The organism is Devosia subaequoris (assembly GCF_014197055.1).
Classification (GTDB): domain Bacteria; phylum Pseudomonadota; class Alphaproteobacteria; order Rhizobiales; family Devosiaceae; genus Devosia; species Devosia subaequoris.
The window spans coordinates 1-103,871 of sequence record NZ_JACIEW010000010.1; the positions used below are offsets into that span (position 1 = coordinate 1).

107 protein-coding genes, 5 tRNA genes and 2 pseudogenes are annotated in these 103,871 nt (G+C 59.0%); 38 read left to right on the forward strand and 76 right to left on the reverse strand.

The window, feature by feature from the left end:
* The first annotated feature begins 691 nt into the window (after positions 1-691).
* Positions 692-1,609 carry a cation diffusion facilitator family transporter gene (locus tag GGR20_RS16355; RefSeq protein WP_183312446.1) on the forward strand — a complete coding sequence of 306 codons (918 nt, stop codon included), beginning with the start codon at positions 692-694 and terminating at the stop codon, positions 1,607-1,609.
* 403 nt (positions 1,610-2,012) lie between these two features.
* On the opposite strand, the gene GGR20_RS16360 is transcribed toward GGR20_RS16355, so the two are convergent.
* Positions 2,013-2,243: a hypothetical protein gene (locus GGR20_RS16360; protein WP_183312447.1), complete on the reverse strand. Its 231-nt coding sequence runs from the start codon at positions 2,241-2,243 to the stop codon at positions 2,013-2,015.
* 320 nt (positions 2,244-2,563) lie between these two features.
* On the opposite strand from GGR20_RS16360, the gene GGR20_RS16365 reads away from it, so the two are divergent.
* Complete coding sequence (locus GGR20_RS16365; RefSeq protein ID WP_183312448.1) at positions 2,564-2,896, forward strand: hypothetical protein; 333 nt, start codon at positions 2,564-2,566, stop codon at positions 2,894-2,896.
* Between the two features lie 264 nt (positions 2,897-3,160).
* On the opposite strand, the gene GGR20_RS16370 is transcribed toward GGR20_RS16365, so the two are convergent.
* The 5 genes from GGR20_RS16370 to ssb all read right to left on the reverse strand — a co-directional run bounded on the left by GGR20_RS16370 (position 3,161) and on the right by ssb (position 9,088).
* Positions 3,161-3,592, reverse strand: coding sequence for a hypothetical protein (locus GGR20_RS16370; RefSeq protein WP_183312449.1), 432 nt, complete (start codon positions 3,590-3,592; stop codon positions 3,161-3,163).
* 2 nt (positions 3,593-3,594) lie between these two features.
* Positions 3,595-5,688, reverse strand: a complete 2,094-nt coding sequence (locus tag GGR20_RS16375; protein ID WP_183312450.1) for a hypothetical protein — start codon at positions 5,686-5,688, stop codon at positions 3,595-3,597.
* On the reverse strand, positions 5,685-7,202 hold the full coding sequence (locus GGR20_RS16380; protein WP_183312451.1) for a site-specific integrase: 1,518 nt from the start codon (positions 7,200-7,202) through the stop codon (positions 5,685-5,687). The genes GGR20_RS16375 and GGR20_RS16380 overlap by 4 nt, the downstream gene beginning before the upstream one ends.
* Entirely contained in the window at positions 7,189-8,463 is a 1,275-nt protein-coding gene (locus GGR20_RS16385) for a tyrosine-type recombinase/integrase (RefSeq protein ID WP_183312452.1), read from the reverse strand. The genes GGR20_RS16380 and GGR20_RS16385 overlap by 14 nt, the downstream gene beginning before the upstream one ends.
* A 115-nt stretch (positions 8,464-8,578) precedes the next feature.
* Positions 8,579-9,088, reverse strand: a complete 510-nt coding sequence (ssb, locus tag GGR20_RS16390) for a single-stranded DNA-binding protein (RefSeq protein ID WP_183312453.1) — start codon at positions 9,086-9,088, stop codon at positions 8,579-8,581.
* 421 nt (positions 9,089-9,509) lie between these two features.
* Between ssb and uvrA the strand changes: the two genes are divergently transcribed.
* Complete coding sequence (gene uvrA, locus GGR20_RS16395) at positions 9,510-12,404, forward strand: excinuclease ABC subunit UvrA (RefSeq protein WP_183312454.1); 2,895 nt, start codon at positions 9,510-9,512, stop codon at positions 12,402-12,404.
* A gap of 134 nt (positions 12,405-12,538) precedes the next feature.
* Here uvrA and GGR20_RS16400 read toward each other — a convergent pair whose 3' ends face one another.
* The 3 genes from GGR20_RS16400 to mgtE all read right to left on the reverse strand — a co-directional run bounded on the left by GGR20_RS16400 (position 12,539) and on the right by mgtE (position 15,438).
* A complete protein-coding gene (locus tag GGR20_RS16400; RefSeq protein ID WP_210283229.1) occupies positions 12,539-12,964 on the reverse strand; it encodes a DUF1489 family protein in 426 nt (141 codons plus the stop codon).
* On the reverse strand, positions 12,961-13,638 hold the full coding sequence (locus GGR20_RS16405; protein ID WP_183312455.1) for a glutathione S-transferase family protein: 678 nt from the start codon (positions 13,636-13,638) through the stop codon (positions 12,961-12,963). The genes GGR20_RS16400 and GGR20_RS16405 overlap by 4 nt, the downstream gene beginning before the upstream one ends.
* 384 nt (positions 13,639-14,022) lie before the next feature.
* Positions 14,023-15,438: a magnesium transporter gene (gene mgtE / locus GGR20_RS16410; RefSeq protein WP_183312456.1), complete on the reverse strand. Its 1,416-nt coding sequence runs from the start codon at positions 15,436-15,438 to the stop codon at positions 14,023-14,025.
* Between the two features lie 116 nt (positions 15,439-15,554).
* On the opposite strand from mgtE, the gene GGR20_RS16415 reads away from it, so the two are divergent.
* A complete protein-coding gene (locus GGR20_RS16415; RefSeq protein ID WP_183312457.1) occupies positions 15,555-15,908 on the forward strand; it encodes a hypothetical protein in 354 nt (117 codons plus the stop codon).
* Between the two features lie 75 nt (positions 15,909-15,983).
* Here GGR20_RS16415 and ugpC read toward each other — a convergent pair whose 3' ends face one another.
* The 4 genes from ugpC to ugpB all read right to left on the reverse strand — a co-directional run bounded on the left by ugpC (position 15,984) and on the right by ugpB (position 20,187).
* Complete coding sequence (ugpC, locus tag GGR20_RS16420; RefSeq protein WP_183312458.1) at positions 15,984-17,027, reverse strand: sn-glycerol-3-phosphate ABC transporter ATP-binding protein UgpC; 1,044 nt, start codon at positions 17,025-17,027, stop codon at positions 15,984-15,986.
* 5 nt (positions 17,028-17,032) lie between these two features.
* Entirely contained in the window at positions 17,033-17,875 is an 843-nt protein-coding gene (ugpE, locus tag GGR20_RS16425; RefSeq protein WP_183312459.1) for a sn-glycerol-3-phosphate ABC transporter permease UgpE, read from the reverse strand.
* Between the two features lie 12 nt (positions 17,876-17,887).
* Positions 17,888-18,772 (reverse strand): sn-glycerol-3-phosphate ABC transporter permease UgpA, encoded by an 885-nt coding sequence (ugpA, locus tag GGR20_RS16430; RefSeq protein WP_183312460.1) that lies wholly within the window; start codon positions 18,770-18,772, stop codon positions 17,888-17,890.
* A 95-nt stretch (positions 18,773-18,867) separates the two neighbouring features.
* A complete protein-coding gene (gene ugpB / locus GGR20_RS16435; protein ID WP_183312461.1) occupies positions 18,868-20,187 on the reverse strand; it encodes a sn-glycerol-3-phosphate ABC transporter substrate-binding protein UgpB in 1,320 nt (439 codons plus the stop codon).
* Between the two features lie 461 nt (positions 20,188-20,648).
* Between ugpB and GGR20_RS16440 the strand changes: the two genes are divergently transcribed.
* The 3 genes from GGR20_RS16440 to GGR20_RS16450 are packed head-to-tail and all read left to right on the forward strand — an operon-like array spanning position 20,649 to position 21,835.
* Positions 20,649-21,188, forward strand: a complete 540-nt coding sequence (locus GGR20_RS16440) for a GFA family protein (protein ID WP_183312462.1) — start codon at positions 20,649-20,651, stop codon at positions 21,186-21,188.
* Positions 21,181-21,489 carry a DUF6958 family protein gene (locus GGR20_RS16445; protein WP_183312463.1) on the forward strand — a complete coding sequence of 103 codons (309 nt, stop codon included), beginning with the start codon at positions 21,181-21,183 and terminating at the stop codon, positions 21,487-21,489. The genes GGR20_RS16440 and GGR20_RS16445 overlap by 8 nt, the downstream gene beginning before the upstream one ends.
* A 10-nt stretch (positions 21,490-21,499) precedes the next feature.
* Positions 21,500-21,835, forward strand: coding sequence for a hypothetical protein (locus GGR20_RS16450; RefSeq protein ID WP_183312464.1), 336 nt, complete (start codon positions 21,500-21,502; stop codon positions 21,833-21,835).
* A 55-nt stretch (positions 21,836-21,890) separates the two neighbouring features.
* Here the strand turns inward: GGR20_RS16450 and GGR20_RS16455 are convergent.
* Together GGR20_RS16455 and GGR20_RS16460 are read right to left on the reverse strand one after the other, a co-directional pair.
* A tRNA-Leu gene (locus tag GGR20_RS16455) sits at positions 21,891-21,975 on the reverse strand.
* A 142-nt stretch (positions 21,976-22,117) separates the two neighbouring features.
* The gene (locus tag GGR20_RS16460; protein WP_104894216.1) at positions 22,118-22,351 is read right to left on the reverse strand and encodes a FliM/FliN family flagellar motor switch protein; all 234 of its coding nucleotides are present in this window, start codon (positions 22,349-22,351) and stop codon (positions 22,118-22,120) included.
* A 70-nt stretch (positions 22,352-22,421) separates the two neighbouring features.
* Here GGR20_RS16460 and lipB point away from each other — a divergent pair, with 70 nt between their 5' ends.
* Both lipB and GGR20_RS16470 read left to right on the forward strand, forming a co-directional pair.
* Positions 22,422-23,171, forward strand: a complete 750-nt coding sequence (gene lipB, locus GGR20_RS16465; RefSeq protein ID WP_210283230.1) for a lipoyl(octanoyl) transferase LipB — start codon at positions 22,422-22,424, stop codon at positions 23,169-23,171.
* A 23-nt stretch (positions 23,172-23,194) separates the two neighbouring features.
* The gene (locus GGR20_RS16470) at positions 23,195-23,722 is read left to right on the forward strand and encodes a DUF4282 domain-containing protein (protein WP_183312466.1); all 528 of its coding nucleotides are present in this window, start codon (positions 23,195-23,197) and stop codon (positions 23,720-23,722) included.
* Positions 23,723-23,786: 64 nt separating this feature from the next.
* Here GGR20_RS16470 and GGR20_RS16475 read toward each other — a convergent pair whose 3' ends face one another.
* A complete protein-coding gene (locus tag GGR20_RS16475) occupies positions 23,787-24,164 on the reverse strand; it encodes a DoxX family protein (protein ID WP_183312467.1) in 378 nt (125 codons plus the stop codon).
* Positions 24,165-24,407: 243 nt separating this feature from the next.
* Here GGR20_RS16475 and rimO point away from each other — a divergent pair, with 243 nt between their 5' ends.
* Together rimO and GGR20_RS16485 are read left to right on the forward strand one after the other, a co-directional pair.
* Positions 24,408-25,733: a 30S ribosomal protein S12 methylthiotransferase RimO gene (gene rimO / locus GGR20_RS16480; RefSeq protein WP_183312468.1), complete on the forward strand. Its 1,326-nt coding sequence runs from the start codon at positions 24,408-24,410 to the stop codon at positions 25,731-25,733.
* A 74-nt stretch (positions 25,734-25,807) separates the two neighbouring features.
* Positions 25,808-26,035, forward strand: a complete 228-nt coding sequence (locus GGR20_RS16485) for a DUF6894 family protein (protein ID WP_183312469.1) — start codon at positions 25,808-25,810, stop codon at positions 26,033-26,035.
* Here GGR20_RS16485 and GGR20_RS16490 read toward each other — a convergent pair.
* A complete protein-coding gene (locus GGR20_RS16490; protein WP_183312470.1) occupies positions 26,032-26,946 on the reverse strand; it encodes a phosphotriesterase family protein in 915 nt (304 codons plus the stop codon). The genes GGR20_RS16485 and GGR20_RS16490 overlap by 4 nt on opposite strands.
* A 130-nt stretch (positions 26,947-27,076) precedes the next feature.
* On the opposite strand from GGR20_RS16490, the gene GGR20_RS16495 reads away from it, so the two are divergent.
* From GGR20_RS16495 to folK, 8 genes are all read left to right on the forward strand, one after another.
* On the forward strand, positions 27,077-28,846 hold the full coding sequence (locus GGR20_RS16495; protein WP_183312471.1) for an SLC13 family permease: 1,770 nt from the start codon (positions 27,077-27,079) through the stop codon (positions 28,844-28,846).
* Positions 28,847-29,232: 386 nt separating this feature from the next.
* On the forward strand, positions 29,233-29,610 hold the full coding sequence (locus tag GGR20_RS16500; RefSeq protein WP_183312472.1) for a septal ring lytic transglycosylase RlpA family protein: 378 nt from the start codon (positions 29,233-29,235) through the stop codon (positions 29,608-29,610).
* A 244-nt stretch (positions 29,611-29,854) separates the two neighbouring features.
* A complete protein-coding gene (locus GGR20_RS16505; protein ID WP_338084735.1) occupies positions 29,855-30,781 on the forward strand; it encodes a sodium-dependent bicarbonate transport family permease in 927 nt (308 codons plus the stop codon).
* On the forward strand, positions 30,778-31,095 hold the full coding sequence (locus GGR20_RS16510; protein WP_183312474.1) for a DUF190 domain-containing protein: 318 nt from the start codon (positions 30,778-30,780) through the stop codon (positions 31,093-31,095). The genes GGR20_RS16505 and GGR20_RS16510 overlap by 4 nt, the downstream gene beginning before the upstream one ends.
* A 171-nt stretch (positions 31,096-31,266) precedes the next feature.
* Positions 31,267-31,518 carry a GlsB/YeaQ/YmgE family stress response membrane protein gene (locus GGR20_RS16515; RefSeq protein WP_183312475.1) on the forward strand — a complete coding sequence of 84 codons (252 nt, stop codon included), beginning with the start codon at positions 31,267-31,269 and terminating at the stop codon, positions 31,516-31,518.
* A gap of 229 nt (positions 31,519-31,747) precedes the next feature.
* The gene (folP, locus tag GGR20_RS16520) at positions 31,748-32,599 is read left to right on the forward strand and encodes a dihydropteroate synthase (RefSeq protein ID WP_183312476.1); all 852 of its coding nucleotides are present in this window, start codon (positions 31,748-31,750) and stop codon (positions 32,597-32,599) included.
* Positions 32,600-32,609: 10 nt separating this feature from the next.
* Positions 32,610-32,993: a dihydroneopterin aldolase gene (folB, locus tag GGR20_RS16525; RefSeq protein WP_183312477.1), complete on the forward strand. Its 384-nt coding sequence runs from the start codon at positions 32,610-32,612 to the stop codon at positions 32,991-32,993.
* Entirely contained in the window at positions 32,993-33,427 is a 435-nt protein-coding gene (gene folK / locus GGR20_RS16530; RefSeq protein ID WP_183312478.1) for a 2-amino-4-hydroxy-6-hydroxymethyldihydropteridine diphosphokinase, read from the forward strand. Before folB ends, folK begins: the two co-directional genes overlap by 1 nt.
* Here folK and GGR20_RS16535 read toward each other — a convergent pair.
* Genes GGR20_RS16535 through GGR20_RS16560 form a run of 6 tightly spaced genes read right to left on the reverse strand, consistent with a single transcriptional unit; the run spans position 33,424 to position 39,060 of the window.
* Positions 33,424-34,200, reverse strand: coding sequence for an ATP12 family chaperone protein (locus GGR20_RS16535; RefSeq protein ID WP_183312479.1), 777 nt, complete (start codon positions 34,198-34,200; stop codon positions 33,424-33,426). The genes folK and GGR20_RS16535 overlap by 4 nt on opposite strands.
* Position 34,201: 1 nt before the next feature.
* Positions 34,202-34,867 carry an HAD-IA family hydrolase gene (locus GGR20_RS16540; protein WP_183312480.1) on the reverse strand — a complete coding sequence of 222 codons (666 nt, stop codon included), beginning with the start codon at positions 34,865-34,867 and terminating at the stop codon, positions 34,202-34,204.
* Positions 34,864-35,853 carry an RluA family pseudouridine synthase gene (locus GGR20_RS16545; protein ID WP_183312481.1) on the reverse strand — a complete coding sequence of 330 codons (990 nt, stop codon included), beginning with the start codon at positions 35,851-35,853 and terminating at the stop codon, positions 34,864-34,866. The genes GGR20_RS16540 and GGR20_RS16545 overlap by 4 nt, the downstream gene beginning before the upstream one ends.
* Complete coding sequence (gene crcB, locus GGR20_RS16550; protein ID WP_183312482.1) at positions 35,850-36,230, reverse strand: fluoride efflux transporter CrcB; 381 nt, start codon at positions 36,228-36,230, stop codon at positions 35,850-35,852. The genes GGR20_RS16545 and crcB overlap by 4 nt, the downstream gene beginning before the upstream one ends.
* A gap of 3 nt (positions 36,231-36,233) precedes the next feature.
* Positions 36,234-37,556, reverse strand: coding sequence for a replication-associated recombination protein A (locus tag GGR20_RS16555; protein ID WP_183312483.1), 1,323 nt, complete (start codon positions 37,554-37,556; stop codon positions 36,234-36,236).
* A 34-nt stretch (positions 37,557-37,590) separates the two neighbouring features.
* Positions 37,591-39,060: a DegQ family serine endoprotease gene (locus GGR20_RS16560; RefSeq protein WP_246349708.1), complete on the reverse strand. Its 1,470-nt coding sequence runs from the start codon at positions 39,058-39,060 to the stop codon at positions 37,591-37,593.
* A 202-nt stretch (positions 39,061-39,262) separates the two neighbouring features.
* On the opposite strand from GGR20_RS16560, the gene GGR20_RS16565 reads away from it, so the two are divergent.
* The gene (locus tag GGR20_RS16565) at positions 39,263-40,444 is read left to right on the forward strand and encodes a type III PLP-dependent enzyme domain-containing protein (RefSeq protein ID WP_183312484.1); all 1,182 of its coding nucleotides are present in this window, start codon (positions 39,263-39,265) and stop codon (positions 40,442-40,444) included.
* A gap of 240 nt (positions 40,445-40,684) precedes the next feature.
* Here the strand turns inward: GGR20_RS16565 and rplQ are convergent, their stop codons facing one another.
* The 31 genes from rplQ to rpsL form a co-directional block, all read right to left on the reverse strand.
* Positions 40,685-41,107, reverse strand: a complete 423-nt coding sequence (gene rplQ / locus GGR20_RS16570; protein WP_183312485.1) for a 50S ribosomal protein L17 — start codon at positions 41,105-41,107, stop codon at positions 40,685-40,687.
* 32 nt (positions 41,108-41,139) lie between these two features.
* Positions 41,140-42,165 (reverse strand): DNA-directed RNA polymerase subunit alpha, encoded by a 1,026-nt coding sequence (locus GGR20_RS16575; protein ID WP_253560315.1) that lies wholly within the window; start codon positions 42,163-42,165, stop codon positions 41,140-41,142.
* A gap of 95 nt (positions 42,166-42,260) precedes the next feature.
* The gene (gene rpsK, locus GGR20_RS16580) at positions 42,261-42,653 is read right to left on the reverse strand and encodes a 30S ribosomal protein S11 (RefSeq protein WP_046104437.1); all 393 of its coding nucleotides are present in this window, start codon (positions 42,651-42,653) and stop codon (positions 42,261-42,263) included.
* A gap of 154 nt (positions 42,654-42,807) precedes the next feature.
* Positions 42,808-43,176 carry a 30S ribosomal protein S13 gene (rpsM, locus tag GGR20_RS16585; RefSeq protein ID WP_183312487.1) on the reverse strand — a complete coding sequence of 123 codons (369 nt, stop codon included), beginning with the start codon at positions 43,174-43,176 and terminating at the stop codon, positions 42,808-42,810.
* Positions 43,177-43,350: 174 nt separating this feature from the next.
* Positions 43,351-43,920 carry an adenylate kinase gene (locus GGR20_RS16590; protein WP_183312488.1) on the reverse strand — a complete coding sequence of 190 codons (570 nt, stop codon included), beginning with the start codon at positions 43,918-43,920 and terminating at the stop codon, positions 43,351-43,353.
* Positions 43,917-45,254, reverse strand: a complete 1,338-nt coding sequence (secY, locus tag GGR20_RS16595; RefSeq protein ID WP_183312489.1) for a preprotein translocase subunit SecY — start codon at positions 45,252-45,254, stop codon at positions 43,917-43,919. Before secY ends, GGR20_RS16590 begins: the two co-directional genes overlap by 4 nt.
* Before the next feature lie 135 nt (positions 45,255-45,389).
* Positions 45,390-45,890: a 50S ribosomal protein L15 gene (gene rplO / locus GGR20_RS16600; protein ID WP_183312490.1), complete on the reverse strand. Its 501-nt coding sequence runs from the start codon at positions 45,888-45,890 to the stop codon at positions 45,390-45,392.
* Between the two features lie 15 nt (positions 45,891-45,905).
* A complete protein-coding gene (gene rpmD, locus GGR20_RS16605) occupies positions 45,906-46,094 on the reverse strand; it encodes a 50S ribosomal protein L30 (RefSeq protein WP_104894189.1) in 189 nt (62 codons plus the stop codon).
* Positions 46,095-46,115: 21 nt separating this feature from the next.
* A complete protein-coding gene (gene rpsE / locus GGR20_RS16610; RefSeq protein WP_104894188.1) occupies positions 46,116-46,649 on the reverse strand; it encodes a 30S ribosomal protein S5 in 534 nt (177 codons plus the stop codon).
* Positions 46,650-46,669: 20 nt separating this feature from the next.
* Entirely contained in the window at positions 46,670-47,032 is a 363-nt protein-coding gene (gene rplR / locus GGR20_RS16615) for a 50S ribosomal protein L18 (protein WP_104894187.1), read from the reverse strand.
* Between the two features lie 12 nt (positions 47,033-47,044).
* Positions 47,045-47,578, reverse strand: a complete 534-nt coding sequence (gene rplF / locus GGR20_RS16620; protein WP_183312491.1) for a 50S ribosomal protein L6 — start codon at positions 47,576-47,578, stop codon at positions 47,045-47,047.
* A 47-nt stretch (positions 47,579-47,625) separates the two neighbouring features.
* Positions 47,626-48,024 carry a 30S ribosomal protein S8 gene (gene rpsH, locus GGR20_RS16625; protein ID WP_056308241.1) on the reverse strand — a complete coding sequence of 133 codons (399 nt, stop codon included), beginning with the start codon at positions 48,022-48,024 and terminating at the stop codon, positions 47,626-47,628.
* Between the two features lie 13 nt (positions 48,025-48,037).
* Positions 48,038-48,343 carry a 30S ribosomal protein S14 gene (rpsN, locus tag GGR20_RS16630; RefSeq protein ID WP_104894185.1) on the reverse strand — a complete coding sequence of 102 codons (306 nt, stop codon included), beginning with the start codon at positions 48,341-48,343 and terminating at the stop codon, positions 48,038-48,040.
* Positions 48,344-48,375: 32 nt separating this feature from the next.
* The gene (gene rplE, locus GGR20_RS16635) at positions 48,376-48,933 is read right to left on the reverse strand and encodes a 50S ribosomal protein L5 (RefSeq protein ID WP_183312492.1); all 558 of its coding nucleotides are present in this window, start codon (positions 48,931-48,933) and stop codon (positions 48,376-48,378) included.
* On the reverse strand, positions 48,926-49,237 hold the full coding sequence (gene rplX, locus GGR20_RS16640; RefSeq protein ID WP_183312493.1) for a 50S ribosomal protein L24: 312 nt from the start codon (positions 49,235-49,237) through the stop codon (positions 48,926-48,928). Before rplX ends, rplE begins: the two co-directional genes overlap by 8 nt.
* Positions 49,237-49,605, reverse strand: coding sequence for a 50S ribosomal protein L14 (gene rplN, locus GGR20_RS16645; RefSeq protein ID WP_183312494.1), 369 nt, complete (start codon positions 49,603-49,605; stop codon positions 49,237-49,239). Before rplN ends, rplX begins: the two co-directional genes overlap by 1 nt.
* Before the next feature lie 64 nt (positions 49,606-49,669).
* A complete protein-coding gene (rpsQ, locus tag GGR20_RS16650; protein WP_183312495.1) occupies positions 49,670-49,915 on the reverse strand; it encodes a 30S ribosomal protein S17 in 246 nt (81 codons plus the stop codon).
* A gap of 12 nt (positions 49,916-49,927) precedes the next feature.
* Positions 49,928-50,122, reverse strand: coding sequence for a 50S ribosomal protein L29 (gene rpmC, locus GGR20_RS16655; RefSeq protein ID WP_104894180.1), 195 nt, complete (start codon positions 50,120-50,122; stop codon positions 49,928-49,930).
* Between the two features lie 11 nt (positions 50,123-50,133).
* The gene (rplP, locus tag GGR20_RS16660; RefSeq protein ID WP_104894179.1) at positions 50,134-50,547 is read right to left on the reverse strand and encodes a 50S ribosomal protein L16; all 414 of its coding nucleotides are present in this window, start codon (positions 50,545-50,547) and stop codon (positions 50,134-50,136) included.
* Positions 50,548-50,562: 15 nt separating this feature from the next.
* The gene (gene rpsC / locus GGR20_RS16665; protein ID WP_183312496.1) at positions 50,563-51,300 is read right to left on the reverse strand and encodes a 30S ribosomal protein S3; all 738 of its coding nucleotides are present in this window, start codon (positions 51,298-51,300) and stop codon (positions 50,563-50,565) included.
* Complete coding sequence (gene rplV, locus GGR20_RS16670; protein ID WP_067453330.1) at positions 51,300-51,680, reverse strand: 50S ribosomal protein L22; 381 nt, start codon at positions 51,678-51,680, stop codon at positions 51,300-51,302. Before rplV ends, rpsC begins: the two co-directional genes overlap by 1 nt.
* Before the next feature lie 2 nt (positions 51,681-51,682).
* Positions 51,683-51,961: a 30S ribosomal protein S19 gene (rpsS, locus tag GGR20_RS16675; protein WP_183312497.1), complete on the reverse strand. Its 279-nt coding sequence runs from the start codon at positions 51,959-51,961 to the stop codon at positions 51,683-51,685.
* A 3-nt stretch (positions 51,962-51,964) separates the two neighbouring features.
* Entirely contained in the window at positions 51,965-52,804 is an 840-nt protein-coding gene (gene rplB, locus GGR20_RS16680; protein ID WP_183312498.1) for a 50S ribosomal protein L2, read from the reverse strand.
* A gap of 18 nt (positions 52,805-52,822) precedes the next feature.
* Positions 52,823-53,116: a 50S ribosomal protein L23 gene (locus GGR20_RS16685; protein ID WP_104894175.1), complete on the reverse strand. Its 294-nt coding sequence runs from the start codon at positions 53,114-53,116 to the stop codon at positions 52,823-52,825.
* Entirely contained in the window at positions 53,113-53,733 is a 621-nt protein-coding gene (gene rplD / locus GGR20_RS16690; protein WP_183312499.1) for a 50S ribosomal protein L4, read from the reverse strand. Before rplD ends, GGR20_RS16685 begins: the two co-directional genes overlap by 4 nt.
* Positions 53,734-54,429, reverse strand: coding sequence for a 50S ribosomal protein L3 (rplC, locus tag GGR20_RS16695; protein WP_183312500.1), 696 nt, complete (start codon positions 54,427-54,429; stop codon positions 53,734-53,736).
* A 79-nt stretch (positions 54,430-54,508) separates the two neighbouring features.
* Positions 54,509-54,817, reverse strand: coding sequence for a 30S ribosomal protein S10 (gene rpsJ, locus GGR20_RS16700; RefSeq protein WP_035080820.1), 309 nt, complete (start codon positions 54,815-54,817; stop codon positions 54,509-54,511).
* Positions 54,818-54,885: 68 nt separating this feature from the next.
* Entirely contained in the window at positions 54,886-56,076 is a 1,191-nt protein-coding gene (gene tuf / locus GGR20_RS16705) for an elongation factor Tu (protein ID WP_183312501.1), read from the reverse strand.
* A gap of 68 nt (positions 56,077-56,144) precedes the next feature.
* Entirely contained in the window at positions 56,145-58,235 is a 2,091-nt protein-coding gene (gene fusA, locus GGR20_RS16710; protein WP_183312502.1) for an elongation factor G, read from the reverse strand.
* Positions 58,236-58,247: 12 nt separating this feature from the next.
* A complete protein-coding gene (gene rpsG, locus GGR20_RS16715) occupies positions 58,248-58,718 on the reverse strand; it encodes a 30S ribosomal protein S7 (protein ID WP_183312503.1) in 471 nt (156 codons plus the stop codon).
* Between the two features lie 14 nt (positions 58,719-58,732).
* The gene (gene rpsL / locus GGR20_RS16720) at positions 58,733-59,104 is read right to left on the reverse strand and encodes a 30S ribosomal protein S12 (RefSeq protein WP_035080811.1); all 372 of its coding nucleotides are present in this window, start codon (positions 59,102-59,104) and stop codon (positions 58,733-58,735) included.
* A 535-nt stretch (positions 59,105-59,639) separates the two neighbouring features.
* On the opposite strand from rpsL, the gene GGR20_RS16725 reads away from it, so the two are divergent.
* The gene (locus GGR20_RS16725) at positions 59,640-60,734 is read left to right on the forward strand and encodes an NAD(P)-binding domain-containing protein (RefSeq protein ID WP_246349710.1); all 1,095 of its coding nucleotides are present in this window, start codon (positions 59,640-59,642) and stop codon (positions 60,732-60,734) included.
* Positions 60,735-60,788: 54 nt separating this feature from the next.
* On the opposite strand, the gene rpoC is transcribed toward GGR20_RS16725, so the two are convergent.
* From rpoC to secE, 8 genes are all read right to left on the reverse strand, one after another.
* Positions 60,789-64,973, reverse strand: coding sequence for a DNA-directed RNA polymerase subunit beta' (rpoC, locus tag GGR20_RS16730; protein WP_183312504.1), 4,185 nt, complete (start codon positions 64,971-64,973; stop codon positions 60,789-60,791).
* A 79-nt stretch (positions 64,974-65,052) separates the two neighbouring features.
* Positions 65,053-69,192: a DNA-directed RNA polymerase subunit beta gene (gene rpoB, locus GGR20_RS16735; protein ID WP_183312505.1), complete on the reverse strand. Its 4,140-nt coding sequence runs from the start codon at positions 69,190-69,192 to the stop codon at positions 65,053-65,055.
* A gap of 372 nt (positions 69,193-69,564) precedes the next feature.
* Entirely contained in the window at positions 69,565-69,939 is a 375-nt protein-coding gene (gene rplL, locus GGR20_RS16740) for a 50S ribosomal protein L7/L12 (protein WP_183312506.1), read from the reverse strand.
* 57 nt (positions 69,940-69,996) lie between these two features.
* Positions 69,997-70,515: a 50S ribosomal protein L10 gene (rplJ, locus tag GGR20_RS16745; protein WP_183312507.1), complete on the reverse strand. Its 519-nt coding sequence runs from the start codon at positions 70,513-70,515 to the stop codon at positions 69,997-69,999.
* A gap of 302 nt (positions 70,516-70,817) precedes the next feature.
* Complete coding sequence (gene rplA / locus GGR20_RS16750) at positions 70,818-71,510, reverse strand: 50S ribosomal protein L1 (protein WP_183312508.1); 693 nt, start codon at positions 71,508-71,510, stop codon at positions 70,818-70,820.
* A gap of 5 nt (positions 71,511-71,515) precedes the next feature.
* Positions 71,516-71,944: a 50S ribosomal protein L11 gene (gene rplK, locus GGR20_RS16755; RefSeq protein WP_183312509.1), complete on the reverse strand. Its 429-nt coding sequence runs from the start codon at positions 71,942-71,944 to the stop codon at positions 71,516-71,518.
* 117 nt (positions 71,945-72,061) lie between these two features.
* The gene (gene nusG / locus GGR20_RS16760; RefSeq protein WP_183312510.1) at positions 72,062-72,592 is read right to left on the reverse strand and encodes a transcription termination/antitermination protein NusG; all 531 of its coding nucleotides are present in this window, start codon (positions 72,590-72,592) and stop codon (positions 72,062-72,064) included.
* 42 nt (positions 72,593-72,634) lie between these two features.
* Positions 72,635-72,829, reverse strand: a complete 195-nt coding sequence (gene secE / locus GGR20_RS16765; RefSeq protein ID WP_116588557.1) for a preprotein translocase subunit SecE — start codon at positions 72,827-72,829, stop codon at positions 72,635-72,637.
* A gap of 255 nt (positions 72,830-73,084) precedes the next feature.
* Between secE and GGR20_RS16770 the strand changes: the two genes are divergently transcribed.
* A complete protein-coding gene (locus GGR20_RS16770) occupies positions 73,085-73,351 on the forward strand; it encodes a hypothetical protein (RefSeq protein ID WP_183312511.1) in 267 nt (88 codons plus the stop codon).
* 275 nt (positions 73,352-73,626) lie between these two features.
* Here GGR20_RS16770 and GGR20_RS16775 read toward each other — a convergent pair.
* From GGR20_RS16775 to GGR20_RS16790, 4 genes are all read right to left on the reverse strand, one after another.
* Positions 73,627-73,702, reverse strand: a tRNA-Trp gene (locus GGR20_RS16775).
* Between the two features lie 186 nt (positions 73,703-73,888).
* Positions 73,889-75,064, reverse strand: a complete 1,176-nt coding sequence (locus GGR20_RS16780; RefSeq protein ID WP_183312512.1) for an acetyl-CoA C-acetyltransferase — start codon at positions 75,062-75,064, stop codon at positions 73,889-73,891.
* On the reverse strand, positions 75,061-75,717 hold the full coding sequence (locus GGR20_RS16785; protein WP_183312513.1) for a 3-oxoacid CoA-transferase subunit B: 657 nt from the start codon (positions 75,715-75,717) through the stop codon (positions 75,061-75,063). The genes GGR20_RS16780 and GGR20_RS16785 overlap by 4 nt, the downstream gene beginning before the upstream one ends.
* Entirely contained in the window at positions 75,717-76,430 is a 714-nt protein-coding gene (locus GGR20_RS16790; RefSeq protein ID WP_183312514.1) for a CoA transferase subunit A, read from the reverse strand. The genes GGR20_RS16785 and GGR20_RS16790 overlap by 1 nt, the downstream gene beginning before the upstream one ends.
* An 80-nt stretch (positions 76,431-76,510) precedes the next feature.
* On the opposite strand from GGR20_RS16790, the gene GGR20_RS16795 reads away from it, so the two are divergent.
* Positions 76,511-77,065 carry a helix-turn-helix transcriptional regulator gene (locus tag GGR20_RS16795; RefSeq protein WP_246349712.1) on the forward strand — a complete coding sequence of 185 codons (555 nt, stop codon included), beginning with the start codon at positions 76,511-76,513 and terminating at the stop codon, positions 77,063-77,065.
* A gap of 138 nt (positions 77,066-77,203) precedes the next feature.
* On the opposite strand, the gene GGR20_RS16800 is transcribed toward GGR20_RS16795, so the two are convergent.
* Positions 77,204-77,962 carry an NAD kinase gene (locus GGR20_RS16800; RefSeq protein WP_183312515.1) on the reverse strand — a complete coding sequence of 253 codons (759 nt, stop codon included), beginning with the start codon at positions 77,960-77,962 and terminating at the stop codon, positions 77,204-77,206.
* A 521-nt stretch (positions 77,963-78,483) separates the two neighbouring features.
* Positions 78,484-78,559, reverse strand: a tRNA-Thr gene (locus GGR20_RS16805).
* Between the two features lie 457 nt (positions 78,560-79,016).
* On the opposite strand from GGR20_RS16805, the pseudogene GGR20_RS16810 reads away from it, so the two are divergent.
* The 6 genes and pseudogenes from GGR20_RS16810 to GGR20_RS16835 all read left to right on the forward strand — a co-directional run bounded on the left by GGR20_RS16810 (position 79,017) and on the right by GGR20_RS16835 (position 86,264).
* Positions 79,017-80,444, forward strand: a pseudogene (locus GGR20_RS16810) (mannose-1-phosphate guanylyltransferase/mannose-6-phosphate isomerase).
* A gap of 31 nt (positions 80,445-80,475) precedes the next feature.
* Positions 80,476-80,613 carry a hypothetical protein gene (locus GGR20_RS16815; protein ID WP_420827456.1) on the forward strand — a complete coding sequence of 46 codons (138 nt, stop codon included), beginning with the start codon at positions 80,476-80,478 and terminating at the stop codon, positions 80,611-80,613.
* 446 nt (positions 80,614-81,059) lie between these two features.
* Positions 81,060-83,201 carry a polysaccharide biosynthesis tyrosine autokinase gene (locus GGR20_RS16820; RefSeq protein ID WP_183312516.1) on the forward strand — a complete coding sequence of 714 codons (2,142 nt, stop codon included), beginning with the start codon at positions 81,060-81,062 and terminating at the stop codon, positions 83,199-83,201.
* A 149-nt stretch (positions 83,202-83,350) separates the two neighbouring features.
* Positions 83,351-84,025 (forward strand): hypothetical protein, encoded by a 675-nt coding sequence (locus GGR20_RS16825; RefSeq protein ID WP_183312517.1) that lies wholly within the window; start codon positions 83,351-83,353, stop codon positions 84,023-84,025.
* A gap of 116 nt (positions 84,026-84,141) precedes the next feature.
* Positions 84,142-85,446, forward strand: coding sequence for an O-antigen ligase family protein (locus tag GGR20_RS19150; protein ID WP_183312518.1), 1,305 nt, complete (start codon positions 84,142-84,144; stop codon positions 85,444-85,446).
* Positions 85,446-86,264: a metallophosphoesterase family protein gene (locus GGR20_RS16835; protein WP_183312519.1), complete on the forward strand. Its 819-nt coding sequence runs from the start codon at positions 85,446-85,448 to the stop codon at positions 86,262-86,264. The genes GGR20_RS19150 and GGR20_RS16835 overlap by 1 nt, the downstream gene beginning before the upstream one ends.
* 122 nt (positions 86,265-86,386) lie before the next feature.
* On the opposite strand, the gene GGR20_RS16840 is transcribed toward GGR20_RS16835, so the two are convergent.
* From GGR20_RS16840 to GGR20_RS16850, 3 genes are all read right to left on the reverse strand, one after another.
* The gene (locus tag GGR20_RS16840) at positions 86,387-87,112 is read right to left on the reverse strand and encodes a sugar transferase (protein WP_246349714.1); all 726 of its coding nucleotides are present in this window, start codon (positions 87,110-87,112) and stop codon (positions 86,387-86,389) included.
* Between the two features lie 420 nt (positions 87,113-87,532).
* Positions 87,533-87,883, reverse strand: a complete 351-nt coding sequence (locus GGR20_RS16845; RefSeq protein ID WP_183312520.1) for a hypothetical protein — start codon at positions 87,881-87,883, stop codon at positions 87,533-87,535.
* Between the two features lie 356 nt (positions 87,884-88,239).
* Positions 88,240-88,806: a transglutaminase-like cysteine peptidase gene (locus GGR20_RS16850; RefSeq protein ID WP_183312521.1), complete on the reverse strand. Its 567-nt coding sequence runs from the start codon at positions 88,804-88,806 to the stop codon at positions 88,240-88,242.
* 1,607 nt (positions 88,807-90,413) lie between these two features.
* Here GGR20_RS16850 and gmd point away from each other — a divergent pair.
* From gmd to GGR20_RS16880, 6 genes and pseudogenes are all read left to right on the forward strand, one after another.
* A pseudogene (gene gmd, locus GGR20_RS16855) lies at positions 90,414-91,531 on the forward strand (GDP-mannose 4,6-dehydratase).
* A 4-nt stretch (positions 91,532-91,535) separates the two neighbouring features.
* Entirely contained in the window at positions 91,536-92,486 is a 951-nt protein-coding gene (fcl, locus tag GGR20_RS16860; RefSeq protein ID WP_183312522.1) for a GDP-L-fucose synthase, read from the forward strand.
* Entirely contained in the window at positions 92,483-93,244 is a 762-nt protein-coding gene (locus GGR20_RS16865; protein WP_183312523.1) for a WecB/TagA/CpsF family glycosyltransferase, read from the forward strand. The genes fcl and GGR20_RS16865 overlap by 4 nt, the downstream gene beginning before the upstream one ends.
* Positions 93,241-94,560 carry a lipopolysaccharide biosynthesis protein gene (locus tag GGR20_RS16870; RefSeq protein ID WP_183312524.1) on the forward strand — a complete coding sequence of 440 codons (1,320 nt, stop codon included), beginning with the start codon at positions 93,241-93,243 and terminating at the stop codon, positions 94,558-94,560. Before GGR20_RS16865 ends, GGR20_RS16870 begins: the two co-directional genes overlap by 4 nt.
* A complete protein-coding gene (locus GGR20_RS16875; RefSeq protein WP_183312525.1) occupies positions 94,541-95,800 on the forward strand; it encodes a glycosyltransferase in 1,260 nt (419 codons plus the stop codon). The genes GGR20_RS16870 and GGR20_RS16875 overlap by 20 nt, the downstream gene beginning before the upstream one ends.
* On the forward strand, positions 95,797-96,948 hold the full coding sequence (locus tag GGR20_RS16880; RefSeq protein ID WP_183312526.1) for an O-antigen ligase family protein: 1,152 nt from the start codon (positions 95,797-95,799) through the stop codon (positions 96,946-96,948). Before GGR20_RS16875 ends, GGR20_RS16880 begins: the two co-directional genes overlap by 4 nt.
* On the opposite strand, the gene GGR20_RS16885 is transcribed toward GGR20_RS16880, so the two are convergent.
* From GGR20_RS16885 to GGR20_RS16905, 5 genes are all read right to left on the reverse strand, one after another.
* Positions 96,937-98,154, reverse strand: coding sequence for a hypothetical protein (locus GGR20_RS16885; RefSeq protein WP_183312527.1), 1,218 nt, complete (start codon positions 98,152-98,154; stop codon positions 96,937-96,939). The two genes, GGR20_RS16880 and GGR20_RS16885, sit on opposite strands and share 12 nt — an antisense overlap.
* The gene (locus tag GGR20_RS16890; RefSeq protein WP_183312528.1) at positions 98,154-98,417 is read right to left on the reverse strand and encodes a spike base protein, RCAP_Rcc01079 family; all 264 of its coding nucleotides are present in this window, start codon (positions 98,415-98,417) and stop codon (positions 98,154-98,156) included. Before GGR20_RS16890 ends, GGR20_RS16885 begins: the two co-directional genes overlap by 1 nt.
* A 150-nt stretch (positions 98,418-98,567) precedes the next feature.
* A complete protein-coding gene (locus tag GGR20_RS16895) occupies positions 98,568-99,500 on the reverse strand; it encodes an endonuclease/exonuclease/phosphatase family protein (RefSeq protein WP_183312529.1) in 933 nt (310 codons plus the stop codon).
* A gap of 194 nt (positions 99,501-99,694) precedes the next feature.
* Positions 99,695-101,104 (reverse strand): phosphohexomutase domain-containing protein, encoded by a 1,410-nt coding sequence (locus GGR20_RS16900; RefSeq protein WP_338084734.1) that lies wholly within the window; start codon positions 101,102-101,104, stop codon positions 99,695-99,697.
* Positions 101,105-101,620: 516 nt separating this feature from the next.
* A tRNA-Gly gene (locus GGR20_RS16905) sits at positions 101,621-101,694 on the reverse strand.
* A 199-nt stretch (positions 101,695-101,893) separates the two neighbouring features.
* Here GGR20_RS16905 and GGR20_RS16910 point away from each other — a divergent pair.
* The 3 genes from GGR20_RS16910 to GGR20_RS16920 all read left to right on the forward strand — a co-directional run bounded on the left by GGR20_RS16910 (position 101,894) and on the right by GGR20_RS16920 (position 103,305).
* Positions 101,894-101,978, forward strand: a tRNA-Tyr gene (locus GGR20_RS16910).
* Between the two features lie 182 nt (positions 101,979-102,160).
* A complete protein-coding gene (gene rlmB / locus GGR20_RS16915; RefSeq protein ID WP_183312530.1) occupies positions 102,161-102,916 on the forward strand; it encodes a 23S rRNA (guanosine(2251)-2'-O)-methyltransferase RlmB in 756 nt (251 codons plus the stop codon).
* Positions 102,913-103,305, forward strand: a complete 393-nt coding sequence (locus tag GGR20_RS16920; RefSeq protein ID WP_183312531.1) for a hypothetical protein — start codon at positions 102,913-102,915, stop codon at positions 103,303-103,305. The genes rlmB and GGR20_RS16920 overlap by 4 nt, the downstream gene beginning before the upstream one ends.
* Positions 103,306-103,871 lie beyond the last annotated feature (566 nt).

Genomic DNA, 103,871 nt, shown 5'->3' on the forward strand with positions numbered 1-103,871 from the left:
CGCCAGTCCCAGATGAATGTGCAGCGCATCCTTGCTCAGGTGCAAAACTTCGCTGAGTTCAGTCTTGAGCGCATTGAACATGGTGCCCCTCCTCGGCCGGACCTAACATCGCCGCATTAGCGACAGGTTACGACCCCTCCCCATGACGGAGCTGGCCCGAGCCACTTCTGCTTCGCCATCGACGCCGAACAGCTAGACGATTGGGAGTCCCATCTTGCGACCCTCAACATCCCGGTCGAGGCACGAATGGCTTGGGATCGAGGCGGCAAGAGCCTCTATTTCCGAGACTCAGATGGCCATCTGATCGAACTGGGCACACCGGGCATCTGGCGGACCTATTAACTTGCTGTCGTGCAGTTCGACCTCCAAGCGAGAGTCAGAGCCAAACCGGACCGGCGGCCAGCGGGACATCGTCCCTGCTGTTTAAAGACCGGAAAGGGGCGCGTTGTCGATCGGCAGGTGCCGACCCCCATGCGGCCATTCGTCGGCTTAACAGAATCTCTCGAAAGCTGACAGTTGAGCGCACGGCGAGACAACCAGGCGAACAGCTTTCGGTCACATCGGGCACTCACTCGGCGTGAAGCTCCTCCCAATCTAGCTCTTGCATCTCTAGTGGCTAGAGGTTGTAGGCTTTGGCCGAAGAGCGAAGCAGCACCCAGCTTTACTCGTTATCGCGATAAGGAGATAGCCTGTGCCGCACGATCACAGCCACGCCCATTTGGATCCCAAATCGGGAGACCGCCGGGTTTCAATCGCGATCTGGGCCAATGCCTTGCTCACAGTGGCCCAGATTGTCGGCGGCATCCTCTCAGGCAGCCTGGCCCTTGTCGCGGACGCTCTCCACAACTTCTCGGACATGGCTTCGCTCGTCATAGCGTTCGCCGCCCGCAAAATCGCCCGTCGGCCTGCGGATGAACGCATGACCTTTGGCTATGGGCGGATCGAGATCGTGGCCGCCCTCGTCAACTACACAACCCTGATCCTCGTCGGCTTCTACCTGATCTATGAGGGTGGGATGCGGATGATCGACCCGACCGAAGTCGAAGGCTGGACGGTGGTTATACTAGGCTGCGTGGCATTGGTAGTGGACACCCTCACTGCGGTTCTCACCTACTCGATGCAGAAGGGCAGCGTAAACATTCGGGCGTTGTTCCTGCACAATCTTTCCGATGCGCTCGCCTCGGTGGCCGTTATCGTGGGCGGTGTCCTGATCCTCCTCTATGACATGCGATGGGTCGATCCCGCTATCACCATCGGCATCGCGCTCTACATCCTGTACCTGGCATTTTCTGAGATCAGCAGTCCCATTCGAACCCTGATGCTCGGCAGCCCACCCGACTTGGATGGTAATGCTGTCGTTGAAGCGATCCGCTGCGTGCAGGGCGTCAATGACATCCACCACGTGCATCTCTGGCAGATGCAGGAGCACGAGGCCGCCCTGGATTGTCATGTGGTGCTCAACGAAGATGGCTGGGGCCGCATTGACGAGGTGAAACAGGAGATCAAGCGCCGGCTGAAACGCGGTTTTGGTATCGGCCATTCCACACTGGAGTTCGAGGAGGCCGGAAAAATACACAAGGACGCCAGCCTCTTCGGCCACAATACGTGAATATAGCCGCACCCGGTCCTGACAGCTTCGATCACCGCTGCAGCGACGTCAGCTTATGGCCGTGGTGGGCTGCCGCAAGCTGACTGGCCGCTTCCACCCGAAAACGACAAAGCTGGCCGCGGCAGGAACGGCAGCTAGTGGGAAACGGAAAAGGTGGCGCAATGACCGTTGTGGGGCGCGCATCTGTCCGGCGGGTTTTTGGAAGCCCCCGCCCCACAATCCTCCAAGCCAGCGCCTAAAGTGGGGCGCCGATGTGACCTCCATTGAATCTGGCTATCGTGCCGATCTGGAGCACCCTTAGGGTGCAAGTGGCCGCCAGTTATCTCCGCCCCCTTGCCGGAAAGCGGCTGCTCCCCGTTGGCGCAGTTCACTTGCCGGTAGAGGTAGCCCTCGAGGCGCGCCATTAGCTATAAACGCCGGCGTTTGCCGCATCGACCGCTTCAATCACCCAATCAGCGTGACCGGCGCGAACCAACTGCTCAGGGGTCTTGTCGCCATATCCAGGCACCCGACCAGTCGCGAACCATTCCTCGGCCCCTTGGGGGTCAGCGAAGCGATCTGCTACCCGCTCCATAACCAGCGGCTTGTAAAGCTCGACCTGCTTGTCGCCAAGCTTCTTTAGGTTCTCGGTCACTTGAGTACTTTCCAGTTTTGCTTCAGGCCCGACACTTGAGGCTACCAGATACTTCGCGGCACCAGCCCGTCCAACACCCCTAGCATGAAGGACAGAACTCTCGGTATCAACGCCGGGCCGACGCCGTGGAACAACTGCTATTGCCGCTGCCCTTCTCCAAACCTGACGGACGGTTATCCACTCCGTCGCGGGCGCTAATGCGGCGTAAGGTGGGAGACCCGAACCAGTCGGTCAGCAGCCGACCCCATTGTGGTCATTCAAGGCGTTGGCAGAAACACAAAATAGCTGCCATTATCGGTCCGTCAAATGAGGACAATGGCTTGATCTCGTTCTTCTTCACTTTCCTTGCCGCAACTTCGGCTGTGAGCAGCGACGGAATAGTGCTGGCAGGTCAGCCTGGTCCAGTTGCTGAATGTATAATGGACAGAACGCACACTAACGGGTGGCACGTTGAACTGGAGGATATCGAGGCCGGCAGCGTTGTCACGGCCAGAAGCCAGGATGGACGCATCGAATGGTCGATCAGCCTTTCACAATTTCAGGCGTTCCAGTCTGTCTCGTTGGCGTCGATCACCTACGGAGCAACCACCCGCGACGTCTTTCACAGCAACATTTGGCCAATGATTGAAGATTGTCAGGCGATCAACAACTGACGCATGGCAACAAATCCAATGTCCGCTTCTTTGCCGGAGCTTCGGAAAACCAGCCAGTCCCCTTCCCACCCCATTGCAGCCGATCCATATTCGAGCCGCGGCGCCCATAGTCCCCCCTCCTGCCCAGAACGGGATGGCGCGCGAACTGGACTTCTAGGGCTTCCACTTCGACTCAGGAAGGTCGGACCTGCCGCCAGGAGCTGGTCAGAATACATACCAGGAGGGCGAAGTTACTCTGGCTAACGATCACGGCAGTGTTGAACGTCACTTTTCTTCGCTTCCTTGACGATCAATGCGCGGTAGAGATCGATTGAGGTCCTGCTCCGAAAGGCCTCGGCTGCGGGCGTTGTAGAGCCACACGGCGAACTTTTCCAAAAGGCGGTTCCGCTCTGCTTTGAGAACCTCGATCTCTACCCTAATTGCCTCATTTGTTCTCAGGGCCATTGCTAGATCTGGGGGGAGTCCCTCATCATCCGGCTTAAGCTTCAAAGGTTTCCGCTTGCGATTACGCTCTTTGGCTTTCTTGAAGGCAGTGGTGATCGAGAAATGTTTGTCGAGACCCTGCCGCGTGTAACGCGTCCCGAGGACGCCTTCCACCCGGTCCACTAGGTGTGTCCACGTCAGCTTTCCGGTCCAGCTCGACAGCAACCCGACAATGCGGTCGACGTCTTCATTTGAGAGGCGGGTGTTCGACACGCCTAATCCTCCCACATCGAGGTCAGAGCATCCTGTTCGTTGAGGTCATCAAGCTCCGTTTCCGAGCCGCTGCCATGCGTGATCCCGAGGGCCTCTCGATCCCGAAGCGCCATGGCGACTTCGTTATCCAGCGCACCGTCTGGAAGATTGACGATCGTTCCGTCGGGCATGGACTGGTCGTCATGTGCGGCGAGCATCATCTTCTGACGCGTTATTCCCCGGGTGTGCGCCGCAACCCATCTGTCGGCGCCATAGTCTTGTTCACCAACAGCGCGCAGTGCCTGGTCGAGTTGGTTTTCCGACAACTGGAGCCGCTTCTCCACCTTTGCCCTGTGGTCGGCATCGCCCTTCACAAACACGTTCTCGCTGCAGCCGAGGCAGTCCCCGTGACTTTGGCAAGGCAGCAAAGAATAGTCGTGGACACAGATTCCGAAGTCGGTGATCAGCGCCGAGCCAATCTGAGCGTCCAGGAATTCTCGGCGATCTACGGGTGTGTTTATGCCCTGTACTTGGGCAGCCTCGAACATCGGCCCCACGACCCGGCCGTTGAGCATTGCCTCCCTTATTTGGGACAGTGTTTCCTCCGGCGTGACATGGTTATAGGCCTTGTTTTGCGCGATATTGCGACCGCTCCATTTGGCGATGTCGATCTCACTCATCCCCCTGAGCTGGGCGACAGTGTTAAGCCAATGGCGAAAAGCGTGCGTTCCTAGGCGTATGGGTGAGCCATCTTTCTCGGTAAAGCCCCAACGTGTAAAGACACGGCGCTTAACATCGCTACTACCCAGCCAAGCGATAAACGCATCGAGGGTAGCTTGCATAACGACGCTCGGATTGGTTCCCCTTGAACTGAGCTGGTTCCGGAACAACACGATCATCGTTTCAGAATAATGCTGCGTTTGATCGCCATTGAACACCGGGAAGTCTCGGGGCAACATAGGCAGTACGGCATCGGTAAGATCTTTCAAGCGTACGCCTCCTGAGCGGTCAGAACTTAGTCGATGCTCTCTAAGCCAATTGGCAGTGGCGCGAGGGGTCATCCCAAGTACACTTCCAACATCGTGAAGGGGTACGTATCCAGACCGGCGGCAGTGTAGAAGCTCATTGGGAAGCCACAGTTCATTGGGGTTCTTCTCATACCAAGCTGCCACCTCCCTAGCTGGCGTGCACATCTCGACAAGTCGGCGCACAGCCTCCTCAACAACCGTGATCATGTGGGTCGGCACCCACTTGACCTGAGGCGGTTCATTCTTACCCGGCCACACGCGAAGACCATATGTTTGAATCATCTCGCAGGTTTCCGGCGCCTTGGCCTCTGAACGGACCTCGCAATCAAGACGAAGCTGGAGGGCCTCGTGAGCGCGGAGCGGCACCGACATCAGAATTGCGGTCACGGCGCTGAACAGTCGGTCTTGGAACTCGACGCCGTTGCGAAAAACGTGCGCTAGGGCGTGGAAAGCCTCAGGGCTGGGAAGCCGGTTCGCCCGCCATTCCTTCGCAACTACTCCGAGTTCCAGCGTCTTGTCCGTCGGTGATCGTACAGCGGGCTTCCAAGGAAAGGGATTGCGCAGAAATCCGCGCTCGAGGCAGAAATTGTGAGTCCGCGCAAGGTTTTGGGCGAACTGATAATGCCGGTGGCTCCCCACACCTTCGCGCGCCATTTCAACGGCTCGATTCAACACGGCGACATTCAAGTTCTCGATGGCCGGTTCGACACCCAAGTCCCTAAAAGAGCTTTCGATAAGCTGGAGCGCTTCCAAACGCAGCCGGATTGGTTGAAACCCAAACGGTTTTGCACTTTGCATCCACCGAATATAAGCCTTGGCGAAGTGGATGAACGAAGGATGTAGGGGTTCACCGACAACTTGGTGCCACCGTGTGACAGTCGCCTGCCGATTGTAGAATGCGAGCACCCGCCTATCGATGTTTCGGCTCTTAGTAACAAAGGCATGGCCTACCTGCCAGACGTTATGGTCCCACTGATCGTGGTCGATAAGGACATTGATCTGGGTGCGCACCAGTTCAATGAAGTCATGAACCTTGATGGACGCTAGAACGACTTGAGGGGAGGCAAATTCGCGGACCTGACCACTCATGCCCCTTTCTCCTCGCGCATGCCTTCGCAAAGCTGGATCACCTGCGCAACCGCGAGAATAGTTCGATCGCGGATGGTATAGATTTTGGGATCGGTCGCTTCAGCAATCATCCGCTCTCTGTCTACCACCAAAGCCTCCAGAAAAGCCTCGTGTGGCCCATCGATCCAGGGTTTGAAGTGCCTGCATGTGTAGCAAGCGAACGGCAAGGTAAGCCCGCAAAAGCTCATCTGTCCGCAGTCGCCGAGCGAAACGTCCACATTGTTGGCGAGCGAGCGATCATAGATCTTACTCGCGTTGCCGGCACCCGTGGCACCGCCCCCCTCCGTAGTGACAACTACCCCAGCAAAAGCCTGAGCCAGCGGAGCCATGTCCATTGCCAGGTGTTTGTCCAAACGAAGTGCCATTTCTGGGCTAGCCTCGTAGTACACGTGGACGTTCTGGGTGTCGCTATGGTCAAGCAACTCGGCGAGCGTGTGCTTATCGACGCCGTTGTCCGCAGACCGCTGCCCAAGGGTGATGCGGAAGCGCCTTGTGTTGGCCTTTAGGCCACTTAACCCCTCGATGACCTGCTGTATCCGTTTTGCGATAGCGCGTGAGGACATATGATGCTGAAGGCCGGGCAGATGTCCTGGGCCTTCATCCCAGAACATTGGCCGATCAGTGCTATCCATCCCTGGATCCGCAAATTTCACCTTATTCTCAGCGATTACCGCTTCTAGAAGCTGCCCGAGCTGCTTGCTGCAGTATCGGGACTTAAATGCTCCTCTATATGCAGTATCCCTCTGTTTGGCACGAGGAATTCTCAGTTCATAGCGTTTGACGCCATCTATGTTTTCGGTGACTAGGTCACACTCTTTGAGAGCTGCAATCTGGATTGTTCGCAGTCCATATGACAACAACATCCAGCCAGTAGCGAAATCAGAAAGCTTGATCTCACCAGCGGCATAGGCGTCATTTAATGACGACTGAATATTGAGCAGCTCAACATCGGTGAAAGCTCCGGTGTTGGGATCCCTGGTCCGGACTGAAGTGCCTTTTATGTTCCCGCGCAAGGTCGAGTCGCGGAGGTAGTTCGTCGCCTCTTCGGAGGCTATCCCAAAGCCAAGCTCTGCTAAGCCTGTTAGCAGCACCCGCACGACTGACAGCTTCCACTCCGTCGTTCGGTTCAGCTTGCCGCGGTAGGCCAAAACGTGCTCGATCTCGATCTGAGCGATTGGATCGCTCCGTGTTCCCAAGGTCGCGCGGTAGAACCAGATAAAATTTGAGTATAGATTTTGGAAATGACTGAATGACTTGAACTGCAGATGATGCAGAAGGCCGCCCTTAAGGAGAGCCACCAGTTCGGCACTCAAATTCTCAAGGACGCTGAAGTCAAACTCTCGAATGCCATATGCGAGTGATGGAATAATCCATCTGTCTCCGCTGACATCTACAAGAACGCCCTCAGATGTAAGCACAGAAGGAGGAAGAGCTGGGAGCGCCCGGCCGGCGATAGGGTTGTTAAGAGTAGTCATTCTTCTGGTCCCCGCCCTTTATGTCAAAACCATCCTGCATTACCCGCAGCTCTTCATTCGAGCGTCTGCGTACGGTTCTTTTCAGATAATGCTGCGCCGAGTTCTCGTTCCGCCACCCCATTAAGCGAGCGCGCCACTTCACCTCGTGCTCGGCAGGTATCCTGTTGAGATCCGCATGTTCAGAGAAGGCATCGTTCCAAGTATGCCGAAGGACATGAGGCGACAGGTCGTCAGGGAGATCAGGGATGCGCTCCCGAAGCGCCTCAAAGATCTTGTTAACAGCCGAAAGAGACAGTGGCGCACCGTCAACTGAGTTCACAATGAGGAACGGGTGCCTCCTGGCAGCTGGCAATGCGGAGCGGTGACGTAAGACATACTCGTGGACCAGCTCTACCAGACGACCGTTAAGCGCAAGGAGACGAGACTCTGTCTTGGTGTTCGGCTTGCGCGTCCGTGGATCCAGAGGATCGTCAGGCCGGCGATGAACCATAACGGTTCCGTTAGACCCCAACTCGAGGTCATCGACTCTAATTCCCAGCAACTCCCCACGACGAATTCCGAGATCGAGCAGCAGGCGCACTATGACGTAGTTTCGGAAGCGCACGTCTGCACGGAAAGGGTTATCTGGATGTTGAGGCTCGATCACTCGACGCAGTTGGACGACCGCCGCACGTTCCATACCCTCACGTTCGCCTGCTCCATTCTTACGGCGCGAACCGACCGAGGTCACGTAACCACGTAACAGACCCAGGCAATCGTTTCGAGCGGACGCATACCTTTTAGCTCGCTGCGGCCATGGAGAAAGTTGCGACTGGATATCGGCACTTGTGAACTCAATAAACGAATATGCAGCGGACAGGCGATTCCGGCGTTCATCAACGTCAACGCCAAGCGCCTGGTCGGAGGGGAGCTTGACGACATTGGTCGCCAACTCGGCCAGAACGCCCTGGCGATATCTCCCAATGACATTGGATATGTCGATAATCTCAGTGAGCGAGAAAAAGGTCCCCTCTGCTAACCGACCTTCGACACTAACCCCACGGAGCTCGGCCCAAAGGAAGAGGAACATCAGTGAGCGAAGGTCATTCTCGATTGTGCTCGATTGCAGGTTCTGAGCGCGCCGCAGCGCGAGCGACCAGAAGGTTGGACCTTCGAGCGGCAGTCCGGTTTCCTTTCGAACGAGGAAAGGAAAGCGCTCCCCTTTTAGAAAGCGCACCGAAACAACAGCGAACGGGTTTGGGTTCTTAGTTGACAAAAACAAACGCTCCATCCGGGCCTAGCAAAGACCGTAGCGGATGGAGCGTTACTCAAACCTCAAGCCCCAGTTAATCCCGGGGTTTCGAGTTTACCAGTTTACAGAATAGCCTTGTTCCACACTAGAACGGGATGTCGTCATCCATGCCGCCGGGCTCGAAGGCCGGTGCATTTGCTGCCGGGCGACGTCCGCCGCCACCACCGCCACCGGAATTGTCGCGCACGCCGCGGAAACCGCCATCGCCTCCACCGTAGCCACCACTGTCACCCGAGCCTTCGCCCCGGCCGTCCAGCAGCACCATGGACGAATTGAAGTTCTGCAGCACAACCTCGGTGGAATATTTGTCCTGACCGGACTGGTCCTGCCACTTGCGCGTCTGCAGTTGGCCTTCAAGATAAACCTTGGAGCCCTTCTTCAGATATTGCTCGGCAACGCGCGCCAGGCCTTCCGAAAAGATCACCACGCGGTGCCACTCGGTCTTTTCGCGCTGCTCGCCACTATTGCGGTCGCGCCAGCGCTCGGAAGTCGCGACGCTCAGATTGACCACTTTGCCGCCGCTCGGCAGGTTCCGCACGTCCGGGTCGTTGCCCAGATTGCCCACTAGAATGACCTTGTTCACGCTGCCAGCCATGGCGCATATCCTTCCAATTCAGTCCCGGTCTGCCCGGTTACGGGACGCTTTCTCTCAAGGGCCAAGCCGCCGCCCGGCGCGCGGCCTTCAACCCGTTTCGCCGCACCATAGACCTTTCTGCGCGCCGTTCACCTGACAAATACGGTTCTGCACAGAACGGTAAGACAGGCTGCAACGGCTGCCTCCGCCCCTCTGTTCACTCTATGTTCTATTTCAGCGAACAGAAGTCAAGTCCTTTCCCCCTGCTGACACCATATGTCAGCAGGCTGCATTATCCCACGCTTGACCGAATCCCACGTGTTCTGGTTACGTTCACAAAATCTTGAGCAGCTGAGTTGACTTGCGGGCAGCATCCCGAACGCCTATTTCTTGGCCTTCGCCGCCTCCCCCCGCCGCCGGCGCGACTTGCTATGGACCCGATATGACCGAAAAGCCCAGCCTCAACCGCGAAATCGTCGTGCGCGGCGCCCGCGAGCACAATCTCAAGGGCATCGACGTCAAGCTGCCGCGCGACAGCCTGATCGTCATGACCGGGCTCAGCGGCTCGGGCAAATCGTCTTTGGCCTTCGACACTATCTATGCCGAGGGTCAGCGTCGCTATGTGGAAAGCCTCTCAGCCTATGCGCGCCAGTTCCTGGAAATGATGCAGAAGCCCGATGTTGAGCACATTGAAGGTCTTTCGCCAGCCATCTCCATCGAACAGAAGACAACCAGCCGTAATCCGCGCTCAACGGTCGGCACAGTCACCGAGATTTACGACTATCTGCGCTTGCTCTATGCGCGTGTCGGCGTCCCCTATTCTCCCGCCACTGGCCTCCCCATCGAGAGCCAGACCGTCTCCCAGATGGTGGACCGGACTCTGGAACTGCCCGAAGGCACCCGCCTTTATCTGCTGGCCCCAATCGCGCGCGGCCGCAAGGGCGAGTTCAAGAAGGAACTGGCCGACCTGATGCGCAAGGGGTTTCAGCGCGTCAAGATCGACGGCGACTATCACGAGATCGAGGACGCCCCGGCGCTCGACAAGAAGTTCAAACACGACATTGAAGTCGTCGTCGATCGTCTTGTTGTTTCAAAAGACATCATGGGGCGCCTGGCAGAGAGCTTCGAGACGGCGCTGAAGCTGGCCGATGGCATCGCCCTGGTCGAATTTGCCGACGAGAAGGATGATAATGGCGAGCCGCGCCGCATCACCTTCTCGGAAAAGTTCGCTTGCCCGGTCTCCGGCTTCACCATCGCCGAGATCGAGCCGCGCCTGTTCTCGTTCAACAACCCGTTCGGCGCCTGTCCGGTCTGCGATGGCCTGGGCACTGAACAGAAGATCGATCCCGACCAGATCGTCCCGGATGCGACGCTGTCGCTGCGCGACGGCGCCATCCTGCCATGGTCCAAGACCAGCGCGCCCTATTACCAGCAAACGCTTCAGGCCGTAGTGAAGCATTTTGGCGCCTCGACCGGCACCGCCTGGAACGAACTGCCTTTCGACGTGCAGCACGCCGTGCTTTACGGCACGGACAGAACCGCGATCAATTTTGTCTACGACGATGGCCTGCGGCAGTACAAGACGACCAAGCCCTTTGAGGGCGTGATCGGCAATCTCGAGCGCCGCTATCGGGAGACCGAAAGCGCTGGAATGCGCGAGGAGATCGAGAAATACATGTCCGCCAAGCCCTGCGTGGCCTGTGGCGGCTATCGGCTCAAGCCCGAGGCCCTGGCGGTCAAGATCGATGGCCTGCATGTCGGCAAGGTCAGCGAAATGTCGATCCGCAATGCCAGCCAGTGGTTCATCGCCCTCTCCGACAAGCTCACGCCCACGCAAAGCCAGATCGGCGAACGCATCCTCAAGGAGATCCGCGAGCGCCTGAAGTTTCTCAACGATGTGGGCCTGGAATATCTCTCCATGTCGCGCAACTCCGGCACCTTGTCGGGCGGCGAAAGTCAGCGCATCCGGCTTGCGTCGCAGATCGGGTCGGGCCTTACCGGCGTGCTTTATGTGCTGGACGAGCCTTCGATCGGCCTGCACCAGCGCGACAATTCACGCCTGCTCGAAACCCTGCAGCGCCTGCGCGACCTGGGCAATACCGTCATCGTTGTTGAGCATGACGAGGACGCCATTCTGACGGCGGACTATGTGCTCGATATCGGCCCGGGCGCCGGCGTCCACGGCGGCAATATTGTCGCCGAAGGTAGCCCGCAGGACATTCTCAACCATCCTGACTCGCTGACCGGTAAATATCTCTCGGGCCGCATGGGCATCCCCTTGCCCGCCGAGCGCCGCGAAGGTCGCAAGGGCAAGGCGCTGTCTATCAAGGGCGCCACCGGCAATAACCTCAAGAATGTCTCGGTCGATGTGCCGCTCGGCATGTTCGTGGCCATTACCGGCGTCTCGGGCGGCGGCAAGTCCACCCTGATGATCGACACCATGTATCAGGCCATCGCCCGGCGGCTGAACGGCGCCCGCGTCGTACCCGCCCCGCATGAGAGCCTGACTGGTCTCGAATTCCTCGACAAGGTCATCGATATCGATCAGTCGCCCATCGGCCGCACGCCACGCTCCAATCCGGCCACTTATACTGGCGCCTTCACGCCTTTGCGCGAGTGGTTTGCCGGTCTGCCCGAAGCCAAGACGCGAGGTTACGGCCCGGGCCGCTTCAGCTTCAACGTAAAGGGCGGCCGCTGTGAGAAATGTCAGGGCGATGGCGTCCTCAAGATTGAGATGCACTTCCTGCCCGACGTCTATGTCACCTGCGATGTCTGCAAGGGCAAGCGCTACAATCGCGAGACGCTTGAGGTTCAGTTCAAGGGCAAGTCGATTTCCGACATTCTCGACATGACCATTGACGAGGGCGTCGAGTTCTTCTCCGCGGTCCCGACCATCCGCGACAAGTTCGCCACCCTGCAGCGTGTGGGCCTGGGCTACGTCAAGATCGGCCAGCCCGCCACCACCCTGTCCGGCGGCGAGGCCCAGCGCGTCAAGCTATCCAAGGAACTCTCCAAGCGCGCCACCGGCCGCACCCTCTACATGCTGGATGAGCCGACCACGGGCCTGCACTTCCACGACGTCGCAAAGCTGCTCGAAGTGCTGCATGAACTGGTCGAGGGCGGCAATACGGTCGTGGTCATCGAGCACAATCTCGAAGTCATCAAGACCGCCGACTGGATCATCGATCTTGGCCCGGAAGGCGGCGATGGTGGCGGCGAAATCGTTGCCATTGGCACGCCAGAAGCCGTAGCGGAAAACCCACGCTCGCATACCGGCATCTATCTCAAGGAAATCATGGACCGCCGCCCGAACGTCGCGACCCGAGCTGCGGAGTAAGGCACCTACCCCTCTCCCCTTGTGGGAGAGGGTGGATCTGCCAAGGGCCCGACGGGTGAGGGGTTCCGGCCCATCCGCCCGTCGGGCACCTTCTCCCTCAAGGGGAGAAGCGTGGATCAGCGTCCGCGTCGCAATTAGATTAGCCCCATCCGCGCAAGTTCTGCGGCAATCTCGGCTGAATTCTCATTCGCCCCCGCCTCCAGGTCCGGCGGCGCGTCCTCGACGCGCAGATAGCGCCAGCCCTGAAATGGGCGCTTGGGATAAGGTACAGTCCGGACAATGTCCGGCGACATGATGATGTCGCAATAATCCTTGCCCTCGGCATCGGTATAGGGCGCCAGCCGCAAAATAGGCTGCCGGCAGCAGATCGAGCCAGACATAACCCAATAGATCGAGCCCTGCCCTTCCATTTCGGCGCCCCGCTTGGGCATCATGCGGGTGCGATGGACATGCACATCCTCGCCGTAGTCCGCGCCCCACCAATGGGCGCGCTGGTCCCGGTAGCTCTCTAATTCTTCCACGGTGGACACGCCAACGCAGAGCTTGACCATATGGATCATGCCAGCGTCCCCGGGGCCACGCGGCCCTGAATCACGTCGATTTCGTCATCATCCACGATCCAGGGCTCCTGCAGCGCCAACGCCCGCCAGTCCTGGAACGCCGGCAACGCATAGATCGCCTCGACGTAGCATTGCGCCACGTCGGACACCGGCAATTCATAGGTGCGCAATCGCGTCGCCAGTGGCGCAAACATGGCGTCCGCCGCGGAGAATTCCCCGAACAGATAAGGCCCACCCGAGCGCGCCAGCAAGTCACCCCACAGCGTTTCCACGCGATGAAGATCCTTGCGCACGGCATCGAGGTCAATTTTGCCGGGATGGCTGGCGCGCAAATTCATCGGTGCATGGCTGCGCAGGGCTGAGAACCCGGCATGCATTTCCGCCGCTGCCGCACGGGCCAGCGCACGTTGGGCGCGGTCGCTCGGCCAGATCGCCTTGTCGGGAAAACTGTCGGCCAGATATTCAATGATGGCGATGGTCTCGGGCACCACCAGTTCCCCATCGAGCAACACCGGCACTTTCGCCGTCGGGGATCGCGCGGCCAGGTTTTCCTGCCAGCCCGGCCCGGACAATTGCAGCACTTCGTCTTCAAACGGAATCTGGAAATGCCGCAACACCAGCCAGGGCCGCAGGGACCAGGTTGAGTAATTGCGATTCCCGATCAAGAGCTTCATCGAATGTCCTCACGCACAGGAGCACTTGGTTTTGCGGTTCACAAGCGCCGCCGTCAAGCAGTTGGAGCCACGTTCAGCCCCAAAGAAGAAGGGCGCCCAGTGGCCGGGCGCCCTCCCCTAAACTCTTTGCCAGTGAATAACTCCAACGTCTCTTCTAGACGCTAGCAACCACGGAGAAAACCAGCCCCACAGAAACGAGGCATACCAGCGCCCAGCTCATCGTCTGCCAGGCTGAGGTCTTGGTTTGACTGCGCATAGATCGCTCCTTGTCAGTCGTCCACACCGACCGGGTTGGGTCGGTAATGAATCGTTAGCCGTGTCCTAGATGGGAAGCAAGCGGCCAAACTGCAACACTGCGGCCCTGTGGAAAATGACACTTCGGTGTCAAAACAGGCCGAACCAAAGCCCTGCGATTCCCAAAAACGCAAAGAAGCCAATGACGTCGGTGATCGTGGTGACGAACACTGCCGAGGCGATCGCTGGGTCAGCCTTGAGCTTGTCGAGGGCCAGTGGAACAAGAATTCCGAACGTTCCGGCCACGATCATGTTGATCACCATGGCCATGCCAATGACGATTCCAAGCTGCACATCGCCGTAGCGGAACGCCGTCACGATGCCGATTAACACCGCGAAAATCACCCCGTTGGCCACACCAACCACCATCTCGCGGCGGATCAGGCGCCTCAGGCGCCCACCATCCAGCTCCCGCATCGCCAGGGCACGCACCGTTACCGTCATGGTCTGCGCCCCGGCATTGCCCCCCATTGAGGCAACAATGGGCATCAAAACGGCCAGGGCCACCATCTGCTCGATCGTGGCGTTGAACAGCCCAATGACGAGGGACACCATCACCGCTGTGAACAGATTGACGACCAACCAGGGAACCCGGCTCTTGACGGTATCTAGGGTGGTGTCGGACACATCCTCGTCGCCCACGCCGGCCATGAGGCGGATGTCTTCCTCCGCCTCCTCCTGGATCACATCGACAATGTCGTCGATGGTGAGGACACCGACCAGCCGACCGCTTTCGTCAACAACACCGACTTCGACCAGATCGTAGCGCTCAAAGCTGCGCGCCGCCTCTTCCTGATCTTCTTCTGCGTTCACCAACACGAAGTTGGTGTTCATGATGCTGTCGATCTTGGTGACACGTTGTGTGCGCAGGAACTTGTCCAACGGCAAAGTGCCCAGCACCGTATAGGACGCGTCGACCACATAAAGTTGGTAGAACTCGTCCGGCAGGTCTTTCTCTGCGCGCAAATAATCGATCGCCTGCCCCACCGTCCAAAACGGAGGAATGGCGATGAAATCGGTTTGCATCCTACGCCCGGCCGAATCTTCGGGGAAATCCAGGCTGCGCTTCAGCGTCAGCCGCTCAAAGACGGGCAACGCTGAAAGAATTTCGTCCCGATCGATGTCTTCGAGGTCTTCGAGGAGGTAAACCGCGTCGTCATTATCAAGTTCGGCCACGCCCCGGGCAATCGCCGCATTGGGCAAGGCTTCCATGATTTCAAGACGAATGCTCTCATCCACCTCGGTCAGGGCCGAGAAGTCGAATTTCTCGTCCAGCGCATGCACCAGTGCCAGGCGCTCGGCTACGTCGAGTTGTTCGAGCACATCGCCCACTTCGGAGTGGTGCAGCGGCTCCATGACCGACGCGACATCGTCATTTCTACCCGCCTCCAGAAAGGCGCGCAGCCGCTCGAGCCAGAGTGCACTGATCCGGCCGTCCGCATCGCGGAACACATCGTTTTCATTCCCGGTGTTGGAACCGGGCGCCGGATCAAATTCTTCGCTCATCGGGAGCCCTTTGTGTTTCTGGGGGTTTCAGGGGCAAGTAAAGCTGTAGCCAATCACCCTGTGATGCGCCAGAGTGGGGACGAGGCTTTTTCATCTATTGCGGAGAACTCGCGCAAATGACCGATGCCAAGGACCTCGAACGCGCCTTTGACCGGGTTGTTCAACTCGTTGAACAGCGCGGCCTGCCCGGCACATCCCGATCAAGCGGCACCTCCCCGGCCCTTCTGGTCGCGGATTCGACGCTTGCGGCGTTGCAGGACGAGGCCGTGCTGGCGCTGGCCTGCCCCGAGCATCAGAAGGTGCTGCTCATGGACATCTCGCCAAAGGTCTATTTCGAGACCGAACAGCAGATCGGGCAGAATGTCGTTCTGGTTCATCTCGACCGGATCGACGACGAGGAACTCTCCCTGCGCCTGCACGATGCCTGGGAATATGTCGCGCCGGACAATCTGCGCAAATATGTCGACTAGCCGACCACATAGCCAAGCCGCCCCGGGTGCGACCAGGGACGGCTTGCAATGTTTCCAGCAGTTGGACGCCCGTGGTTAGTCCACCCGCAGCCCGCTTTCCTTGTTGAAGCCATGCAGCGCATCGATCGGTAGCACAAAGTCAACGCGATCGGCCTCACCCACGCTGGCGCGGCCCTGCTGTACCAGGATCAGCGTCTGCTCGATCCCCTCGACCCGGACATAGAGATGGCTTTCACCACCCACCGGTTCGATCAGCTCGACCATGCCGGAAAGCGCAATGCCCTCGCCCGCGCCAACGACCACCTGATCGGGGCGGATGCCGACAATATCGGTTCCCTCTGAAAGATTGGGCATGGTGCCGCCCGCAACCGCTCGCAGCGCCGCAATGGGCAGCAGATTCATCGGGGGCGAGCCGATGAAGCCGGCTACGAACAACGATGCAGGCCTGTCATAGAGCTCGATCGGCTTGCCGACCTGCTCAATCCGCCCGCCATTCATCACCACGAGGCGATCTGCCAGCGTCATGGCTTCGAGCTGGTCATGGGTCACGTAAACGCTGGTGGTCTTTAGCGAGCGCTGCAAGCGGCGGATTTCGATGCGCATCTGCCCGCGCAGCTTGGCATCGAGATTCGATAGCGGTTCATCGAACAGGAAGGCCTTGGGCTGGCGCACAATGGCCCGGCCCATCGCCACACGCTGGCGCTGGCCGCCCGAAAGCTGGCGCGGCTTGCGGTCGAGGAATGGCGTGATTTCCAGGATCCGGGCTGCCTCATTGACGCGGCGATCGATTTCGTCGCGCGGCGTGCCGCGGTTCTTCAGGCCATATTCCAGGTTTTGTCGCACGCTCATATGCGGATAGAGCGCATAATTCTGGAACACCATGGCGATGTCGCGCTCAGCCGGCTCCTTCCTGTTCACCACATCTTCGCCGATGGAGATCGTGCCATCGGTGATGGTTTCCAGCCCGGCGATCATGCGCAGCAGGGTGGACTTGCCGCAGCCCGATGGTCCGACCAGCACCACCAGCTCGCCATCATCGATGGAAAGATCCAGCGCATGAATGGCCGTGACATTGCCTTGATAGACCTTGCGAACGCCCTTGAGATCGATACTTGCCATTTTTCTTATTTCTCCGTTTCGACCAGGCCTTTGACGAACAGGCGCTGCATGAAGATGACAATGAGGACCGGCGGCAGCATGGCCATGACCACGGCCGCCATGATGGTGTTCCATTGCGGGTCGGCATCGGCCACGGCGGCCATGCGTTTCACGCCCATCATCAATGTGTAGTATTTTGGATCGGTGGTCACCAAAAGCGGCCACAGATACTGCATCCACCCGTAGATGAAGAGGATGACGCAGAGCGCCGCGATATTGGTCCGCGAGAGCGGCAACAGGATATCGCGGAAGAATTTGAGGGGCCCGGCCCCGTCCACCCGCGCCGCTTCCATCATCTCATCGGGAATGGTCATAAAAAACTGGCGGAACAGGAACGTTGCCGTCGCCGAGGCGATCAACGGAATGGTGAGACCCGCATAGGAGTTGAGCAGCCCCAGGTTCGCCACCACCGCGAAGGTGGGGATGATACGCACTTCCACGGGCAGCATCAGCGTGATGAAAATCAGCCAGAACGCCAGCACCCGCCCGGGAAACCGGAAATAGACGATGGCATAGGCCGAGATGATGGAAATGGCGATCTTGCCCACAGTGATGATGATCGCCATCCAGAGTGAGTTCCAGGCCATCAGCCAGAAGGGCGCGACGCCGCGACGCTGTTCGGTCAGTACCTGCACCACATTGTTCCACAACTCGGCACCAGGCAGCAGCGGCATCATGCCGGACGAGAGCACAGTCGGCCCGTGGGTCGAGGCAATGAGCGCGATATAGACCGGGAACACCACGATCACGACGCCGCAGATCAACACGAAATGGGTGAGGAAAGCCAGCCAGGGACGATTTTCGACCATTGACCCGCCCTCCTAGTACTGGACCCGGCGTTCCACGTAGCGGAACTGGATCACGGTGAGCAAAATGACGAAGAGCATAAGAATGACCGACTGGGCCGAACTGGACCCCAGATTCAGCCCGATATAGCCGTCGGTATAGACCTTGTAGACCAGCGTATTTGTAGCCTGGTTCGGCCCGCCAGCAGTGGTCGCATCGATCACCCCGAAGGTGTCGAACATGGTGTAATTGAGATTGACGATCATCAGGAAGAATGTGGTCGGCGAGAGCAGCGGGAAAACAATGGTCCAGAACCGCTTGAACGGCCCTGCCCCGTCGATCGCTGCTGCCTCGTTGAGCGATTGCGGCACTGATTGCAGCCCGGCCAGGAAAAACAGGAAATTGTAGGAAATCTGCTTCCAGCTCGCCGCCACGATAATCAGGATCATCGCATGCGCGCCGTTGAGCTGGTGGTTCCAGTCGACGCCGAAGAACTCCAGCATATAGGGCAGGATGCCGGTCGAGGAATTGAAGATGAACCACCACAATATGCCGGCCACGACGGGCGAGACGGCATAGGGCCAGAGTAGCATTGTCGAATAAGCCGTGCCCGCACGGATCAGGCGGTTCACTGCCACCGCCAGCACCAGCGCCAGCCCCATCGAAATGAGTGTCACCGCCAGGGCGAACAGGGCCGTGCGGCCAACCGAAGCCAGGTAATCTGGCTCCTGGAACAGGCGAAGATAGTGCAGCAGGCCAACGAAACTCGTCGAGAGCCCGAACGGATCTTCCCGCTCGAAGGAGGATTTGACCGCCTGTCCGGCCGGCCAGATGAAGAAGATGATCGTGATGATCAGTTGCGGCGCTACCAGAAGATATGGCAGCCCCTGCGAGGGAAAGACTGTGCGTTTGGTATCCATCGACCCGATCCGCGGAAGCGCCAGTTGTAGCCGCTTCGGTAAAGACGAATAGGCGGGGCAGACCAGCTGCCACCGCCCGGTAGTGTCAGTCCGCCTTACTGATTGGCAGCCTGGAAATCGCGCAGGATCTGGTTGCCGCGGCTGACCAGATCATCGAGCGCCTGCTGGGCCGACTTGTCGCCGGTCAGCAGAGCCTGAAACTCCTGGTCGATCACGTCACGAATCTGGACGTAATTGCCGAAGCGCAGGCCCTTGGAGTTTTCCGTCGGTGCGTTCAGGGTCATCTGCTTGATGGCCACGTCCGAACCCGGATTGGCTTCGTAATAGCCCTGCTCCTGACCGAGCTCATATGCGGCCTGGGTGATAGGCAGGTAACCTGAGAACTGGTGCCAGTCGGCCTGCACCTCGGCCGAAGAGAGGTACGAGAAGAAATCGGCAACGCCCTGGTACTGGGCTTCATCGGCGCCCTGCAGCACCCACAGGGTCGCGCCGCCGATGATCGAGTTCTGCGGCTCGACTTCTTCATAATGCGGCAGCATGCCGAAGCCGACTTCAAAGCCCTCGGCATTGGCCAGAACGCCAGCACGCGAGGCCGAGGAGTTCATGTAGATGGCGCATTCACCGGTGTAGAATTTCGACGGCGCATCTGCACCACCGCCCGGGCCACCATACTGGAAGACGCCTTCATCCTGCCAGTTCTTGAGGTTTTCCCAGTGCTTGGCCTGCAGCGGGCCGTTGACGACGAACTCGGTGTCCAGGCCACCAAAGCCGTTCTCAAGCGTGCCGATCGGCTGGTTGTGCCAGGCCGAGAAGTTCTCCAACTGTGCCCAGGAGATCCAGCCGGAGCTGAAACCGCACTCGGCGGCACCCGCATCCATGATCTGGCGTGAGAAGGCTTCAAGCTCTTCCCAGGTCTTGGGCGGCATTTCCGGATCAAGACCAGCGGCCGCGAACGCGTCCTTGTTGTAGTACATGATCGGGGTGGAGGAATTGAACGGCATCGAGAGCATATTGCCCTCGGTGTCGGTGTAGTAACCCACAACCGTTGGCAGGAAGGCGTTGGGGTCGAAATCGGCGTCCATGTCAGCCATCAGCTGGTACACGGGATAGACGGCGCCCTGGGCCGCCATCATGGTGCCGGTACCCACTTCGAACACCTGCACGATTTCGGGCTGCTCGCCAGCACGGAATGCAGCGATCGCAGCGGTCATGGTCTCGGCATAGGTACCCTTGTAGACCGGCGTCACGACATAGTCGGACTGGCTGGCATTGTAGCCGGCCACAATTTCTTCGAGCTTTTCGCCCAGTTCGCCACCCATGGCGTGCCACCAGGTCACTTCGGTTTGCGCAAAAGCCACGGAAGTGGACAGCATCAGCGAAAGGGCAGCAAGGCCCGCGCGGTTCAGAGTCTTCATGGTTGTCTCCCAATGGGCCGGTGCGACCGCGTTGGGTCACCCGGCTCCAGCCAGACCTGCATTGTGTGTGAGCGCCGGCCCGGATGTTCGAAACAACACGAAACAAACCGAAAGCCCCGGCGCACAAGCCGTTCGCCCTCGGGCACCGACCTGCCCGCCCCCTCTATTGGGCTTGCTTGACGTTCACTTGAAGCTTTGATGACGCTTGGATGACGGTTCACATCGATGAACGAAAAGTTCGTTTGAACGCGCAACTACCTCGCATTTCTTGGAAACTTTTCATCTCGTCACCCTGTCGAAACACACCACGCTCTATCGTCTTAGACAAAGCGACACGCGAAAAATCGGACAATGGTTCTTCGGGAGATGTTGCGACGACAAGCTTTGGAGCCGAAGATCTGGTTCTATCGGACCGCAAGAGGACTCCAGAACGAGCGGAAATCAAAGGGACAGTACCCAGTATGCCGAAATCAATCACCACGCTGCGTTGCGCCTGCGGCCAGTTCAGCCTTGAAGTCATTGGAGACCCGTTCAGCGCATCTGAGTGTCACTGCAAGTCCTGTCGCAGCGCCGCGCAGCGTCTGTCCACCCTGCCCCCGGCCTTTCCCATTGCCGCTGACAATGGCGGGGTGCCCTACGCTCTCTACCGCAAGGATCGGGTGCGATTCCCCGACGGCACCACCACGCTGACAGAATTTCGTCTCCACGACGACGCACCGACGCGACGGGTGCTCACCACGTGCTGCTATACCCCGGTGTTCCTCGAGTTCGAAAGCGGTCACTGGGTCAGCCTGTTTACCGGCCTCTGGCCTGAAGGCCAGCGCCCCGCTCCCCGGATCCGCACCCAGACCGGCGATGTGCCGGACGGCGAGACACTCGACGATTCCCTGCCTGCCGGAACCCTGACAACAGCTGGCTTTTACGCCAAACTGCTCGGCGAGCGGATCGCCATGGGCTTCAAGTCCCCCAAGATCACCGTCAAGGAGAAGATCGATGCCTGACGCTGACGACAAGATCACCATCGGCAATGTCAATCATCCCGACCACAGCGAGCGGGTGGACCGCGCCAAATACATGGCCATGCGCGATGCACTGATGACCATCCTTCCCGCCGAGCCGTCGGGGCTGACCGTGGCCGAGGCCAAGGAAGCACTGCTGCCGCACCTCTCCCAGGACCTTTTCCCCGGCGGCGCAAAGGCCGGCTGGTGGCTCAAGGCCGTTCATCTCGACCTGGAGTCAAAGAAGGTCATAGCCCGCGCCAAGGGCAGCCCGGTGCGCCTGTTTAGGGTCTTAGAGGAATGACGAGGCAACTGTGACGAAGAAATCGTCCCTGATCGCGCTTGGGCTCCAACTGGCTCTTGTCGTGGCTACTCTTGCGATGGCCTTGGTAGGGCGAGAATGGAGACCAGAATGGCTGGAACAGGCCTTCATGGCATCTGCTATCGCGTTCCTGCTACTTACGCCCTTCGGGTTGATGAGCATATTTTTCACGTATGGATATCGCTTTCTAGCAGAACGGCAAATTTACCGGGACGAAGTGATCCGGCGATTGGCGCGGGGCTATCCAGAAACGCTCCTTATGTGGAGAGAGGCGCGCGACGATATCTGGCGGAAGCATTCATCGCGCGATCCTTACTGGAGGCATTGAATAGGCAACAAAAAAAGCCGCCTTGCGGCAGCTTTTTGTTCATCACCGGAGTGACTGGTGCGGTCGAGAAGACTCGAACTTCCACATCTTGCGATACAGCGACCTCAACGCTGCGCGTCTACCAATTCCGCCACGACCGCACAGTGTGGTAGAAGCTTCAGTTCCGTTGGTCCCGAAGCGAGTGGGGGTTTAGCAAAGCTCTTGCCCAACCACAAGCGGATAATCGGAGATTTTCGCGTCCTTGTGCAAAGACCTCCAAAGCCTTGCCCGGAAGCGCTGGCCTCAGCCGAAGCGCAACACCTTCTCGGTGACGAACACCCGCAAGTGCCCCTCTTCCACATTCACCTCGCCCTTGGCGACCAGCGTGCTATTGGCATAGATGCGCAAGGGATCGTGCTCGGTGGCGTCCAGTTCGATCACCGCGCCACGGCCCATGCGCAGCATATGGTGAATCGGCATGGTGGTCGCGCCCAGCTCCACCGTGATATCGACTTCAATATTGTCCAGGGTGTTCATAAATAAGGTGCAGTCCCGGGTCCGACGCCGCAGCGCCAAGGATTCGTTTGCCCATGAGGGTCAGCCAGAGATGGTTATGGAAGTCTTAACAAACGCAAATGAAGCGTGCCAAATCGACGCGAAACTGCACCGCGATGACGCCGGGCCTGTTCAATGGCGCATATTCGAGCGTCCGCTGGACTACGAAACGGCCCTGGTCATGATGGATGAACGGGTGGCCGCAATCGCTGCCGGCGAAGCGCCCGAGGCCGTCTGGCTGCTCGAACATCCTCCGCTTTATACCTCAGGCACCTCGGCCCGCCCCGAAGACCTGCTTAGTCCGCGCTTTCCGGTCTATCCCGCCGGGCGTGGCGGGCAATTCACCTATCACGGCCCTGGCCAGCGCGTGGCCTATGTCATGCTGGACCTGACCAAACGCGGCCGCGATATCCGTTGCCTGGTGCAGGGCCTGGAACAGTGGGTCATCGACACGCTAGCGGCTCACAATATCTCCGGCGGGCGCCGCGAGGGTCGCGTCGGCGTCTGGGTGTCGCGCCCGGACAAGGGTCTCGCTCGGGAGGACAAAATCGCGGCCATTGGCGTTCGGGTGCGCAAATGGGTTACCTTTCATGGCATTTCGCTCAATATCGCGCCCGACCTTTCCCATTATGACGGCATCGTGCCCTGCGGCATCACCGACCAGGGCGTGACCTCATTCGAGGATCTGGGGGCTCTGGTCTCGATGGCCGAAGTTGATTCGGTGCTGCGCGGGCGGTTTGAAGCGATTTTTGGACCCACCAGCCTTGCCATTGCGGCACCATCCGACCAACTTGCGCAATAGACGAGGGATTCTAGGAGCCTGCCATGACTTTGGATGACTTGAAGCGCCTACTGACGCGCCAGACCCTGTTCCGGCTCGACGCGATCCTCTCGCCCAAGCTGGTGCCCATCTTCTATGCATTGGGATTGGCGGCAATCCTGCTCTGGGCCGTCAGCCACTTCTTCTTCCGCTTCGGCACCGGTTTTGGCGATGGCCTCTGGGGCCTCTTGGAGATTGTGGTCTTCGGCTTGCTCTCCCTGGTTGGTCTGCGCATTGGCTGCGAGGCGCTGCTGGTCTGGTTCAAGAGCCAGGAGGCCACGGGCGACACGGTGCAGCGCTCGCGCTTCTCCGCATCCCTGCTCGACGAGGTGCGCGACGCCATTCGTGATCTGGCCGAAGAGGGCGACGAACGCGACTTTGCCGAGGCCGATGAATACATCACCCCGGCTACCGAACCGCTACCGCAGACCAAACCTGCCGACGAAGCGCCCCGCGAACCGGCCACCAAGCCCGGGGAAACCCACAAGCCTCGCCGCACTGCCAAGCGCACCCCGCCCAAATCGGTCACCTGAACGCAAACAGGCCGCTCTTTCGAGCGGCCGTCGCAGTTTCGACCCTGGACGGGCTTAGCCGACCCTACTTTCCGTTCACGGCCCAGCGGCCCGGACCGGCGAAGACCAGGAATAGGAACACAAAGCAGAACAGAATGGCCGCGTCGCCGCCATTATTGGTGGGAAAGAAATTGGCTGGCGCATGGGCCATCCAATAGGCAAAGGCCATTGTGCCCGAGGCGACGAAGGCCGCCGGACGGGTGAACAGGCCGATACCAATCAGAATGCCGGTGATGATCTCGATCACGCCGGCAAACCAGAAAATCGAGAACATAGGCGGCGCAAATTCGGCGGCGGGGAAGCCCATCAGCTTCTGCGTGCCATGGGCGAGGAACAGCAGCGCTGCAACGATGCGCAACACGGACAGGGCTTGCGGCGCGTATGCGGAGAGACGATCGGTCATAAGAAAATTCCTTCTTGCTGCGCCGAAGGGCGCTGAACGGACTTTTGACCTAACCCGCAGCCGGATCGGGCCAAACCCGGCAATCACCGCACGCGCTGTTCACTCAGACGAAACAGTGACTCTCATGCGTTCGTGGCCCACTGCATTGCAGGCAGACCCCTGTTGCCGGTCAGTCACATTGCGTAACCGTCAAACATTCTGTATGACGCGCCATCCTACCCCGCACCGGAAAATGTGACGCGCATGACTCAGGCGCCCAAAATCGGGCTCGTCAGCCTCGGCTGCCCCAAGGCTCTCGTCGACAGCGAGCGTATTATGACTACCCTGCGCGCGCAGGGTTATTCGTTCAGCCGCGACTATGCCGGCGCCGATGTCGTGTTGGTCAACACCTGCGGTTTCCTCGACAGCGCTAAGCAGGAAAGCCTTGAGGCTATTGGCGAAGCGCTCAACGAAAACGGTCGCGTCATCGTTACCGGTTGTCTTGGCGTCGAGGAAAACCTGATCCGCGAAACCCATCCGAGTGTGCTCGCCATCACCGGCCCGCATCAGTACGAGAGCGTGGTCAATGCGGTGCATGACCACCTGCCGCCCGTGCCCAACAAATTCGTCGATCTGGTGCCCGAAAACAGCCTCAAGCTGACGCCACGCCACTATGCCTATCTCAAGATTTCCGAAGGCTGCAACAACCGCTGCTCCTTCTGCATCATCCCCCAGATCCGTGGCGATCTGGCATCACGTCCTGCCGCCGGCATCCTGTCCGAGGCCGAAGGTCTGATCCGCTCCGGCGTCAAGGAGTTGCTGGTCATCTCGCAGGACACCAGCGCCTACGGCCTCGACATCAAATATGCGGCCAGCAAATATCGCGGCCGCGAGGTCAAGGCCAAGTTCTACGATCTGGCCAAGGAACTGGGCGAGCTCGGTGCCTGGGTGCGGCTGCACTATGTCTATCCCTATCCCCATGTCGACCAGATCATGGAGCTGATGGCCGAAGGTCTTGTCCTGCCCTATCTCGACATTCCCTTTCAGCACGCTTCCCCCAAGGTGCTCAAAGCCATGCGCCGCCCTGCGCATCAGGAAAAGACGCTCAACCGCATCCTCGACTGGAAGCGCCAGGTTCCCGACCTCACCGTGCGCTCCAACTTCATCGTCGGCTTCCCCGGCGAGACCGAGGAAGACTTCGAGATGATGCTCGACTTCATTGAGGAAGCCGAGATCGACCGTGCCGGCTGTTTCAAATACGAGCCCGTCACCGGCGCCACCGCCAACGAGCTTGAGGGGATCGTGCCCGACGAGGTCATGGATGAACGTTTCGCCCAACTCATGGAAGTGGCGCAGAACGTCTCCTTTGGCCAGCTGCAGAAAAAGGTGGGTCGCACCATCGACGTTATCGTCGACGACGTCCGTCCCGAGCAGAATCGAGTGATTGCCCGCTCCAAATGGGATGCCCCGGAAATCGACGGTCAGGTCATCGTGAATCAGGCGGACGGCATCAAGATCGGCGACATCGTCCAGGTCACCGTCACGGACAATGACGAGTACGACCTGTTCGCGGTGCCTGTCAGCGCCTGAGGGCCTAAAAACGTGATGGCCCGCGCGGAACGGACGCGCGGGACCGGCGTTCGGTGATGCAAATGGAGGCTCACATGGAACGCTATTTTTTCAACCACAGAGATCAGGCCGGCGACCTGCAGATCGATATCGACGGCATCATGCTGCCCTCGCTGCATAGCGCTGTCGACGAGGCCAGCTTTGCGGCCAGTAGCGCCCTCGGCCTGTCCGATGGCCCGATCCGCGGCTGTTTCGAAATAGAGGACGGCGCACGAAAGCTGGTTGCCAGGGTCCCCTACGCGGTAAAATCCGACGAGCCCTAGCGCGCAAACGCATTGAACGGATTATCATGCGTCAGCCGCGTGATGGTCTGTTCGCTCACCCCCTTGTCGCGCAGCTTGGGCAGGAAATGCTCCACCAAATGCGTGTAAGGTTGAGGTGTGCCCCCACCCGGCTTGGCAGGATCATACCAGCCCCTGTCATGGCTTAGGAGCAACCGCTCCCCCTGCCCGGCATCAAGCGCGCGCATAACCAGCCCCACAACATCTGCGTCCGGCGCCCGGCCGATATGGTCGAATTCCAGCCAGGCACCTCGCCCGAACACCTCCCGATGCAGGCCGAAATCCTTCTCCTCCTGGGTATGGATCGAAAGGAAGCGGCTGGCCGATCCGCCCTCCGCCTCGATGATGTCGAGCTGATCCAGCACGACCCGGCCCCTGATCGTATGCGAACCGATCAGCGCTCCGGTCTGCGCCGAAGCCCGCGCCGCCGCCCGCAGGATCTTGCTCTCCATCGGCGTGATTCCATCGTCGCCCGCGCTCACCTTGATCCAGGCGGCAACAACCCCGGTGTCATCGACCCCTTTGGTCAAATGCCCCACCATCCAAGCCTCGAGCTCGGCTTCGCTAGCGGTCGCCACCCAATCGGGAATCCACGGCTCGCGGTAATTGCCGGTCGGCACCACGATGGGAAATCCGGTCGCCTGCGACACCGCCAAATCCAGATCCACGCGCAACCCGACCCCGCCGGTGGAACATTCGATCAGCGCCGTCACGCCCTGCGCCTTGATGGCCTCAATCTGAGGCGCCATCAGCGCTACCACCTCCTCGGCATCGGCTTGGGCATAGCCCGGCTGGCCGGGCGTCCGCAAATCCACGAAAACATGTTCGTGCGGCAGAATCAGTCCGAGCTGTTCGCGCCTAAGCGGCCCCAAAGTAGTATGTAATGTCGTCATCAAGCCCTCCCGGAGTGGCAAGTTTTCCATACCCCCCTCGCGGCGGCAATCGCCCCCGGTCTATAAAGCTCCCTGCTTGCGACTTTCATGGCGCCCTTTGCGTTATGGCCGTTCGGACCCGGAGTAGCCCATGACAATCCCGCAATTGCTCGCATTTCTGATCATTGCGGGCATGATGGTCGCCTTCATCATGAGCCGTTGGCGCTATGATCTGGTGGCGGTCTGCGCCCTGCTTGTCGGGCTATTGTTCGGCGTTGTGCCGTTTGAACGCGCCTTTGTGGGCTTTTCCAACGACATCGTCATCATTGTGGGCAGTGCCCTGGTCGTCAGCGCCGCCGTTGCGCGCTCCGGCATCATGGAAATCCTGATCCGGCGCTATCTCCCGCGCATGAGCAGCCCTCGGGTGCAATTGATCGTGCTGGTCACCATCGTCACCGTGCTCTCAGCCTTCGTGAAAAATATCGGCGCCCTGGCCATCATGATGCCGATCGCCTTCCAGATGGCGCGGCGCTCCCGGGTCTCGCCGTCGATGTTTCTCATGCCCATGGCCTTCGGCTCCCTTTTGGGCGGGTTGATGACCCAGATCGGCACCTCACCCAACATCATCGTCTCCGGCGTGCGTCAGGAACTGACCGGCACCGCGTTCACCATGTTCGACTTCACCCCGGTCGGCGCCATTCTGGCCGCAGTCGGCGTTGTCTTTCTCGCCCTGTTCTACTGGCTGCTGCCCGAGCGCCGACGCGAAGACAGCGGCATGGACAAGGCCATTGAAATCAAGAACTACACCACCGAGGCGCATGTGCTGCCAGAAAGCTCAGCCATCGGTAAAACCGTCGGCGACCTGCAATCTGCCGCCGACGGCGCCGCCATGGTCACCGGCATTGTCAGCGGCTCGGGCCGCCGCCGCACGCCCTTGCCCGATGCGACCTTGAAGGCCGGCGATATCCTGCTAATCGAGGGCGATCCCGAAGCGCTCGACAAGATGGTCAGCCAAACCGGCCTTTCCTTTGCCGAACGGCGCGGGGGCGCCAAGCGCGACAGTGGCAATATCGGTGTCATCGAGGCCATTATCGGCGAAAGCTCGGGCCTGATTGGCGCCAGCGCCCAGGAACTGACCTTGTTCGACCGCACTGGATTGAACCTGATAGCCATTTCCCGCCGAGATCAGCGCTTCACCAAGCGCCTGGGCGAAATCCGCTTCCAGAATGGCGACGTAATCCTGATCCAGGGTCACCTCAAACGCATTCCCGAATTGCTGCGTGAATGGGATATTCTGCCCCTGATCGAACGGGGCCTCAAACTGGGCAGTGTCCGCAATGGCCTGTTGCCCCTGTCTATCCTGCTCATCGCCATGGCGCTGACAGCCTTTGGCATCGTCCCCGTGGCGCCCGCCTTTTTTGCTGCTGCAGCGCTTATGATTCTGTCCGGCGCCCTCCCTCTGCGCGACGTCTACAACCAGATCGACGGCCCAATCCTGGTTATGCTCGCCTGTCTGATACCCGTTTCCGAAAGCCTGCAATTGACCGGCGGAACGGACTTGGTCGCTCACTGGTTGACCGCAACCGCCGTCACGCTGCCTGGCTGGGGTGCCCTGGCGCTGATCATGGTTGCCGCAATGGCGGTCACGCCCTTCCTCAACAATGCCGCCACCGTTTTGGTCATGGCCCCCATCGCTGCGGTGTTCGCCACCGGCCTCGGCTACAGTCCCGAGGCCTTCCTGATGGCCGTCGCCATTGGCGCGGGCTGCGACTTCCTCACCCCCATCGGCCACCAGTGCAACACGCTCGTCATGGCCCCCGGCGGCTATCGATTCGGCGACTATTGGCGTCTCGGCCTGCCGCTCTCCATTCTGGTGGTGCTGGTCGCTGTCCCGGCCCTGATGATCGTCTGGCCGTTCTAAACCCGAAAACACGGAGTGGACGGAAGCATGAGACGACCAGCTTTACGGTTGGCGCTCACACCATTTGCAGAAAGACGCCCCGGCCAAGGGTGCATGGGCCGGGGCGCTCTATTGGGACTTTGGAGGTCGCAGAGGCAAAACTGCTGGCAACTTAATGCGCATTAAGGAAATCGGTTCCGTAGGCTACGGTGACAATACGCCACGCCTGCTGCAACTTGCTCTTCACCTCCTGAACACATCTTGGGCAGTTAGGCGCTGGAATACGGAGCAAATGAGGTGGGGTCGCAAAAAGACCCCGAATTTACCAACAGATCTGCGCCTTTAGGACACAGGAACCGGGTCAAAGCCGCGCTGCAACGCAACAGCTAGATTTTGGTTCCATCCTGATGAATACAATTTTTAAGTCCGTAGTCGGCGGTCTCTTCGTCCTGTCTCTCACCGTGGCCCCCAACCTGCAGGTCCAAGCACACACGGCGACCATTAGCGGCATCGCATCATGGTACGGTCCCGGCTTCCATGGTCGGACCACTGCGAACGGCGAACGCTACAACATGCACGAAATGACCGCGGCTCATAAGACACTGAAGTTTGGCACAAAGGTGAAAGTGACCAATAACACTAACGGCAAATCGGTAGTCGTTCGGATCAATGATCGCGGTCCTTACGTCGGCGAGCGCGTTATCGATTTGTCCCGCAGTGCAGCTAACGCTATCGACATGATCGGACCCGGAACCGCCAATGTAACTATCGAGGTGCTGGCCTAGCCGCCCTCAAATCGAGTGGCAGGGATTGAGGGGAAGCGGCCTGTCTGATTTCGGACTGCAATCAGCTTGCCTGTCATTGCTTTCAGAGCGGCGGAGGCAGCCACCTATCGCGCAATGCCGGAGTGCTTGCTCTGACACCCGTCTCGGTGTTCGCACTTGCCCGGCTGCCCCTAACCTCGCTAGTTCTATGCTAGCGTTATCCTCTGGATCGGTTTGAGCGTTGGAAACACTACTGTCGCCCGTTGTGCTTTTCTTTGTGCTTGGCGCTTTCGCCGCTCTCGTTCGGTCCGACTTGGCTATCCCGGAGGCCATAGGCAAAGGCATATCGCTCTACCTGATGGTAGCGATAGGTTTGAAAGGCGGCGTGGAGGTCGCCGAGGCTGGCTTTACCCTGGAACTGCTGGTTGCAGCGGCCGCGGGCATCGCCCTCAGCTTCATCTTGCCCTTGCCGGTTTTTGTCGTCCTCCGCCGCGTTGGCAAGCTTAGCGGCGTCAATGCGGCGGCCGTGTCCGCCCATTATGGCTCGGTTTCGGTCGTAACCTTTGTAACCGGTCTCGAGATCCTGACCCGGCAGCAAATCCCTGCTGCGGGTTATATGGTTGCGGTTCTGGCATTGATGGAAACACCAGCAATCGTCAGCGGCCTGTTGCTTGCGCAACGTTACGGCGGCGCTGAGCCGCGTCCGATGGGCGATCTACTTCACGAGACACTGACCAATGCGTCGGTGATGCTGCTCGTCGGTAGCTTCTCGGTTGGCCTGATCGTGGGCAAAGATGGGTTCTCTTCTATCGCACCGGTGTTTGAAGGCGCGTTCCGTGGTGTGCTGTGCTTGTTCTTGCTCGAAATGGGACTGATTGCGGCTAAGAGGCTTCGCGAGGGCAAAAGCCTGACACCGCGGCTCATCGCCTTGGCGATAGCCACTGCGCTGACCAATGGCACTCTGGGCGTTTTGCTTGGAGCTGCAATTGGTCTTGATGCCGGCACAGCGGCAGCTCTGGGCATCTTGGCAGGTAGCGCGAGCTATATTGCGGTGCCCGCGGCCATGCGCCTTGCCCTTCCCCAAGCCGATCCGGGGTTGTACCTTGGTATGTCCTTAGCAGTGACGTTTCCCTTCAACATCTTGGTCGGTATTCCGATCTACATCTGGATAGCGCAGCAGGTGGTACGATGACCCTTCCCGGAACCGAGCGGACGCGAGTGGAGATACTGGTCGATGCGCCCCTTGTACCTCAGATGATTGCGCTATTGAGCAAACACGCAATCCGGGGCCACACGGTCATGCCGACCTTGTCCGGCGAAGGCGAGGCGGGAGTCTGGGACGATGATCTCATAACAAGTGCGCAACACAAGGTCATCGTGCTTGTCGTGGCGGAGCCCGATAAAGCCGATGCCTTCATTGAGGATATCAGACCCCTGCTCGACAGTTACGGGCTGATCGTAATGCTAAGCACTATCAATGTACTGCGGCCTGAGAAGTTCGCATAGAAGGCCGAATTGAGCGACAGCATGTCGATGCTAATCTCGGATTGAAGCAATACGCGACAAAGCACACACGTCTTGGCCCCTGCAAACCAGCTTCAGTCGAACGCTTCTTGCCTTTTTCGTCCACTGTGCCACGCTCTTGGCGTACGCAGACTCACTGCGAGGAGGAAGCAAATGGGTTTTGACGGAGTAGGCTGGATTGCAGCCATCATCATTGGTGGGCTTGCCGGATGGCTTGCCAGCCGGTTCATGAACGCCGGCGGAGGCGTCTTGAAGAATGTCATTCTCGGCATTGTAGGCGCCATTTTGGCCAGCCTGGTCTTTGGGCTGCTCGGCATCTCCTTTGGTGGCTGGATCGGCTATCTGATCGCTGGGTTCATCGGCGCCTGTATCATCATCCTGATCGGGCGCGCCGTCGCCAAATAAGCACAGGTGCCGGCCCCGCCGGGCCGGCACCTTCCCCTCGCAGGCGACCTCCGCCATCTGATCGAACGACGATTCCGCATCCGGATGCGCATCGACATGGTCGAGCGCGATCGAGACGTTCCCGTTAGCCTATCTGGGCGACGGGCTTGTGCATGTTTCATTCTTCCTTGCTCGAAACCATAGGAAGTGTTCCATGGGCGCGACAGACTGATCCTGCGCTTTTGATCACATGCACACGACCCACACCATCTCGCTCCGCCACCGCCCGCCGCTCGTTCTGGGCCGCCGTGCGCTCGTCATGGGCATTCTCAATGTCACGCCGGATAGTTTCTCAGACGGCGGCCAACATGATCATGTTGCCGCCGCCCTGGCCCATGCCCGTCTGATGCTGGCTGAAGGCGCCGACATTCTTGATATCGGCGGCGAAAGCACCCGCCCCGGCTCCGAGCCCGTAAGCGTACAGGAAGAGCTCGATCGGATCATGCCCGTGATCGATGCCATCCGTGCCGACGGCATTGTCGCGCCGATGTCCATCGACACCATGAAGCCGCTCGTCGCACATCAGGCGTTGGAGGCAGGCGCCGACATCATCAACGACGTCAAGGGTCTGCAGGGCGCTCCGGAAATGGTCGAGATCGCAGCCCTCTTCGATGCTCCTGTCATTGCCATGCATTGGGACCGTAGTTGGACAGCCGAAACCGATCCCATCCCCGCTATGTCAGTCTACTTTGAAAGCTCACTAGCCATCGCCGCGCAGGCCGGCATTGATGCCAGCCGCATCATCTTGGATCCTGGCTTCGGCTTCACCAAAACCTTGAATCAAAACTACAGCATTCTGCACCATCTTACTGATCTGACTCACGCATTCCCGAATAGCGCCATGCTGGTGGGCACCTCGCGCAAATCGATGATTGGCAAACTGCTCGGCAACCAGCCATCCGAACGACTCGCGGGCACCCTCGCCACAAGCGTCCAGGGCTATGAGCGCGGCGGGCATGTTTTCCGCGTCCATGAGGTCGCGCCCAATCGCGACGCCCTTCGCGTGGCCGAGGCAACACTGTATGGTCCGCCACAGAACTGAGGCTCAATCAATGACCGCACCCTTTTCCGGCGACCGCATCATCCTCAACGATCTGGGCTTCTACGGCTATCATGGTCTGTTCAATGAAGAAGCAAAGCTCGGTCAGCGCTTCTTTGTTGATCTGGAATGCGGTGTCGACCTCTCGGCGCCCGGCAATACCGACGAGATCGGTCACACCGTGTCCTATGCCGACATCTACGATGTGGTAAAATCCACCTTCGAGACAAAACGCGCCAAGCTCATCGAAGCCTTGGCTCAGAATATCTGCACGGCCCTGTTCGAGGCATTCAGCGATATTGACTGGGTGATCGTGCGGGTCCGAAAGCCCGAGGCCCCAATCGCCATGGTCCGGGGCGAAGCGGCCATTGAGTTGCATCGTGCAAGGCCCCACTGATGTCGAGGGCCTGGCTATCTCTGGGCGCCAATATCGGTGACCCTGCCGCCCAACTGGTCGATGCCATAATCCGGCTCGATGCACATGAGGCGATCAGCGTGGTTGCCCAGTCGAGCATCATCCGAACCAAGGCCTGGGGCAAGACCGACCAGCCGGACTTCGCCAATATGGCGGCGACGGTCGAGACGGATTTATTGCCCGTAGACTTGCTGCACGCGTGCCTCGATATCGAACGCGAGATGGGCCGAGTGCGCCACGAAGTATGGGGACCGCGGCTGATCGACATCGACATCATCGCCTATGAGCGGGTCGAGATGGATTCGACCAAGCTCGTCCTGCCCCATCGTTTTGCCCATCAACGCGATTTCGTGCTGGTTCCTCTGCGCGAGATATCGCCGGAAACGGCCGACTGGGTTATCCGGCGGCAGGATTAGCGCAGGGCGTCAACGACCCGGACGGCTGTGTCGAACTCGACCCGTCTCTTCGCGCGACGTTCCATCGCCTCTTCGTCTTCGCCCCAGAGCCTGATCTGGTGATCTTCATCGACGTGTGCCGCGTGCCAGACCGCGCCGGCATCCATCAGCTCGTGCAATAGCGCCAAGGCCAAGAGGCCCGATCCGGTGATGCCGGTAATTGACACAAGTGCTGTCAGGCTGAGCAAGCCCTGTCCCTCAAGCGCGGCATCCAGCTTCTCAAGCGTTGCCGTCGGCTGGGGCTGATGAATAATACCAATTGTTGGTTGAAAGGCGACGTCGAACTTGCGCGCCAATTTAACCAAAGCACCGTCCCAGACCCGCTCCTGCTCTTCCACCAGTTCCTGTGGTGCATCTGCCCTGTACAGCAACAAATCGCTTGCGGTGAATTTACCAATCTCCGCACGAAAGGCCGGGATCATTTCTTCCCCGCTCTCGATTGCCGAGTTGATCAGCCGGGTCATCGGCATGGTGGCCGGATCAATGCGCTCGCCCTGCGCCGCCCATTCTTCTGCCTTGAGCTGAGCCAGGGCGAGCACCGGCAACACGATCGGGAGCCTCTTGCCCGGGGTCCGGACAGGACGGCCGTCCAATGTGACCGAGTAGCCTTCTTCGCTGCGGGCGACATCTACGGACTTATAGAACCGCTTGGGCAGTTCCACCTTGTTCAGGTGCTGCGCCCGCCCATACCCATCATCCTGGTGCCGAAGCGCTTCTTCGAGCTGGTCTCGCATTTCAGTTCTCCAGAATGCTGTCTATCGCCGCGGGAAGGTCTTCATAGCCTTCGACCAGCATATCGGCCCCGGCGCTGCGCAGTTCAACTGCGTCATGATATCCCCACGTCACCCCGATGGCTCTGGCCCCGGCGGCCTTGCCCATTTCCATGTCAAACGTCGTATCGCCAACTATTACGGTGCGATGCTTTTCCGCACCGGTCTCGGCCATGGCCTGCAGCATCATACCCGGATGGGGTTTGGAGGGATTGTTGTCCGGGGTCTGCAAAGTCACGAAATGGTGGGCGATGTTATGCAGTTGCGTCAGACGGTGCACCCCGTGCAATCCCTTGCCCGTCGCAATGCCCATGACCATCTCCGGCCGCGCTCCGAGAATCTCCAGGGCCTCACGCGCCCCGGGAAACAGACCTTCGCGTCCTTCAGCGGCGACAAGAGAGCCGCGATAATGCGCGCGATAGCGTTCCGACAATTGCTCGGCGAGGGCGTGATCGTCCCGGCCCAGCAATTGCAGCATCGCCCTGGGCAGGGACAGCCCAATGATGCGGCGCACTGCGCCTGGCGGAGGTACGTCCAAACCCGCTTCGGCAAAAGTTGTCGTCATGTGTTCGACAATCAACGCCTGGGTATCGATCAGCGTGCCGTCCATGTCGAACATGACCAGCTTCACGCCTTGGCCTCCGGATCGGTATTTTGTGCATCGTATCGATCGGGATCGAACCCAAGAGCCTCAAAGCTCTGCCGCATATGCGGCGGCAGCGGCGCCGAAATGTCGATCTTCTTGCCGTTGCGCAATGGTAGCGCAATGCGCCGGGCGTGCAGATGCAACCCCTCACCAAGCCCAGGCGCTGCCTGCCAGTTCTCGATATTGAAGTAGCGTGGGTCGTCGATGATCGGCGTGCCGAGTTGCGCCATATGCACGCGCAATTGGTGGGTCCGACCGGTCACCGGCTTCAGTGTCACCCAGGCGAAGCGCCGGCTTGCGGTGTCCGTGGTGGAATAATAGCTCGACGAATGGACGGCGCCCGGCGCACCATTACGTACCACCACCATCTGCTCGCCATCTGTCGTGGCCTGCTTGGCCAGAAAGCAGGAAATCTCGCCCTGCCGCGGCGACGGGTTGCCCGCGACGATCGCCCAATAGATCTTGCGGGCCGATCGCGACCGAAACACGGAACCGAAATGCTTGGCCGCCGCCGCTGTCTTGGCGACAACAAGGCAACCAGACGTGTCGCGGTCAAGCCGATGCACCAGGCGCGGGGCTTCACCGGCCTTGTTGGGCAGGTTTTTCAGCAAGCCGTCCATATGCCGAACCGTGCCGCTACCACCCTGCACCGCAAGGCCATGCGGTTTATTGAAGACGTACAGGTCGTCGTCCTCATAGAGGATCAGATCCTTGAGAAAGCGGACGTCATCAAGGTTCGGCTTGAATGCGCGGACAGTGTCTGGATCATCGATCGGCGGAATACGGACAATCTGCCCCTCGGCCAGGCGCGTGCTGGTCTGCACCCGACCCTTATCAACACGCACCTCACCGTTGCGGATAAGCTTTTGCAGTCGTGCGAAGCCGAGCTGCGGAAAATGTCGGGCAAACCAGCGATCGAGCCGCATCCCGTCGTCGTCCGCCGTTACATCGCGATGTTGTACGCCACTCATGCTGCGCCTCTTGTTACAAGCAGCCCGAGATATAGACCGGCGAGGCAAACCACAACCGACAAGGCGATATAGAGCATCGCCTGCGTCAATGCCCCGCGCTCGACCAGGGCAATGGTGTCGAGCGAGAAAGACGAGAAGGTGGTAAAGCCGCCTAAGATGCCGATGGCTGCGAACAGTCTGATCTCATTGGACATTTGAGGCGTTGTACGCGCCAGGATGCCAATCAGCAATCCCATCGCCACCGAGCCGATGACGTTGACGGCCAGCGTTCCCAGCGGGAAACTCACGGGCCAAAGCCGCCCCACGGCGGCCGAAACACCGTAGCGCGCCATCGCCCCAAGGGCACCGCCGGCCCCGACAAGAAGTACCGCCTGCATCGTCTAACCCTCGCTATCAGAACTGTTTTTTGCAGCGCGGAGCCGGGAAAAATAGTCCATCCGCTTGCGCAGATCGCGTTCGAACCCTCGTTCGACGGGATGGTAGAAGTCCTGTCGTCCAATCTTTTCCGGGAAGTACTGCTGCCCCGAAAAGGCGTCTGGCGTATCGTGGTCATAAATATACCCATCGCCATAGCCCTGCCCCTTCATCATCTTGGTGGGGGCATTGAGAATGACCTTGGGCGGCATGGGCGACCCGGTTGCCTTGGCAACGGACACCGCAGCCTTGTAGGCGGTGTAGACAGCGTTCGATTTGGGCGCGAGGGCCAGATAGACCACAACCTGCGCCAGCGAGAGCTCGCCCTCAGGCGAACCAAGCATCTGATAAGCGTCGCGGGCCGCCACCGCCAGGGTCAACGCCTGGGGGTCGGCCAGTCCGATATCTTCCGAAGCCATGCGGATCAGGCGGCGCGCCAGAAACAGTGGGTCTTCACCCGCGTCGAGCATGCGCGCAAAGTAATAAAGCGCCGCGTCCGGATCAGAACCGCGAATGGTCTTGTGCAGGGCCGAGATCAGATTGTAGTGGCCGTCCTGCGCCTTGTCATAGATCGGCGCCCGACGTTGCACCACCGACAACAGGCTGGTGGGATCAAGCACTTCCTCCGGGGCTGCCGATGCAAGGATCTCCTCCACCAGCCCGAGTAGAGCGCGGCCGTCTCCATCCGCCAGTCCCAGCAAGGTAGCGCGCGCTTCATCCGTTAGTGGAAGTCCAGCGCCTAATAGACTCTCAGCGCGGCGCAAAAGATCCTCAAGGTCCTCGGCGCCGAGCGATTCAAAGCGCAGCACCTGGCTGCGCGACAACAAGGCTGCGTTGAGCTCGAAGGACGGATTTTCTGTGGTCGCGCCAACCAGCACCACGGTGCCATCTTCCATCACGGGCAGAAAACTATCCTGTTGGGCACGGTTGAAGCGATGGATCTCGTCGACGAACAGCAAGGTGCGGTGACCGGACATGCGCTCGAAACGCGCTTTCTCGAAGACTTTCTTGAGGTCCGCGACACCAGAAAAGATCGCCGAAATCTGTTCGAAGCGGTAGCCGATCTGGTTGGCGAGCAGGCGTGCCACAGTGGTCTTGCCGGTGCCTGGCGGGCCCCAGAGGATCAGTGAGCCCAAGCGGCCCGAAGCCAGCATGCGGCGCAACGTGCCCCCCTCACCCAGCAGGTGGGTTTGCCCGATCACCTCGTCGAGGCTAAGCGGACGCAATTGGTCGGCCAATGGGCGGGCCTTGTCGGTTTCGGATGGGTCGGCGGCGAACAGGTCAGACATGCCCCTTCCCTACCAGACCCGAATGCGTTGCGCATCAACCAGAAACGATTGCCCTGCTGACCCGGCCGTTGCGCTGCAAGATAATCTGCCAGGTGCGCACTCGTTGGCTGGCGACCTGTTGGAAAGTCGCAGCATCGACCATCTCGATATCGTTGAGCGCCAGAATGACATCATCGACCTGCAGACCCATCGCCTCGGCGGGCGAACCGGGCTCTACCGCCGTCACAAGCACGCCGCTGGCATCATAGGGAAGCCCCTGTTGCTCGGCCAGGGCCGGATCGAGCTGCCGTACACTCACCCCGGAGAAACGGGAGTTGGCGACGATCGTCGCAAGCGCTGTCTCGGCGGGCTGCGGCGCAGCTTCAACCAGAAAAGGCAAGGTCTCGGTCGATCCTCCGCGCAATCGCTCCAACTGCGCCTGCTCACCAAGGGCACGCGTTGCCAGCCGGAAGTTGAATGCACTGGGGTCGTCGACGCGCAACCCATCGACGGAGAGGATCACATCCCCGGACCGGAAGCCGGCCCGCTCCGCCGGCCCGCCCGGTGCAACCTCGGTGATCATCGCCCCATGCGGCACTGCCATGCCCAAACTGGCTGCGATGTCCGCACTAACCGGCTGCATCTTGGCCCCGAACCAGGGCCGCACGATCTCTCCGCCCTTGACGCCCGCCTCGGCCACGAGCCGAGCCATGTTCGCGGGAATGGCGAAGCCGATCCCCACCGAACCGCCCGTTTGGGAGTAGATTGCCGTATTAATCCCGACCAACTGCCCATTCAGATCGACGAGGGCGCCGCCTGAATTTCCCGGATTGATGGCCGCGTCCGTCTGGATGAAGAATTCGTAGTCGCTCGCCTCCACGCCGGTGCGCGCAAGAGCTGACACTATTCCGCTCGTCACGGTCTGTCCGACCCCAAACGGATTGCCGATCGCCAGCACGAGATCGCCCACCAGCAGTTTATCGCTATCGGCAAATTCAATGGCGGGGAAGGCCGCTCCGCCGCTCGTCCGGACCCTGAGGACGGCTAGATCGGTCTGCTCGTCTTCAATGACCACATCGACGTCGAATTCGCGCCCATCGCCAAGCGCGATCCGGACATCGGTTGCGCCTTCGATCACATGCCGGTTAGTCAGGATCACACCACTGCTCTCAACGATTACGCCTGAGCCCAGAGACCGGGATTCACGGGGGCGGCTCTGCAGAAACTGGTCGCCAAAGAAGCGAGAGAAGAACGGATCATTGGCAAATGGCGACACCGCCCTTTGCTCGACCCTGGTCGCATAGACATTGACCACCGAGGGCGAAACGCGCTGCACCACAGGCGCAAAGCTGAGCTTTATTTGTGCATCGCTTTGCGGAATGGCACGTTGCTCTTCTGGAATGTCTAACTGCGCCTGCTGCGCAATGCTTGGCTGCATGCCATTCCAGGGCGCCAGGGCGAGACTGCCCGCGCCAGCCAGAGCGACAAGGGCGACGCACGAAAATACCAACGAACGCAGGGACATAACAAATCCTTTTGGAATCAGTTTGTGAGCCGAACCACAGCCGATGGATAGAGCGACCAGAACACCCCGAATCTGTCACGAAAATGACGCCTCAACATAGTTGGCTCGCAGCCCAAATAAACGTTTGCGCCCAGGGTCACATGGCCCTATACGCAGCGCTCAATTTTCCCCTCACCTCCAGCCCCGAAAGGCCTGTTGTCCAATGACCGACGAGCCGAAGACCATTCATGCCAACACCTCGGCATTGATTGCTGCTGAAGCCCCTGACTTCCCGTCCTTCCTGTTTTCGGAACGCGAGTTTCACCGGGCAATCGGGGTGTTCAAGAGAGGGTTCGACGGGCTGCTGACCTATGCGGTGAAGTGCAACCCCAGCCCACATGTCATTGCCCAACTTCACGCCGAGGGTCTCAAGGCATTCGACGTTGCCTCGAATACTGAAATGGAACTGGTGCGCGACCACGCTCCGGGCGCGGTGATGCACTACAACAACCCGATCAAGAACAAGCGCGAAATCGAACGCGCCTATGACGAGTTCGGTGTTCGCAGCTTCACCATCGACCATCCCCAGCAGCTCGATCAGCTTGCCTCCATTGTCTCTCCCAGTCGCGATGTCGAGGTCACCACCCGCTTCAAGGCCGGCAAGGCGCTCAAATCCTATGATTTCGGCATCAAGTTCGGGGTGATGGAACAGTCTGCCGCTGAAATTGTCACCGCGGTCGAAAAGATGGGCTACACGCCCAGCCTCTGCTTCCATGTTGGTAGCCAGTGCGAAGATGCCTACGCCTATGCGCGCCACATTGCTGCAGCAGCCCGCATCGTCGAAGAAGCCGGCATTGATCTCAAGCGCCTCAATATCGGTGGTGGCTATCCGGCCCCCTACCCGACCAGCGAAGCGCCGCCGATGGATTATTATTTCGATACCATCGCAGAGGCAGTTGCCGAACACTTCCCCAACAAGGCACCCGAGCTCATCATCGAGCCGGGCCGCGCTCTCGTGACCTCCTCCACATCGCTCCTGCTACGCGTGAAGCATCAGCGCGGCGGTCAGGCCGTCTACGTCAATGACGGGGCCTACGGCGCACTGATGGAGGTGAAATTCATGCACTTCACCCCGCCGGTGCGCGTCTGGCGCGGCCCACGCCTGCACGACAATAATGGCGAGTTCTCCGAATTCACCATGTGGGGTCCAACCTGCGACAGTTATGACGTGCTGCCCCAGGTGTTCACCCTTCCCAGCGACATCGACGAAGACGACTGGATCGAGTTCGGCCTGATGGGCGCATATACCCAGGCCTCGCTGACCCCGTTCAACGGCTTCGACCGCCGCGAGCAGTACTGGGTCGACAGCATCTATACCGGCAAGGACATGGCTCCGGCCGAGTAATCCATGTCGCAACGATATTCCGCCGCCCCGGCACGCTGGGGCGGCGGAATCTGTCTATCCAAGGTCAGCTAGGGCCACGGACCTCAACAAGGCGGGGGCTTTCGCCAACGCCGTTCCCGACACCTCCAATACGCAGCCTATCCACCCCTTCAAAAGGGTCCAGACTTCTCGCTCCCCCGAACGAAAAAGGCGGCCCAGGAAATCCCGGACCGCCTCAAATCATTGTCATGCCGACAAGGCTTATGCCGCTTCGGCTTCGTCTTCCTGCGTGAAGACCGGACCGGAATCCTGGCCCTTGGCATCGACGTCACGATCGACGAACTCGATCACGGCCAACGGGGCGTTGTCGCCATAGCGGAAGCCGGCCTTGAGAATGCGCAGGTAACCGCCCTGGCGTTCAGCATAACGCGGACCGAGCACGGCAAAGAGCTTGGCGACCATGGCTTCATCGCGGATCTGGGCGATGGCCTGGCGGCGGGCATGCAGATCGCCGCGCTTGCCAAGGGTGATGAGCTTCTCGACGATCGGACGCAGGTCCTTCGCCTTGGGCAACGTGGTGACGATCTGTTCGTGCTTGATCAGCGCTGCAGACATGTTGGCAAACATGGCCTTACGGTGGGAAGCGGTACGGCTGAACTTGCGGCCTCGGGAAGCGTGGCGCATGGGTTATCTCCTAAAGTCTGGGCAGCGCCGGATCAGTAATGATCTTCGTAGCGCTTGGCGAGGTCATCGATATTCTCGGGCGGCCAGTTGTTGACGTCCATTCCGAGATGAAGCCCCATCTGTGCCAGGACTTCCTTGATTTCATTGAGCGACTTGCGGCCAAAGTTCGGCGTCCGCAGCATCTCGGCTTCCGTCTTCTGGATCAGGTCGCCGATATAGACAATGTTGTCGTTCTTGAGGCAGTTGGCCGAACGGACCGACAGCTCGAGTTCGTCGACCTTCTTGAGCAGCGCCGGGTTGAAGGCCAGTTCCGGGACAGCGTCCTGGGCCTTCTCCTTGGTGGGCTCTTCAAAGTTAACGAAGACCGAAAGCTGATCCTGCAGGATACGGGCAGCGTAGGCCACCGCGTCTTCCGGCGAAATCGCGCCATTGGTCTCGACCGACAGGGTCAGCTTGTCCTTGTCCAGGCTTTCACCCGCACGGGTCGCATCGACCTTGTAGCTCACGCGGCGAACCGGCGAGAACAATGCATCGACCGGGATATAGCCGATCGGTGCGTCCTCGGGGCGGTTCTTGTCGGCGGGAACATAGCCCTTGCCGGTATCCACGGTGAACTCGATATTGATCTCGGCACCGTCGTCGAGGTGACAGATGACCAAGTCAGGGTTCAGCACTTCAATATCGCCGGTAACCTTGATATCGCCAGCAGTCACGGCACCCGGCCCCTGCTTGGAAAGCGTCAGGCGCTTCATGCCCTCGCCACCCATCTTCAGGGCGATTTCCTTGACGTTAAGAACGAGATCGGTGATGTCCTCGCGCACGCCGGGCAACGAGGAGAATTCGTGCAGGATGCCGTCAATCTGGATAGCGGTCACTGCCGCGCCCTGAAGCGACGACAGCAGCACGCGACGCAGGGCATTGCCCAGGGTAAGCCCGTATCCGCGCTCAAGCGGCTCGGCAACCACCGAGGCCACGCGCGCGTTGTCGCTGCCCGAAACAATGTCCAGCTTGGTCGGCTTGATTAGTTCCTGCCAGTTCCTCTGGATCGTCACGGTAATGTCCTTTCAATTTAGCGGCCATCTCGGCCACTCCGCCGCATACACAATAGAACTCCCGGCCCATTCAATCGGCCGGGAGACTTCCAATCGTCTTATTAGACGCGGCGCCGCTTGCGTGGACGGCAGCCATTGTGCGGAATCGACGTGACGTCGCGGATCGAAGTGACATTGAAGCCAGCGGCCTGCAAAGCACGCAGCGCCGATTCACGACCCGAACCCGGACCGCGCACTTCGACCTCAAGGGTCTTCATGCCGTGCTCCTGGGCCTTCTTGGCCGCATCTTCAGCAGCAACCTGAGCAGCATAAGGGGTCGATTTGCGCGAACCCTTGAAACCCATCACGCCCGAGGACGACCACGAAATCGTGTTGCCCTGCATGTCAGCGATGGTGATCATCGTGTTGTTGAAGGAGGCGTTCACGTGAGCGACGCCCGAAGTGATATTTTTGCGCTCTTTGCGACGGACGCGCGCGACTTCAGTCTTAGCCATTACTATCCTCTAGGATATCGGCGCTGCCGTAGTTCCAGCAGCTCCACCACGGAAGAAGCGGTCCAAGTCTGCCCGGCAAGTTCTGGAGAACCCCGGAAAGGCTTGACCCGCCACTCCCAATTCAAAAAACCACCCCGCAGATGCGGGAAGGCAATTACTTCTTCTTACCGGCGATCGCCTTAGCCGGACCCTTGCGGGTGCGAGCATTGGTATGGGTGCGCTGGCCACGGACCGGCAGGCCGCGGCGGTGACGCAGACCACGATAGTTACCCAGATCCATCAGGCGCTTGATGTTCATTGCAACATTGCGGCGCAGATCACCTTCCACGACATAATCGCGGTCGATGGCTTCACGGATCTGGATCAATTCAGCGTCAGTCAGTTCGTTGACGCGGCGCTCCGCCGGAATACCGGCACCTTCAGTAATGTCCTTGGCGAATTTCTCGCCGATCCCGTGAATATACTGCAGCGCGATAACCACGCGCTTATTCGTCGGAATGTTGACGCCAGCAATACGAGCCACGTCTGCTCTCCTTCATTCACACGCGCCATCCCGGCGGGTGCCTTTAAACAACAAGGGACCGGACTTCGACCCCCAACTAAGGGAGAACCGAATCCAGCCCAATGATCCATGAGACTGGTGCGGTTCTTTAAGGATAAGACCGGGCAGAGTCAACTGCCCTACCCGGTCTATTGTTTACTTGCCCAGGGCACTCTTGATCGCTGCTGTCACCTCTTCGACGGGAGCCATCCCGTCGACTGGCTTCAACAGGCCCTTGCCGGCATAGTATTCAACCAGCGGCGCGGTTTGTTCCGAATAGACACCGAGGCGCTTGCGCAGCACTTCCTCATTGTCGTCGGCACGGGCGCCGCCCGATTCCTTGGCACGATTGATGACGCGCTTCACCAGCTCGTCAGCTTCCGCCTTGATCTCTATGACGGCGTCGAGGGCGATTCCCTTGTCCGCCAGCATTTGATCTAGTGCTTCGGCCTGCGCAATCGTGCGTGGAAAACCATCCAGGATAAATCCAGGCTTGCAGTCTTCCGCGTCCAGGCGTTCGGAAACAATGCCATTGACGATGGCATCAGAAACCAGGTCGCCACGATCCACGATCGCCTTGGCTTCCAGCCCCAACGGGGTCTTGGCAGCAATGGCGGCGCGCAGGATGTCGCCGGTTGAAAGCTGGGGGATGCCATAGGCCTCCACCAGAATCTTGGCCTGTGTGCCCTTCCCCGCCCCCGGGGGTCCCAACAGGATCAACCTCATCGACGCTTGCCTCCTCCAAGACGGGATTTCTTAAGCAGCCCCTCATATTGCTGGGCCACCAGATGGCTCTGGATCTGTGTGATCGTATCCAGTGTAACCGTAACCATGATCAGCAGCGACGTACCGCCGATGAATTGGCTGACCGCCAGCTGGCTGAACAGCACTTCCGGAATCAACGCCACGATCGTCAGATAGATCGCGCCGACCACCGTGATGCGCGTCAGCACATAATCAATGTGCTGCGCGGTGCGCTCACCGGGACGAATACCGGGAATGAAACCGCCGGAACGCTTCAGATTGTCCGCCGTCTCAGTCGGGTTGAACACGATCGCCGTGTAAAAGAAGGCAAAGAAGATGATGAAGGCGGCAAACAGCGCCAGATAAAGCGGTTGCCCACGCCCCAACAGAGCCGTCACCGTGGTCAACCAGGCTGGTGCATTCCCCTGCGCCGCAAACGAGGCAATGGTGGCTGGCAACAGCAGAAGGGAAGACCCGAAGATCACCGGGATCACACCGGACGTATTCAGCTTGAGCGGCAGGTGCGAGGTATCGCCCTGGAACATCTTGTTGCCGACCTGACGCTTCGGATACTGAATCAGCAGTCGGCGCTGAGCCCGCTCGAAGAAGATGATGACCGCAATTACCACCAAGGCCAGCACCAGCATGCCAAGCCCGGCTAGCGCAGGAAGTGCCCCTGTGCGCGCCAATTCCAGTGTCTGTGCGACAGTCGCCGGCAAGTTCGCCACGATACCGGCAAAAATGATCAGCGAGATGCCGTTACCGACGCCGCGCGCAGTGATCTGCTCACCCAGCCACATCAGGAACATGGTGCCACCCACCAGGGTAATCACCGTCGAAATGCGGAAGAACCAACCCGGATTGAGCACAACGCCCTGGCTGCCCTCCAGACCAACGGCAATGCCATAGGCCTGTACAGCACAGAACAGCACCGCCAGATAGCGCGTGTACTGATTCATCTTGCGACGCCCAGCCTCACCCTCTTTCTTGAGGGCCTCGAGCCGTGGAGACGCCGTGGACACCACCTGCACCACGATCGATGCGGTAATGTAAGGAATAAGGTTCAGCGCAAAGATCGCCATGCGCTCGACGGCGCCACCGGCGAACATGTTGAACATGCCGATGATGCCCTGCTGCGACTGTTCAAAAGTCGCGCGGAATGCATCAGGGTCGATCCCCGGAACCGGAATGAATGTGCCCAAACGATAAACAAGCAGCGCTCCAAGTGTGAACAGGATGCGCTGCTGGAGGGCTTTCGCCTTGGAAAAGGTCGAGAAACTGAGATTACGTGCCAGCTGTTCGGCTGCGGACGCCATATAATTCGCTCCTACGGCTTAGATGCCAGGTGCGCTCGGAGCGCTGGAGACGCATATATGGGATATGTGCCGACCAGACGCAACAAACCATAAGAGCGCACCCAGCGTCATGCCGGGTGCGCCCTGCCAAGTCAATTACTCGGCGCGTGGGGCCTTCTTCCAGGTCTCCTTGACCGGGATGAGATCCAGCTTACCACCAGCAGCTTCGATGGCCGCAGTAGCACCCTTGGTGGCATAGTCCACCTTGAAGGTAACCTTCTTGGCCAAGAAGCCTTCAGAACCGATCAGGCGCACGCCGTCCTTAGGACGACGAATGACACCAGCGGCCACCAGAGCGGCAGAGTCCACAACAGCCTTGGCATCGAGTTTGCCGCTGTCGATATAGGCCTGGATGCGGTCGATGCGGACTTCATTGAAGTCGCTCGGGTTCCAGGCATTAAAGCCACGCTTCGGCATACGCATGTGAAGGGGCATCTGGCCGCCTTCAAAGCCGTTGATAGCGACACCGGAGCGAGAGGTCTGGCCCTTCACACCGCGACCGCCGGTCTTGCCGACGCCCGAACCGATACCACGGCCCACGCGAACGCGGGTCTTGTTGGCACCAGGATTATCGCGAAGTTCGTTCAAACGAGTCATTGATCCGACCTTCCTTTACTCGCCGACGACGCGGACGAGATGCGGGATCTTGTTGATCATGCCGCGCACTTCGGGCGTATCAACCAGCTCACGCTGCTTGTTCATCTTGTTAAGCCCGAGACCGATCAGGGTCGCGCGCTGGCTCTTTTCACGGCGGATCGGCGAACCGACCTGCTGGACAACGATGGTCTTGTCTTTTGCCATTGTACTTCTCCAGGGCCCCTATCAGGCTTCTACTGCAGCCTCGCCGCGGCGAGCCTGGAGTTCAGAAACCTTGATACCGCGACGCGAGGCCACCGAACGGGGGCTGTCAACGCGCTTGAGCGCATCGAACGTGGCACGGATCATGTTGTAGGGGTTCGCAGTGCCCTGCGACTTGGCGACGATGTCATTGATGCCCAGCGTCTCGAAAACAGCGCGCATCGGACCACCAGCAATGATACCGGTACCCGGAACGGCAGCACGCAGGATGACCTTGCCGGCGCCATGGCGACCGGTAACATCATGGTGCAGCGTACGGGCGTCGCGCAGCGGCACGCGGATCATCTGACGCTTGGCCTGCTCAGTTGCCTTACGGATAGCCTCGGGAACTTCACGGGCCTTACCGTGACCGAAACCGACGCGACCCTTCTGGTCACCGACAACGACGAGGGCGGCAAAACCGAAGCGACGGCCGCCCTTCACAACCTTGGCCACACGGTTGATGTGGACCAGGCGATCGACGAACTCGCTTTCGCGTTCTTGAACGTCTCTGCTCATAATTCTCTTCCTCGCCGTTGTTAGAACTGCAGGCCGCCCTCACGGGCAGCGTCTGCAAGGGCCTTAACACGGCCATGATAGATATAGGCGCCACGGTCGAACACGACCTCGCCGACACCAGCCTTGACACCGCGTTCGGCAATCAGCTTGCCAACGGCCACTGCCGCATCGGCATTGCCGCCGTTCTTGTGCGAACCGCGCACGTCCTTTTCCAGGGTCGAAGCGGCAGCCAGCGTACGGCCGGTCGTGTCGTCGATGATCTGGGCGTAGATGTTCTTGTCCGAGCGGAACACGCTGAGACGGGGACGACCAAAGGCACGAGCCTTGAGCGCCTTGCGGACACGGGCCTTGCGGCGTTCCGCACCTTTTGCAGAAATAGCCATCTGTGGCGCTCCTTACTTCTTCTTGCCTTCTTTGCGGAAGACCTGCTCGTCGGCGTAACGCACACCCTTGCCCTTGTAGGGCTCGGGCGGACGCCAACCGCGGATCTCAGCCGCAACTTGGCCAACCTGCTGCTTATCGATACCGGTCACCACGATCTCGGTCGGCGCCGGAACAGCGAGGGTGATCCCCTGGGGAGCCTCATACACCACTTCGTGGCTGAAACCGAGCGAGAGCTTGACGTCCTTGCCCTGCATCGCGGCGCGGTAACCAACGCCCTGAATAGCCAGCTTCTTCTCGAAACCGGCGCTCACGCCAGTAACGATGTTCTGGATCAGCGCACGGGTTGTGCCCCAGGCGGCGCGAGCTTCACGAGTATCGTTGGCAGGAGAAACGACGATACCGTCATCACCCTGTTCGACATTGACGATATCCATGAGCTGCAGGCTCAGTTCGCCCTTCGGGCCCTTGGCGCTAACGGTACGACCATTGATCGTTACCGTGACGCCGCTTACCGGGGCCACCGGTTTCTTGCCAGTACGTGACATAATGCTTCCTTGAGTAATCGTCTTGCCGATCCTCTAAGCCAATTGGCTTAGAAGACGCGGCAGAGTACCTCGCCACCCACATTGGCAGCCTTGGCTTCGTGGTCGGCCATCACACCCTTGGGGGTGGAGAGGATCGAAACACCCAGGCCATTGGCAACCTGTGGAATATTCTTGACGGATGCGTACACCCGACGACCGGGACGCGAAACGCGTTCGATCGTGCGGATAACGCCTTCATTGTCCGAGTACTTGAGTTCAATCTCGTACTCGGCAGCGCCGTTCTCAAACTTGGTCTCCGAATAGCCGCGGATGAAACCCTCGGACTGGAGAACGTCCAGCACACGACCACGCAGGGTCGAAGCCGGAGTCGAAACGGAATTCTTGCGACGCTCCTGAGCGTTGCGGATGCGGGTCAGCATATCGCCGATTGGATCGGAAAAGCTCATTTGATGTTTCTCCTTACCAGCTCGACTTCACCAGACCCGGGATCTGACCCAGGTTGCCCAGCTGACGCAGGGCAATGCGGCTCATCTTGAGCTTGCGATAATAACCACGCGGACGACCCGACACTTCGCAACGGTTGCGAATGCGGACCTTGGCCGAATTGCGGGGCAGCTCGGCCAGTTTGAGGCTGGCCTTGAAACGCTCTTCAATCGGAGCGTCCTGGTTCTTGACGGTAGCCTTGAGCGCGGCGCGCTTGGCGGCATACTGCTGAGCCAGAGCGGCGCGCTTCTTGTTCTTTTCGATGGAGCTGGTCTTTGCCATGTCCTGATCCTTTATCCCTTCCTCGGAGCCGCTTACTGGCGGAACGGGAAGTTGAAAGCCTTGAGAAGCGCACGCGCCTCATCATCGGTGCGGGCCGTCGTGGTGATCACGATGTCCATGCCCCAGACCTGATCAATCTGATCGTAGTTGATCTCGGGGAAGATGATGTGTTCCTTGATGCCCATGGCATAGTTGCCACGACCGTCAAAGGCGTTCGGGTTGAGGCCACGGAAGTCGCGGACGCGCGGCAGGGCGATATTCACCAGGCGATCCAGGAATTCATACATGCGCGTCTTGCGCAGCGTGACCTTGACGCCCAGAGGCATGCCTTCGCGAACCTTAAAGCCAGCGATCGACTTACGGGCGTGGGTGATCACGGGCTTCTGACCGGAGATCAGCTCGAGCTGGTCAGCGGCAGACTTCACCTTCTTGGTGTCGTTGACGGCTTCGCCAACGCCCATGTTCAGCACGATCTTGTCGAGCCGCGGCAGTTCCATCACGTTCTTGTACGCAAAATGCTCACGCAGGGCGGCCTTGATCGTGGTGTCGTATTCGGTCCGGAGACGCGGAATGTAAGCGGTCTCAGCCATCGATCTGATCTCCGGTGGTCTTGGCGACGCGGGTCTTCACGCCGTCCTTGATCTGGAAACCGACGCGGGACGGCTTGCCATCCTTGTCGGCGACCGCCAGGTTCGAAAGATGGATCGGCGCTTCCTTGGTGAAGATGCCGGCATCATTCGATGCAGTCTGCTTCTGGTGGCGACGAACCAGGTTGATACCCTGGACGATCGCGCGGGTTTCGGACGGAATGACGGACAGGACCTGACCGGTCTTGCCCTTGTCCTTGCCGGCCAGGACGACGACTTTGTCGCCCTTCTTGATCTTGGCGGCCATTACAGCACCTCTGGGGCAAGCGATATGATCTTCATCTGGTTCTTGGCGCGGAGTTCGCGCGGAACCGGTCCGAAGATACGGGTGCCGATCGGTTCTTTCTGAGTGTTCAGAAGAACGGCGGCGTTCTTGTCGAAACGGATGACGGTGCCGTCGGGACGGCGGATGTCGGTTGCGGTGCGAACCACCACGGCCTTCATCACCTGGCCCTTTTTGACGCGGCCGCGCGGAATAGCGTCCTTGACCGAAACGACAATAATGTCGCCGACCGAGGCGTATTTGCGATGCGAACCGCCCAGCACCTTGATGCACATGACTCGCTTGGCGCCTGAGTTATCGGCGACGTCGAGATTGGACTGCATCTGGATCATGACTGGATGCCTTCTAGTTTATCGGCTGCACCGTCACCCGGCGCGCCGACCTGAATTGTTTCTCTTACGCAGACGGCGAAGAAGCCGGCACGAGTGCCCAACGCTTGTTCTTCGAAACCGGCGCGGTTTCCTCGATCCACACGGTCTGACCGACCTTCGCCACGTTGTTTTCGTCGTGGGCGTGGTACTTCTTGGAACGACGCACGGTCTTCTTCAGAAGCGGATGGGTGAAACGGCGCTCGACACGAACCACGATGGTCTTGTCATTGGCGTCGGAGACAACTGTCCCCTGCAAAACGCGCTTTGGCATGGGTGTGAATCCTTACTTAGCTGCGTTCTTTTGGCCGAGGACGGTTTTGATCCGCGCGATATCGCGCCGGACTTCCCGAACCCTGGCCGGCTTTTCCAACTGCTGGGTAGCGCGCTGGAAACGCAGGTTGAACTGTTCTTTCTTCAGGTCGACGAGCTGATCTTTCAGTTCGTCTGCGGTCTTGGCCCGCACATCACTGGCTTTCATGCTCGTGTTCCTTAATCGGCAATACGCGTGACAATACGCGTGGTGATCGGCAACTTCATTGCTCCGAGGCGAAGGGCCTCCTTTGCAACGTCTTCGGGTACGCCGTCAATCTCAAAAACGATACGACCCGGTTTTACGCGCGCAGCCCAGTACTCCACAGAGCCCTTACCCTTACCCATACGGACTTCGGTAGGCTTCTTGGAAACCGGCACATCCGGGAAAATCCGGATCCAGACGCGGCCCTGGCGCTTCATCTCGCGAGTAATCGCACGACGGGCGGCTTCGATCTGGCGGGCCGTAACGCGTTCCGGCTCTGTGGCCTTGAGAGCGTACTGGCCGAAAGCCAGGGTGGTGCCACCCTTGGCTTCGCCATGAATACGGCCCTTATGAGCCTTGCGGAACTTAGTTCTCTTCGGTTGCAGCATAATGAACTAACCTTCTTATGCGCGTTCGCGGTCGCGATCGCCGCGTTCACGGCGCGGTTCGCGCTCGGAACGATGACCACCTTCACCACCTTCGGTGGCACGACGCTCATGTGCTGACGGATCGTGCTCAAGGACTTCGCCCTTGAAGATCCAGACCTTGATGCCGATGATGCCGTAAGTGGTTTCGGCTTCAGCAGTACCGTAGTCGATATCAGCACGCAGGGTGTGCAGCGGCACGCGACCTTCGCGGTACCATTCGGTACGAGCGATGTCGGCTCCACCAAGACGACCACCAACATTGACGCGGATACCACCGGCGCCCATGCGGATTGCGGTCTGCACGGCGCGCTTCATGGCGCGACGGAATGCCACACGACGTTCCAGCTGCTGGGCAATGCCCTGAGCAACCAGCGTTGCATCGGTCTCCGGCTTGCGCACTTCAACGATGTTGATGTGCACTTCGCTGTCGGTGAACTTCTTCACCTTGGCGCGGATCTTGTCGATGTCAGCGCCCTTCTTGCCGATCACGATGCCCGGGCGGGCAGTGTGGATCGACACGCGGCACTTGCGGTGCGGACGCTCGATGACGATCTTTGAGACCGCAGCGGCCTTCAGATCCTTCATCAGCATGGTGCGGATCTTCAGGTCTTCCTGCAGCAGCGAACCATATTCGCCCTTGGTAGCAAACCAGCGGCTGTCCCAGGTCCGGTTGATGCCGAGGCGGAAGCCAATCGGATTGATTTTCTGGCCCATTATGCGGCCTCCTCAACTTGCCGGACAACGATCGTCAGGTGCGAGAACGGCTTCTCGATCCGCGACGACCGGCCACGGCCGCGAGCGGTGAAGCGCTTCATCACCAGCGAATTGCCCACATAGGCTTCAGCAACGACAAGAGCGTCGGTGTCCAGGCCGTGGTTGTTTTCGGCGTTGGCGATGGCGCTCTCGAGCACCTTCTTCACCTGGCCGGAGATGCGCTTGTGGCTGAATTCGAGATCGGCCAAAGCCCGCTCGACCTTCTTGCCACGGATCAACTGCGCGACGAGGTTCAGCTTCTGAGGGCTGATGCGCAGCATGCGCAGCACAGCCTTTGCCTCGTTATCCTTGAGAGCGCGCTCAGTCTTAGGCTTGCTCATCTCTACTTCCTCTTGGCCTTCTTGTCGGCCGCGTGACCGTAATAGGTACGGGTCGGCGCGAACTCGCCAAACTTGTGACCGATCATTTCCTCGGTGACGAGCACCGGGACATGCTTCTGGCCATTGTGCACGCCGAACGTGATGCCGACGAACTGCGGCAGAATGGTCGAGCGACGGGTCCAGATCTTGACCACATCATTGCGGCCAGACGACTGGGCCTTCTCGGCCTTCTTGAGCAGATAGCCGTCGACAAACGGCCCCTTCCAAATCGAACGGGTCATGTCTTACCTGCCCTTCTTCACGTGACGGCTGCGAACGATAAACTGGTCCGTAGCCTTGTTGCTGCGTGTACGCTTGCCCTTGGTGGGCTTGCCCCACGGGGTCACCGGATGACGGCCACCCGAGGTACGGCCTTCACCACCACCATGCGGGTGGTCGACCGGGTTCATGGTCACACCGCGGTTGACCGGCTTGCGGCCGAGCCAACGATTGCGACCAGCCTTGCCCATCGAGGTGTTCGAGTGATCCTGGTTGCTGACCGCCCCAACGGTAGCCAGGCAAGACCCATGCACACGACGCTGCTCACCCGAGTTGAGGCGCAGAACGGCCCAACCCTGGTCGCGGCCCACATACTGGGCATAGGCACCGGCCGAACGGGCGACCTGGCCGCCCTTGCGGGGCTTGAGCTCGATATTGTGCACGATGGTACCCACCGGCATGCGTTCGAGCGGCATGGTGTTGCCAGGCTTCACGTCCGCGCCCTTGAGCGAGGAGATCACCTTGTCGCCGGCCGTCAAGCGCTGCGGAGCAACGATATAGGCAAGTTCACCGTCTTCATACTTGATCAGCGCGATCCAGGCGGTGCGGTTCGGATCGTACTCGAGACGTTCAACAGTCCCGACCACATCGAACTTCACACGCTTGAAGTCGATCATGCGATAGCTGCGCTTGTGACCGCCACCACGATGGAACGCAGTGATGCGACCACGGTTGTTACGACCACCGGATTTGCTCAGGCCTTCGGTCAGAGCCTTGACCGGAGCACCCTTCCACAGTTCCGAACGGTCGGTCGTCACCAGCGTGCGACGGCCTTCGGAAGTGGGGTTATAAGTCTTTAGAGCCATTTGTCTGTCTCTTATCCCTTAAAGGCCGGTCGAAATATCGATCGACTGGCCATCGACCAGGGTCACGACGGCTTTCTTGACGTCGTTGCGAACACCAACCTTGCCACGGAAGCGCTTCACCTTGCCCTTGCGGACCAGGGTGTTCACTGCCTTGACCTTGACCGAGAAGAGCTGCTCGACGGCGGCCTTGATCTCGGTTTTGCTGGCATCGATCGCCACGTCGAAAACGACCTGGTTGTATTCCGAAGCCATCGTCGACTTTTCAGTCACGACGGGGTTACGGACGATGTCGTATGCGGCAAGCTTGTTCATGAGAACCTCGCTTCCAGCGCTTCCAGCGCTGCCTTGGTCAGGACGAGCTTATCGCGCTTCAGGATCGAAACAACGTTGATCCCCTGGATCGGCAGCACGTCGATATTCGGGATGTTGCGGGCGGCCAGAGCAAAGTTCTGATCGACATCCGCGCCATCGATGATCAGGGCATTCGCCCATTCCAGCTTGCCGAAAGTGGTGCGCAGGGCAGCCGTTTTGGCTTCCTTCTGTGCGACACTGTCGAGCACGATCAACGAACCGGCCTTGGCCTTGGACGACAGAGCGTGCTTCAGAGCCAGAGCGCGGACCTTCTTGGGAAGATCGATCGCGTGGCTGCGCGGCGTCGGACCGAATGCACGGCCACCACCACGAAACTGGGGAGCCTTGCGGTCGCCGTGACGAGCGCCGCCCGAACCCTTCTGCTTCACGAACTTCTTGCCCGTGCGCACGCCTTCTGACCGGTTCTTCACGTCATGCGTGCCGGACATGGCTTTGAGCTGCTGGTAGCGTACCATGCGGTGCAGGATATCGGGACGGACTTCGAGGCCGAACACAGCGTCCGCGACCTCGACCTTACCGGCCGACTTGCCTTCGAGAGTGGTTACCTGGAGTTCCATTTACTTCGCATCTCCCGAAGCTGCAGCCTCGAACGAGCCAGGGAAGGCTGCGTTCGCGGGAGCCGGCTTCTTCACGGCATCCTTGATCATAATCCAGGCACCCTTGGAGCCTGGAACCGAACCCTGGATCATGATCAGGCCACGCTCCACGTCGGTCTTGACGACCTTGACGTTCTGCGTGGTGATGCGACGATCGCCCATATGGCCCGGCATCTTCTTGTTCTTGAAGGTCTTGCCCGGATCCTGACGGCCACCGGTCGAACCGATCGAGCGGTGCGACACGGACACACCGTGCGAGGCACGCAGGCCACCGAAGTTCCAGCGCTTCATACCGCCGGCAAAGCCTTTACCGATGGAGGTGCCGGTCACGTCAACCAGCTGGCCTTCGGAAAAATGGTCAGCCTTCAAGGTCGCGCCAACCTCGATGAGGTTGTCGGCGTCAACGCGGAACTCAGCGACGTGGCGCTTGGGCTCCACCTTGGCAACGGCATAATGGCCGCGCTCAGCCTTGGAGACATTCTTGGGCTTGGCCTGGCCAGCACCCAACTGCAGGGCGACATAGCCGTCCTTTTCGACGGTCCGCTGGCCCACCACCTGGCAGTTCTGCAGACCCAACACCGTCACGGGGACGTGATTACCGTCCTCGGTGAAGATGCGGGTCATGCCCAGCTTCTGTGCGATCAATCCAGAACGCATCGGTTTCTACCTTCTTGTTGGCGCTCTGCCGGGTCATGTTTTCAGAGGACCCATTTAGCGGCAGGCGCGGAAACTCTTGTTAGAGCTTGATTTCGACGTCGACACCGGCGGCGAGATCGAGCTTCATCAGTGCATCGACCGTCTGGGGAGTCGGGTCCACAATGTCCAGAAGACGCTTGTGGGTCCGGATCTCGAACTGCTCACGTGCCTTCTTATCGATATGGGGCGAGCGGTTCACGGTGAACTTGTCGATGCGGGTCGGCAGCGGGATCGGACCGCGAACCTGTGCACCCGTACGCTTGGCGGTATTGACGATTTCGCGGGTCGAAGTGTCGAGCACGCGGTGGTCAAACGCCTTGAGGCGGATGCGGATATTCTGACCGTTCATCTTCACAATCCTGACATAAAAGGTTCGCGGCGCGCGAGACTCGCGCGCCGCGACTGTCTCAAAGAGGCTTACTTCAGGATCTTCGCGACGACGCCGGCGCCGACGGTGCGGCCACCTTCACGGATAGCGAAGCGGAGCTTCTCTTCCATGGCGATCGGAACGATCAGCTGAACATTCATGTTGATGTTGTCGCCCGGCATCACCATCTCGGTGCCTTCCGGCAGCGTCACGATGCCGGTCACGTCGGTGGTGCGGAAGTAGAACTGCGGACGATAGTTGCCGAAGAACGGAGTGTGACGGCCGCCTTCTTCCTTGGTGAGGATATAAGCCTCAGCAACGAAGTCGGTATGCGGGGTCACGGAACCGGGCTTGCAGAGCACCTGGCCACGTTCAACCTGGGTACGGTCAACGCCGCGGATCAGGGCGCCGATGTTGTCGCCAGCTTCACCCGAGTCGAGCAGCTTGCGGAACATTTCAACACCGGTAACGGTGGTCTTCTGGGTGGCCTTGATGCCGACGATTTCGACTTCTTCACCAACCTTGACGATGCCGCGTTCAACGCGACCGGTCACCACGGTACCACGACCCGAGATCGAGAACACGTCTTCGATCGGCATCAGGAACGGCTGGTCAATCGGACGCTCCGGCTGCGGAATGTACTCGTCGACATTGCGCATCAGCTCGAGAACGGCGTCGTGGCCGAGCTTGGGGTCGGAGTTTTCCAGGGCAGCAAGAGCCGAGCCCTTGATGATCGGAATATCGTCGCCGGGGAACTCGTACGAGCTCAGGAGCTCACGCACTTCCAGCTCAACCAGTTCGAGCAGTTCCGGATCGTCGACCATGTCGCACTTGTTCAGGAACACCACCAGAGCCGGCACGCCAACCTGACGGGCGAGCAGGATGTGCTCACGGGTCTGGGGCATCGGGCCGTCAGCAGCGGACACAACCAGGATCGCGCCGTCCATTTGGGCAGCACCGGTGATCATGTTCTTCACATAGTCGGCGTGGCCTGGGCAGTCGACGTGAGCGTAGTGACGGTTCTCAGTCTCGTACTCGACGTGAGCGGTGTTGATGGTGATACCGCGTGCCTTCTCTTCCGGCGCAGCATCAATCTGCGAGTAATCCCGGAAGGTCGCACCGCCGGTTTCGGCCAGGACCTTGGTGATCGCTGCGGTCAGCGAGGTCTTGCCATGGTCAACGTGACCGATGGTGCCGATGTTGCAGTGCGGCTTGTTGCGGGAGAACTTTTCCTTCGCCATCGCTTTTCTCCAAATTCGTCAGCGCAATCGCCGACATTCCGTTGAGTTTTTAGTAGCTTGCGCTGTTTTTAGGCGTATTTGGCCTGGACTTCGTCGGCGACTGCCTGCGGGACCTGCTCGTAGTGATCGAAAACCATCGAATACTGAGCACGACCCTGGCTCATGGACCGGAGCGAATTCACGTAACCAAACATGTTGGCAAGCGGCACAAATGCATTCACGACCTGGATCACACCACGGCTTTCGGTGCCCTGGATCTGCCCACGACGGGAATTCAAATCACCGATGACGTCGCCCATGTACTCATCTGGCGTCGTAACTTCAACCTTCATGATCGGCTCGAGAATCTTCGGACCGGCTTCACGCATTGCTTCACGGAAACCTGCGCGCGCTGCGATTTCGAATGCCAGCACCGAGGAGTCCACATCGTGGTACGCACCGTCGGTCAGGGTGACCTTGATGTCCACGACCGGGAAGCCGATCAGCGGGCCTGCGCCCATAACCGATTCCAGGCCCTTCTGAACGCCGGGGACATATTCCCTCGGCACTGCGCCACCAACGATGGCGTTGACGAATTCAAGGCCCTTGCCGACTTCACCCGGCTCGACTTCAATCTTGATGCGGGCAAACTGACCCGAACCACCAGACTGCTTCTTGTGGGTGTAGTCCTTGATGGTCTTCTTCGTGATGGTCTCACGATAGGCAACCTGCGGCTGGCCGATATTGGCCTCAACCTTGAACTCGCGCTTCATGCGATCCACGAGAATGTCGAGGTGCAATTCACCCATGCCCGAGATGATGGTCTGGCCCGATTCCTCGTCGGTCTTGACGCGGAAGGTCGGATCCTCGGCTGCCAGGCGGTTAAGTGCCAGGCCCATCTTTTCCTGATCGGCCTTCGACTTCGGCTCAACCGAAATATCGATAACCGGATCCGGGAAGATCATGCGCTCGAGGATAACCTGCGAGCTCGACGGGCAGAGGGTATCACCGGTGGTGGTGTCCTTCAGGCCAACGATAGCCACGATGTCACCAGCAAAAGCTTCGCTGATCTGCTCACGGCTGTTCGAGTGCATCTGGAACATGCGGCCAACGCGTTCGCGCTTGCCCTTCACGGTGTTTTCCAGCTGCGCACCCTGCTCGACCTTACCCGAGTAGATGCGGCAGAACGTCAGCGAACCCATATGCGGGTCATTGGCGATCTTGAAGGCCAGCATCGAGAGCGGTTCGCTGTCGTCGGCGTGACGCTCAATCGGCTCTTCGGTCTTGGCGTCCACACCCTTGATGGCCGGGACGTCGGTCGGGGCCGGCAGGAAGTCGATAACACCATCGAGCAAAGGCTGAACACCCTTGTTCTTGAAGGCGGAGCCAGCAAAGATCAGGAAGAACTTCGTGTCGCAAACGCCCCGACGCAGCAGACGACGAATGGTGTCGTTGCTCGGCATCTCGCCTTCGAGATAGGCTTCCATCGCAGCATCGTCGAGTTCGACAGCAGCTTCGATCATCGCCTCGCGGTACTTCTCGGCCTTTTCCTTGAGGTCAGCCGGAATTTCCACGATGTCCCACTGCGCGCCGAGTTCTTCATTGCGCCAGACCAGAGCGTTCATCTCGATCAGGTCGACGACGCCCCTGAATTCGTTCTCGGCACCGATCGGGAGCTGCACCGGAACGCCCTTGGCGCCCAGACGCGTACCGACCATGTCGACACAGCGGTAGAAGTCAGCACCGATCTTGTCCATCTTGTTGACAAAGATCAGACGCGGCACGTGGTACTTGTCAGCCTGACGCCAGACGGTTTCGGTCTGAGGCTCAACACCGGCATTGGCGTCGAGCAGCGCAACAGCACCGTCGAGCACGCGCAGCGAACGTTCGACTTCGATGGTGAAGTCCACGTGGCCCGGGGTGTCGATGATGTTGAAGCGGTGCATGGTGCCATTACGATCCTTCCAGAAGGTCGTGGTGGCAGCAGACGTGATGGTGATACCGCGTTCCTGCTCCTGCTCCATCCAGTCCATGGTCGCGGCGCCGTCATGGACTTCGCCGATCTTATGGGACTTGCCGGTGTAGTAGAGAATGCGTTCAGTCGTAGTCGTCTTGCCAGCATCAATGTGAGCCATGATGCCGAAGTTACGATACAGATTAATCGGGTATTCGCGTGCCATGGGGCGCTCCTACTACCAGCGGTAGTGCGAGAATGCACGGTTGGCATCAGCCATACGGTGCGTGTCTTCGCGCTTCTTGACGGCCTGGCCGCGACCGTTCATCGCGTCCATGAGCTCACCGGACAGGCGCTCGCGCATGGTGTTCTCACCACGCTTGCGGGCGCTATCGATCAGCCAGCGAATAGCCAGGGCCTGCTGACGATCGGTACGGACTTCGACCGGAACCTGGTAGGTTGCACCACCAACGCGGCGCGACCGGACTTCGACGGCCGGACGGATATTATCCAGGGCGCCGTGGAACACGGTGATCGGATCCTGCTTGGTCTTGGCTTCGACGATGTCGAATGCGCCATAGACGATGGATTCGGCAGCAGACTTCTTGCCGTCCTTCATGAGCGAGTTCATGAACTTGGAAACGACCAGATCGCCGAACTTGGGATCGGGAATAATTTCACGCTTCTCAGCGCGGTGACGACGGGACATCGCTCAATATCTCCTTACTTCGGACGCTTCGCGCCATACTTGGACCGGCGCTGCTTGCGGTCCTTCACGCTCTGCGTGTCCAGGACACCGCGGAGCACGTGATAGCGAACGCCCGGCAGATCGCGCACGCGACCGCCGCGGATGAGCACAACGGAGTGCTCCTGCAGATTGTGACCTTCGCCCGGGATATACGAAATCACTTCGCGCTGGTTGGTCAGGCGAACCTTGGCAACCTTGCGCAGAGCCGAGTTCGGCTTCTTAGGGGTCGTGGTGTACACACGGGAACAAACGCCGCGCTTCTGCGGGTTGGCTTCCATGGCCGGAACTTTGTTCCGCTTTGGCTTGCTGGCGCGTGGCTTGCGGATCAGCTGATTAATGGTGGGCATTGCGCTCTTTCCATCGTCCAAAAATCGAAGCCGATCTCGAAAGAAAGGCTCCAGTACTAAATTCACGCCCCTTGGGACGCGCAGTTCGGTCTACACAAGCAAACCAAAGCGGCGCATGCCCGAAACCACTAAGGAATCGGCAGCGCCCCAATTGCAGCGGACCACCCGCCTTTCGGCAGCAGTCATGCGCACAAGGATTTGCTTCGTCTAACTACCCGACAGTGTGTTTGATCGCCATGGATTCCCGCTCAAGATGGCAGGGACCCGGTGTGGCAACCACGACCGACCGCTAAGGTAGGCGCTGTTTAGAACCGAAGACTCGTCCCGTCAAGGATTCTTTCGTGAAAAAACCGAAGGTGAGCCTTGCGTTTCCGGCAAGTGAGCTCAGTATTCGACCAAAAAGGAACTGGACGAATTCCCAAAAAACGGTTCGGCAGACGACTCGAGTCTCGCGGGCCGTCATAGCCACCACGATCCCCTGCCTTGCGCATGCTCATGGCCCCGCCTAGATCAGGTCCAACCACGGGAGCGCCCTTTGAGCGAACAGACCCTGCGTGCCGCCCTGAAACTGGATGTCGTGGTAATCGGCGCCGGGCAGGCTGGGCTCAGCGCCGCACACCATCTGCGCAAGCTCGGGCTGGAACCGGAGAAGGATTTCCTTGTCGTCGATCAGGCCCCGCAACCGGGTGGCGCCTGGCAATATCGCTGGCCCTCGCTGACCCTGAGCACAGTCAATCGCGTTCACGACCTGCCCGGCCTTGCCTTCGGGGAGTTTGCGGGTGGAGACGATTCCGTCAGGGCCTCGGTCGCTGTGCCGCATTATTTCGCCGCCTACGAAACCCATTTCGATCTTCGGGTGCTGCGTCCGACGACGGTGAAAGTGGTGTGCGACCGGGGCGAGCGCCTGCGTGTCGAAACTGACCGCGCATTGTTCTCCGTCCGTGGCATCATCAATGCCACCGGTACTTGGGAGAGACCCTATATTCCTAAGTATCCCGGCGCTGCCACCTTCAAGGGGCAAACTCTTCACACCAGGGACTTCCGGACGGCCGGCGACTTTGTCGGGCGCCATGTCCTGATTGTCGGCGGGGGCATCTCGGCCGTCCAACTGCTCGACCAGATTTCACAGGTGACCCGGACCACCTGGGTAACGCGCACGCCCCCGCGTTGGCGCGATGGTCCCTTCGATGAAGACGCCGGGCGCCGGGCCGTCGCCATGGTGGAGGAGCGCGTTCGTGCCGGTCTGCCACCTCGCCCCGTGGTATCAGTTACCGGCCTGCCGGTGACGCCAGCGATCGAAGCCATGCGCAAACGCGGCACGCTGGATCGTCAATCCATGTTCTCGGAGATCACCCCGACCGGCGTTCGCTGGCCCGACGGCCGGGCGCTCGATGTCGATGTGATCTTGTGGTGCACCGGTTTTCGCAGCGCCCTTGACCATCTGGCACCGCTGCAGATCTGGGAGGAGAGCGGCGGCATCACCATGACGGGGCGCCTCGCGACCCAGGTGGCCAAGGATCCGCGCTTGCATCTGGTCGGCTATGGCCCTTCCGCCTCCACCATCGGTGCCAATCGCGCCGGTGCGGCAGCAGCCCGCGAGCTCACCACCTTCCTGAACCTGGCCGAGTAGCCAAAAAGAAAGGGGCCCGAAGGCCCCTTCCCCAATTCTTGCATCGAGAGCGCGCTACTCGGCAGCAGGTGCCGCGATCTGAACGGTCTCGGCCTGGCGGCGACGTTCTTCCAGGATGAGATCGTCGCGCTTGGCTGCGATCTGCTTTGCCTTGGACTGACCGGCACCGGTACCGGCCGGGATCAGGCGACCCACGATGACGTTCTCCTTGAGGCCTTCGAGCAGGTCGGCCTTGCCGGACACGGCAGCTTCGGTAAGAACGCGAGTCGTCTCCTGGAACGAAGCCGCCGAGATGAACGAACGCGTCTGCAGCGAGGCCTTGGTGATACCCAGCAGGACCGGGTTCGCCGTAGCCGGCTTCTTGCCTTCGGCAACCAACGCATCGTTGAGCTCGTCGAAATCCAGCTTGTCGAGCTGCTCGTCCTTGAGCAGGCCGGACTCGCCCGGTTCCACGATCTCGACCTTCTGCAGCATCTGGCGAACGATCACCTCGATGTGCTTGTCGTTGATCAGCACGCCCTGCAGGCGATAGACCTCCTGGATCTCGTTGACGAGATAACGCGCCAGCTCTTCGACGCCCTTGATCGCAAGGATGTCATGCGGAGCGGGATTGCCGTCCAGGATGTACTCGCCCTTTTCGATGGTGTCGCCTTCCTGCAGATGGAACGGCTTGCCCTTCGGGATCAGGTATTCGACCGGAGTGCCACCTTCCTCGGCAGGCTCGATGACCACGCGACGCTTGTTCTTGTAGTCGCGACCAAAGCGGATGGTGCCATCGATCTCGGCAATGATGGCGTGATCCTTCGGACGACGGGCTTCGAACAGCTCGGCCACACGCGGCAGACCGCCGGTGATGTCCTTGGTCTTGGCGCTTTCCAGCGGAATACGGGCCAACACGTCACCCGGAGCAACCTTCTCGCCCGGCTCTGCGGCAATAACCGCATCGACCGACAGCAGGTACCGGGCGTCGCCACCACGATCCACCTTGGCAATCGAACCACCGCGGGCAATGGCGAGTGCAGGCTTGAGGCCTTCACCACGCTGATTGCCGCGCCAGTCGATAACCACGCGCTTGGTGAAGCCGGTCGCCTCATCGGTGTTTTCTGCCACCGAGGCGCCGTCCACCAGATCCTCGAACACCACTTCACCCTCGACTTCAGCGAGGATCGGACGGGTGTACGGGTCCCATTCAGCCAGACGCTGGCCGCGACGAACAGAGTCACCCTCTTTGACGAGCAGCTTGGAGCCGTAGATGACCTTGTGAGTCGCTCGTTCCTTGCCTTCGCCGTCAACGATGGCAAGGGAGACGTTACGAGCCATCACGACCTGCTTGCCACCTTCAACAGTCGCCAGGTTCGGGTTGCGGATCTCGATCTTGCCTTCGGCACCGGATTCGAGGAACGAGCTGTCGACCACCTGCGCCGTGCCACCGATGTGGAAGGTACGCATGGTCAGCTGGGTACCGGGTTCACCGATCGACTGCGCGGCGATGACACCCACAGCTTCACCCATGTTGACTGGCGTGCCACGAGCAAGGTCACGACCGTAACACGCAGCGCAGCAACCCTGTCGCATATCGCAAGTCAGCGGCGAACGAATCCGGACCGACTGGATGCGGGCCTCTTCGATGACATCCACATGCTTCTCTTCAAGCAGCGTGCCCTTCGGTGCGATCAGATCGCCCGTAAGCGGGTGGAACACATCGTCCGCCGTGGTCCGGCCCAGCACACGCTGACCAATGGAGGCCACAACCTGACCGGCGTCCACGATGGGCTCCATGGTCAGGCCACGCTCGGTGCCGCAATCTTCGGACACGATGATCGCGTCCTGTGCCACGTCCACCAGACGGCGGGTCAGATAACCCGAGTTCGCCGTCTTCAGAGCGGTATCGGCCAGGCCCTTACGGGCACCGTGGGTGGAGTTGAAGTACTCCAGCACGTTCAGACCTTCCTTGAAGTTCGCGGTAATCGGCGTTTCGATGATCGAGCCGTCCGGCTTGGCCATCAGGCCGCGCATACCGGCAAGCTGCTTCATCTGGGCCGGCGAACCACGAGCACCCGAGTGGCTCATCATGTAAACCGAGTTGATCGGCTTCTGACGCTTGGTTTCCGCATCGACCTGGACTGTTCGGATCGCGTCCATCATCTCTTCGGCAACCTTGTCGCCGCACTTGGCCCAGGCGTCCACGACCTTGTTGTACTTTTCGCCCTGAGTGATCAGGCCGTCATTGTACTGCTGTTCGAACTCTTCGACCTGCTTACGCGTCTCTTCCACGATCGTGTACTTGGACGCAGGGATAACCATGTCGTCCTTACCGAACGAGATGCCGGCATCACAGGCGTTCTTGAAGCCGAGCTGCATGACGCGGTCACAGAAAATGACCGTCTCCTTCTGACCGCAACCGCGATAAACGGTGTCGATCATCTTGGAGATCATCTTTTTGGTCATCAACTGGTTCGCGGTGGCGAACGGCACCGCCGGATTGATCGGCAGGATCTGTCCGATCAGCATACGGCCCGGCGTGGTTTCCACGATCTCGGTGATCTGCTTGCCCTCAGCGTCCCAGGTCGGCACACGAGCCTTGATCTTGGAATGCAGGGTCACAACCTTGTTGTCGAGAGCATGCTCCAGCTCCGCATAGGAACCGAAAGCCATGCCTTCGCCCGGCTCGTTGTCGTTCATCAGCGAGAGATAATAGAGACCAAGCACGATGTCCTGCGAGGGCACAATGATCGGCTGACCATTGGCGGGGTGCAGAATGTTGTTGGTCGACATCATCAACACGCGCGCTTCAAGCTGGGCTTCCAGCGAGAGCGGAACGTGCACAGCCATCTGGTCGCCGTCGAAGTCGGCGTTGAAGGCCGAGCAGACGAGCGGGTGCAGACGAATGGCCTTGCCTTCGATCAGCATGGGCTCGAAGGCCTGAATGCCGAGGCGGTGCAGGGTCGGCGCGCGGTTCAGCAGGACCGGGTGCTCGCGGATCACCTCATCCAGGATATCCCAGACTTCCGGCTTTTCCTTCTCCACCAGCTTCTTGGCCTGCTTCACCGTCGAGCTGAAGCCCTTGGCTTCCAGGCGCGAATAGATGAACGGCTTGAACAGCTCGAGCGCCATCTTCTTGGGAAGACCGCATTGGTGCAGCTTGAGGTTCGGGCCCACGGTGATCACCGAACGGCCCGAATAGTCAACGCGCTTGCCGAGCAGGTTCTGGCGGAACCGGCCCTGCTTGCCCTTGAGCATGTCGGACAGTGACTTCAGCGGACGCTTGTTCGCACCGGTGATGGTGCGGCCACGGCGGCCATTGTCGAACAGCGCGTCAACGGCTTCCTGCAACATACGCTTTTCGTTGCGGATGATGATATCAGGTGCACGCAGCTCGATCAGGCGCTTGAGGCGATTGTTGCGGTTGATGACGCGACGATAGAGATCGTTCAGGTCCGAGGTGGCAAAACGCCCACCATCCAGCGGCACCAGCGGGCGCAGCTCGGGCGGAATGACCGGAATGACGGTCATGATCATCCATTCGGGCTTGTTGCCCGAAACAATGAACTGCTCCACGATCTTGAGACGCTTGGCCAGCTTCTTGGGCTTGAGCTCGGTGGTCGCCTCGGCAATTTCCACGCGCAGGTCGGCCGCGATCTTTTCCAGATCGAGACCAAGCAGGATTTCGCGGATAGCCTCGGCGCCGATCTTGGCGGTGAAGCTGTCGCCACCATATTCGTCCTGCGCGTCAAGATACTGCTCTTCGGTGAGCAGTTCGTTCTGCGTGAACGGGGTGAGACCCGGATCGAGAACGACATAGTTCTCGAAGTACAGGATGCGTTCGATATCCTTCAGCGTCATGTCGAGCAGCAGCGCGATGCGGCTCGGCAGGGACTTGAGGAACCAGATATGCGCGACCGGAGCGGCCAGCTCGATGTGTCCCATGCGCTCGCGGCGAACGCGGCTCAGGGTGACTTCCACACCGCACTTCTCGCAGATGACGCCCTTGAACTTCATGCGCTTGTACTTGCCGCACAGGCATTCATAGTCCTTCACGGGGCCGAAGATACGGGCGCAGAACAGGCCGTCACGCTCGGGCTTGAACGTACGGTAGTTGATGGTCTCAGGCTTTTTAATCTCGCCATAGGACCAGGACAGGATCTTTTCGGGGCTCGCGATCGAGATCTTCATCTGATCGAAAGTCTGCACCGGGACGGCCGGGTTGAACGGGTCCATGACGTGGGAATGATGGTTCATCATTTCTCTCCTCTATCCTTCCGGACCGCAGCCAGGCTGCTGGTCCGGTCGGAAGGTGAATGGGGTTGGAAGTGCCGGATTATTCCGCCGCTTCCTGAGGAGGTGCGAGCTCCGGATCAGCCTGTTCAGGTTCGTCCTCTTCACGCATGTCGAGTTCGACATTGAGACCGAGAGACCGGATTTCCTTGACCAGAACGTTGAAGCTTTCCGGGATGCCCGCTTCGAAGGTGTCGTCGCCGCGCACGATGGCCTCGTAGACCTTCGTACGGCCCGCCACGTCGTCCGACTTGATGGTGAGCATTTCCTGCAGCGTATAGGCAGCGCCATACGCTTCGAGGGCCCACACTTCCATCTCGCCGAAGCGCTGACCACCGAACTGCGCCTTGCCGCCCAGCGGCTGCTGGGTAACCAGCGAGTACGGACCGATCGAACGCGCGTGGATCTTGTTGTCCACCAGGTGGTCGAGCTTGAGCATGTAGATGTAGCCCACGGTCACCTGACGGTCGAACTGCTCGCCGGTACGGCCGTCGAACACAGTCGACTGGCCCGAGGCCTTCAGGCCCGCCTGTTCCAGCATTTCGACAATGTCGGCTTCCTTGGCACCATCAAACACCGGGGTTGCGATCGGCACGCCCTTGGAGAGATGTTCACCCAGGCGAACCAGGCTGTCATCATCCAGATCGTTCAGCGTGTCGTCATTGGCGAACAGCGTCTTGATCTCGGACCGCAACGGGGTCAGGTCGCCCTTGGCATGATAGGCGCGGACCATCTCGTCGATCTTCCGGCCCATGCCAGCACAGGCCCAACCCAGATGGGTTTCCAGGATCTGTCCGACGTTCATGCGCGAGGGCACGCCGAGCGGGTTGAGCACGATGTCCACCGAAGTGCCGTCCTCGAGATACGGCATGTCTTCTACAGGAACGATGCGCGAAACCACGCCCTTGTTACCGTGACGGCCAGCCATCTTGTCGCCCGGCTGGATCTTGCGCTTGGTCGCGATGAAGACCTTGACCATCTTCATCACGCCCGGCGGAAGTTCATCACCGCGCTGCAGCTTGTCCACCTTGTCGATGAAGCGCTGCTCGAGCAGACGACGGCTCTCCTCATACTGGGCATGAAGAGCTTCCATCTCGGTCATCACCTTGTCGTCCTCGACGGCAAACTGCCACCACTTCGACCGCGGCTGACCTTCAAAGATCGAGTCATTGAGCTTGGTGCCGACGACATAGCCCTTCGGACCTGCAGTTGCGGCCTTGCCGAACAGCATCTCCTTGAGACGGGCATAGACGTTTCGGTCCAGGATCGACTGTTCGTCGTCGCGGTCCTTGGCCAGGCGCTCGATTTCCTCGCGCTCAATGGCCATGGCGCGCTCATCCTTGTCGATGCCATGACGGTTGAAGACACGGACTTCCACGACGGTACCGGCATCGCCCGGGGGCACGCGCAGCGAGGTGTCACGAACGTCGGAGGCCTTCTCACCGAAGATGGCCCGAAGGAGCTTTTCTTCCGGCGTCATCGGCGATTCACCCTTGGGGGTGATCTTGCCGACCAGAATGTCGCCCGGCTGCACTTCGGCACCGATATGCACGATACCGGCTTCGTCCAGATTCTTCAGCGCTTCTTCCGAAACGTTCGGAATGTCGCGGGTGATTTCTTCCGGACCAAGCTTGGTGTCGCGGGCCATGACTTCATATTCCTCGATATGGATCGAGGTGAAGACATCCTGCATGGCGATCTTTTCGCTCAACAGGATGGAGTCTTCGAAGTTGTAGCCATTCCAGGGCATGAACGCGACGAGCACGTTGCGGCCCAGGGCCAGATCGCCAAGTTCGGTTGAGGGACCGTCGGCAATGATGTCACCGGCGTTGATGTGATCGCCCACCACCACCAGCGGACGCTGGTTGATCGAGGTCGACTGGTTCGAACGCTGGAACTTCATCAGGTTGTAGATGTCCACGCCCGACTTCGAGGCATCGGTTTCCGCCGTCGCGCGAATAACGATACGGGTCGCATCGACCTGGTCCACAATGCCGGTTCGCTTGGCGACGATAGCAGCACCAGAGTCACGGGCCACCACCGGTTCCATACCGGTGCCCACGAACGGGGCCTCGGCACGCAGCAGCGGCACTGCCTGCTTCTGCATGTTCGATCCCATCAGGGCGCGGTTGGCGTCGTCGTTCTCGAGGAACGGGATCAACGAAGCGGCAACCGACACCATCTGCTTGGGCGAAACGTCCATCAGATCGACGTTTTCCTTGGGCGTCAGGCCGTTGTCCCCGGCGTGGCGAGCCACGACCAGATCATCCTGCAGCTCCAGAGTCGGGGTAAACTGCACGTTCGCCTGAGCGACGTAGTGCTTGGCCTCTTCCATGGCAGAGAGGTACACGACCTCATCGGTGAGCTTGCCTTCGACGATCTTGCGGTACGGGGTCTCGATGAAGCCGTACTTGTTGACGCGGGCATATGTGGCCAGGTTGTTGATCAGACCGATATTCGGGCCTTCCGGCGTCTCAATCGGGCAGATACGGCCATAATGGGTGGGGTGCACGTCGCGCACTTCGAAGCCGGCACGTTCGCGAGTCAGACCGCCCGGTCCAAGCGCGGAAAGACGACGCTTGTGGGCCACTTCCGAGAGCGGATTGGTCTGGTCCATGAACTGGCTCAGCTGCGAGGATCCGAAGAACTCACGCACAGCGGCAGCAGCCGGCTTGGCGTTGATCAGGTCCTGCGGCATGACCGTGTCGATCTCGACTGAGCTCATGCGCTCCTTGATGGCGCGCTCCATGCGGAGCAGACCAAGGCGATAGGAGTTCTCCATGAGTTCGCCGACCGAGCGGACGCGGCGGTTACCCAGATTGTCGATATCGTCGATTTCGCCACGGCCATCGCGCAGATCAACCAGCGTGCGAACGACTTCCACGATATCTTCCTTGCGGAGGGTTCGCATGGTGTCGGGCGCATCGAGCTCGAGACGCATGTTCATCTTGACGCGGCCTACGGCCGACAGGTCATAGCGCTCGCCATCGAAGAACAGCGACTGGAACATGGCTTCTGCGGTTTCAACCGTAGGCGGCTCGCCCGGACGCATGACGCGATAGATGTCGAACAGCGCGTCTTCGCGGCTCTCGTTCTTGTCGATCGCCAGCGTGTTGCGCAGGTAGGCACCGATCGAGATGTGGTCGATATCCAGGATCGGCAACTCGTCAAAGCCCTTTTCGACCAGTCCGGTCAGCAGCTTTTCGTCGATCTCGTCGCCGGCTTCTGCGTAGATTTCACCAGTCTGCAGATTGACCAGATCTTCGGCAACATACATGCCGTAGAGGTCTTCATCTACCGCCAGCAGGTGGGTCAGGCCGTTCTCAGCCAGCTTCTTGGCCTGACGAGCCGAGAGCTTCTTGCCACCTTCGTGCACAACGTCGCCCGTCTTGGCATCGATCAGGTCGTGGGTCGGCTTGGCGCCCTTCCACTTTTCGGCATCGTAAGGTACGCGCCAGCCCTTCTCGGACTTCTCGTAGTTGAGCTTGTTGTAATAGGTGTCGAGGATTTCCTCGGCATCCATGCCAAGCGCCTTGAGCAGCGAGGTGACCGGAATCTTGCGGCGGCGATCGATACGCGCATAGACGATGTCCTTGGCGTCGAATTCGATATCAAGCCAGGAACCGCGATACGGGATGATCCGGCCAGCGAACAGCAGCTTGCCCGAAGAGTGGGTCTTGCCCTTGTCGTGGTCGAAGAACACGCCGGGCGAACGGTGCATCTGCGAAACGATAACGCGCTCAGTGCCGTTGACCACGAAGGTGCCGTTGGGAGTCATGAAGGGCATGTCGCCCATATAGACGTCCTGCTCCTTGATGTCCTTGACCGAGCGCGCGCCGGTCTCTTCGTCCACCTCAAACACAATCAGCCGCAGCGTCACCTTGAGCGGGGCAGCGAAAGTCATATCGCGCGCGCGGCACTCATCAATGTCGTACTTGGGCATTTCGAATTCGTAGCGCACGAATTCGAGCGATGCGGTGTTGGAAAAGTCAGTGATCGGGAAGACCGACCGGAACACGGACTGCAACCCTTCGTCAGGCCGGCCACCCTTGGGCTCGGCGACCTGAAGAAACTGATCATAGGAAGCCTTCTGGACTTCGATCAGATTGGGCAACTCCGTGACTTCGCGGATGGAGCCGAAGGACTTGCGAACCTTGCGGCGGCCGTTGAACGTGGTAGCCATGAAAGCTCCTACTTTATAGCGCTTGTCTCGGAGGCAGATATCCAAAGACCCGACTATCAGCCGTCGGCGCTCGGGATATATGCCTGGGTAGTCAATTCAGCGGGTCTTGGTGGATGGCATAAAAAACTGGCTCACAACCCGATGGGTCAGTTCACAGACACGTGATCAGCGACTAAAGCCCCGCACGAGGGACAGCCCACGGCGAGGTCAACAGAGGCTTCAATATGCCCGCGACATCCAAATTCGTCATATATTTCCGCAAATTGGGGCCTGGACCCATCCAATCGGCCCTGGCGAATCGTTCCGTCAGAAACGGAAAAGCGAAATGGCACATAAAGCGCCATTTCGCAAATTTCAAGGCAAAAGTCGAAATTACTTGAGTTCGACCTTGGCGCCAGCAGCTTCCAGCTTCTTCTGGATGTCTTCGGCTTCAGCCTTCGACACGCCTTCCTTGATGGCCTTCGGAGCACCTTCGACCAGGGCCTTGGCTTCGCCCAGGCCGAGGCCGGTGATGCCACGGACTTCCTTGATGACGTTGATCTTGTTGTCGCCGAAAGCGGCAAGGATCACGTCGAATTCGGTCTTTTCTTCAGCAGCAGCGGCCGGAGCAGCACCGCCAGCAGCGGCAACGGCGACCGGAGCAGCGGCGGAAACGCCCCACTTTTCTTCCAGCATCTTGGACAGCTCGGAAGCTTCCAGAACGGTCAGGGCCGAGAGGTCATCAACGAGTTTGGCGAGATCAGCCATTTTACACTCTTTTCAGTTTGGGTTCGGGTTCGAATGTTGAGGTAGTTTGGAACGGCCTTACGCCGCTTCGCCCTTGTCCGCGTGAGCGGCCAGAACGCGAGCAATGCCCGCACCTGGCTGCACGAGGATGGAAGCGATGTTCGTTGCCGGCTGCTTGACAAGGCCTGCGAGCTTGGCACGCAGTTCGTCGAGCGAGGGCATCGTTGCCAGTGCCTTGACGCCATCGGCGTCGAGAGCAGTCGGGCCCATGGCACCGCCGAGAATGACGAACTTCTGGTTCTTCTCGGCGAAGGCCGCTGCGATCTTCGGTGCAGCGACAGGGTCTTCCGCATAGGCAAGGACAGTCGGGCCGGTAAACAGGTCCGAGATGTCCGCGACATCGGTTTCCTTAAGAGCGAGCTTGGCAAGGCGGTTCTTTGCGACCTTGACCTTGCCGCCAGCCTTCTTGACCTGCACGCGCAGGTCGGTGAACGCAGCGACGGTCAGGCCGGTATTGTGCGCGACGACGATCGATCCAGCGCCCGCGAGGGCCTCCTGGAGCGAGGCGACGACTTCACGCTTTTCCGCTCTTTCCAAAGCTAGTCTCCACAAATAAGCCCCAGAGCATTCGCCAAGGGACCATTGCCAATTGCTGCCCCCTGCCCTTGCAGGCCGAGGAACAACGGTTAGTGCCTGCCGACCGAGTGCCGCTAGGGCAACTGGCTAAGGTTCGAACCGCAACCTTTGGGCCGTTCGGCCCGGAATTGGGTCTCACCCCGTCTATTGCTGGCTCCAGAACTGGAATTAACGGCATGCGCCGGCCGGCAGTCTCGGACAGGACTTTACGCAGCCCCCAAAGGGGCGGCGAAACCGGGCGGCGAACCGCCCGGAATTTCGAATTAGACGGCCGTATTCGGCTCGACGTGGACGCCCGGGCCCATTGTGGAGCTCACGGACACCCGCTTGACATAGGTGCCCTTGGCGCCTGCGGGCTTGGACTTCTGCACGGCGTCGGTGAACGCCTTGATGTTCTGCAGCAGTGCATCCTCGGAGAACGACACCTTGCCAACGCCGGCGTGAATGATACCAGCCTTTTCGACGCGGTATTCCACAGCGCCGCCCTTGGCAGCGCCAACAGCGCCCTTGACGTCCATGGTCACGGTGCCGACCTTGGGGTTCGGCATCAGATTGCGCGGGCCCAGGATCTTACCCAGACGACCGACCAGCGGCATCATGTCCGGGGTGGCAATGCAGCGATCGAAGTCGATCTTGCCCGACTGGATGGTTTCGAGCAGGTCTTCAGCGCCAACAATGTCAGCACCGGCTGCGGTAGCTTCGTCAGCCTTGGCGCCACGGGCGAACACGGCGACGCGGACGGTCTTGCCGGTGCCATTGGGCAGGCTCACGACGCCACGAACCATCTGGTCGGCGTGACGCGGGTCAACACCAAGGTTCATCGCGATCTCGACGGTCTCGTCGAACTTGGCCGAGGCCTTCGACTTCACCAGCTTGACGGCGTCTTCGAGCGAGTAGAGCTTGTTGCGGTCGATGCCTTCACGGGCAGCGGCGACCTTCTTTGCGATCTTTGCCATCTCTATCAGCCCTCGACCTGAATGCCCATCGACCGGGCGGAACCGGCGATCATGCTCATTGCGGTTTCAACGTCGTCCGCGTTGAGATCCTTCATCTTCTTTTCGGCGATATCACGAAGCTGGGCTTCGGTGATGGTGCCGGCGCTTTCCTTGCCTGGCAGCTTGGAGCCGGACTTGAGGTTCATCGCCTTCTTGATGAAGTAGGTCACCGGCGGCTGCTTCATCTCGAAAGTGAAGCTCTTGTCGGCATAGGCGGTGATGATGGTCGGAATCGGCGAGCCCTTTTCGAGCTCCTGCGTAGCCGCATTGAAGGCCTTGCAGAATTCCATGATGTTCAGACCGCGCTGACCCAGCGCCGGACCGATCGGGGGCGACGGGGTGGCAGAGCCAGCCGGCACCTGGAGCTTGATATAGCCCGTGATCTTCTTAGCCATTTTCTATCCTTCTCATGCGCCCCGAGGGGCAGTTGAAGCCGTGGTTCGGTTTCCTGACGCCGGCTAAGCGCCATCCCCTTCCACGGGTTTCATCCGACCGAAGCCGAATGGGTGTGATCAGACCTTTTCGACCTGACCGTATTCGAGCTCCACCGGAGTGGGGCGACCGAAAATCGAGACCTCGACCTTGAGGCGCGAGCGTTCCTCGTCCACCTCTTCGACGATGCCATTGAAGCTGGCGAACGGACCGTCCGAAACCCGAACGTTCTCGCCCACCTCGAAACTGACGGAGGGCTTGGGGTGATCAACGCCTTCCTGCACCTGCTGCAGGATCGACATCGCCTCGTTCTCCGAGATCGGCATCGGCTTGTTGTCCGAACCGAGGAACCCGGTAACCTTGGGGGTATTCTTGATCAGATGGAACGCCTCGTCGGTCATATCCATCTTCACCAGCACATAGCCCGGAAAGAACTTGCGCTCCGTGTCGACCTTGCGGCCACGGCGGATCTCGACGACCTTTTCGGTCGGCACGATCACGTCTTCAAACAGGTGCTCAAGCTTCTTTTGCGCGACCTTGAGACGGATATCTTCCGCCACCTTGCGCTCGAAGTTCGAATACGCCTGAACGATGTACCAGCGCTTGGCCATAAAGGGTCGCCGCTCCCAATAACTTTTCTAAAATGAACCGACTTAGCGGATCGACAGCATCAAGGACACGAACCAGGAGATGACCTGGTCAGCCGCGAGGAAGAACAGGCTGGCCAGGATGACCAGCACCAGAACCATGATCGTGGAAATCACAATCTCGCTCCGGCCCGGCCAGGTGACCTTGCTGACTTCCGAGCGAACCTGCTGGAGAAACTGGACTGGGTTCGTGCGGGCCATGGGCAAATCTACTTCGTATCTTGGTGCAAAACCAAAGGCCGCGCAGGAATCCCGCACGGCTAGAGCGGGCTATCTAGAGGCTTTGCCAGAGGAATGCAACAGGCTTGGCAATCGAATCGCCGCTCCGGACACTGTCCGTTTCCGATCACATGTAAAGCATAAGTGCAAATCGCGCGCGAATCCCCCTTGCGCCCCCGCATTGCATGTCGTTGGATAGATTGTGCCCGGAATGTGGCAACGCTCGTGGAGGGAGCAATGTCGTTCGAGGTCCTCGCCTGCCAATTGATGCATTTTGGTCCCCACGCGACCATGAGCGACCGCATGACGGGCGTCGTACGCGTACGGATTCGCGAACAATTCCAGGGCAACGTTACCGAATACGGCCTTGACCTGCCCGTGCGGGCCGATTGCGGCAAAGTTCCGCATGAACAGGTGCGCACCGCGCTCCTTACCCACGCGGCTCACCAGCTCAACAAGCTCAAGGCCAGGCTTAGCGCTCCCCGGCCCGCAGCGGCGGAATAACCCGTAAGACTTTCGTTGCGGTTTTTGCGGCACACCGTGCCGCCTTGGACGCGCATCCAAAACCCGGACGGCGCGGGAAACCTTTCCGCCCATGATGCGTTTTGCTCTAGCAGGACTTGCCTCCTGCGACCTCCAACGTCAGTCCCCGGATCCCATGCACTCCCAACCCCTGCCGGGGACTGGCTCTTCACCTCTGCCCAGCCGGTCCGCAGATCGCCTTGCCGAAATCCACGACCGTGTCCAGCAGATCTATTCAAGAATGTTTGGAAATTGCCTGGCAGGGGCTGGGGGACTCGAACCCACGACCCTCGGTTTTGGAGACCGATGCTCTACCAACTGAGCTAAACCCCTTCAGGCGAGGCCGTGTCTAATGGCAAAGCGCGGCAGATGCAAGGGGCAGTTTGGGCCTTGTCCCACTCGTTCACAACGATGATTTGTTGGCCCGCATTCCATGAGCCGACGATGCCGTGCCCGCGCAGCACTCGCGAGACGCGGTCTCATAGACTGCGGGCGCCAGCCTTGTCAGTGCCGGAAGGGCTAAGCTCGTTCCACGCACATCGCGACTCCCATGCCGCCGCCGATGCAGAGCGTGGCAAGGCCCTTGCGCAAATCACTGCGCAAAAGCTCATGCAGCAGGGTAACAAGAATGCGGGCGCCCGATGCTCCTATGGGGTGCCCCAGGGCGATGGCGCCACCACTGACATTGACGATATCGGGATTCCACCCCATGCCCGCATTGACCGCGCAGGCTTGTGCGGCGAAGGCCTCGTTGGCCTCGACCCGGTCAAGATCACCGACGCTCCACCCCGCCTTTGCCAGTGCCTTTTGCGATGCCGGAATCGGCCCCGTACCCATGATGGAGGGATCGACACCCGCTGTCGCCCAACCGGCGATGCGGGCCAGCGGCGCAAGACCACGGCGCGCCGCCTCGTCGGAATGCATCAGCACCAGCGCCGCTGCACCATCGTTGAGCCCCGAAGCGTTGCCCGCAGTGACCGAGCCATCCTTGTCGAAGGCCGGGCGCAATTTGCCCAGAGCCTCAACATTGGTGTCAGGCCGCAAGTGATCGTCGGCATCGACAATGCTCGTGCCCTTGCGGGTCTCAATGCTGACCGGCGCAATCTCTTCGACGAAGTGCCCCGCCGCCTGCGCCTTTGCCGCCTTCTGTTGACTGGCCAGCGCGAAATCATCTTGTTGCTCGCGCGAAACACCGAACTGCTTGGCGACATTCTCGGCTGTAATGCCCATGTGGTAGCCGCCGAACGCATCCATCAGCCCATCGACAACCATGGTATCGACCAGGCTGACATTGCCCATCTTGGTGCCCGACCGCAGGACCTGGCAGTGCGGCGAGAGCGACATGGATTCCTGCCCGCCTGCGACAACAATGTCGGCATCCCCGCACAGGATCTGCTGCATGCCCATGGCCACCGCGCGCAAGCCGGAACCGCAGACCTGGTTGATCCCCAGGGCCGTAGCCGACTTTGAAATGCCGGACTTCACCGCTGCCTGGCGCGCCGGGTTCTGCCCCGCGCCGGCGGTGAGCACCTGGCCAAGGATGACTTCGTTGACGTCCTCGGGCGAAACACCAGCGCGTTGCAGGGCTGCGACGATGGCGGTGGCGCCCAGATCATGCGCCGCAACCGTGCTCAGCGGTCCCAGGAAACTGCCGACCGGGGTGCGGGCGGCGCCGACAATGACAATGTCGCTCATGCGGCCTTCTCCTCGAGGGTCACGGTGAAGCGCGCCTCTGTCTTGGCGGTGATCTCATCGACGCTGACATCATCGGCCAGTTCGATCAGACGCATGTCGATGTCACCGCGGCGGGCGACGGAAAAGACCCCGAGATCGGTGATGACCAGATCGGCCACGCGCTGGCCGGTCAGCGGCAAGGTGCATTCGGTGAGCAGCTTGGCCTGACCCTTGGCCTCATGCTCCATGACCACGACCACGCGTTTGACCCCGGCAACCAGATCCATGGCCCCGCCCATGCCCTTGACCATCTTGCCCGGGATCATCCAATTGGCCAGATCGCCGCTCTCGGACACCTGCATGGCGCCCAGGATCGACAGATCGATATGTCCACCCCGGATCATCCCGAAACTGTCGGCACTGGAAAAGAAGCTGGTTTCCGGTAGGGCAGTTATTGTCTGCTTGCCGGCATTGATCAGGTCCGCATCTTCCTCCCCGGCATAGGGAAAGGGCCCCATGCCCAGCATGCCGTTTTCGCTCTGCAGCCGTACATCCATGCCCTTGGGAATGTAGTTGGCCACCAGCGTCGGAATGCCGATGCCCAGATTGACGTAAAAACCGTCCTTGAGTTCGCGGGCGGCGCGCGCCGCCATCTGGTCGCGGGTCCAGGCCATTACGCCACCTCCTCGTCGCGCTGCCGCACGGTGCGTTTTTCGATATGCTTTGTCGGATTGGGCACGTGCACCAGCCGGTCCACGAAAATGCCGGGCGTATGGATGTGATCAGGATCGAGGCTGCCGGTCTCAACCAGATCCTCCACCTCCGCTATGGTCACCTTGCCGGCCGTCGCCATCATCGGATTGAAGTTGCGCGCCGTCATTCGATAGACCAGATTGCCCTCGGCATCTCCTTTCCAGGCATGGACGATGGACACATCGGCCACCAGCCCGGTTTCCATCACATAATCGTCCTCGCCAAAGCGCCGCACTTCCTTGCCCTCGGCGATCAGCGTTCCAACACCAGTCTTGGTGAAGAAGGCTGGAATGCCGGCCCCTCCGGCGCGAATGCGCTCGGCCAGCGTGCCCTGCGGATTGAACTCAAGTTCCAGTTCGCCAGACAGATATTGCTCGGCAAACAGCTTGTTCTCGCCCACATAGGACGAAATCATCTTCTTGATCTGCCGCGTTGCAAGCAAGCGTCCTAGGCCAATGCCGTCGACGCCCGCATTGTTGGAAATGACAGTCAGCCCCTTGGCGCCCGAGGCCTCGATCCCCTCGATCAGCGCCTCGGGAATGCCGCAAAGCCCAAAGCCGCCTGACATGATGGTCATGCCGTCGGCCAGCACATCGGCCAGCGCTTCAGTAGCGTTTGAACGAAGCTTGCGCATTCGCACTCCTCCTCCCATTCGGGTTATTGTGCAAACGCTAGTGCTTGCCGGGGCATCCCGGTTAGTCGTATTTATACCACATGATGCCAGAGCTGCGTTTCACCCTCGCCGACATACCCGTCCCTATGGTCTATGCGACCCATCGCATCATCCGGGACTGCAATGCCGGGTTTGCCGATCTGTTCGGCTATCGGCGCGAGGAACTGGTGGAGGCGAGCTTTTCCCGGCTCTATCCGGCCATTGCCGATTTCGTGCGTACGGGTGACATGTGGCGCCATCACCTGCCCGGCGGCGCCATCTATTACGACGAGCGCATCATGGCCGGGGTTGGCGGCAAACGTTTCTGGTGCCGGGTCAATGGTCGCTCGCAGGATGCCGGAGACCCATTCGCCGCAGCGCTGTATTGCTTCGAACCCATGAACCGACCGGTTACCGAAACCACGCTCAAGCTCACCGGACGACAGCGCCAGATCCTGACCCTGGTGGCACAAGGCAAGACCAATGCCGTCATTGCCCGGGAAGTCGGATTATCGCAACGCACCATCGAGGCGCACCGATTACGTCTTGCGCGATCCGTCGGCGTCAACAACTCGGCAGAACTTGTCGCCTGGTTCCTCTCGCAGTCGACCATCTGAAATTATGAGCGGACCGCCCACTCCGATGTTGCCGCTTCCAACTTTGGGCCTCATTGACTCGAAATCGGAACAAGCGCGATCAGAATTTGGGAGCCTTTCACTCGGGCACTGGGAAAGCTGGCTCTGTATGTTCTCGCGCTAGTAAGTGAATTGCTCTGCGAGCACCCGTTCTTCCAGACCTGTGCCTGGATCAAACAATAAGGTGACACCGTGGGACCTGTCTTCTCTTACGGTGACTTCAGCGACATTTTGAAACTCACGGTTGTCAGCCACGGCGCTAACCGGTCGCTTCGCCGCTTCACGCGTCATAAACTTCACGACTGCGTTGTTCGACAGGATCGCACCGCGCCAACGGCGGGGCCGGAACGGCGAGATCGGCGTCAAAGCGAGCAAGGGGGCATCAATCGGCAAGATTGGTCCATGGGCTGACAGATTGTATGCGGTTGACCCTGCAGGCGTAGACAGTATCGCGCCATCGCAGACGAGCTCCTCCATTCTCACGGCACCATCAACGCTTATCTGTAGCTTGGCCGCTTGATAGGTGGACCGAAACAGTGACACTTCGTTTAGAGCGAGCGCCGTTTGGCGCCTGCCTGAAACGTCAACCGCCTCCATTGCGAGCGGGTATATTCGCGTGCGTTGAGCTGCTGCAATCCGATCTACTAGGGCATCTTCCGAGAAGGGGTTCATCATGAACCCAACGGACCCAAAATTCATGCCGTACACGGGCACGCCAAGCTTCATAGCCCGGTGTAGCGTTTGCAGCATCAATCCATCGCCCCCAAGCGCGACCAGCACATCTGACCGGTCAAGGTCGAATTTGCCGTAGCGTTTACGCATGCGCTCGGCAGCAGCCAGCGCTTCAGGGGTCTCGCTCGAAACAAAACGCATCATCATTGAAGTGGCCTAGACGCCTTTCGAGCTTGTTAGCAATACTGGGTCTTCAATCCTAGGCATGGCCTATATCTCTGTTCGACCTTTATATCCATCAGGACCTTTTTAAGCTCTCGCGATACCAAAACCTTGACACGCCGCCCCGAGGAGCCCCGTCCCAGTTTTTTGCTGTTACAGGCGGATGCACCGCCCATTGAAGTCAGACCGCACGGGCCGACAGCCGCGAGGGATCACGGCGTTGAGCGACATGATAGGTGGATGGGGCCGACTGGCAGGACCCTGCAGACTTCACCCAGTCGTTTAGCGTGTGGGCCGAACAGCCCATCTTCTGGGAAACCGAAACCACGGCAGCCCGGCGCGACGGATACTCCCCGCCATGCTCAAGCACCATCCGCACCGCCTGGGTCGGCACCTCGGGGGAAACTTGTTCGGTGTCTTGCTCATCAGGCTCTATCCTACTTTGGAGTTAGAGCCTCCGACAGTCCCGGTGCGGTTCAGAAGAGCGCACAAATGCTGGAGATTTCTGGTGCCGGCAGCAGGGTTCGAACCCGCGACCCCCTGATTACAAATCAGGTGCTCTACCAACTGAGCTATACCGGCATTGGGGTGCCGTTTATCAGCCCTTTCAGCCCTAGACAAGTGACCCGTCTGACAATCCACGGCAAGCTTTTCAGACTGTTATCTTTGACGACCCGAGCACATTGCCAAGTCCGGCGCATTCGGCGTTGCTAGCGACGAGCGCACTTCGTGGCACGAGTGCTCTGCCAACGGCATGGTCGTGCCGGGGCCAATAGCAGCCCAGTCAAAGGCTCTTTCTGCTGGGCATGGTGGAGTGATCTCGCAACCTTGCGAGAAAACAGCCCAATACGACCTTTTGCATGGCTGGCAAGCGAGAATAGCCATAGCTCAACCTATGCCGACAATTATTGTTTTACTGCCGCGAGTTAACCACCATGGTAGAGGTCCATTTTGTCAATCAACAGACATGCTATTGTGTTTGTACTTGCTCGCAATACCTCTACTGAATTTATGATTCCACATTCCGGGGCTTAGACACGTGAATAAACCCATCGTGCCTGTTATTTTGGCAGGCGGTCAGGGAACGCGCTTGTGGCCGATGTCACGCGCCGCGCGCCCCAAGCAGTTTTTGCCTTTAACCGGTTCAACCAGCCTGTTTCAATTGACCTTGCAGCGGGTCGAAAACACCGCGCGCTATACCGCGCCCTTGGTCGTGACCAACTCGGAGTACCGCTTCATCGTGGCCGAACAGGCTGCCGAGCTATGCGTGCCGCTTGCAGGAATAATGCTTGAACCGATCACCCGAAATACGGCCGTCGCCATAGCGGCAGCTGCGTTTCAGGCTCAGGCCCAGTTTGGACATGATGTGATCCTTCACGTTTTGCCCTCTGACCACAACGTAGAGACTTCCGAGGGTTACTGGTTGGCCCTCGATCACGCCATTGAAGCGGCCAAAACCGGCCAACTCGTTACATTCGGCATTCAGCCGCTCTCAGCCGAGACCGGGTTCGGTTATATCAAAAGCGAAGGTCGGGTTGGCGAAGGGGCGTCAGCAGTGAGATGTTTCGTTGAAAAGCCAAACATTGAGCGCGCAGAAAGAATGCTCGACGAGGGCGGGTATTTTTGGAACTCCGGCATGTTCGTGTTCGGAGCTGCCAGTTTTCTGGCCGAGTGCCAGGCTTTGGCGCCAGAGACGCTGGCCGCAGCACATGAGGGCGTTCAAAAGGCCCGGAAGGACTTGGATTTTCTAAGGCTCGACGAAAACACATTTGCTCAGGCGCCCAACGTCTCGGTCGACTATGCTGTCTTTGAAAAAACTCAAAAGGCCTCTGTTGTGGCCGTAGACTTCGGGTGTTCCGATCTGGGGAGTTGGGACGCGGTTTGAAAAAGTGCAGCCCGGGATACACGGGGAAACCTTAGCCAGGGTCCGGTAACGCTGAGCAGTGTTTCCAATTCCCTCGTCATAAGCGATCACGCTCATGTCGCCGTCAGTGGCGTTGAGGATATATCTGTCATCGCGACAAATGATGCCGTCTACGTTGGTCGGCTTTCCGCCGCGCAAACGGTGGGCGACATGGTCAAGCACTTGCGCAGCGCTCCGGATACTGCGGGACTAACCGAAATCCATCGCACCGCGTATAGGCCCTGGGGGGGCTACTCTTCGGTGTTGAGTGGCGAGCGGTTCCAGGTCAAGCGGTTGTTCGTCAAACCGGGCAAGAAACTCAGCCTGCAAAAGCATCACCACCGGGCCGAACATTGGATCGTAGTGCGCGGGACAGCGGAGGTGAGCGTAGATGGTACGGTGACCACTCTGAGTGAAAACCAGTCGATCTATCTGCCTCTCGGGTGCGTGCATCGCCTTGCCAATCCAGGCAAAATAGAACTGGAGCTCATCGAGGTTCAGACCGGTTCGTACCTCGGCGAGGATGACATTATCCGCATCGAGGACGAGTTTGGTCGCGCCTGATCGGGTGTCGACACTTTCAGGAGAGCATCGCGTGTCTAAACCTGTCCGTACCGCCGTGTTTCCTGTTGCCGGGTTGGGAACCCGCTGCCTGCGCGCGACCAAGGCCATGCCTGTCGAGGAACTGCGCAAGCTCGATCTGGAAGACCAACTCAACGTCGCGGCCAAGTGAGTACGAGCTATGACAGTTGATTTTCCTGTCAGCCAACGACAGTCAACCAGTACCGGGCTTAGTCAAGTGCTGCCCAAGCAATGGGGTTAAGAGCAGGGAAATACCTTTTTGCAGTAATAACAATAGTTGTGGGTGCCTTTAATCGATTGGCATCAAGGAATTTTGTGCCTACCAACGGCCCGGTGATGTCCTCTAATCCTTTTCCCCGAGTCCTAAAGACATATCCAACTATTGCCTCGCGCGAGCACAGTTGCGGCGCGTGTCTTGAGACGAGTTGGCTAAATGGGAGCCATATGCATTTCGCTATAGTCAAATCGATTAAGCGGGGATCGTGACTACGAGTTTGGATCCCAATGAGCGCTAGTTTCGACAAAAGCAAATCTAAGCCAGCCTAGAGCAGATGTAACCGAGGCGTTGCTCAGACAGCCCCGCAAACGGAAGAAATTATGGAAGAAAGCGAAATCGACATTCGCGGGATCTTGAGCCTGCTGCGTAGGCGCCTGGTTCTGATTGTGGCAACGACCGTTGTGGTCGTCGGCGTTGCAACTTCCGTTGCCTTCACCTTAACGCCGCTTTATTCGGCCTCGGCTCTGGTGATGGTGGACCCTTCTCGCAAGAACATTCTTGATGACAGCGCGATATCCGGAAATAGCTCGGCTGCAGATAATGCGCGCATCGACAGCGAAGTCGAGCTCGCCCGCTCGGACAATGTCTTGCTCAAAGTCATCCAGCGTGAGCAACTGGTCAATGATGACGAGTTCGGGGTTTCGATCGGTCTGACGGCAAGGTTGCTTTCTTTCCTGGGCGTGCCGATTCCTGATCTTCCAACTGGGGACGAGGCTCTCAATCAGGTACTGGCCAAGTTGCGCAATGCCGTCTCGGTACAACGACGAGGTCTCACCTATCTCATTTCGCTACAAGTTCGGTCCGAGGATAGGCAAAAGGCCGCCGAATTGGCCAATGCATTGGCCGAGGTCTATATCGAAGACCAACTATCTTCCAAGGTCTCGGGCGCATTGGGGTCTCTCACGGTCATTCAAAGCCGGCTTGAGCAGGCTCGCAGCGCTATCGTGAGTTCCGAGACGACCTATGATCGGTTCATTTCGGACAATATCGACGCCATTTCTCGCGACAGCGGTCGCAGTGATCTGGCGAATATGCAAGCGCGCATCGCGGCGCTCGAGGGGGCGCGCCAACAATCTGCAACCCTTGCAAGTACTGTCCAGACTGCAATCGCGCAAGCCGACATAAACGCCATCGTTTCCAATCTGGAATCCGATGCTGTGGGGGCGCTTGAAGCGCAACGGCAAAGGTTGCAGAGAGATTTGTCAGCGCCTTCAGCCAATGCATCGGAGATAGATCTGCGTGAAGAGCTGGCACGCATTGAACAGTCAATTCTGGACGCGGCAGGCTCCGAGGTCTCAGCACTTCAGGACGAGGTTCAGCAGGTCCAGGATCAGACCGCAAACCTGCGCCAGGAGCTTCGTTCCGAGGTCATCGGCTCCGCATTGTCGCCTGATACTTTGACCCAGATATTCCAGCTTCAGCAGAACGCTGAACTGGCTCGACGCCAATACCAGACGCTTCTTTCTCGGGCCCAGGATCTTGAAGCGCAGGCAGATCTGCAATTGGCTGACAGCCGGGTGGTCTCAACCGCGCTTGCGCCCAATTCTGCGTCTTTTCCAAACACGCGGCTCATCATCTTGCTGGCGGGCCTGGCCGGCCTTGGACTTGGTGTTGCGCTGGCCTTCCTTTACGAAAACCTGATCGGCGGATTCACCAGTGACGAGCAGGTAGCCACCGTGCTCAAGCGCCCCCTTGCGGCAACGATCCCACGCCAGACAGGGAGAGTTGAGACGGAAAGCCGGGCAGACCTGGTGGTCACATCGCCTCTTTCGATCTTTTCTGAGTCGATCAGGCGTGCCCGTGTCGCGTTCGACCAGGCAATGCGTCTAAGCAGGAGGGGCGATGATCCCAGCAGGTCGGGCAAAGTGCTGATGGTGACCTCGTCCAATCCCAACGAGGGTAAAACCACCCTCGCCCTCGCAATTGCCCGCTCCGCATCCATGGCCGGGCAGTCAGTGCTGCTTATCGACTGTGACCTTCGCAAACCTTCGGTTCATCGCCATCTGGGCATTGAACCAGCGACTGGTTTGCAGGAGCTCCTCCAATCTGAGGAGCCAGATTATTCAGAATCTCTCCCCCAGATTATCGTGCAAGATCCGTATTCGAATGCATCGGTAATCGTCGGATCGCGGAGGAGCAGCGTGCCAACAGACCAATTGCTGGCGAACGCCACCTTCCAGCGTCTGCTGAATGCCGCGCGGCGCTCGTTTGACTTTGTTGTCCTGGATACCCCGCCCGTGGGCCCTGTGGTCGACCCGCTCTATATCTGCCAACAGTCGGACGCGATCGCATTCGTTGTAAAATGGGCCAGCACGTCGCAAAGCGACGTGAAGAAGAACATTGCCGCCCTTGAGGATGCCTCCGACGGCCGAGTGCCGGTGCTAGTTACGCTGACGCAACAGGAGCAATCTCGTTCCGAATATTACAAGAAATACAGTGGATACTACTCTTACAGCACCTAATGACGGTGGCTCGGCTATACCGAGATTGTCGGTCGCATGTGTGACCACACCGGGACGCCAAGAATTGTGTTTATAGATCGGTCGTTGGACTAGGGCTTGGGTATGAACTCATTTTCGGCCCGGGCGACACCAGGCACCAGCGAAACGAGATGAAACCGCTTCAAGAATTACTTCTATGGTCCCTTTTGGCAGCTTCGGTTTGCGTCTTTGGTCTTGGCATTTTCGCTTCGCGCTCTGAAGCGATAGCCTCGGCTATGGGGTCAGGATCGACAAGGCTTCCACAATTTGTGCAAGCGATCGCAGACGAGATCGAACTTCCCCTCTCTGTTGAAGGGCGACGGGTGGTGCTCGACACCTGCGAAATGGGTCTGCAACCGTCGCTTCCTTTGCTGTTGCGCTTTGCTACAGATGAGCAAAGGCAGATGATTGCGCCATTCTGCGCTGACCTCGCCAAACTGGCAGTGGATGCCTCAAGTGCCGACTCTTATGCTTGGGCAATCTTGGCAATGGCGCAAATGCGATCGGGCAATATTGCTTCCGCAGAGCGAAGCCTGATCCGCTCATCACTGACCGCGCCAACTGAGGCATGGATCGCAAGGACCCGATTTAACCTTATTCAGGACCACTATGACCAGCTCTCCCATAACGTGCGCGGATTAGGCGATGCAGATGCACTAGTCCTAATTGACGGCCGTCTCGGCAATGTCGTTGCGCGGCGCTACGTGGCCGATGCCGGCTTCCGCCAACGATCTGAAGCCTTGCTTGAATCACAGCCCGAACCGGTACAGCGTCGCTTCCTCTCGCTTGTTCGCCAGCAAATCTAGGATCCGCAGTGACCACGTCCGAAATCGATCTGACCATGACCCAGCGAACCCCTCCGCGAGTGGCCGAGATATCCGGTCGACGGCCGCAAAACGGCTTCGCGCTTTGGGCCCTCCTTGTGCTCTTCGCCCTGGCCCCCCTGCCCTTTGCCAGCGCCCGGCCATTTCTTTGGGCACTCTGGGCGACATATGTCGGCGCTATCGCCATCGTCTTTTTCGCCTGGCAGCTCCGCTCGGGCGCTTCGCTTCGCGTCAATCCGATAGAGTTCAGGCTACCGGCAGCGCTCGTCGCCGTGACGCTCCTGATGCTTGTCGCCCAGGTGCTTCCGATAGGGTCCTTCTTGATCGCAAGTGATGGAGCTATCAGCCTGACTGCTCCCCAGATCAGCATTGCGCCGGGACAAACAGTTCTGATGCTGGCAAGGCAGCTGACCTACGCGCTTGTGGCGGTCCTGGTCATGCAGATTGCCGCCAGCGATAACCGCCGGAATGTCCTCCTTCATGGACTGATCGCGATCGCACTTGCCTACGGTGCCTATGGTCTGATTGCCTTGCGCCTGGGGGATACGATTTTGGGCTTGCCGAAATGGGCCTATCTCGGATCGATCACCGGGAGCTTCGTGAACAGGAACTCGTTCGCGACATTCATTGGTTTTGGCGCAATTCTGACGCTGGCCCATGGATGTGCCATCATGCGCAGGCAAGCGGAGCGCCACAAGGATGATGGCCTGATCAACGGTCTGTTGAGCAAGGTGATCCTTTATGGAGCCGCCTACACTTTTCTCATTCTGGTACTCATAGGCACCCAGTCGCGCATGGGGTTATTTGCGGCCCTGGCAGGTTCGGCCGTCGTGGTACTCGCAACACTTTTGTCGATCAGGAGGTTGGGTTTGATCCTCCTGATCGCCCCGCTCGCCCTTGCCACCTTCATAGGGCTCCTCTGGCTGCTTGGTGGCGGCCTACTGGAACGCATTGAGTCCGACGGGTTCGACTCGAGCACGCGTTGGGTGCTCTACGAACAAATCCTGCGGCTAATTGCTTTGCGCCCCTGGACGGGCTTTGGTGGTGGGACATTTGAGATCGCGTTTCCCATAGTCCACACTTTGCCACTGCCTGCCGATGTCTCCTTCAATCTCGCTCACAACACCTATCTTGCGCTCTGGTCCGAGCTCGGCCTGATTGGCGGATCTTTTCTGATCCTGGCCATCGCGTTCGTGACCGTTAAGTTGGTTACCGCACTTCTGGCAAACCATGGATCATGGACTGCCGAGATCGCCGCCCTTGGTGTGATCTTCCAGGTCGCTATTCACTCCATGGTAGATTTCAGTCTTGAAATCCCAGCCAACACCCTGGTCTTCGTCGCTATCCTCGCGACTGGCCTCGCGACGACGTCAAGAACCAAGACCATGAGAACCCGTTCTTGATGCGCGCGCTACTGCGACGACTACTGGGGAAGCAAGAAGCGCCAACGCACGCCAAACATCTTGTCAGGCATCTGACGGTTCCCGAGGCGCCTGCCGCGCTTTATGCCATAGGCGATGTCCATGGTTGCCTTGATGAGCTGGTGGACCTGGAACATCAGATCATTGCCGATGGGCACTCTATCCCGGGCAGTAAGCTGCTCGTCATGCTCGGGGATTATGTGGACCGTGGCCCGGACTCTGCAGCGGTCATTGATCACCTTCTCTCCAGGCCGCCTGAAGGTTTCAGGCGCGTGTGCCTGATGGGTAACCACGAACTAATGTTTCGTGACTTTCTCACGCGACCACATCCGCAATCAAATTGGCTCGAATTTGGCGGACTTGAGACGCTGCGGTCCTACGGGATCTCGAACGACGCGCTGAAAGCGACGAGGCCATCGCAGTGGCCAATGCTGATCAAGGCGCACATTCCAGACAACCACCTGGATTTTCTGGCCTCTTTGTCGTGGACCCTGCAGGTTCCAGGTTGGCTATTTGTCCATGCAGGGATCCAACCTGGCATCCCACTAGAAGCTCAGAAGGCCGACGATCTTTTCTGGATTAGGGAAGCCTTCTACGACCTTGTAGATCATGAAGATTGCAGCCATTTCAGTTTTCGTGTCGTGCATGGACATACGCCCGCCGCCGACCCTGTAATCACCCGCCGGCGGATCTGCATTGACACTGGTGCCTACGCAACGGGTAGGCTGACATCGCTCAGGATCACACCTGACGGTAGCTTTCAAATGTTGCAAACAAGTCCATCGCCCGGACGGAAGTAACAATCTGGCTAAAGGCTCAGCAGCGCGAAAGCGATCTGGAAAACTCAACTCTCACAGCCCCAATATTGGGGTCAGGAAACGGTCGGGTCAGAGGTCGCCGAAGCCCGGTTCGCCTTGTCGGACTAATGCCCATTTCCAGTGAAGAACTCCCGGACGATCGTCATAACTATGATCTTGAGGTCCAGCCAGATCGAAAAATTCTGGATGTAGGCGATGTCATGATCGATGCGCTCCCGAGCGAGCCGTGGATCCCGCGTTGGTCCACGCAACCCATTGGCCTGGGCCCATCCGGTAATACCGGGACGCATGGCGAGCCGCTCCCCATAGTAGGGAACCAGATCCCGATAAAGCCGGCCGCCTGCCAACATGTTGGCGACATGAGGGCGAGGACCCACCAGTGACATGTCCCCTCTCAGAACATTGAACAGTTGTGGCAGTTCATCAATGCTGGTCTTGCGGATAAAGCGACCCACAGGGGTAACCCGCGGATCATTTATGCGGGTTTGCGTTACGCCCGAAGCATCACAATCTGCCTCTCGCATCGACCGAAACTTCAAGGCGTCAAAAGCCCGTCCGTTAAGCCCTTCCCGGCGTTGTCTGAAAAGGACGGGGCCAGGAGAACTGGCCTTGATCATGACGGCAACAATAATCAGCAGTGGCCCGAGTGCACAAATACCGACAAGTGCACCCACAACATCCAAGGCTCGCTTCAGGAACGTATCGAGGGGAGCCTGCGACGAGCCACCGCCCTTCCAGTTCACGGGCAATCCGGAGTGCCATGTAACCCCGGCCTCACGCTCTTCTCCCGTCGCGTCGGCCAAAGTTGGCATTTCGAGCTGGCCGAGCATACTCCCGTCCAGCTCCATAAAATTCTTGCGGAATTTAGATCGAACCACACTACCCATCTCGTCGCCCCCAAGAAAGTCGGTAAAATTCGCCTTGCTAGCAATGACTTATCATTACCAAAAAGTTACGACAGTCCATAGACAAAATAAAAAAAGACCGACCTCTAGTTAATACATACGACGCGTACAGATCTGACGTGTCGCCGCAGGCCATTTCGCCTCCAGATGAACGAGATATCCGCTCTGTGGGTACACATTCGCGAAAAAACAAGTAAATTTTTCTACTGAATGCAAATCCGCATGCATTTAGTGCATATCTACATTTCACGGCAAGTAATCACCAAATTCGCAACACGAAAAACAAAAGGCGCGGAAATTACCCCGCGCCTGTTCCTTGGCAATTCTCAGCCGTTCAAGAAACGATCAGACTGGGCTGGCCTGTACACCACCAACGGCACCGGACTCGGGCAGCAACTGCTCAAACAGCGCTTCGATGGTGTCACCGCCGCCGGCCGCAGCAACCTCAGAACGCAATTCGGTAAAGGACTGCAGTGCGACAACTGGATCAACCCCGGCACTAACAAGCGCACTGGAGTAGGCGTTAATAGCTGCTTCACATGCAGCAGGTGTTCCCGCCGGAGGCGTGCAGTTGGTCAGCACGGCATCGTAAAGCGCCTCAAAACCCGAGACAGGTGCGGCCAGAGCGGGAAGGGCGGCAAAGGACAAGGCGGAAAATGCGCCGACTGCCTTGAGCGAAATAAACTTATTGCGCAATTCACATCTCCTAAATTGTCGCCGCACAGTCCCAATACGATAGCCCGGCTTCATCGTCAAGTAGAGCGTTTATCTCTTATTAGGTATTTCTACAAAGCGCGACACATTTTATGGTAAAATAAGGCGATGGCAGCCCTAACTCTCTGCCGGCCAGATGTTTTCTTCCAAAATCAATAGAACCACATCGAAGACGCGTTGAACATCCAAACAAACGAGCCGCAATGCTACCCTGCGCCTTTTGCATGGTTTAATGCAGCGGCCCCCACTCCTGGAATGCTTGAGCAGAAGCAGTTCCAAAGAACGCGAAACCCCGCCATCGAGATCGATGGCGGGGGCAAGATAGCCAGGACTGGAGACTAGCCCGCAGACCAACTGCGTGGGTTGGCCGTGGACATGGTGCGAATGTTGTAGCCAGACGCCCGCAATGTCTTAACCGAGTTGTTGAGGTTATCGAGCACGTAGTCGCCCTGGCTTGTTTTGACCACCAGAACTGCATGTGGCTCGCCCCGACGGGTGTGGGTGTAAGCGATGCGCAGCGCCCCCGCAGACACACCATGTTTGATCAGCATGCTGCGCTTGCTCAGAACATAGTCCTCGCAATCTCCCTCGGTGGGGTTGAGGTTCCAGATGTCTGCGCTGTCCACCTTGGGGCGGATCGATCGATTGACGTGGACGTTCACCTGCTTGAGCATCATCATCATGTTCGGCGTCATGCCGACCTGGGCACTCCCCCCGCCACGGCATTCGTTCCGGTTCTTTGCGCAGAAAAACTGCATCGAGAGCGGCGTGATTGCGGCAGTCTGCAAAACCGCCCCGCTACGGCCGGTATTGGTTTGATCTGCGTAGGCAGCGGCACCGCCGACAGATGTCATGGTGATCGCGAGGAGCAGACCAGCGATCTTGCTGTGAGTCATGAAGTTCATTTGCGGCATCCCTGAAGCTTTGATGCCCCAACAATGCGCGCGACAAATTGCGTCCGCCTGAGCAGATTAGATACAATTTTATTCAATTTGCTGCGGTTCCCGCCGCAGCTCGCCCAAGCTCGTAGGCGCATATCGGCAATGCGGGCTTCAGATCCGTCGCGCAATTTGGCTCGAATTGGACGCCAATTTTAGTTAAATGCCGAGCACGGCGAAATGTGAGCCGTGCCACGCGCACGGCTCTCTCCTGCCTGTTTGACCTATCACCAAAGGGCCAGAGGCAGCACAGGCGGGCTTAACTGCCGGCACTTTTGTCACCGGCCATGGTGCCTGAAGGCCCATCATCCTCAGGAGCGGCGCTGGCTAGGTCCAATGGTGACACCGGGGCAGCCACGGCACACGGCGTAGTGCCCTCACCCTTCTGATCGTCGGCAGAGATCATGACTATGTCTGGCTCGGCCACACTCCTGCCGAACAAGCGGATCAAAGTTCCGCATCCCCTCAAGCCGCAGCGACCGGGTCGATAACCATTCATAAATTTCCGGGGAGAAGAGACCCGTCGCAACACGAAGTGTGCGACGCGTGCCGGCAGTGCATCAATCTGCGTTGCGGCGGCAATTACCTACTAGACCAAAGAGGCCTGACCTGGGCGCCAGCAGTGATCGAACGGGTCGTGACCAAGCCAGAGCCACGGCATGGCCGATTCCTCGACCCCCGTATCCCTCAGGCACCCGCTATGAAACGGAAGCTCGTCGCAACGACGTTGCCAGCTGACCAGAGCAAAGCCCAGGACAGAACGGCAAGCGCAGCAATGACAATGCCGCGAGGCGGCTGCGCGATAATGCGGGAGCGGACGCGTTCTGTGTTCGCCAAGACCGAACCCTCCTTGGGCAAACTCGTGTTCAGGTGCGTCTAGTTAAGCGCCCAATTTCTTAACGCGTGTTGAACCTGTCGTTTGCAATGTGGCGCTATCGCGCGACTGGCTATCGCGTTGGCAACCAAGCAGTATCGTAGCGGGCCGTTTCCTGATCCGGCAGAGCTGGGCTGGGCTGAAGCGCTTTTTGAGCAATCATTCAAAGCATAGCTTCCACTCAGGCATTTTTGACGGCCTCGCCTGATCTGCAACCTTCGCGGCTGCAGCGTTCTCGTCTGCCATCTACTGCACGCTAAACGGGGCACTGCCGGAGACGTCGTGCAAGGCGATGGAGCAGCTTCACGGTCGCCCCGGACATTTTGCCTGGCGTGCCAGTGATCCCGAATTGACCTCTCCCATGGCATTGGGTGCAATCCTGGGCGTGTTTGGCACCCGCTCCCCGACATAGAGGCAGCATGTGCGACAACTTCTCTTTCCGCACATCACGTCAAGAAAATGCTGCGCAACACCTGCAATCGACGCAAGGTTGTCATGCAAATTCGGTAAGTCGCAGGGCAAACCACAAGAGTAGTATAGTTTTATTGACGACCTGAGCGGTAACCATCTATCGCAATTAAGAATTGTCCGGGTTTTCTGTCACAGTTTTTCCGTGTAGCTGTTCCTCGACTTTGGGCGACGAGCTCATTGTGAAGGTGCGGCGGTTTTTGCCGCAGATTAATTCGGACCAGGGGGACGCATGAGTTCGAAGGTTGCGCTGATTACCGGCATTACGGGCCAGGACGGCTCCTATCTGGCCGAGTTTTTGCTGGAAAAAGGCTAGGAAGTGCATGGCATCAAGCGCCGCGCCTCGCACCTCAATACGCAGCGCGTCGACCATATCTATGAGGATCCCCATACCGAAAACCGCAAGTTCAATTTGCACTATGGCGATCTTACGGACTCTTCCAACCTGACGCGCATCCTGCGCGATACTCAGCCCGACGAGGTCTATAATCTGGGCGCTCAGTCGCATGTCGCCGTGAGCTTTGAAGCGCCGGAATACACAGCAGACGTCGATGCCATTGGCACCCTACGGCTGCTCGAAGCCATCCGCTTCCTGGGTCTTGAGAAAAAAACGCGCTTCTACCAAGCGTCGACCTCGGAACTCTTTGGTCTCGTCCAGGAGGCCCCACAGCGAGAAACCACACCCTTTTACCCGCGCTCGCCCTACGCCGTGGCCAAGATGTACGCCTACTGGATCACGGTGAACTACCGCGAGGCCTATGGAATCTATGCCTGCAACGGTATTCTGTTCAATCACGAGTCCCCGCGCCGCGGCGAGACCTTCGTGACGCGCAAGATCACCCGAGGCCTCTCGAATATCGCGATGGGGCTCGAACCCTGTCTCTATATGGGCAATATCGATGCCCTGCGCGATTGGGGCCACGCCAAGGACTATGTGCGTATGCAGTGGATGATGCTGCAGCAGCTACAGCCCGAGGACTTCGTCATCGCGACTGGCGTCCAATACTCTGTGCGCGAGTTCATCCAATGGACCGCCAAGGAGCTCGGCATCACCTTGGAATTTTCCGGGTCTGGCATCGATGAGGTAGCAACAGTGACTGCGATTGAAGGCGACATGGCCCCTGCCCTCAAACCCGGCGACGTCATCGTCAAGATTGACCCTCGCTACTTCCGCCCGGCCGAAGTCGAGACGCTGCTTGGCGATCCGAGCAAAGCAAAGCAAAACCTCGGCTGGACCCCCGAGATGCCCAGGACATGTGCGCTGAAATGGTGCGCGAGGACCACAAGGCAGCGCGCCGCCATGCCCTGCTCAAGCAGCATGGTCTCGATCTCCCCGTGAGCGCTGAGTAGTGCGATGACGTTCGAACTCACCAACAAGCGCGTCTACGTCGCCGGGCATCGCGGCATGGTCGGCAGCGCTGTTGTGCGCCGGCTTGCCGCTGACGGATGTGAAGTGATCACGGCCGGTCGCGATGTCGTTGATCTCAAGCGCCAAGCGGAGGTCGAGGCATTCATGGCCGACGCAAAGCCCGACGCTATCGTCATGGCGGCAGCCAAGGTCGGTGGCATTCTGGCCAATGACACCTATCCGGCAGACTTCCTCTACGACAACCTGCTCATCGGGGCGAACATCACCCAGGCCGCTTTCGAGAACGGCGTCCAGAAGATGCTGTTCCTGGGGTCGAGCTGCATCTATCCCAAGATGGCGCCTCAGCCGATTACCGAGGATGCGCTGCTGACCGGCCCGCTTGAACCGACCAATGAATGGTATGCCATCGCCAAGATTGCCGGCCTCAAGCTGGCCCAGGCCTACCGCAAGCAGCATGGCTGTGATTTCATCTCCGCCATGCCGACCAATCTCTACGGACCCGGCGACAATTTCGACTTGAAGTCTAGCCATGTCCTGCCGGCGCTTATTCGCAAAGCTCATCAAGCCAAGGAGCGCGGCGACGCCACCATCACGATATGGGGCACAGGATCACCGAGGCGCGAATTCCTGCACGCCGACGATTGTGCGGATGCTCTGGTTTTTCTGCTGAAGACCTATTCCGGGCACGAGCATGTCAATGTCGGCTCGGGCGAGGACATCTCCATTCTCGATCTATCAAAAATGGTGTGTGAGGTGGTCGGGTTCGAGGGTGAAATCGAGCGCGATCTGACAAAGCCGGACGGCACGCCGCGCAAGCTGATGAGTGCTGACGTGCTGCGCGATATGGGCTGGTCGCCCCGTATTGGGCTGCGCGAAGGCGTGGAACAGACCTATCAATGGTTCTTGGCCAATGCGGCGCGGGGCACCGCGGCATGAGCGGCAGCACGCTACCCAGCTACGACATACTCGGCGTGCCGGTGACGGTAACCAGCCTCGACCAGGCGGCCGAGACGATCGAGACCTGGGCCCGCGATGAAATCGGGCGCTTCGTCTGCATCCGCGACGTGGCCAGCTTGATGACCATAATCGAAGATCCAGCGCTCGCGCCGATCCACCGCGAAGCGGCGATGATCACGCCTGACGGCATGCCATTGGTGATGGTGGGCAAGCTGCGCGGACTGCCGGTGGAACGCACCTGCGGGCCGGACCTGATCGACCATGTCTGCGCTCGTTCGCCCGCCAGCGGCCTTCGCCACTATTTTTATGGCGGCAAGGAGGGCGTGGCCGAAACGCTGGCCGGCGTTTTCCAGGCGCGCTATCCGGGGCTGATCGTGGCCGGCTATGAATGCCCGCCCTTCCGCCCCCTTACGGCGGAAGAGGATGAGGCGGTGGTTGCACGCATCATCGCCAGCGGTGCCGATGTGGTTTGGGTGGGGATTTCCTCGCCCAAGCAGGAAGTGTGGATGCAGGGCCATTACCGGCGCCTGCCGCAAACACTGATCGGCGTCGGCGCCGCGTTCGACTTCCACGCCGGCACCGTCCGCCGCGCCCCACGCTGGATGCAAAAGTCAGGCCTCGAATGGGCGTTCCGGCTGCTGAGCGAACCGAAACGCCTGTGGTATCGGTATCTCGTGCTGGCGCCAAAGTTTGTGTGGCGGGTTGCGTTTCAGCGCCGCAGGATCCCTGCTTCGTGAGTATCCTAACCACAGCTCCCGGCAAGTTTGCTGCGCTCTACCGCAACTCTGGCCTGGCGCGCTGGTCTCTGGCCAGCCAAGCCGTAACCAGCGGCGCAAACTTCCTGTTAGTGTTGCTCTTAGTTCGTGCCATCGGCATCGAGCAGTTTGGCCGCTACAGCCTCTACTACCTTATTGCCTTGAACATAAGCGGCGTTTTGCAGGCCTTGATCGCTTTGCCGGCAGTTTCGATCAGTGCACTCGAAACAGGCTTGGCACGATCTATGGTTATTGGCCGGGCAACGACCTTCTACCTCATTTATGGCCTTGCTGCTTTCGCAGCTCTGGCACTCGTGGACATGGTTCTGGCAGCCATCAACACTGATTTGAACATCAGCTTCATGTTGGCAGGCGGGTTCTTTCTGGCCCTGGCGATGGCGGAATATGTCCGGCGCGTTCTGTTTCTTCTCGAAAGCGTTCGGTTGGCATTTGCCCTAGATGTGCTTCGCTATGCGCTCACGTTCTTGGCATGCTGGTACGCCATCGCGGCCACACCGACAGCCCCGATGGCTGAGTTTTTTGTCTGGGCTGTGATCGGTGGCCACTCGGCGGCGGTCGTAATGGTGGTGGCGATCCCTCAAGTCTTCGCAACGCTCATGCCGCGATGGCGCGACATGAGGAGCCTCCATAGCAGGCTTTGGCGAAGCGGCGGATGGCTGAGCGGCACGAGTATCCTCCAATTCTGCAATGAACACCTATTCGTGGTCGCAGGGTTCGCCTTTGTTGGTCCGCAGGCGATTGGGCTGGTCCGCGCCAGCCAGACCATAGTCGGTCTGGTCAACCCGATCCTTTATTCGCTGGAAAACTTTCATCCCCTGCAGATCGGCCAGCGGCTGGCACGGGAGGGAAAAGGTGCCGCCATGCAGTTCTTCCGTCGCCAAGCAACGGTGATCGGGGCGGCATTCGCACTCCTGCTGCTCGCAACAGCAATTCTGGCACAGCCACTGCTCGATCTCATCGTTGGGCCACAGGCCACTGGTGGTGCCTGGATCCTCCAGGCACTGTGTCTGATGGAGTTTTTCCTAGTTCTCCGTGTCTTGCTGACGTTCCCGTTTCGAGCGGTGGAGGACACGAAGCCGGTTTTTGTGGCGATTTTGATGGGCGCGATTGCTTCCAGCGCAGCAGTATATCCGCTCCTCGCTGCGTGGCAGGTAGGCGGCCTTCTCATCGGGGTCATCGGGGCTCAGTTCGTTACCGTGGCAGTACTTTTTGGCTTCAGTGTGGGCACAAGCGACGTGAATTCTAGAGGGAAACGAGATGCCGTCAGGGAAGGTTAGCGTCCTGCTCAGTGCGATGGCCTTCTCCCCCACTCGAGGCTCCGAATTCGGAGTAGGCTGGCGTTGGGCACTAGAAATTGCTGATCTTGGCTATGACGTAACAGTTTTAACGAGAACGCGTCACAAACCGGAAATAGCAACAGCCCTGGGAGAGATCGAGGCCCGCTCAATAAAACTGGAGTTTGTCGATCCTTGGTCGTGGGTTGAATACAATGTTTCGCCCGTCGTCTTTCGCTATCTGTATATATATGTTTGGCAGATAGCCGCATACCTAAGAGCGCGGCAGATTCATCGTATGCGTCGTTACGACGTGGTTCATCATGTTACCTTCGGCGGCATTCGTTTTCCGAGCTTGATGGGACTGCTTGGTATCCCGTTCGTTTTTGGTACCCTAGGTGGCGGCGAGTCCACGCCACCAGGTCTGTTCGGCGCATATCCGTTGAAAGAAAGACTTTGGGAGTGGGCTCGGACAATTTCCAACGCTGTAGTGCGTTTCGATCCGCTAATGCGTTGGGTATTCGGGAGTGCCTCCGTCATTGCTCTTAGAACGCCGGATAACATTCCGCTCGTACCGTTCCGAATGAGAAGCAAAGTGGTAATTGCCGGTGACGTGGGAAGCTCTCTGCCCAAAAATCAACCTGCGCGTCAGCGGAGCCAAACTGTGCGCTTTTTGTATGTAGGCCGGCTGATCTATCTAAAGGGTATACAACTCGCGCTCCCTGCTTTTGCCATTGCAAAAAAGGTGACACCGAACATTTCGTTTACGATCGTGGGCAGCGGGCCGGCCGAAAAACGGTGGCAATCGTTGTCACAACGTTTAAGGCTGGAAGACATTGTAACTTTTGTGGGTCATGTGCCCCACACCCAAATCTCGCAAGTCTATAGTTCACATGATGTTTTCATGTTCCCCAGCATGCATGACTCGGGGGGCACCGTGGTTCTGGAAGCTGCGGCCCACGGTCTCCCGATCATTTGCCTAAACACCGGCGGGCCTGGACACATCCTGGGGGCCAAGGCCGGCACTAAGATTGACGTGTCGTCCGGAAATCAGAATCAGGTGGTGAAAGATATCGCGCGCGCCATTGCGGCATATGCAACGAACACATCCCAATTGGATGCGCTGGGTAGCGATGCACGAGACTGGTCCTCTGCCCAGACCTGGAGATCCAGAGTACTTACCGTTTACAATGCTCTACCCAAAGCATTAGCCCCATCGTTACAGGCACGGGCTCGCTCATGAGTGCTCGCGCAGAAACGCCGCATCCTCACAGCACCCGTGTCTCCGGTGCGACATCTCTGCAACGCGGACTGTTGTTTGCAGTCCTATTGTATCCTTACCATGTACTTCCGCTGGTAGTGGATACCGTCTTCGTCGGTGTTGCCGCTGCCATTGTACTCTGCCTGTCCGCTATTCGACTGAAGGTGCCAAAAGTTGGCCTCGCAGCCAGCATTTTTATCGTGGGGATTGGAATCTGGAGCTTTGTCTCAATAGCTCGAACGGAGCATGCGGGCCCCATTATCTCACAGGCCAACCATCTCTGGCAGTTCGCTGCTCTCGTATTAGCCTTTGTTCCAGTTGTGAGGGGTGTGGACTGGACCGACACCTTCCAGTCCAAGCGCTTTTTCTGGCTTTCGGCGTTTTCAAGTCTCGCCACGCTCACCTACAGTTTGGCGACCTACGGATTTATGTTTGAGTATACATTAAACGTAGTAATTACTATGGCACTTATAAATCAGAATAAAACGGTCGGAATTACACACAAAATTCTGATAGGATCTATCATAATTTTGTCTATATTCCTATCCCCAAGATCGACCGCACTTTTTATTTTTCTTACATACTTTATCGCTCTTACTTTAAATCCGTCACAACTGATAGTAAAACTTGCCAGCCTTTCGGTAGTCTTTCTACCTATCGCCCTGTATTTGTCGATAGACAACAATACCACTGCCGCCCTGATTGGATACGATTACAACACTTACATTCGATCAGAGTTTATTAGGGCGGCATGGGGCCTGCTCAAGGATAAATTGGTTTTTGGCGTAGGATTCGGGCCAGAGTTCCGACCACGGGCTTTCAACTACATGACGACGCACCCATTATTAAATGACCCTAATGCCATTTTACTTGTTTCCAATCATCATTCCATTTTCGATACTGCTTACAGGCTCGGAATACCGATGGCAGGAGTTCTAATGTACGTCTTGTTTGTTAGTCCAAAACTCTCATCAGAAGACAAAATGGGCAAGTTTTTTATGCTTGCGTTGGCATTCGGGATGTCGATCAACGCCTGGTTCGAAGATCAGGCACAAGTCGTGATGGTAGCAATGCTTAGTGTTTTCTTAATTACTCGCGCAAGAACATGGCTTCCTAATCTACAAGACTGAATGCGGATATGCAGTGACCTTTGCGAAATAGCCGTTAGGCGTTCTGTTCTCGTCTGCTTCGTTGGCACCCCTTCCAAGGGACAAAACCGACATCTCTTCAAGTTGTCTGCTCGAATGATCAGAGCGCAAGGCCAGATCTGACAGAAATAAAAACTGATTGTCGGATGCCCAACTCACCCCCTGTACGTGATATTCCCCATCATCGAACCCGCCCAGCGCCTCCGTGACGCCCACGATTTCGCCGCCGGACCGCAGGGTGGCCTGGAAGGTGCCGGTGCTGCCGACGCGTTCGATATTGATGCGGTTGTCAGTGCCGCCGTCGCTGATGTCGATGGCGCGGTTATAGGGAATGATGGCGCCCCAGCTGTTGCGCACGATCACCGTGCCCTGCTGGGGCGTTAGGCCAATGGCATCGGTGGGGACTTGCAGGGAATCGGCCGCGCGGCCGCTGCCGGCGCCGAGGCTTTCGATAAACGAGGTGGCGCCCGTGTCGCGCAGCATGGGCAGCGCCCAGTCGATAGCGCTTCCGCTCGGGGCACTGGCGGGAATAGCCAGAACCAAGGGGGAGGAGCCGGTATCCGGGGCGGTTACGGTCAGGTCGAAGCGCTTCCAGGCGGAGCCGAGTTCAGTAGCGGCGGCGATCGGCGGCTCTTCCGCTGCGCCGAGCGGCGATTGCCAGCACAGGTCAGCCGGCTGGGCGCCGGGTGGGCAGCGGGCATAGAGCGAGAGCGTGTAGGCCTGGGCCGAGACGTGTGGGAGGGCAATGGTCGCCAGCCCGCAAAGACCGCCGCCCGCGGAGAGGCGGAAGGGCTGGGTGCGGATACCTTTGACCAGCTGCTCGGGCAAAAGCTGCGCCTGGCTGGGATCGCCGCCGACCACCGACCAGCCGGCGACTGCCGCACCGGGGCCAGTGGCCGGGGTCTCGCCAAGAATGGTATTGCGCGGCACATATTCGGACGCGGCGCATTCGAGCAGGACGCCGCGGCTGGTGCGCGCCATCGCGTGAGGGGCGAAACGCTGCCAGTCGCCGGCCGCATCCTGGGCGAATTTGGGCGTGGGGCGCGAGAACTCGAGAATATCTTCGGCCCGGACCTGGCGACCGAACACCATGTAGCGATTGGAGCAAAAATCGGCGGCAAAGCTGGCGCCTTGCGGCCACCATATGGGGCCGGCTGCGCGGCCAGACGTGAGTTTGACGCCGGGCATCAGAGCAGGCCCACAAGATCGGTCGCGGTGGTGCCGGTCGCCTCGACCCGTGCAATACGTACAGGGAGCAAGGTCGCCGAGGGGAGGTTGACCAAAGTGACCTGATCGCCGGAAGCAAGGGTCACCGCCAGGTTGCCGGCAGTGCCGATATAGACGGCGCGAGTAACATGAGGAAGATCGGCGCTGTCGTCGGGAATGATGGCGAAGCCGCTGCTGGCGGGGCTTTCAAGGCCATCGGCATGAGTGGCGAAACGATCTGGCATGGCTGTCTCCTGCGATTGAGCATGTGTGCAGAATACAGGCGGTCAATCGGGCGGGGATAAGCGGGGACAGTGCAGTTCACCGACCGCGCATGGGCTGGTGCTGAACCGTGTGCCAGCATCCGCACAGAACGCTCCCATCCCAGGCTGGGGCTAGGAAGCCTCAGGTTTCAAAGCAATCTCCGCGACCAGCCCCCGATGATTGGATCCGAAATGGTCTGGCATGGCCGAGAGCGACGTGAACGCTGCGTCACCAGACACCAAAACATGATCGATCGGCGCGCCGAAATTGCCCATGACGACCGGCCAAGTTCCCGGCTCGAAAGCGGCACGCGTCAGACCAGTTGCATCCAGCAATTCGGTGAAAGGTCCGAACCACGCGGCGGCGTTGAAGTCACCCGCGACAAGCGTCGTTCCTTCGAGCCCTTCCAGAAGGCCTCTGAGCGCTATGAATTCGCCGATCTGCTGCTGGCCAAAATAAGGGCGGAGCAAGTGGGTAGAGACCACATTGAGCTTTTTGCCCTCCATCACGACTTGGGCCGCAATGGTTTGATGTCCTGACGCCCCCGTCAAGCGTGTGATCCTTGGCGCCTTGAGCTCCAAACGCGAGAGTACAAGCACATCGCCGCACTGTCCCTCACCTTGTTCGTCGCATCCCAGCAGAAACGGATAGCTGGCTCTGAGCGTTTCCAGAAGCGGCACAACGGGAGCGGATTCATTGAGCAGCACCAGGTCGGCATCCGTCTGCAAAAGATAGTCGGCAATGGCTGGACCATTCTCCATGTTGGAGCCCAGCATGTTGAAGGCGATAACCTTGAGGTTAGGCTCGGCCGTTGCCATTCCCCGGGAGGACGGCGCAATGTCTCGGTAATCGAGGACCAGGGCGAGAACCGCGCAGCCAAGAAGCACAGTGCCCCGCCTCACTGCTCTCCCCATGATCAGCAATAGCGCCACCAGCCCGAGCAGCGCTGACAAGTGTACCCGTATATTGTTCAGGATTAAGATGATGGGATCGAGCCAATCCAAGTGACCGAGTGCGATCAGGCCTGCGAGGATCAGACCCACCAAAAAGAGGGCGCCGCGCAATTCCGTCCCGATTGCCCGCCACATGGCTTTGTACCTTTCCCTAGCCACGAAATCCTCTGGGTCGCATTTGAGCCCAAATGCATCCCTTCAACCCTAACGGCACAAAATTCTGGCTTTATTCGCTTTTTGTACGATCGATGTCCGATCGAGTGAAACAGGCTCATTGCAGCCGGCCGGGGGCAACGCTGCGTCGGCTAGGCCAGCGTTTCACGCCTTGCAACCTCAAGTCCCCAAGTGACCAGCTCCTCCGCTCTGGCGAGCGAGTTCGCCTCTACATAACACCGCAACTCTGGTGCGTTCCCGGAGGCCCGAAAATGCACCATATCACCTGACTGGGTCCAGAATTGCAGACCGTCAATATCGGCGTGCCGGGATACGCCCCACCGATCAAAGATCCGCGCAGCGTACGTGGCGTCTTGCCGGAGACGGTTGAGAAAAGCAGCACTGCTATCACTGGGCACATTTTGCAGGCGATCCGCCAAGGCATGCTTGAGTGGGAGATCAGCAATCAGTTCCGAGACCGTCATCCTCAGGCGCAGACTTTCGCCAAACGCACTCAGGATCGGCACTATGGCGTCCCGGGTCTCAAGGTTTTTGAGACGACCACCGAACGAAGAAACACCATTGCCAATGAGGGTGCCACCATTGGCCTCAAAGCCCACAACAGCACCTGTGGCAGTCTTCATGGCTTCAATCACGAAGGGCGAACCGACCCGGGTGCGCACTACCTTGTCGAAAAGGTCCAGATCCTCAATCGCGGAGTTTGATGTCACGGGCGTTACGACGCTTTCAGCATGCAGATGGCGAGCCGCCAGCAAACCAAGAACGTCGCCTCTGATGAACTGTCCCTTTTCGTCCACAAGAAGCGGTCGATCGCCGTCCCCGTCTGCCGAGACCACTGCATCAAGCCAATATTCGGCTATCCAGCCGGGAACACGCTTAAACACCGGGTCATTGAACGATTCTGTGTCGACTGGCACGAAACCATCAATACGCCCCAGGCTGACCGTTTCGGCCCCGAAATGGCGCAGTACGCGGCCCAGTAGATCACGCGCTACGGTGGAATGCTCGAAGACGCCAATGCGCATTCCCGTCAGCGTGTTCTCGGGCAAGAAGCTCGTAAACCTCTCGAAGTACCGCTCGCGCGCCTGGTCGGCCTCGTTTGCCAAGGCCACGTTAATGTCCGGAATATCCCCATAATCCAGCCAATCAACAATGCCCTTCTCGTCTGGTTTGCCGATCTCGCCATTGGGCGAATAGAACTTGAGACCATTCCGGTCCGCGGGAATATGGCTGCCGGTGACCATGATGGCGGCGCAACCCCGTGCTTGGGCATGCAGGGCCAGCGCCGGCGTCGGAAGTGCACCACAGTCGACTGCATCCAGCCCCGCGTGCCTGATGGCAATGGCACAGTCATGAAGGATCGCGCGGCTTGAGGGACGAAAGTCATGTCCCAGAAACACCTGGCCCATCCCGGTCTGCCCGGTCGAAGCCAGATGCCGGAGAAAAGCTGCGGTGTATTGGCGCGCGGCCCGCCCTTCGAGCTCGACGGCCAAGCCGCGAAGTCCGCTCGTCCCAAACTTTAGGCTACTATCCAGTGACAACGCTCACCCCCGTTAAATACTCTCGAAACCAAGCGACAAGCTGATCGATCCACTCGCCCAGTGGTGTTTCAGATAGTCCACTCGCTGAGGATACTAGTATTGCCGTCCTCGCTTCGGGGCACCATCAGATCATGGTCCCACTACAACTGTTTGGCGCCATCCCAGTGAAGTTGAAAACCGAGACTACCCCCGGAAAACGAACAGCAATTCTCAATTCCATGACGGAGAACGTAACTCTATGCAAGGACACCAACATGCAAAACCATCTTCGGTTAGTTTCCCGCCATCGACAACAAACCGCCGATATCGCTCATGAATGCCTCCGGCGCATCCGGTCCGCCGTGAGTGCTACCCCCGGGAAATCCCCCAGCCGGGTGGTCCAGAATCGGGTCCCACGTCAAAACTCCGTAAAACCGGAGGGGACTTGGGGCTCAGGTCAAATGCACACGACAAAGCCGGGATCGCCGTCAAAATGCCAGCAAAACCAGATACATAGTCAATGTTGATGCTGAGAAATGGAGCGGGTAGCGGGAATCGAACCCGCGTATTCAGCTTGGAAGGCTGCTGCTCTACCATTGAGCTATACCCGCCCGTAGGCGATGCCACCGGCACCGATTAGCGCGAACCGGGGTTGGCTGGCAAGGGTAACCACGCCCCCCTTTCCACATTTTGCCCGCCAAGCCAAATTCTTGCGCAACTTGCACGCTAGGGTGTTGACACTAATGCGACAGCCAACCATAAACCGCCCCGACGACACGCAAGTGCTCGTCGTTTCCTACCCGGAAATGTGGAGGGGTGGGAGAGTGGTTAAATCCATCAGACTGTAAATCTGACGCCTCAGGCTACACTGGTTCGAATCCAGTCCCCTCCACCACTCCCTTCGCCCACGCGGTCGAAGCTCGGGTTGAACGACAGCCTGATTTATCCCCGATTAATATCTGTGCAGAGACCCCGCCAAAGGGTGCGGCAGCTTACGGTCACTTCTGCTCATGACGCCAGTGCAATCCACGCTTGGGTTCCTTGCGGAAACCCGGCAAACCCGCTACCGCTCCAGGCATGAGCCGCAACAAATTTCCGCCCAAACCCAAACATGATCCCGACGCCGGTCCGGTCTATCTCTATGGCCTGCACACGGTGCGTGCCGCGCTGGATAATCCCGGCCGCGTCAAGAAGGCATTACTGGCGACACCAAACGCCCTCAATCGCCTCAAAGAAACCGGCGAAATCGGCAAAGTGCCGATTTCCGAAACTACCCCCAAGGAGCTCGATCGTCTCCTGGGCGGCGAGGCCGTGCATCAGGGCGTCGCGCTGGAGGTCGACCCTGTCAGCCGCTTCGGGCTCAAGGATATTGCCGATCTCAAGCTGGTCGTCGTGCTCGACCAGTTGACCGATCCGCACAATGTCGGCGCGATCCTGCGCACTGCCTGTGCCTTTGGCGCCGACGCCGTGATCACCACGGCCCGCCACTCCCCCAGGGAGACTGGTGTCATGGCCAAGGCCGCCTCCGGGGCGCTTGATCTCGTACCAATGATCGAGGTGCGCAACCTTGCCGATACGCTTGAAAACCTCAAGCAACGCGGCATGTTAGTGCTGGGCTTTGACTCAGAATCTGAAGCGCCGCTGCGCCCGCGCACGGATGCTGTTCCTCTGGCCGTGGTGCTGGGCGCGGAAGGCAAAGGACTTCGCCAGCGCACAAGGGAGCTCTGCGACGAAATGGTTCGGCTCGACATGCCAGGGCCGATCAAATCGCTCAATGTCTCCAACGCCGCAGCCATTGCGCTCTTCGCAGCCACCGCAGGCAGGACCACATGAGTCAGTTCGAACCCTTCGCAATTGCCCTGAGACTGTCTGGCGTCACCCTGCAGCAGAACGAACTCGATGCCGCCCTCAAGCAGTTGACGGTTCGTTACGAGCCCGAAGACGCCGAAGACAGCTTCTACGCCCAGATTGATGTCCCCACGGCAAACCCGGTGCGGGCGATTCTCGAGCTGGCCGAGCGCTCCGGTGCCACCATCGCCGCCATGCTGGACGACCGCCGTATTGGCAAGGCCGTGCTCGATATCGCTTTCGACTATCCCCTCGAAGGCGAATCCATGTCCGCCCGACTGCCCGCTCATGCCGCAGCAGCCATCGCGGTGCATGGCATCGACATAGAGATTTCAGTTTATCTGACCGATGTAGAGGAAGACGAAGACGCATGAGCGCTGCTGGGTGTAGAGAGTGATACGGATTCTCCAAAATCGCGTAAGAACCGACACAATAAATTTGTAAGTTCAAAGGCTTAAGAAGAATCCGATATGATTGTAGCGTAATCGCTCCTTCCAGCCCCAAGCTTGGGCTGGGCACATCTGGCACGGGGAGTCCGCTGGCTTGTAGGCGATCTCTGCGAAGGCCGGTGATTGTCGCCTTTCACTGTGTAGACGGGGAGCAAGACGACTTTCGCCAATGACTCGTGCTTGCGCGGCGCGGCAGCGCGATCATTAAAGGCGTTGCTGATGGCTTCCACAATTGCAAGGCCGTCCGATATCAAAAAAGTAACAGCGACCCGGAAGGTTTCTTCTAGGATTCTTACAACTACGCCGCCCTCAATGAGAGCAACAGCTGGCAATCGACAATGCGCCCCTTTCCGGTCACTTAAAGATAGGGACGATGTGCCGCTAGCCGCCGGTCCGGTTTGGCTCAAGACTCTCGCTTGGAGGTCGAACTGCACGACAGCAAGTTAATAGGTCCGCCAGATGCCCGGTGTGCCCAGTTCGATCAGATGGCC

What these genes read in the sequence shown, in the direction of transcription:
- GGR20_RS16375 (WP_183312450.1), bottom strand. Translation starts at nt 5,688, where the DNA reads ATGAGTGGTCAGGTCCGCGAATTTGCCTCCCCTCAAGTCGTTCTAGCG.
- GGR20_RS16380 (WP_183312451.1), bottom strand. Translation starts at nt 7,202, where the DNA reads ATGACTACTCTTAACAACCCTATCGCCGGCCGGGCGCTCCCAGCTCTT.
- ssb (WP_183312453.1), bottom strand. Translation starts at nt 9,088, where the DNA reads ATGGCTGGCAGCGTGAACAAGGTCATTCTAGTGGGCAATCTGGGCAAC.
- uvrA (WP_183312454.1), top strand. Translation starts at nt 9,510, where the DNA reads ATGACCGAAAAGCCCAGCCTCAACCGCGAAATCGTCGTGCGCGGCGCC.
- GGR20_RS16400 (WP_210283229.1), bottom strand. Translation starts at nt 12,964, where the DNA reads ATGATCCATATGGTCAAGCTCTGCGTTGGCGTGTCCACCGTGGAAGAA.
- GGR20_RS16405 (WP_183312455.1), bottom strand. Translation starts at nt 13,638, where the DNA reads ATGAAGCTCTTGATCGGGAATCGCAATTACTCAACCTGGTCCCTGCGG.
- mgtE (WP_183312456.1), bottom strand. Translation starts at nt 15,438, where the DNA reads ATGAGCGAAGAATTTGATCCGGCGCCCGGTTCCAACACCGGGAATGAA.
- GGR20_RS16415 (WP_183312457.1), top strand. Translation starts at nt 15,555, where the DNA reads ATGACCGATGCCAAGGACCTCGAACGCGCCTTTGACCGGGTTGTTCAA.
- ugpC (WP_183312458.1), bottom strand. Translation starts at nt 17,027, where the DNA reads ATGGCAAGTATCGATCTCAAGGGCGTTCGCAAGGTCTATCAAGGCAAT.
- ugpE (WP_183312459.1), bottom strand. Translation starts at nt 17,875, where the DNA reads ATGGTCGAAAATCGTCCCTGGCTGGCTTTCCTCACCCATTTCGTGTTG.
- ugpA (WP_183312460.1), bottom strand. Translation starts at nt 18,772, where the DNA reads ATGGATACCAAACGCACAGTCTTTCCCTCGCAGGGGCTGCCATATCTT.
- ugpB (WP_183312461.1), bottom strand. Translation starts at nt 20,187, where the DNA reads ATGAAGACTCTGAACCGCGCGGGCCTTGCTGCCCTTTCGCTGATGCTG.
- GGR20_RS16440 (WP_183312462.1), top strand. Translation starts at nt 20,649, where the DNA reads ATGCCGAAATCAATCACCACGCTGCGTTGCGCCTGCGGCCAGTTCAGC.
- GGR20_RS16445 (WP_183312463.1), top strand. Translation starts at nt 21,181, where the DNA reads ATGCCTGACGCTGACGACAAGATCACCATCGGCAATGTCAATCATCCC.
- GGR20_RS16460 (WP_104894216.1), bottom strand. Translation starts at nt 22,351, where the DNA reads ATGAACACCCTGGACAATATTGAAGTCGATATCACGGTGGAGCTGGGC.
- lipB (WP_210283230.1), top strand. Translation starts at nt 22,422, where the DNA reads ATGGTTATGGAAGTCTTAACAAACGCAAATGAAGCGTGCCAAATCGAC.
- GGR20_RS16470 (WP_183312466.1), top strand. Translation starts at nt 23,195, where the DNA reads ATGACTTTGGATGACTTGAAGCGCCTACTGACGCGCCAGACCCTGTTC.
- GGR20_RS16475 (WP_183312467.1), bottom strand. Translation starts at nt 24,164, where the DNA reads ATGACCGATCGTCTCTCCGCATACGCGCCGCAAGCCCTGTCCGTGTTG.
- rimO (WP_183312468.1), top strand. Translation starts at nt 24,408, where the DNA reads ATGACTCAGGCGCCCAAAATCGGGCTCGTCAGCCTCGGCTGCCCCAAG.
- GGR20_RS16485 (WP_183312469.1), top strand. Translation starts at nt 25,808, where the DNA reads ATGGAACGCTATTTTTTCAACCACAGAGATCAGGCCGGCGACCTGCAG.
- GGR20_RS16490 (WP_183312470.1), bottom strand. Translation starts at nt 26,946, where the DNA reads ATGACGACATTACATACTACTTTGGGGCCGCTTAGGCGCGAACAGCTC.
- GGR20_RS16495 (WP_183312471.1), top strand. Translation starts at nt 27,077, where the DNA reads ATGACAATCCCGCAATTGCTCGCATTTCTGATCATTGCGGGCATGATG.
- GGR20_RS16500 (WP_183312472.1), top strand. Translation starts at nt 29,233, where the DNA reads ATGAATACAATTTTTAAGTCCGTAGTCGGCGGTCTCTTCGTCCTGTCT.
- GGR20_RS16510 (WP_183312474.1), top strand. Translation starts at nt 30,778, where the DNA reads ATGACCCTTCCCGGAACCGAGCGGACGCGAGTGGAGATACTGGTCGAT.
- GGR20_RS16515 (WP_183312475.1), top strand. Translation starts at nt 31,267, where the DNA reads ATGGGTTTTGACGGAGTAGGCTGGATTGCAGCCATCATCATTGGTGGG.
- folP (WP_183312476.1), top strand. Translation starts at nt 31,748, where the DNA reads ATGCACACGACCCACACCATCTCGCTCCGCCACCGCCCGCCGCTCGTT.
- folB (WP_183312477.1), top strand. Translation starts at nt 32,610, where the DNA reads ATGACCGCACCCTTTTCCGGCGACCGCATCATCCTCAACGATCTGGGC.
- folK (WP_183312478.1), top strand. Translation starts at nt 32,993, where the DNA reads ATGTCGAGGGCCTGGCTATCTCTGGGCGCCAATATCGGTGACCCTGCC.
- GGR20_RS16535 (WP_183312479.1), bottom strand. Translation starts at nt 34,200, where the DNA reads ATGCGAGACCAGCTCGAAGAAGCGCTTCGGCACCAGGATGATGGGTAT.
- GGR20_RS16545 (WP_183312481.1), bottom strand. Translation starts at nt 35,853, where the DNA reads ATGAGTGGCGTACAACATCGCGATGTAACGGCGGACGACGACGGGATG.
- crcB (WP_183312482.1), bottom strand. Translation starts at nt 36,230, where the DNA reads ATGCAGGCGGTACTTCTTGTCGGGGCCGGCGGTGCCCTTGGGGCGATG.
- GGR20_RS16555 (WP_183312483.1), bottom strand. Translation starts at nt 37,556, where the DNA reads ATGTCTGACCTGTTCGCCGCCGACCCATCCGAAACCGACAAGGCCCGC.
- GGR20_RS16560 (WP_246349708.1), bottom strand. Translation starts at nt 39,060, where the DNA reads ATGTCCCTGCGTTCGTTGGTATTTTCGTGCGTCGCCCTTGTCGCTCTG.
- GGR20_RS16565 (WP_183312484.1), top strand. Translation starts at nt 39,263, where the DNA reads ATGACCGACGAGCCGAAGACCATTCATGCCAACACCTCGGCATTGATT.
- rplQ (WP_183312485.1), bottom strand. Translation starts at nt 41,107, where the DNA reads ATGCGCCACGCTTCCCGAGGCCGCAAGTTCAGCCGTACCGCTTCCCAC.
- rpsK (WP_046104437.1), bottom strand. Translation starts at nt 42,653, where the DNA reads ATGGCTAAGACTGAAGTCGCGCGCGTCCGTCGCAAAGAGCGCAAAAAT.
- GGR20_RS16590 (WP_183312488.1), bottom strand. Translation starts at nt 43,920, where the DNA reads ATGAGGTTGATCCTGTTGGGACCCCCGGGGGCGGGGAAGGGCACACAG.
- secY (WP_183312489.1), bottom strand. Translation starts at nt 45,254, where the DNA reads ATGGCGTCCGCAGCCGAACAGCTGGCACGTAATCTCAGTTTCTCGACC.
- rplO (WP_183312490.1), bottom strand. Translation starts at nt 45,890, where the DNA reads ATGACTCGTTTGAACGAACTTCGCGATAATCCTGGTGCCAACAAGACC.
- rpmD (WP_104894189.1), bottom strand. Translation starts at nt 46,094, where the DNA reads ATGGCAAAAGACAAGACCATCGTTGTCCAGCAGGTCGGTTCGCCGATC.
- rpsE (WP_104894188.1), bottom strand. Translation starts at nt 46,649, where the DNA reads ATGAGCAGAGACGTTCAAGAACGCGAAAGCGAGTTCGTCGATCGCCTG.
- rplR (WP_104894187.1), bottom strand. Translation starts at nt 47,032, where the DNA reads ATGGCTATTTCTGCAAAAGGTGCGGAACGCCGCAAGGCCCGTGTCCGC.
- rplF (WP_183312491.1), bottom strand. Translation starts at nt 47,578, where the DNA reads ATGTCACGTACTGGCAAGAAACCGGTGGCCCCGGTAAGCGGCGTCACG.
- rpsH (WP_056308241.1), bottom strand. Translation starts at nt 48,024, where the DNA reads ATGAGCTTTTCCGATCCAATCGGCGATATGCTGACCCGCATCCGCAAC.
- rpsN (WP_104894185.1), bottom strand. Translation starts at nt 48,343, where the DNA reads ATGGCAAAGACCAGCTCCATCGAAAAGAACAAGAAGCGCGCCGCTCTG.
- rplE (WP_183312492.1), bottom strand. Translation starts at nt 48,933, where the DNA reads ATGGCTGAGACCGCTTACATTCCGCGTCTCCGGACCGAATACGACACC.
- rplX (WP_183312493.1), bottom strand. Translation starts at nt 49,237, where the DNA reads ATGGCCGCCAAGATCAAGAAGGGCGACAAAGTCGTCGTCCTGGCCGGC.
- rplN (WP_183312494.1), bottom strand. Translation starts at nt 49,605, where the DNA reads ATGATCCAGATGCAGTCCAATCTCGACGTCGCCGATAACTCAGGCGCC.
- rpsQ (WP_183312495.1), bottom strand. Translation starts at nt 49,915, where the DNA reads ATGCCAAAGCGCGTTTTGCAGGGGACAGTTGTCTCCGACGCCAATGAC.
- rpmC (WP_104894180.1), bottom strand. Translation starts at nt 50,122, where the DNA reads ATGAAAGCCAGTGATGTGCGGGCCAAGACCGCAGACGAACTGAAAGAT.
- rplP (WP_104894179.1), bottom strand. Translation starts at nt 50,547, where the DNA reads ATGCTGCAACCGAAGAGAACTAAGTTCCGCAAGGCTCATAAGGGCCGT.
- rpsC (WP_183312496.1), bottom strand. Translation starts at nt 51,300, where the DNA reads ATGGGCCAGAAAATCAATCCGATTGGCTTCCGCCTCGGCATCAACCGG.
- rplV (WP_067453330.1), bottom strand. Translation starts at nt 51,680, where the DNA reads ATGAGCAAGCCTAAGACTGAGCGCGCTCTCAAGGATAACGAGGCAAAG.
- rpsS (WP_183312497.1), bottom strand. Translation starts at nt 51,961, where the DNA reads ATGACCCGTTCGATTTGGAAGGGGCCGTTTGTCGACGGCTATCTGCTC.
- rplB (WP_183312498.1), bottom strand. Translation starts at nt 52,804, where the DNA reads ATGGCTCTAAAGACTTATAACCCCACTTCCGAAGGCCGTCGCACGCTG.
- GGR20_RS16685 (WP_104894175.1), bottom strand. Translation starts at nt 53,116, where the DNA reads ATGAACAAGCTTGCCGCATACGACATCGTCCGTAACCCCGTCGTGACT.
- rplD (WP_183312499.1), bottom strand. Translation starts at nt 53,733, where the DNA reads ATGGAACTCCAGGTAACCACTCTCGAAGGCAAGTCGGCCGGTAAGGTC.
- rplC (WP_183312500.1), bottom strand. Translation starts at nt 54,429, where the DNA reads ATGCGTTCTGGATTGATCGCACAGAAGCTGGGCATGACCCGCATCTTC.
- rpsJ (WP_035080820.1), bottom strand. Translation starts at nt 54,817, where the DNA reads ATGAACGGTCAGAATATCCGCATCCGCCTCAAGGCGTTTGACCACCGC.
- tuf (WP_183312501.1), bottom strand. Translation starts at nt 56,076, where the DNA reads ATGGCGAAGGAAAAGTTCTCCCGCAACAAGCCGCACTGCAACATCGGC.
- fusA (WP_183312502.1), bottom strand. Translation starts at nt 58,235, where the DNA reads ATGGCACGCGAATACCCGATTAATCTGTATCGTAACTTCGGCATCATG.
- rpsG (WP_183312503.1), bottom strand. Translation starts at nt 58,718, where the DNA reads ATGTCCCGTCGTCACCGCGCTGAGAAGCGTGAAATTATTCCCGATCCC.
- rpsL (WP_035080811.1), bottom strand. Translation starts at nt 59,104, where the DNA reads ATGCCCACCATTAATCAGCTGATCCGCAAGCCACGCGCCAGCAAGCCA.
- rpoC (WP_183312504.1), bottom strand. Translation starts at nt 64,973, where the DNA reads ATGAACCATCATTCCCACGTCATGGACCCGTTCAACCCGGCCGTCCCG.
- rpoB (WP_183312505.1), bottom strand. Translation starts at nt 69,192, where the DNA reads ATGGCTACCACGTTCAACGGCCGCCGCAAGGTTCGCAAGTCCTTCGGC.
- rplL (WP_183312506.1), bottom strand. Translation starts at nt 69,939, where the DNA reads ATGGCTGATCTCGCCAAACTCGTTGATGACCTCTCGGCCCTGACCGTT.
- rplA (WP_183312508.1), bottom strand. Translation starts at nt 71,510, where the DNA reads ATGGCAAAGATCGCAAAGAAGGTCGCCGCTGCCCGTGAAGGCATCGAC.
- rplK (WP_183312509.1), bottom strand. Translation starts at nt 71,944, where the DNA reads ATGGCTAAGAAGATCACGGGCTATATCAAGCTCCAGGTGCCGGCTGGC.
- nusG (WP_183312510.1), bottom strand. Translation starts at nt 72,592, where the DNA reads ATGGCCAAGCGCTGGTACATCGTTCAGGCGTATTCGAACTTCGAGCGC.
- secE (WP_116588557.1), bottom strand. Translation starts at nt 72,829, where the DNA reads ATGGCCCGCACGAACCCAGTCCAGTTTCTCCAGCAGGTTCGCTCGGAA.
- GGR20_RS16770 (WP_183312511.1), top strand. Translation starts at nt 73,085, where the DNA reads ATGTCGTTCGAGGTCCTCGCCTGCCAATTGATGCATTTTGGTCCCCAC.
- GGR20_RS16780 (WP_183312512.1), bottom strand. Translation starts at nt 75,064, where the DNA reads ATGAGCGACATTGTCATTGTCGGCGCCGCCCGCACCCCGGTCGGCAGT.
- GGR20_RS16785 (WP_183312513.1), bottom strand. Translation starts at nt 75,717, where the DNA reads ATGGCCTGGACCCGCGACCAGATGGCGGCGCGCGCCGCCCGCGAACTC.
- GGR20_RS16790 (WP_183312514.1), bottom strand. Translation starts at nt 76,430, where the DNA reads ATGCGCAAGCTTCGTTCAAACGCTACTGAAGCGCTGGCCGATGTGCTG.
- GGR20_RS16795 (WP_246349712.1), top strand. Translation starts at nt 76,511, where the DNA reads ATGATGCCAGAGCTGCGTTTCACCCTCGCCGACATACCCGTCCCTATG.
- GGR20_RS16800 (WP_183312515.1), bottom strand. Translation starts at nt 77,962, where the DNA reads ATGATGATGCGTTTTGTTTCGAGCGAGACCCCTGAAGCGCTGGCTGCT.
- GGR20_RS16820 (WP_183312516.1), top strand. Translation starts at nt 81,060, where the DNA reads ATGGAAGAAAGCGAAATCGACATTCGCGGGATCTTGAGCCTGCTGCGT.
- GGR20_RS16825 (WP_183312517.1), top strand. Translation starts at nt 83,351, where the DNA reads ATGAAACCGCTTCAAGAATTACTTCTATGGTCCCTTTTGGCAGCTTCG.
- GGR20_RS16835 (WP_183312519.1), top strand. Translation starts at nt 85,446, where the DNA reads ATGCGCGCGCTACTGCGACGACTACTGGGGAAGCAAGAAGCGCCAACG.
- GGR20_RS16840 (WP_246349714.1), bottom strand. Translation starts at nt 87,112, where the DNA reads ATGCTCGGCCAGCTCGAAATGCCAACTTTGGCCGACGCGACGGGAGAA.
- GGR20_RS16850 (WP_183312521.1), bottom strand. Translation starts at nt 88,806, where the DNA reads ATGAACTTCATGACTCACAGCAAGATCGCTGGTCTGCTCCTCGCGATC.
- fcl (WP_183312522.1), top strand. Translation starts at nt 91,536, where the DNA reads ATGACGTTCGAACTCACCAACAAGCGCGTCTACGTCGCCGGGCATCGC.
- GGR20_RS16865 (WP_183312523.1), top strand. Translation starts at nt 92,483, where the DNA reads ATGAGCGGCAGCACGCTACCCAGCTACGACATACTCGGCGTGCCGGTG.
- GGR20_RS16875 (WP_183312525.1), top strand. Translation starts at nt 94,541, where the DNA reads ATGCCGTCAGGGAAGGTTAGCGTCCTGCTCAGTGCGATGGCCTTCTCC.
- GGR20_RS16880 (WP_183312526.1), top strand. Translation starts at nt 95,797, where the DNA reads ATGAGTGCTCGCGCAGAAACGCCGCATCCTCACAGCACCCGTGTCTCC.
- GGR20_RS16885 (WP_183312527.1), bottom strand. Translation starts at nt 98,154, where the DNA reads ATGCCCGGCGTCAAACTCACGTCTGGCCGCGCAGCCGGCCCCATATGG.
- GGR20_RS16890 (WP_183312528.1), bottom strand. Translation starts at nt 98,417, where the DNA reads ATGCCAGATCGTTTCGCCACTCATGCCGATGGCCTTGAAAGCCCCGCC.
- rlmB (WP_183312530.1), top strand. Translation starts at nt 102,161, where the DNA reads ATGAGCCGCAACAAATTTCCGCCCAAACCCAAACATGATCCCGACGCC.
- GGR20_RS16920 (WP_183312531.1), top strand. Translation starts at nt 102,913, where the DNA reads ATGAGTCAGTTCGAACCCTTCGCAATTGCCCTGAGACTGTCTGGCGTC.